The sequence below is a fragment of the Amorphoplanes digitatis genome (genome assembly GCF_014205335.1).
Classification (GTDB): domain Bacteria; phylum Actinomycetota; class Actinomycetes; order Mycobacteriales; family Micromonosporaceae; genus Actinoplanes; species Actinoplanes digitatus.
This window is the reverse complement of sequence record NZ_JACHNH010000001.1, coordinates 1,368,386-1,483,728: the sequence shown is the minus strand read 5'-3', so window position 1 is coordinate 1,483,728 and position 115,343 is coordinate 1,368,386. Positions and strand designations below refer to the sequence as shown.

Annotated in this window: 100 protein-coding genes, 3 tRNA genes and 1 riboswitch (2 of these 104 running past the window's edge); of the genes, 56 read left to right on the top strand and 47 right to left on the bottom strand. The window is 71.7% G+C overall.

Going from position 1 to position 115,343, the window contains the following annotated elements; translation table 11 throughout:
* The 13 genes from BJ971_RS06850 to BJ971_RS06790 all read right to left on the bottom strand — a co-directional run.
* On the bottom strand, window positions 1–203 hold the 5' portion of the coding sequence (locus tag BJ971_RS06850; protein WP_184990844.1) for a lipopolysaccharide biosynthesis protein. Its footprint begins 1,315 nt before the window's first position; 203 of the gene's 1,518 nt are visible here — the first part of the coding sequence; its start codon is at window positions 201–203; its stop codon lies off the left edge, out of view.
* Window positions 200–406: a hypothetical protein gene (locus BJ971_RS06845; protein WP_184990842.1), complete on the bottom strand. Its 207-nt coding sequence runs from the start codon at window positions 404–406 to the stop codon at window positions 200–202. The genes BJ971_RS06850 and BJ971_RS06845 overlap by 4 nt, the downstream gene beginning before the upstream one ends.
* A 2-nt stretch (window positions 407–408) precedes the next feature.
* Window positions 409–1,323, bottom strand: coding sequence for a glycosyltransferase family 2 protein (locus tag BJ971_RS06840; RefSeq protein ID WP_184990840.1), 915 nt, complete (start codon window positions 1,321–1,323; stop codon window positions 409–411).
* Window positions 1,323–2,948, bottom strand: a complete 1,626-nt coding sequence (locus BJ971_RS06835; protein WP_184990838.1) for a hypothetical protein — start codon at window positions 2,946–2,948, stop codon at window positions 1,323–1,325. The genes BJ971_RS06840 and BJ971_RS06835 overlap by 1 nt, the downstream gene beginning before the upstream one ends.
* Window positions 2,949–3,058: 110 nt before the next feature.
* The gene (locus BJ971_RS06830) at window positions 3,059–4,975 is read right to left on the bottom strand and encodes a delta-60 repeat domain-containing protein (RefSeq protein WP_184998692.1); all 1,917 of its coding nucleotides are present in this window, start codon (window positions 4,973–4,975) and stop codon (window positions 3,059–3,061) included.
* Window positions 4,976–5,171: 196 nt separating this feature from the next.
* Complete coding sequence (locus BJ971_RS06825; protein WP_184990836.1) at window positions 5,172–6,128, bottom strand: glycosyltransferase; 957 nt, start codon at window positions 6,126–6,128, stop codon at window positions 5,172–5,174.
* 116 nt (window positions 6,129–6,244) lie between these two features.
* Window positions 6,245–7,759 (bottom strand): sugar transferase, encoded by a 1,515-nt coding sequence (locus tag BJ971_RS06820; RefSeq protein ID WP_184990834.1) that lies wholly within the window; start codon window positions 7,757–7,759, stop codon window positions 6,245–6,247.
* A gap of 509 nt (window positions 7,760–8,268) precedes the next feature.
* Entirely contained in the window at window positions 8,269–8,886 is a 618-nt protein-coding gene (locus BJ971_RS06815; RefSeq protein WP_184990832.1) for a response regulator, read from the bottom strand.
* Window positions 8,883–10,055 carry a sensor histidine kinase gene (locus BJ971_RS06810; protein WP_239087886.1) on the bottom strand — a complete coding sequence of 391 codons (1,173 nt, stop codon included), beginning with the start codon at window positions 10,053–10,055 and terminating at the stop codon, window positions 8,883–8,885. Before BJ971_RS06810 ends, BJ971_RS06815 begins: the two co-directional genes overlap by 4 nt.
* The gene (locus tag BJ971_RS06805) at window positions 10,013–10,828 is read right to left on the bottom strand and encodes an ABC transporter permease (protein WP_184990830.1); all 816 of its coding nucleotides are present in this window, start codon (window positions 10,826–10,828) and stop codon (window positions 10,013–10,015) included. The genes BJ971_RS06810 and BJ971_RS06805 overlap by 43 nt, the downstream gene beginning before the upstream one ends.
* Complete coding sequence (locus BJ971_RS06800) at window positions 10,825–11,661, bottom strand: ABC transporter ATP-binding protein (RefSeq protein ID WP_184990828.1); 837 nt, start codon at window positions 11,659–11,661, stop codon at window positions 10,825–10,827. The genes BJ971_RS06805 and BJ971_RS06800 overlap by 4 nt, the downstream gene beginning before the upstream one ends.
* 93 nt (window positions 11,662–11,754) lie before the next feature.
* Complete coding sequence (locus BJ971_RS06795; protein WP_184990826.1) at window positions 11,755–12,522, bottom strand: ABC transporter permease; 768 nt, start codon at window positions 12,520–12,522, stop codon at window positions 11,755–11,757.
* Complete coding sequence (locus tag BJ971_RS06790; protein ID WP_184990824.1) at window positions 12,519–13,433, bottom strand: ABC transporter ATP-binding protein; 915 nt, start codon at window positions 13,431–13,433, stop codon at window positions 12,519–12,521. Before BJ971_RS06790 ends, BJ971_RS06795 begins: the two co-directional genes overlap by 4 nt.
* 381 nt (window positions 13,434–13,814) lie before the next feature.
* Between BJ971_RS06790 and rnhA the strand changes: the two genes are divergently transcribed.
* The 3 genes from rnhA to BJ971_RS06775 all read left to right on the top strand — a co-directional run bounded on the left by rnhA (window position 13,815) and on the right by BJ971_RS06775 (window position 16,275).
* The gene (gene rnhA, locus BJ971_RS06785) at window positions 13,815–14,276 is read left to right on the top strand and encodes a ribonuclease HI (RefSeq protein WP_184990822.1); all 462 of its coding nucleotides are present in this window, start codon (window positions 13,815–13,817) and stop codon (window positions 14,274–14,276) included.
* 65 nt (window positions 14,277–14,341) lie between these two features.
* Window positions 14,342–14,755: a hypothetical protein gene (locus tag BJ971_RS40930; protein WP_184990820.1), complete on the top strand. Its 414-nt coding sequence runs from the start codon at window positions 14,342–14,344 to the stop codon at window positions 14,753–14,755.
* Window positions 14,752–16,275: a multicopper oxidase family protein gene (locus BJ971_RS06775; protein WP_184990818.1), complete on the top strand. Its 1,524-nt coding sequence runs from the start codon at window positions 14,752–14,754 to the stop codon at window positions 16,273–16,275. Before BJ971_RS40930 ends, BJ971_RS06775 begins: the two co-directional genes overlap by 4 nt.
* Here BJ971_RS06775 and BJ971_RS06770 read toward each other — a convergent pair whose 3' ends face one another.
* A complete protein-coding gene (locus BJ971_RS06770; RefSeq protein ID WP_239087887.1) occupies window positions 16,276–16,707 on the bottom strand; it encodes a MarR family winged helix-turn-helix transcriptional regulator in 432 nt (143 codons plus the stop codon).
* A gap of 51 nt (window positions 16,708–16,758) precedes the next feature.
* On the opposite strand from BJ971_RS06770, the gene BJ971_RS06765 reads away from it, so the two are divergent.
* Window positions 16,759–17,343 (top strand): TIGR03086 family metal-binding protein, encoded by a 585-nt coding sequence (locus BJ971_RS06765; RefSeq protein WP_184990814.1) that lies wholly within the window; start codon window positions 16,759–16,761, stop codon window positions 17,341–17,343.
* Between the two features lie 294 nt (window positions 17,344–17,637).
* Here BJ971_RS06765 and BJ971_RS06760 read toward each other — a convergent pair whose 3' ends face one another.
* The gene (locus tag BJ971_RS06760) at window positions 17,638–18,126 is read right to left on the bottom strand and encodes a hypothetical protein (RefSeq protein ID WP_184990813.1); all 489 of its coding nucleotides are present in this window, start codon (window positions 18,124–18,126) and stop codon (window positions 17,638–17,640) included.
* Between the two features lie 26 nt (window positions 18,127–18,152).
* Window positions 18,153–24,335 carry an RHS repeat-associated core domain-containing protein gene (locus BJ971_RS06755; protein ID WP_239087888.1) on the bottom strand — a complete coding sequence of 2,061 codons (6,183 nt, stop codon included), beginning with the start codon at window positions 24,333–24,335 and terminating at the stop codon, window positions 18,153–18,155.
* A gap of 104 nt (window positions 24,336–24,439) precedes the next feature.
* Here BJ971_RS06755 and BJ971_RS42605 point away from each other — a divergent pair, with 104 nt between their 5' ends.
* Genes BJ971_RS42605 through BJ971_RS06735 form a run of 4 tightly spaced genes read left to right on the top strand, consistent with a single transcriptional unit; the run spans window position 24,440 to window position 27,015 of the window.
* Window positions 24,440–25,000 (top strand): NAD(P)/FAD-dependent oxidoreductase, encoded by a 561-nt coding sequence (locus BJ971_RS42605; protein ID WP_184990809.1) that lies wholly within the window; start codon window positions 24,440–24,442, stop codon window positions 24,998–25,000.
* Between the two features lie 10 nt (window positions 25,001–25,010).
* A complete protein-coding gene (locus BJ971_RS06745; protein WP_184990807.1) occupies window positions 25,011–25,817 on the top strand; it encodes an LLM class flavin-dependent oxidoreductase in 807 nt (268 codons plus the stop codon).
* Between the two features lie 57 nt (window positions 25,818–25,874).
* A complete protein-coding gene (locus BJ971_RS06740; RefSeq protein WP_184990805.1) occupies window positions 25,875–26,528 on the top strand; it encodes a 4a-hydroxytetrahydrobiopterin dehydratase in 654 nt (217 codons plus the stop codon).
* A gap of 28 nt (window positions 26,529–26,556) precedes the next feature.
* Window positions 26,557–27,015 carry a GNAT family N-acetyltransferase gene (locus BJ971_RS06735; RefSeq protein ID WP_184990804.1) on the top strand — a complete coding sequence of 153 codons (459 nt, stop codon included), beginning with the start codon at window positions 26,557–26,559 and terminating at the stop codon, window positions 27,013–27,015.
* A gap of 118 nt (window positions 27,016–27,133) precedes the next feature.
* On the opposite strand, the gene BJ971_RS06730 is transcribed toward BJ971_RS06735, so the two are convergent.
* On the bottom strand, window positions 27,134–27,898 hold the full coding sequence (locus BJ971_RS06730) for an SDR family oxidoreductase (RefSeq protein ID WP_184990802.1): 765 nt from the start codon (window positions 27,896–27,898) through the stop codon (window positions 27,134–27,136).
* A gap of 99 nt (window positions 27,899–27,997) precedes the next feature.
* Between BJ971_RS06730 and BJ971_RS06725 the strand changes: the two genes are divergently transcribed.
* Window positions 27,998–28,882, top strand: a complete 885-nt coding sequence (locus BJ971_RS06725) for a helix-turn-helix transcriptional regulator (protein WP_184990800.1) — start codon at window positions 27,998–28,000, stop codon at window positions 28,880–28,882.
* Here the strand turns inward: BJ971_RS06725 and BJ971_RS06720 are convergent.
* Genes BJ971_RS06720 through BJ971_RS06710 form a run of 3 tightly spaced genes read right to left on the bottom strand, consistent with a single transcriptional unit; the run spans window position 28,872 to window position 30,312 of the window.
* Window positions 28,872–29,342, bottom strand: a complete 471-nt coding sequence (locus tag BJ971_RS06720; RefSeq protein ID WP_184990798.1) for a GNAT family N-acetyltransferase — start codon at window positions 29,340–29,342, stop codon at window positions 28,872–28,874. The genes BJ971_RS06725 and BJ971_RS06720 overlap by 11 nt on opposite strands.
* A gap of 51 nt (window positions 29,343–29,393) precedes the next feature.
* Complete coding sequence (locus tag BJ971_RS06715) at window positions 29,394–29,747, bottom strand: MmcQ/YjbR family DNA-binding protein (RefSeq protein ID WP_184990796.1); 354 nt, start codon at window positions 29,745–29,747, stop codon at window positions 29,394–29,396.
* A gap of 37 nt (window positions 29,748–29,784) precedes the next feature.
* Window positions 29,785–30,312 (bottom strand): hypothetical protein, encoded by a 528-nt coding sequence (locus tag BJ971_RS06710; protein WP_184990794.1) that lies wholly within the window; start codon window positions 30,310–30,312, stop codon window positions 29,785–29,787.
* 123 nt (window positions 30,313–30,435) lie between these two features.
* Here BJ971_RS06710 and BJ971_RS06705 point away from each other — a divergent pair, with 123 nt between their 5' ends.
* Complete coding sequence (locus BJ971_RS06705; protein ID WP_184990793.1) at window positions 30,436–30,684, top strand: SCO4226 family nickel-binding protein; 249 nt, start codon at window positions 30,436–30,438, stop codon at window positions 30,682–30,684.
* A 44-nt stretch (window positions 30,685–30,728) separates the two neighbouring features.
* Here the strand turns inward: BJ971_RS06705 and BJ971_RS06700 are convergent, their stop codons facing one another.
* Window positions 30,729–31,676, bottom strand: a complete 948-nt coding sequence (locus tag BJ971_RS06700) for a dioxygenase family protein (protein ID WP_239087454.1) — start codon at window positions 31,674–31,676, stop codon at window positions 30,729–30,731.
* Window positions 31,677–31,827: 151 nt separating this feature from the next.
* On the opposite strand from BJ971_RS06700, the gene BJ971_RS06695 reads away from it, so the two are divergent.
* Both BJ971_RS06695 and BJ971_RS06690 read left to right on the top strand, forming a co-directional pair.
* Window positions 31,828–32,379 carry a winged helix-turn-helix domain-containing protein gene (locus BJ971_RS06695; RefSeq protein ID WP_184990791.1) on the top strand — a complete coding sequence of 184 codons (552 nt, stop codon included), beginning with the start codon at window positions 31,828–31,830 and terminating at the stop codon, window positions 32,377–32,379.
* Window positions 32,376–33,653 carry an MFS transporter gene (locus tag BJ971_RS06690; protein WP_203709308.1) on the top strand — a complete coding sequence of 426 codons (1,278 nt, stop codon included), beginning with the start codon at window positions 32,376–32,378 and terminating at the stop codon, window positions 33,651–33,653. Before BJ971_RS06695 ends, BJ971_RS06690 begins: the two co-directional genes overlap by 4 nt.
* A 12-nt stretch (window positions 33,654–33,665) precedes the next feature.
* Here the strand turns inward: BJ971_RS06690 and BJ971_RS06685 are convergent, their stop codons facing one another.
* Window positions 33,666–34,766: an acyltransferase family protein gene (locus BJ971_RS06685; RefSeq protein ID WP_184990789.1), complete on the bottom strand. Its 1,101-nt coding sequence runs from the start codon at window positions 34,764–34,766 to the stop codon at window positions 33,666–33,668.
* A 234-nt stretch (window positions 34,767–35,000) separates the two neighbouring features.
* Here BJ971_RS06685 and BJ971_RS06680 point away from each other — a divergent pair, with 234 nt between their 5' ends.
* The 3 genes from BJ971_RS06680 to ligD are packed head-to-tail and all read left to right on the top strand — an operon-like array spanning window position 35,001 to window position 37,404.
* A complete protein-coding gene (locus BJ971_RS06680) occupies window positions 35,001–36,050 on the top strand; it encodes a LacI family DNA-binding transcriptional regulator (RefSeq protein ID WP_184990787.1) in 1,050 nt (349 codons plus the stop codon).
* Window positions 36,051–36,089: 39 nt separating this feature from the next.
* Entirely contained in the window at window positions 36,090–36,443 is a 354-nt protein-coding gene (locus BJ971_RS06675) for a hypothetical protein (RefSeq protein ID WP_184990785.1), read from the top strand.
* 4 nt (window positions 36,444–36,447) lie between these two features.
* Window positions 36,448–37,404, top strand: a complete 957-nt coding sequence (gene ligD, locus BJ971_RS06670) for a non-homologous end-joining DNA ligase (protein WP_184990783.1) — start codon at window positions 36,448–36,450, stop codon at window positions 37,402–37,404.
* 13 nt (window positions 37,405–37,417) lie between these two features.
* Here the strand turns inward: ligD and BJ971_RS06665 are convergent, their stop codons facing one another.
* Together BJ971_RS06665 and BJ971_RS06660 are read right to left on the bottom strand one after the other, a co-directional pair.
* Window positions 37,418–39,040, bottom strand: coding sequence for a glycoside hydrolase domain-containing protein (locus BJ971_RS06665; RefSeq protein WP_184990782.1), 1,623 nt, complete (start codon window positions 39,038–39,040; stop codon window positions 37,418–37,420).
* 13 nt (window positions 39,041–39,053) lie between these two features.
* On the bottom strand, window positions 39,054–39,659 hold the full coding sequence (locus BJ971_RS06660) for a C39 family peptidase (protein ID WP_184990780.1): 606 nt from the start codon (window positions 39,657–39,659) through the stop codon (window positions 39,054–39,056).
* A gap of 145 nt (window positions 39,660–39,804) precedes the next feature.
* Here BJ971_RS06660 and BJ971_RS06655 point away from each other — a divergent pair, with 145 nt between their 5' ends.
* Complete coding sequence (locus tag BJ971_RS06655; protein ID WP_184990778.1) at window positions 39,805–42,315, top strand: ATP-binding protein; 2,511 nt, start codon at window positions 39,805–39,807, stop codon at window positions 42,313–42,315.
* Here BJ971_RS06655 and BJ971_RS06650 read toward each other — a convergent pair whose 3' ends face one another.
* Window positions 42,316–42,861, bottom strand: coding sequence for a hypothetical protein (locus BJ971_RS06650; protein ID WP_239087456.1), 546 nt, complete (start codon window positions 42,859–42,861; stop codon window positions 42,316–42,318). It abuts the gene before it with no gap.
* A 118-nt stretch (window positions 42,862–42,979) separates the two neighbouring features.
* On the opposite strand from BJ971_RS06650, the gene BJ971_RS06645 reads away from it, so the two are divergent.
* From BJ971_RS06645 to BJ971_RS06625, 5 genes are all read left to right on the top strand, one after another.
* A complete protein-coding gene (locus BJ971_RS06645; protein WP_184990776.1) occupies window positions 42,980–43,210 on the top strand; it encodes a hypothetical protein in 231 nt (76 codons plus the stop codon).
* 5 nt (window positions 43,211–43,215) lie between these two features.
* Window positions 43,216–44,328, top strand: coding sequence for a sensor histidine kinase (locus BJ971_RS41970; protein ID WP_184990774.1), 1,113 nt, complete (start codon window positions 43,216–43,218; stop codon window positions 44,326–44,328).
* Window position 44,329: 1 nt separating this feature from the next.
* On the top strand, window positions 44,330–44,998 hold the full coding sequence (locus BJ971_RS06635) for a response regulator (protein ID WP_184990772.1): 669 nt from the start codon (window positions 44,330–44,332) through the stop codon (window positions 44,996–44,998).
* 103 nt (window positions 44,999–45,101) lie between these two features.
* Entirely contained in the window at window positions 45,102–49,376 is a 4,275-nt protein-coding gene (locus tag BJ971_RS06630; protein ID WP_184990770.1) for a GH92 family glycosyl hydrolase, read from the top strand.
* Between the two features lie 167 nt (window positions 49,377–49,543).
* On the top strand, window positions 49,544–49,966 hold the full coding sequence (locus tag BJ971_RS06625) for a PPOX class F420-dependent oxidoreductase (protein WP_184990768.1): 423 nt from the start codon (window positions 49,544–49,546) through the stop codon (window positions 49,964–49,966).
* On the opposite strand, the gene BJ971_RS06620 is transcribed toward BJ971_RS06625, so the two are convergent.
* Both BJ971_RS06620 and BJ971_RS06615 read right to left on the bottom strand, forming a co-directional pair.
* Window positions 49,959–50,411 carry a hypothetical protein gene (locus BJ971_RS06620; RefSeq protein WP_184990766.1) on the bottom strand — a complete coding sequence of 151 codons (453 nt, stop codon included), beginning with the start codon at window positions 50,409–50,411 and terminating at the stop codon, window positions 49,959–49,961. The two genes, BJ971_RS06625 and BJ971_RS06620, sit on opposite strands and share 8 nt — an antisense overlap.
* A gap of 20 nt (window positions 50,412–50,431) precedes the next feature.
* Window positions 50,432–53,671, bottom strand: coding sequence for a GH92 family glycosyl hydrolase (locus tag BJ971_RS06615; RefSeq protein ID WP_184990764.1), 3,240 nt, complete (start codon window positions 53,669–53,671; stop codon window positions 50,432–50,434).
* A 192-nt stretch (window positions 53,672–53,863) separates the two neighbouring features.
* Here BJ971_RS06615 and BJ971_RS06610 point away from each other — a divergent pair, with 192 nt between their 5' ends.
* Window positions 53,864–56,641: a putative bifunctional diguanylate cyclase/phosphodiesterase gene (locus BJ971_RS06610; protein ID WP_184990762.1), complete on the top strand. Its 2,778-nt coding sequence runs from the start codon at window positions 53,864–53,866 to the stop codon at window positions 56,639–56,641.
* Between the two features lie 19 nt (window positions 56,642–56,660).
* On the opposite strand, the gene BJ971_RS06605 is transcribed toward BJ971_RS06610, so the two are convergent.
* Entirely contained in the window at window positions 56,661–57,494 is an 834-nt protein-coding gene (locus tag BJ971_RS06605; protein WP_498368183.1) for a DUF72 domain-containing protein, read from the bottom strand.
* A 104-nt stretch (window positions 57,495–57,598) separates the two neighbouring features.
* Between BJ971_RS06605 and BJ971_RS06600 the strand changes: the two genes are divergently transcribed.
* The 6 genes from BJ971_RS06600 (at window position 57,599) to BJ971_RS06575 (ending at window position 64,669) form a co-directional block, all read left to right on the top strand.
* Window positions 57,599–58,669 carry a DUF3616 domain-containing protein gene (locus BJ971_RS06600; protein ID WP_184990760.1) on the top strand — a complete coding sequence of 357 codons (1,071 nt, stop codon included), beginning with the start codon at window positions 57,599–57,601 and terminating at the stop codon, window positions 58,667–58,669.
* Window positions 58,670–59,060: 391 nt separating this feature from the next.
* Window positions 59,061–60,818, top strand: a complete 1,758-nt coding sequence (locus BJ971_RS06595; RefSeq protein ID WP_184990758.1) for a discoidin domain-containing protein — start codon at window positions 59,061–59,063, stop codon at window positions 60,816–60,818.
* Window positions 60,819–60,914: 96 nt separating this feature from the next.
* Window positions 60,915–62,186 (top strand): DUF1996 domain-containing protein, encoded by a 1,272-nt coding sequence (locus BJ971_RS06590; protein ID WP_184990755.1) that lies wholly within the window; start codon window positions 60,915–60,917, stop codon window positions 62,184–62,186.
* 154 nt (window positions 62,187–62,340) lie between these two features.
* Window positions 62,341–63,348, top strand: coding sequence for a LacI family DNA-binding transcriptional regulator (locus BJ971_RS06585; RefSeq protein WP_184990753.1), 1,008 nt, complete (start codon window positions 62,341–62,343; stop codon window positions 63,346–63,348).
* 100 nt (window positions 63,349–63,448) lie between these two features.
* Window positions 63,449–64,201, top strand: a complete 753-nt coding sequence (locus tag BJ971_RS06580) for a hypothetical protein (RefSeq protein ID WP_184990751.1) — start codon at window positions 63,449–63,451, stop codon at window positions 64,199–64,201.
* 33 nt (window positions 64,202–64,234) lie between these two features.
* On the top strand, window positions 64,235–64,669 hold the full coding sequence (locus tag BJ971_RS06575) for a TIGR03618 family F420-dependent PPOX class oxidoreductase (RefSeq protein WP_184990749.1): 435 nt from the start codon (window positions 64,235–64,237) through the stop codon (window positions 64,667–64,669).
* 9 nt (window positions 64,670–64,678) lie between these two features.
* Here BJ971_RS06575 and BJ971_RS06570 read toward each other — a convergent pair whose 3' ends face one another.
* On the bottom strand, window positions 64,679–65,605 hold the full coding sequence (locus BJ971_RS06570; protein ID WP_184990747.1) for a GNAT family N-acetyltransferase: 927 nt from the start codon (window positions 65,603–65,605) through the stop codon (window positions 64,679–64,681).
* 207 nt (window positions 65,606–65,812) lie between these two features.
* Between BJ971_RS06570 and BJ971_RS06565 the strand changes: the two genes are divergently transcribed.
* The 5 genes from BJ971_RS06565 (at window position 65,813) to dinB (ending at window position 70,287) form a co-directional block, all read left to right on the top strand.
* A complete protein-coding gene (locus BJ971_RS06565; protein WP_184990745.1) occupies window positions 65,813–66,703 on the top strand; it encodes a hypothetical protein in 891 nt (296 codons plus the stop codon).
* A gap of 78 nt (window positions 66,704–66,781) precedes the next feature.
* Complete coding sequence (locus tag BJ971_RS06560; protein WP_184990743.1) at window positions 66,782–67,687, top strand: TIGR03619 family F420-dependent LLM class oxidoreductase; 906 nt, start codon at window positions 66,782–66,784, stop codon at window positions 67,685–67,687.
* A gap of 107 nt (window positions 67,688–67,794) precedes the next feature.
* Window positions 67,795–68,352: a DUF3558 family protein gene (locus tag BJ971_RS06555; RefSeq protein ID WP_184990741.1), complete on the top strand. Its 558-nt coding sequence runs from the start codon at window positions 67,795–67,797 to the stop codon at window positions 68,350–68,352.
* Window positions 68,353–68,399: 47 nt separating this feature from the next.
* The gene (locus BJ971_RS06550) at window positions 68,400–69,056 is read left to right on the top strand and encodes a carbohydrate-binding protein (protein WP_184990738.1); all 657 of its coding nucleotides are present in this window, start codon (window positions 68,400–68,402) and stop codon (window positions 69,054–69,056) included.
* Between the two features lie 40 nt (window positions 69,057–69,096).
* Entirely contained in the window at window positions 69,097–70,287 is a 1,191-nt protein-coding gene (gene dinB, locus BJ971_RS06545; protein ID WP_184990736.1) for a DNA polymerase IV, read from the top strand.
* Window positions 70,288–70,298: 11 nt separating this feature from the next.
* Here dinB and BJ971_RS06540 read toward each other — a convergent pair whose 3' ends face one another.
* On the bottom strand, window positions 70,299–71,540 hold the full coding sequence (locus BJ971_RS06540; protein ID WP_184990735.1) for a YbiU family protein: 1,242 nt from the start codon (window positions 71,538–71,540) through the stop codon (window positions 70,299–70,301).
* Window positions 71,541–71,640: 100 nt separating this feature from the next.
* Between BJ971_RS06540 and BJ971_RS06535 the strand changes: the two genes are divergently transcribed.
* Genes BJ971_RS06535 through cobF form a run of 3 tightly spaced genes read left to right on the top strand, consistent with a single transcriptional unit; the run spans window position 71,641 to window position 74,269 of the window.
* Complete coding sequence (locus BJ971_RS06535) at window positions 71,641–72,747, top strand: ROK family transcriptional regulator (RefSeq protein WP_184990734.1); 1,107 nt, start codon at window positions 71,641–71,643, stop codon at window positions 72,745–72,747.
* Between the two features lies 1 nt (window position 72,748).
* A complete protein-coding gene (locus BJ971_RS06530) occupies window positions 72,749–73,477 on the top strand; it encodes a VOC family protein (RefSeq protein WP_184990733.1) in 729 nt (242 codons plus the stop codon).
* Window positions 73,478–73,513: 36 nt separating this feature from the next.
* Complete coding sequence (cobF, locus tag BJ971_RS06525) at window positions 73,514–74,269, top strand: precorrin-6A synthase (deacetylating) (protein WP_184990732.1); 756 nt, start codon at window positions 73,514–73,516, stop codon at window positions 74,267–74,269.
* A gap of 3 nt (window positions 74,270–74,272) precedes the next feature.
* Here the strand turns inward: cobF and cobN are convergent, their stop codons facing one another.
* A complete protein-coding gene (gene cobN, locus BJ971_RS06520; protein ID WP_184990731.1) occupies window positions 74,273–77,821 on the bottom strand; it encodes a cobaltochelatase subunit CobN in 3,549 nt (1,182 codons plus the stop codon).
* 50 nt (window positions 77,822–77,871) lie between these two features.
* Window positions 77,872–77,944: riboswitch (cobalamin riboswitch) on the bottom strand.
* Window positions 77,945–78,071: 127 nt separating this feature from the next.
* Here cobN and BJ971_RS06515 point away from each other — a divergent pair.
* From BJ971_RS06515 to BJ971_RS06505, 3 genes are read left to right on the top strand one after another with little or no spacing between them, the layout of a single operon-like run.
* Window positions 78,072–79,382 (top strand): ferredoxin-like domain-containing protein, encoded by a 1,311-nt coding sequence (locus tag BJ971_RS06515; protein WP_239087457.1) that lies wholly within the window; start codon window positions 78,072–78,074, stop codon window positions 79,380–79,382.
* 1 nt (window position 79,383) lies between these two features.
* Window positions 79,384–80,001 (top strand): precorrin-8X methylmutase, encoded by a 618-nt coding sequence (locus BJ971_RS06510; RefSeq protein ID WP_184990730.1) that lies wholly within the window; start codon window positions 79,384–79,386, stop codon window positions 79,999–80,001.
* Window positions 80,002–80,003: 2 nt separating this feature from the next.
* A complete protein-coding gene (locus BJ971_RS06505) occupies window positions 80,004–81,509 on the top strand; it encodes a precorrin-2 C(20)-methyltransferase (RefSeq protein WP_184990729.1) in 1,506 nt (501 codons plus the stop codon).
* Here the strand turns inward: BJ971_RS06505 and BJ971_RS06500 are convergent.
* The 3 genes from BJ971_RS06500 to cbiE are packed head-to-tail and all read right to left on the bottom strand — an operon-like array spanning window position 81,472 to window position 84,769.
* Complete coding sequence (locus BJ971_RS06500; RefSeq protein WP_239087458.1) at window positions 81,472–82,224, bottom strand: cobalt-precorrin-6A reductase; 753 nt, start codon at window positions 82,222–82,224, stop codon at window positions 81,472–81,474. The genes BJ971_RS06505 and BJ971_RS06500 overlap by 38 nt on opposite strands.
* The gene (gene cobM / locus BJ971_RS06495) at window positions 82,221–83,009 is read right to left on the bottom strand and encodes a precorrin-4 C(11)-methyltransferase (RefSeq protein WP_221478741.1); all 789 of its coding nucleotides are present in this window, start codon (window positions 83,007–83,009) and stop codon (window positions 82,221–82,223) included. The genes BJ971_RS06500 and cobM overlap by 4 nt, the downstream gene beginning before the upstream one ends.
* Window positions 82,961–84,769, bottom strand: coding sequence for a precorrin-6y C5,15-methyltransferase (decarboxylating) subunit CbiE (gene cbiE / locus BJ971_RS41965; RefSeq protein WP_275411376.1), 1,809 nt, complete (start codon window positions 84,767–84,769; stop codon window positions 82,961–82,963). Before cbiE ends, cobM begins: the two co-directional genes overlap by 49 nt.
* A 197-nt stretch (window positions 84,770–84,966) precedes the next feature.
* On the opposite strand from cbiE, the gene BJ971_RS06480 reads away from it, so the two are divergent.
* From BJ971_RS06480 to BJ971_RS06465, 4 genes are all read left to right on the top strand, one after another.
* The gene (locus BJ971_RS06480) at window positions 84,967–85,965 is read left to right on the top strand and encodes a phosphatidylinositol-specific phospholipase C (RefSeq protein WP_184990725.1); all 999 of its coding nucleotides are present in this window, start codon (window positions 84,967–84,969) and stop codon (window positions 85,963–85,965) included.
* Window positions 85,966–86,101: 136 nt separating this feature from the next.
* A complete protein-coding gene (locus tag BJ971_RS06475) occupies window positions 86,102–87,655 on the top strand; it encodes a ferredoxin reductase family protein (protein ID WP_184990723.1) in 1,554 nt (517 codons plus the stop codon).
* Between the two features lie 17 nt (window positions 87,656–87,672).
* Window positions 87,673–88,185: an FMN-binding protein gene (locus BJ971_RS06470; protein ID WP_184990721.1), complete on the top strand. Its 513-nt coding sequence runs from the start codon at window positions 87,673–87,675 to the stop codon at window positions 88,183–88,185.
* 11 nt (window positions 88,186–88,196) lie between these two features.
* Entirely contained in the window at window positions 88,197–88,946 is a 750-nt protein-coding gene (locus BJ971_RS06465) for an FAD:protein FMN transferase (RefSeq protein WP_239087459.1), read from the top strand.
* Between the two features lie 152 nt (window positions 88,947–89,098).
* On the opposite strand, the gene BJ971_RS06460 is transcribed toward BJ971_RS06465, so the two are convergent.
* Window positions 89,099–90,286 (bottom strand): GNAT family N-acetyltransferase, encoded by a 1,188-nt coding sequence (locus tag BJ971_RS06460; RefSeq protein WP_184990719.1) that lies wholly within the window; start codon window positions 90,284–90,286, stop codon window positions 89,099–89,101.
* Between the two features lie 156 nt (window positions 90,287–90,442).
* Between BJ971_RS06460 and BJ971_RS06455 the strand changes: the two genes are divergently transcribed.
* The 9 genes from BJ971_RS06455 to BJ971_RS06415 all read left to right on the top strand — a co-directional run bounded on the left by BJ971_RS06455 (window position 90,443) and on the right by BJ971_RS06415 (window position 98,705).
* A tRNA-Gly gene (locus BJ971_RS06455) sits at window positions 90,443–90,515 on the top strand.
* A 37-nt stretch (window positions 90,516–90,552) separates the two neighbouring features.
* Window positions 90,553–90,623 (top strand) — tRNA-Cys (locus tag BJ971_RS06450).
* 15 nt (window positions 90,624–90,638) lie between these two features.
* Window positions 90,639–90,713, top strand: a tRNA-Val gene (locus tag BJ971_RS06445).
* A gap of 166 nt (window positions 90,714–90,879) precedes the next feature.
* Window positions 90,880–91,629 (top strand): TIGR03089 family protein, encoded by a 750-nt coding sequence (locus tag BJ971_RS06440; protein WP_184990717.1) that lies wholly within the window; start codon window positions 90,880–90,882, stop codon window positions 91,627–91,629.
* 75 nt (window positions 91,630–91,704) lie between these two features.
* On the top strand, window positions 91,705–92,649 hold the full coding sequence (locus BJ971_RS06435; protein ID WP_184990715.1) for an acyltransferase domain-containing protein: 945 nt from the start codon (window positions 91,705–91,707) through the stop codon (window positions 92,647–92,649).
* Between the two features lie 16 nt (window positions 92,650–92,665).
* The gene (locus BJ971_RS06430; protein ID WP_184990713.1) at window positions 92,666–92,932 is read left to right on the top strand and encodes a hypothetical protein; all 267 of its coding nucleotides are present in this window, start codon (window positions 92,666–92,668) and stop codon (window positions 92,930–92,932) included.
* A gap of 55 nt (window positions 92,933–92,987) precedes the next feature.
* On the top strand, window positions 92,988–93,572 hold the full coding sequence (locus BJ971_RS06425; RefSeq protein ID WP_184990711.1) for an NIPSNAP family protein: 585 nt from the start codon (window positions 92,988–92,990) through the stop codon (window positions 93,570–93,572).
* 135 nt (window positions 93,573–93,707) lie between these two features.
* Window positions 93,708–94,022, top strand: coding sequence for a CU044_2847 family protein (locus BJ971_RS06420; protein ID WP_184990709.1), 315 nt, complete (start codon window positions 93,708–93,710; stop codon window positions 94,020–94,022).
* 24 nt (window positions 94,023–94,046) lie between these two features.
* Window positions 94,047–98,705: a WD40 domain-containing protein gene (locus BJ971_RS06415; RefSeq protein WP_184990707.1), complete on the top strand. Its 4,659-nt coding sequence runs from the start codon at window positions 94,047–94,049 to the stop codon at window positions 98,703–98,705.
* 13 nt (window positions 98,706–98,718) lie between these two features.
* Here the strand turns inward: BJ971_RS06415 and BJ971_RS06410 are convergent, their stop codons facing one another.
* The 6 genes from BJ971_RS06410 to BJ971_RS06385 form a co-directional block, all read right to left on the bottom strand.
* Window positions 98,719–100,062 carry a phenylacetate--CoA ligase family protein gene (locus tag BJ971_RS06410; protein ID WP_184990705.1) on the bottom strand — a complete coding sequence of 448 codons (1,344 nt, stop codon included), beginning with the start codon at window positions 100,060–100,062 and terminating at the stop codon, window positions 98,719–98,721.
* Window positions 100,040–100,735: a serine/threonine protein kinase gene (locus BJ971_RS06405; RefSeq protein WP_184990703.1), complete on the bottom strand. Its 696-nt coding sequence runs from the start codon at window positions 100,733–100,735 to the stop codon at window positions 100,040–100,042. Before BJ971_RS06405 ends, BJ971_RS06410 begins: the two co-directional genes overlap by 23 nt.
* Complete coding sequence (locus tag BJ971_RS06400) at window positions 100,690–101,499, bottom strand: class I SAM-dependent methyltransferase (protein ID WP_184990701.1); 810 nt, start codon at window positions 101,497–101,499, stop codon at window positions 100,690–100,692. Before BJ971_RS06400 ends, BJ971_RS06405 begins: the two co-directional genes overlap by 46 nt.
* 73 nt (window positions 101,500–101,572) lie before the next feature.
* Window positions 101,573–103,078 carry a tripartite tricarboxylate transporter permease gene (locus BJ971_RS06395; RefSeq protein WP_184990699.1) on the bottom strand — a complete coding sequence of 502 codons (1,506 nt, stop codon included), beginning with the start codon at window positions 103,076–103,078 and terminating at the stop codon, window positions 101,573–101,575.
* 3 nt (window positions 103,079–103,081) lie between these two features.
* On the bottom strand, window positions 103,082–103,531 hold the full coding sequence (locus BJ971_RS06390) for a tripartite tricarboxylate transporter TctB family protein (RefSeq protein WP_184990697.1): 450 nt from the start codon (window positions 103,529–103,531) through the stop codon (window positions 103,082–103,084).
* Between the two features lies 1 nt (window position 103,532).
* Window positions 103,533–104,555, bottom strand: coding sequence for a tripartite tricarboxylate transporter substrate-binding protein (locus tag BJ971_RS06385; RefSeq protein ID WP_203709310.1), 1,023 nt, complete (start codon window positions 104,553–104,555; stop codon window positions 103,533–103,535).
* A gap of 97 nt (window positions 104,556–104,652) precedes the next feature.
* Between BJ971_RS06385 and BJ971_RS06380 the strand changes: the two genes are divergently transcribed.
* Window positions 104,653–105,336, top strand: coding sequence for a response regulator transcription factor (locus BJ971_RS06380; protein ID WP_184990695.1), 684 nt, complete (start codon window positions 104,653–104,655; stop codon window positions 105,334–105,336).
* A 6-nt stretch (window positions 105,337–105,342) separates the two neighbouring features.
* Window positions 105,343–106,749 carry a sensor histidine kinase gene (locus BJ971_RS06375; protein WP_184990693.1) on the top strand — a complete coding sequence of 469 codons (1,407 nt, stop codon included), beginning with the start codon at window positions 105,343–105,345 and terminating at the stop codon, window positions 106,747–106,749.
* A gap of 4 nt (window positions 106,750–106,753) precedes the next feature.
* Here the strand turns inward: BJ971_RS06375 and BJ971_RS06370 are convergent, their stop codons facing one another.
* Window positions 106,754–107,689: a TAXI family TRAP transporter solute-binding subunit gene (locus BJ971_RS06370; protein WP_184990691.1), complete on the bottom strand. Its 936-nt coding sequence runs from the start codon at window positions 107,687–107,689 to the stop codon at window positions 106,754–106,756.
* 70 nt (window positions 107,690–107,759) lie between these two features.
* On the opposite strand from BJ971_RS06370, the gene BJ971_RS06365 reads away from it, so the two are divergent.
* Window positions 107,760–108,326: a hypothetical protein gene (locus tag BJ971_RS06365; RefSeq protein ID WP_184990689.1), complete on the top strand. Its 567-nt coding sequence runs from the start codon at window positions 107,760–107,762 to the stop codon at window positions 108,324–108,326.
* 64 nt (window positions 108,327–108,390) lie between these two features.
* Here BJ971_RS06365 and BJ971_RS06360 read toward each other — a convergent pair whose 3' ends face one another.
* From BJ971_RS06360 to BJ971_RS06350, 3 genes are read right to left on the bottom strand one after another with little or no spacing between them, the layout of a single operon-like run.
* The gene (locus BJ971_RS06360) at window positions 108,391–110,253 is read right to left on the bottom strand and encodes an EAL domain-containing protein (protein WP_184990687.1); all 1,863 of its coding nucleotides are present in this window, start codon (window positions 110,251–110,253) and stop codon (window positions 108,391–108,393) included.
* The gene (locus BJ971_RS06355; protein WP_184990685.1) at window positions 110,250–110,825 is read right to left on the bottom strand and encodes an RNA polymerase sigma factor; all 576 of its coding nucleotides are present in this window, start codon (window positions 110,823–110,825) and stop codon (window positions 110,250–110,252) included. The genes BJ971_RS06360 and BJ971_RS06355 overlap by 4 nt, the downstream gene beginning before the upstream one ends.
* The gene (locus tag BJ971_RS06350; protein ID WP_184990682.1) at window positions 110,822–111,091 is read right to left on the bottom strand and encodes a hypothetical protein; all 270 of its coding nucleotides are present in this window, start codon (window positions 111,089–111,091) and stop codon (window positions 110,822–110,824) included. Before BJ971_RS06350 ends, BJ971_RS06355 begins: the two co-directional genes overlap by 4 nt.
* Before the next feature lie 306 nt (window positions 111,092–111,397).
* Between BJ971_RS06350 and BJ971_RS06345 the strand changes: the two genes are divergently transcribed.
* A complete protein-coding gene (locus BJ971_RS06345) occupies window positions 111,398–111,850 on the top strand; it encodes a hypothetical protein (protein ID WP_184990680.1) in 453 nt (150 codons plus the stop codon).
* A gap of 35 nt (window positions 111,851–111,885) precedes the next feature.
* Here BJ971_RS06345 and BJ971_RS06340 read toward each other — a convergent pair whose 3' ends face one another.
* Window positions 111,886–112,617, bottom strand: coding sequence for a hypothetical protein (locus tag BJ971_RS06340; RefSeq protein ID WP_184990678.1), 732 nt, complete (start codon window positions 112,615–112,617; stop codon window positions 111,886–111,888).
* A 109-nt stretch (window positions 112,618–112,726) separates the two neighbouring features.
* Window positions 112,727–115,343: the 3' portion of a helix-turn-helix transcriptional regulator gene (locus tag BJ971_RS06335; protein ID WP_239087469.1), read on the bottom strand. Its footprint extends 224 nt past the window's final position; the window shows 2,617 of its 2,841 coding nt (coding positions 225–2,841); its start codon lies beyond the right edge, outside the window; the stop codon is at window positions 112,727–112,729.

Genomic DNA, 115,343 nt, shown 5'->3' with positions numbered 1-115,343 from the left:
AGGCAGCACAGCGGGCCGACGATGCTGACGATTCCGACGGCGGTGAAGAACGCGCCCGACTCGGCCGGGCCGAAGACGCGCACGATCACGGCGGTGAGCACGAATCCGCAGGCCCCGTTCACCGCGGCGCCGAGCAGGCCGATCGCGCCGCTGCGCGCGCTGCGCCGCGACTCGGTGTCCGCGGGCCTCGCGATGGTGCTCATGTGATCGGCTCCGTGACCTGCCGGTTGACCGGTCCGTCCAGCGCGCTGGGCCAGAGGCCGGTGGGGCTGACGGCCGGCAGCTTCGGCGTACGGATCGGCCAGGCGCCGGGCTCGAGAACCCCGGGCGCGACCGGCGCGACCGCGCGGGCCTGGGCGGGCGCGGTCGCCCGCACCCGCCGGAGGCGCAGTCCAGGCCGGGCCAACCTCAGATCCCCTTGCCGCGCTTCTGCGCCATCCGCAGCAACCGCTCGCCGGTCGCCAGGCCCAGGATCACCGGAACGATGACCAGCACCCGCTTCTCGGTGGGGTTGAGCCGCACGACGGCGGCGAGCTCGCGCAGCGCCTCCATCCGCCGGTTGCCCGAGGCGAGTGCGAACGCGATCTGCCCGCGCAGCCGGGCCATGCCGCGGCGGCTGCCAGCCAGTTCCGGATGCTTGTCGATGAGGTAGCGCTGCGCCTGCACGATCGTCGCCCAGCGGCCGAAGTAGAACGAGCCGCCGTGCCAGTCGACGATGACCAGCGCCTGCCGGACCACCGCGATCGGCGTGTGCGCGGTGACCCGCAGCAGCCACTCGTAGTCCTCGCTGTAGCCGCCCGGGATGCCCTCGTCGACGTCGCCGGCGGCGGCCCAGGTCGAGCGCCGCACCAGCATGGTGCTGGAGTGCACCTCCATGACCCGGTCGGCAAGCAACTCGTCGAGGACGACGCGGTCGCGGTCGAGCACGCGCTCCTTGTCGATGCCGGGGCCGCGCAGCCGCAGCCCGCAGCTCACCGCGCCGATCGCCGGGTCGGCGAGCAGCTCCACCTGCCGGCTGAGCTTGGCGGGCAGCCAGATGTCGTCGTCGTCGCAGAACGCCAGCAGCTCGCCGGTCGCCGCGTCGACGCCGCTGTTGCGGCCGCCGGGCAGGCCCTGCCAGCGGCCGTTGTTGATCAGCTTTAGAGCCCGGTCCGGTCCGACCGACAAATTCAGGTCGCGCACGTCGACGTGGTCGTAGACCACGATGCACTCGACGCGACCGGGATAGTCCTGGCTGAGGATGCTGGCCACGGCCCGCTCAAGCAGACCGGGGCGGTCACAGGTGGCGACGATGACACTGACGTCGGGATAGGCCTCTGGCACTAGCGTCCCCCGGTGAGAACGAAGCCGACGGTCTGCGCACCGGCCGAGCGCACGCGATCGACGAGACGGGTCAGTTCAGCGTTGCGTGTCCGATCTTGGGCGACTACCAGCACCGCGACACCGGACTGCGCAGCGCGGACGCCTCGCTCATCGCTGTCAGATGGTGGGGCGTCGATCACGACCACACCACCTTCGAGCTCCTCGCCGAGCGTGCGTAGCCGCACCACGCCGCCACCGATCAGCACAACAATCTGGCGGCTGTCGCGGTCGGCCGCGGCTTTCCCCAGGGCCGCCGGGGCCGGCACCGGCGCCTGCATGACCAGCGTGGCCTCGGGATCGTTGGACGGCATCCGCACCTGCGCAGGCGCCACGCGCGCCGACAGCCCCGATTGCCGGGCCCCGCCGGGGCTCCGGCCGAGCCGGTCCGCCGAAGGCGAGCCATTCAACCCTGCGGAACCGCCCTTCGGCGAAGTGCGGGGCCGCGGCGGGGTGCGCTTCTGCGCCGCGAACAGCACCCGCTTGAGCTCCTCCTGGCTCTCCGGCGGGCCGGCCAGCATGACGTCCTGGCCGGCCTCGGCGAGCGCGACCGCAAGATTCCCGGTCACGACCGTACGGCCTTCGTCGTTGCGACTGGAGAGCACGACCAGCGGCCGTTCCGAGTGGGGGTCGATCCACTTGAGCAGCGCGAGCGACACATAGCGGGCGTCGGCGGCCGCCGCGTCTTCGTGGTGCCGCCCGGCCCGGACCAGGCCGAGCGCGGGCATGCCTACCATTTCGGCGGCCTGCTCGATGGAGCGGACCCGGCGGTCCAGCGCCTCGCGGGCGTGCGCGGCGACCACGCCGAGCACCAGGCCGCCCAGCACCGCGCCGAGCAGGTAGACCGCGGCGGCGTCGTGGCTTGACGGGATCGGCGAGCGGGCCGCGGCGGTGATCGAGCCGGGGCTCAGGTCGGCCGAGGCCACCTTGGCACGCGCGTTCGCGAGCTGGGCGATCTGGTCGTTGAGCGCGCTGACCTGGTCCAGCGTCGCCTGCGTACGCGGAGACGCGGTATCCGTGCTGTTGTGCTGCGTGGGCAGGTCCTTCTGCGCGGAGAGCCGCTGCGCGGTCACCGACTTGATCGTGTTGTCGTACGACAGGATCAGCGCGGCCCGCTGCTGCTTGTAGATGTCCTCGCGGACGCGCAGGTAGGTCTCCGCCGCGGTGTTCGCGCCGGTGATCGCGCTGTTTTCGGTGTCGCTCGCGAACTGGAAGCGGAGCACCTGGCCGCCGGTGGGCACCTCGATGGAGAGCGCCTTGCGGATCTCCTCCGAGTCCTGCTGAAGGATCTGGGCGGTCGTGTCGATGACGCCGTTACTGAGCGCGATGCCGTTCTCGGCGGTCATGTTGATGGCCCGGTCGGCGCCGCTGGACGGCAGGGTGAACGGGTCGGTGACCACGGGGCGCAGAACGACGACCGTCGTCGCCCGGTAGGTCGCCGGGAAGAAGAGGAGATATCCGAGCACGACGAGCGTGACAGTGCCCACGACGGCCAGCACGATCCGCCAGCGGCGCAGCGGAATCCGGATGACATCCGCGAAGCCGATGACCCGCTGCCGGCTCGCGGCGACGGAATCAGTCACATCCATGAGTCGTCCCTCCCCGACAGACTCTGCAGTTGTTGCCTTCCCGGCCGCGCGCCATTGCGCGGCCGGGAAGGTGACTCAACGGAGCCTCTTCGCTACATAGACGTATTTATTTACGAGGTTGCGAAGAACAGTGTCTGATTGGACCACGTTGCCGCCGCATTCGGGGCGGCGACAACGGTGGCGGTCGATCCGGTAACCGCGGTCGTGGCGGCCGGATCGAAGGCCACCGTGCGCAGCGAGCCGTCCGTTGAGCCGTAGACGACCTTGCCGGCGACCCAGGTCATGCCCCGCACGGTGCGCCAGTCGATGCCCGAGGTGGGCAGCGTGAACGCGGTGCAGCCGATGACGTAGCCGTCCGGCGTCAGGTACCGGTAGAACAGCGAGTTGCTGGTCGACGTCGTGTAGTACATGCGGCCCTGCAGGTAGAACGCGCCGGTCATGCTGGCGGCCGTGAACCAGGAGTTGTAGCCGCTGCCCACCCACGGTGCACCGATCGCGCCGGCGCCACTGACGATCGAGATGTTCAGCACGCTGCCGCTGGGCGCGGAGCTGTCGATCTTGGCCCAGTAGAGCTTGTTGGACACCATGAACGCCGACCGCGCCGAGGTGAGCTGCGGCTGGCTGACCGTGGCCGGCGTGCCGACCCCGGTCGGGCCGTACGGCACCTTGGTCAGCTGGCCGTTGCCGGCGCCGAGGTAGAGGTAGCCGGAGGCGGCCTGCGGCGCGTCCTGAACGGGAAGGTTGCGGCCGCCGGACTCCGGGAAGTAGCCCATCCGCCCGTGGTACTCGTTGCCGAGGCCGTCCGCGTCGAAGCCGGCGAAGAGGCCGTCCGGGCCCTTCCAGAGCTCCCACATGATCGGGCCCCACTCGGTGCCGCCGGCCGGCAGCTGGCTGCCGGGCGAGCGGGTCGGGTTCCAGTTCAGCGGCACGCCGTTCTGCTGGTCCAGCGCGGCGATGCCGTAGCGGCTGACGCCGCCGGCGCCCTGCGCGTCGTTGCCGTTGGCGTTGTTCTGCCAGCGGAAGTGGCCGCCGACGTAGACGACGCCGTCGGCGACCTCGAGCGAGGTGACCGAGTCGGTGCCGGTGAAGTTGACCCAGGTGGCCTGGACGTTGGACCCGCGGTCCGCGGTCTCCCACCGGGCGGTGGCGTCGCAGTACGCGTCGCCGCGGCCGCCGTCACCGATGATGACGAAGTACTTGCCGTCGTCGCCGAAGTCCACATCGCGCGCGTAAAACGGGAACGAGCCGCTGTAGCAGGCGGCGACGTACCGGTCGGTGTTCCAGTCCGCGACCGTCGGCGTGCCGCTGGTCTCGATCATGACGACCTGGTTGCGGGCGTTGCCGTTCACGTCGGTGAAGTTGCCGACCGCCACTACGGTGCCGCCGTCGGGCGCGACCGCGAGGCCCCAGACCAGCTCGGTGCTGTTCGCGTACGGGCGGGGGCCGCTCGCATCGATCTGGAAGCCGGCGTCGATGGCGCCGGTGGTGGCGTTGAGCCGGGCGAGCAGCGAGTGCTCGGTGCCGTTGACCCAGTGGAAGGCGCCGGCGATGTAGAGGTAGTTGCCGTGCACGATCGCGCGGCGCACGACGCCGCCGTCGGCCCGGCCGACCCAGCCGGCGACCGTGGCGCCGGTGGCCGGGTCGAGCTCGACCAGGTTCTTGCGCGCGACGCCGTTGACGGTGCCGAAGCTGCCGCCGACGATGAGCTTGCCGTCGGGGCTGACCGCGAGCGTCTGCACCGCGCCGTCGAGGACCGGGGCGAAGCCGGTCTTCAGCGCGCCGGTGCCGGCGTCGTAGGCGATCAGGTTCTCCACCGGCGTCCAGGTGGTGGCGCCGGCGGGCTTGACCCCGGCGAACGAGCCGCCCGCGTAGACCGTGTTACCGATCTGCGCGAAGGCCCGCATGCTTCCGTTCTGCAGGTGTGGCGTGTTGTCCGCCGGATTGGCCGAGACCAGGGTCGCCGGGTCGTTCGGTGGTACGTATACGGCGCTCGCCGGGACGGCGGTCAGAGCGACCGTCAAACTCATCACCGCGGCCGGCACCAGGAACCTGGCGGCCCGCCGTGGCCGGAGTCGACGCTTCAGGGACACGTGCCCTCCTAATCAGAACTTAAAGATTGACGAAGCCTGGTGCGGCCCCGCCGGTCGCGCTATCGACCTTCCGGACGATGACCTTGTCTATCGGACAGACATGTATGCACAAGGACGCGGCCGAATCGTGCATTCACGACGGAGCCAGCCGGAACGGGGCCAGCCGGAACGGCGCCACGGCCGGGCTGGCCCGTACCGACCAGGCGGCCGCCTCCTCGAGATCCGCGAGACCGACCTCCTCCGCCTCCCGAGCCACGACCAGCCTCCTGCCTTCCAACTCCCGTGCCATCTCGACCTGGTGGTCGTCGACGTGCTCGCCGAACGCCCTGCGGCGCGGCACGTACAGCGCCCGCTTGCCGGCCTGCATCGCCGCCAGTGCGGAGCCGACGCCGGCGTGCGAGATGACGACGTCGGCCTCGGCGAGCGCCTGCCGCATCTCGGCGAGGGGCACCTGCTTTCGGGCTTCGGCGGGCATTCTATCGATAACGGTCGAACCAACCTGCCACAGGACGTCCCAATCCGGCGGCAGGAGGGTAACGAGATGATTGAGCAGGCGCGGGAAGGTGTAGCGCTCGTGCGTACCGAGGGTCACCACGACCTTGCGGACCTGGCGGGGCGCCGCGATCGGCTCGGCGTCGAACGCGTCGAAGATGGACCCGCCGTAGCGCCAGGTGGCATCGGCCCACCCCGGGTACTGCGTGTAGAGGCGGGCGCGCGGCACCCGGGCGGCGAGCCGGCCGGTCAGCGACGGCCCCCGGGTACGGGTCGCACTCTCGATATAGGAGCACGGCACCCCGGCCGAGGTCGCCGGCACGAAGAACGCCATCGCGACGCTGGCTCCGGTGCTGATCACCTGCTCGTAGCGCTCGGACCGGAACATCCTCCGGGCGACGAGCAGGTCGCGGACCGCGCCGACCAGGTCCCGGCTGGTCGCCGGCGGGACGTAGACCACGTCCTCGCCGTCGAGCAGCGAGCGGCTCTGCGGGCTGTCGAAGGTGACCCATCGGCGGTCCTCGACGCCGAGCCGCGGCCGGAGATCGTGCAGCTCGGCCAGGTGGCCACCGGTGGAGGCGACGAGCAGCGTCGTCACGGCGCGGTTCGCACGAACGCGGCGACGAAGTAGAGCAGTACCACCGAACAATCCCCATCCCGCGGCGTCCCGACCGCATGAAACCGACAACCTTGCAACGGCGCCCCACGCGCCGGTCAGTAGGCGCCCGCGCCCCGCATGACCACCGTGGCGGTCCGCATGAGGATCACCAGGTCGACCGTGAGCGACCAGTTCTCCACGTACCGCAGGTCGAGCCGGATCGAGTCCTCCCAGGACAGGTCCGAGCGCCCGCTCACCTGCCAGAGCCCGGTCATGCCGGGCTTGACCACCAGCCGCCGCCGCATGTCCTGCGGATACCGCTCGACCTCGCTCGGCAGCGGCGGGCGCGGCCCGACCAGCGACATCTCACCCAGCAGCACGTTGATCAGCTGGGGCAACTCGTCGATCGAGTACCGGCGCAGGATGCGCCCGGACCGGGTGACCCGCGGGTCGTCACGCAGTTTGAACAGCACCCCGGCGGCCTCGTTCTGCCGGCGCATCGCCTCGAGGCGGGCCTCGGCGTCGGCGTGCATCGTCCGGAACTTGTACATCCGGAACGACTCACCGCCGCGGCCGACCCGGACCTGGCGGAAGAACACCGGTCCGCCGCTGTCCAGCCGGACGACGAGCGCGACCAGCAGGAACAGCGGCATGAGCAGCAGAAGCAGCAGCGCGGCGCCCGAGATGTCGAACACCGACTTGATGAGCCGCCGCCCACCGGAGAGCCGGGGGTGCTCGATGTGCATCATCGGCAGCCCGTCGACCGGGCGGACGGTGATGCGGTCGCCGGCGGTGTCCACCAGCGACGACGAGACCATCAGGTCGATGTCGTCGCGCTCGAGCTCCCAGGCGAGGCGGCGCAGCATCGGGCCGTCGAGCTCCGGGCAGGACAGCACCATGACGGTGTCCGCGCCGGCCGCCGCCGCCGAGTTGGCGGCCGCGGTCAGGGCGCCGAAGACCGGCACGTCGACGATCCGCGCCGGGTCGCCGAGCTGATCGTCGGGCAGGCAGGCGCCGACGACCTGGAGGCCGTGATGCGAACGGCGGTGCAGCTGGCCGGTCATCTGCGCGACGGCCGAGGCGTGGCCGAGCACCAGCACCCGGTGCATGCAGGCGCCGCGCCGGCGAGCCCGGTGCAGCACCTTGCGCAGCACGAAGCGGCCGGCCAGCGAGAGCACGGTGGTCAGCACGAGGGCGATGGACAGGTAGCCGCGCGCGAGGTCCGCGTTGGCCACATAGGACGCTAGGGCGATACCGAGCGTGAGGCGTACTCCGGCGCGGAGCACCAGTTGGTACTCCTCGCCGCCCATGAAGAGCACCCGTCGCTCGTAGGCGTGCGTGATCGCCAGCAGCCCGACCCACACCGGCGGAATCAGCGCCGAGAGCACCAGGTACCAGTCCGCGTACGGCGCGCCCTGGAAGCGCAGCACGAACGCGGCGAGCGTGGCGATCAGCGTCGCCCCGAAGTCGATGACCAGGAGCAGCTTGACGTAGCGGGCCTCCCACACCCAGCGGTCGGCGTGCGCCCGTTCGCCGGAGACACCGAGGTCCCGCTCGGTGAATCCGGAATACTCGGTAGTTGGAATCGGTCCGGTCGCGGCGCTGTCCGCCGCCGTTTCCGTCGTTGTCACGACGCCCCTGCCTCCAGTGAGACCCCACGCCCACTCGGCAATTTCACGCACACTGTTGCCACGCCCCCAACCCTTGGCCCTGAACTGCAAAGCGCAAGGACACTCAGGCGGTGAAGGCTAGACGAGGTTCAGGAGAATACCGACCCCCGGCGAGAAATGTTTAACGAAGCTCAACGTAGTTTTCTGATGCCGGATCGGACGGCATCAACGTGCATTGCAGGTTAACTCAGGTCTACAGCGGACAAAATAGCAGGCGTGCCGATGGTGGCGGAAGTCTGCGGCGCACGCGAACCATTGTCCGATTCCTCACGCATTGGCGCCTATGATTTGTCCGGTAGATGAACCTGTGGCGTCGCACCGTAACACAGCCGATTCGGAGCGCGTCCGCGGGGCAGCCAGGATCATCGATGTCCGGGCCGGCCGCGTCGTCCTCCAGGTTGGAGGAAACTAGTCGCCTGTGAGACACGCCCATCGATCGGCCCACTTGACAGTGGAGCGGTGCGTCAAGGTCAGATCAGGCCGAGGCCCATCGCCCGCGTCACGGCGGCGGTGCGGTCGGTGACCTCCAGCTTGGCGAAGGCGCGCAGCAGGTGCGTCTTCACCGTGGCCTCCGTGATGAACAGCGCGCGGCCGATGTCCGCGTTGGTAAGTCCCTGCGCCACCAGGCCCAGCACCTGCGCCTCCCGGGCGGACAGCGCCGGCGGCGCCGGGCCGCGTACCTGACGGACCAGGGTGGAGGCGACGCTGGGCGCGAGCACGGTCTCGCCGCGGGCGGCGGCCCGGACGGCGGCGGCCAGCTCGCCCGGCGAGGCGTCCTTCAGCAGATATCCGCCGGCCCCGGCCTCGATCGCGCGCAGGATGTCGCGATCCGACTCGTAGGTGGTCAGCACCAGCACGCGTACGCCGGGCACGGTCGCGAGAATCCGCGCGGTGGCCTCCACCCCGTCGCCGCCGGGCATCCGGAGGTCCATCAGCACGATGTCCGGCCGCAGCTCGGCCGCGAGCGCGACACCGTCCGGACCGGACGCCGCCTCGCCGACCACGGTCAGATCCGGCTCCGCCTCCAGCATGCCGCGCAGCCCGTGCCGGACCACCGGATGGTCGTCGACCAGGATCAGCCGGATCACGCCGGCACCTCGACCTCGACGACGGTGCCGGTGCCCGGGTCACTGTGCACCGTCACCGTGCCGTTCACCTGCTCGGCCCGGGCCCGCATGCCGGCCACCCCGAAGCCGTGCGCCGTCGCGGGCTCGAACCCGCGGCCGTCGTCGCGGACCACCAGCCGGACCCGGTCCGCGCCAAACGCCAGCAGCACCGCCACGTTCTCCGCGTCCGCGTGCCGGCGGGCGTTGGCCAGGGCCTCCTGCGCGGCGCGCAGCAGCACGACCTCGACCGCGGTCGGCAGTGCCCGGGCCGTACCGGTGATCCGGCACGTCGCCGCCGTCCCGGTCTCCTCCGTGAAGCGGGCCGTCTGCCGGCGTACGGCATCGGGCAGCGAGCCGGCGGCCAGCGCGGACGGTGCCAGGGCCGCGACCAGGGACCGCGACTCGGCCAGGTTCTCCCGGGCGGTACGCACGGCCAGCGCGAGCCGCTCGTCGGCGAGCCCGGGGTCGGCGGCCTGCAACAGCGTGATGATGCTGGTGAAGCCCTGCGCGAGGGTGTCGTGGATCTCGCCGGCCAGCCGGGTCCGCTCGGCGGCGACGCCGGCCTCGTGCGACAGCCGCGCGACCTCGGCGCGGCTGCTCTCCAGCTCCGCGATCAGGGCGGCCCGCTCGGCGCTCTGCTCGGACATCCGGTTGATCCAGACGCCGAGCCAGACCGCGACGGCGGCCGACATCACGAAGATCGGCCCGAGATGGGTGAGGAAGCCGGCGCCGAAGTGCAGCCAGCCGGCGGCGAGCGGCAGCAGGTTCGCGCAGACGACCGCCACAATGGCGGGACGGATGCCGAGGACCATGAAGATCAGCGGGGAGAGCGCGAAGAGCAGGTAGCTGACCGTCGGCACCGCGAACGTGCCGACCGCGAAGGCCACCAGGATCGCGACGACGAACGCCGCGCCGGCGTCCGGACGGCGACCCCAGAACGCGTACAGGATGGCGGTCGCCGCGATCGCGGCGACCGCGACGGCCCGGTAGGCGGCCGGGGTCTCGGACTGGGCGAGCACCGCCGCCGCCACCGCGAGAGTGACGACGGCATAGCAGAGGTACCAGAGGTACGACCAGCGCTCGACGGCCTCCTGGCGGTCCGGCGGCGTCATGCCCCGCGCCGTTCCCTCCAGCGGAAGCTCAGCAGGCATAGCACCAATCCGACCACACACCAGCAGGACAGGACCAACGCGACCCGGCCCAGCTCCCAGGCGCCACCGGCCTCGAGGCCGACCGCGGTGTCCGGCAGGAACACCGAGCGGAAGCCCTGCGCCATCCACTTCACCGGGAAGATCGACGCCACCGTGATCATCCAGTCCGGCAGCTGCGTGATCGGGTGGATGAAGACGCCGGAGAGGAACTGCAGCGCGACCACCGGTGCGTTGAGCACGGCACCGGCCGTCCGGGCCGAGCGCACCAGCGCGCTGGCGGCGATGCCGAGCAGTCCACAGGCGACGACCGACAGCGCGAAGAGCCAGCCGAACGTGAGCCACCGGCCGGCATCCGTCGGCAGCGGCACGTCGAAGACGAACACCCCGACGGCCAGCAGCGCGACCACCTCGGCGGCGGTCAGGGCCGCGACCAGGACGAGCTTGCCGATGAAGTACGCGGTGGCGGTGACCGGCGTGCCGCGCAGCCGCTTGAGCGTGCCGTCCTCGCGGTCACTGGCGATGCCGACGCCCATGGTGATGAACGACGTGGACACGATCCCGTACGCGATCATGCTGGCCGAGAAGACCCGCGCCGCGCCGAGGCCGGGGTGGTCGTACTCGCCGGAGAAGATCGTCCCGAACAGCAGCAGGAGGAGCGCCGGGAAGAAGAAGCTGAAGATCATCGCGGTCCGGTCCCGGACGAACTGCAGGAGCTCGATCCCACCCCGGCGCAGCCCGGTCCGGGCGGTGGACGGCAGCGTCGCGGCGGTCATCGCGCCTCTCCGATCAGGGTCAGGTAGGTGTCCTCGAGGCTCGGCCGGGTGACGGAGAGCGCGCTGAGGTCGGTGCCCGCGGCCGCGAGCCGGCCGATCAGCGCGGTCGGGTCGTCGGTGTGCTCCATCCGCGGGCCGTCCGCGCCGGCCCACGAGACGACGACGCCCGCAGCGGACCGGCCGCCGAGCGTTGCCGGGGTGCCCTCGGCCACGACGACCCCGCCGGCGATGACCGCCAGCCGGTCGGCGAGCGCCTCCGCCTCGTCGAGATAGTGGGTGGTGAGCAGGATCGTGGTGCCCTCGGCGGCCAGCACCCGGACCAGCTCCCAGAACTGCCGGCGGGCCTGCGGGTCGAAGCCGGTGGTCGGCTCGTCGAGGAAGAGGACCTCGGGACGCCCGACGATGCCGAGCGCGACGTCGAGGCGGCGCCGCTGACCGCCCGACAGCGTCCGTACCCTGGCCCGGGTCTTGTCCGCGAGGCCGACCAGGTCGATGACCTCGGCGGCGCGCCGGGGCCGGGGATAGCACCCGGCGATGTGCCGGACGGTCTCGCCGACGGTGAGGTCGGCGACGTCGGTCGCCGACTGCGCCACGATGCCGATCCGGGCGCGCCAGGCCCGCCCCGCCCCGGCGGGATCGGTGCCGAGCACCCGGATCTCGCCGGCGTCGCGCCGGCGGTGCCCCTCGAGAATCTCGACGGTGGTGGTCTTCCCGGCGCCGTTCGGCCCGAGCAGGGCGAACACCTCGCCGTTCGGGATGGCGAGGTCGATGCCGGCTACGGCCTCATGCCCGCCGTACGCCTTGCGGAGGCCGCGCGCCTCGATGGCTGTCATGCGGAAGAGCATCGCGTCCGGCGGGGTCCCGCCGGGACGACCGCGCGGTGGTCACCGGGTGTCCACCGTTCGACGGACACCCGCCCCGTGACGTCACTCCCAGCGGAACCAGCGTGCGGCCGCGGTGAGCGCGGCCGCGGCCCAGACGGTGAGGCTGAGCCAGATGCTCGCCGGCACGGAGGCGCCTTCGGTCAGGGTGGCGCGCAGGGCCTCGGCGTGCGCGGCGAGCGGGAGCAGGAAGTGGCCGGCGGTGCCGAGGTCGGGCGCGGCGAACATGATGCCGCCGGCCGCCAGCATGAGCACGTAGATCAGGGTGGCGGCCGCCGTGGTCGTCTCCGGCCGCAGCACGCTGGCGATCAGCAGCGCCAGGCCGCAGTAGGCGGCCGTGGCCAGCACGGTCACGGCGAGCGCGGCCGGCAGCTGCGCGAGCTCCGGGCGCCAGCCGGCGATGACGCCGACCGCCGCGAGGGCGATCAGCTGGAGGCCGACCAGGCACAGGATCGCCACGGTCTTGGCCAGCAGCAGGCCGGGGCGGGTGAGCGGGGACGCGCCGAGGCGCTTGAGGACGCCGTAGCCGCGCTCGTAGCCGGTGGTGATCGCCTGGCCGGTGAAGGCCGTCGACATCACCGTCAGGGCGAGGACGCCGGGCACGACGTAGCCCAGGCGGTCGTCGGTCGGCAGGTTCGTCGCGCGGGTCAGGCCCGCGCCGAGCAGGACCAGCAGGGGTACGCCCATGGCGAGCACCAGGGCCTCGCCCCGGCGCGCGGTGAGCACCAGCTCCATGCGGATCTGCCGCAGCAGGACGGTGCGCAGGGGCGCCCGGCCGGGGGCGGGGGTGAAGGTTCCGGCGCTCGGGTTCATCGCGCTGCTCCCGCGGTCAGGGCCAGATAGACGTCTTCGAGGGTGCGGCGGCGGGTGTCCACGGCGGTGACCTGGGCGCCCTCGGCGGCGAACCAGCCGAGCGCCGCCGCGATCGCGGCCGTGTCCAGGGCGCCGGCGATCTCGTACTCACCCGGTGAGCTCTCGGTGACCTTCGCGCAGACGCGCGCGGCGAGGTCGGCGACCGCGAGGCCGGCGTCCGCGCGTACCCGGAGGAGGTCGATGCCGGCCGCGGCCGTGAGCTCGGCCGGCGTGCCGGTGGCCGCGACCACGCCGCCGTCCATGATGACCACGTGGTCGGCGAGGCTCTCGGCCTCGTCGAGCAGGTGGGTGGTGAGCAGCACCGAGACGCCGTCCGCGCGCAGGTTCTCCACCAGTTCCCAGGTGGTCTGGCGGGCGCCGACGTCCATGCCCGCGGTCGGCTCGTCGAGGAAGACCAGCTCGGGCCGGCCGACCAGCGCGAGGGCCAGCGACAGCCGCTGCTGCTCGCCGCCGGAGAGCCGGCGGAACGTCGTCTTGGCGAACTTCCGCAGGCCGAGGCGGTCCAGCAGCATGTCGGTGTCGAGCGGGTTCGCGGCGAAGGAGGCGAAGAGGCGCAGGATCTCGCCGGCCGTCGCCCACGGGTAGACGCCGCCGGACTGGAGCATGATGCCGAGCCGCGGCATGAGCTCGTCGTGGTCGGCGACGGGGTCGAGGCCGAGCACCCGGGCCGAGCCGGCGTCGGGGCCGCGGAAGCCCTCGCAGACCTGGAGCAGGCTGGTCTTGCCGGCGCCGTTGTTGCCGAGCAGGGCGAGGATCGACCCGCGCGGCACGGTGAGCGACACGCCGTCGACGGCGACGACGCCGCCGTATCTGACGACGACGTCCTGCACCTCGACGGCTGCTTCGCGCATGGCCGAAACTGTACCGACTGGGGCGGACACCGCTCGGACGGCTCCGAACGGTGTGGCTTTGCACCCATGCCTTGCGCACTCGCCGGAGTTCGCTAGGCTGAGGCTGGGAGCGCTCCCAGAGGCTCCCGGTATTGCGGGGGCAGGCCGCCGGTCCGGTACCGGTTCCCCCCGGATGCGCCTGCGGCGTCACGCAGGCCCCGGCCCGGCGGCCTGACACCCGTTCTCGGCAGGGCTTCGGACAACAGCCCTGGTCACTCCGGAGGGGCCTGCACCGGCGGCCTGACACCCCGTCCTCGGCAGGGCTTCGGACAACAGCCCTGGTCACTCCGGAGGAGCCTGCACCGGCGGCCTGACACCCAACGGGTGGGTAGGGTTCTGGCCATGACAGCGCTGGCCACTCCGGTGGAGATCTACACCGATGGTGCGTGCATCCCCAATCCGGGACCCGGCGGCTGGGGCGCCGTCCTGCGCTGGGGCACCACCGAGAAGGAACTCTGCGGCGGCGAGGCCGGGACGACGACGAACAACCGGATGGAGCTCATGGCGCCGATCAGCGCCCTCGAGAGCCTGACCCGCGCGCCGCTGACCGTCCTGCTCTACACCGACAGCATCTACGTGCGCGACGGCATCACCAAGTGGATGCCCCGGTGGAAGACGAACGGCTGGCAGACCTCGGCCCGGCAGCCGGTCAAGAACGTCGACCTGTGGCAGCGCCTCGACGCCGCGGTGCGCCGGCACGACGTGCAGTGGCACTGGGTAAAGGGCCACGCGGGTCACCCGGAGAACGAGCGCGCCGACCGGCTCGCCGCCCGGGGCCTCCAGGAGGCGCTCGCCACCGGCTGAAACCCGGGGCACCCCTACGTACGGACCCGGATCCGGAAAACCGGCCGCAACCCCACGATGGGCTCGTGCCAGAGATCAGACCCGCCCGCCGATGGCCCATCGCCGTCATCCGTACGCTCACCGTCGTCCTGCTGCTCCAGGTGCTCACCCAGGCGGCCCTGGCCGGCGGCTTCGTCACCGGCAACGTGAAGCTGCTGGGCCTGCACAGCGCGAACGCGATCCTGCTCGTGCTCACCTCGGCGGCCCTGCTGCCCGCGACGATCCTGCTGGTCCGCCCGGGCCGCGGACCGTGGTGGCCGATCGCGTTCAGCGTCGCGCTGTGGTGGGCGATCGTGATGCAGGTCGGCCTCGGCTTCGCCCGGCAGGTCGGGCTGCACATCCCGCTCGGCATGACCGTCATGGCCCTGACCTCGGCGCTGACCTGGTGGGCCTTCGCATACCGCCCCGCGCCCGCCCTCGCCGCCGGCAACTCCTCGTGACCGCTGGTGTGTCGCGGCGCGGCCTGCTCGGCCTGGCCGGCGCCGCCGGGGTGGCCGCGCTCGCCGGCTGCGGGCGGCCCGCGGACGGCCCCGGCACCGGATCGCTGCTGACCAGCGCGGTGCCCCTGCCGGAACGCTTCCGCACGCCGCTGGCGATCCCGCCCGTCGCCCGGCCGGCGCTGAGCAACTCGGCCGGCGAGCACATCGTCATCACGCAGCGCGTCGCCGAGGCCCGCCTGCTGCCGGACCGCACCACGACGATCTGGGGCTACGACGGCATCTTCCCCGGCCCGACCATCCGCGCCCGCCGCGGCCGCCCGCTCACCGTGACCATGCGCAACGAGCTGCCCGTGCCGACCTCGACCCACCTGCACGGCGGCGTCACCCCGGCGGACTCCGACGGCTTCCCGATGGACCTGACCACCCCGGCCGGCTACTCCCCCGCCCCGCCGCACCAGCACGGCGCGGGTGCGCGGGTGCACGAGGTGAGCCGCGACTACCGCTACCCGATCGGGCAGCGGGCGGCGACGCTCTGGTACCACGACCACCGGATGGACTTCACCGCGCCGCAGGTGTGGCGCGGCCTCGCCGGCATGATGATCATCTCGGACGACGAGGAGGACGCGCTGCCGCTGCCGCGCGGCGACCGGGACCTGCCGCTGCTGATCTGCGACCGCGCGTTCGAGGCCGACGGCTCGCTGCGCTACCCGATGCGGGACATGTCGATGGCGTCACCCGGCGCCGGCGGCGAGTTCCTCTCCGGGCTCTTCGGCGACGTCATCCTGGTCAACGGGGTCGCCTGGCCGCGCCACGAGGTGGCGAACGTCCGGTACCGGCTGCGGCTGGTCAACGCCTCGAACGCCCGCCGCTACCGGCTCGGGCTCTCCTCCGGCGCGGAGCTGGTCCAGATCGGCACCGACGACGGCCTGCTGGCGGCGCCGGTCACGCTCCCTGAGGTCGTCCTGTCGCCGGGCGAACGCTGCGACGTGCTCGTCGACTTCTCCGCGTACCCGATCGGCACCGAGGTGACGCTGCGCAACGGCTTCGGGGCGGGACCGGCCGGCGAGATCATGCGCTTCGTCGTCACCCGGAAGGCGAAGGACGACAGCCGGGTTCCCGCCCGGCTCTCGCGGGTGCCGGTGCTGACCCGCGCGGACGCGGCACGGGTGCGCCAGTTCGACTTCCGCTTCGGCGGCGGCCGGTGGCAGATCAACAATCGGCCGTACGACCCGGCCGGCTCGCTCGCCGCGCCGCGGCTCGGCACGGTCGAGCTGTGGCGCTTCACCAGCGACTTCCACCACCCGGTGCACGTGCACCTCGGACACTTCCAGGTGCTGTCGCGCAGCGGACGGAGCCCGGAGCCGTGGGAGGGCGGGTGGAAGGACACCGTGGACGTCCGGCCGTACGAGGCGGTCGAGGTGCTTGTGCGGTTCGCCGGGCACCGCGGCCGCTACATGCTGCACTGCCACAACCTCGAGCACGAGGACATGGCGATGATGGCGAACTTCGACGTCGTCTGATCAGCCGTCGGCGGGGTCGAGGCGGCGCAGCACGCGCAGGAACGTGCGCCGGTCCGCCTCGGCCAGGCCGGCCAGGAGACGCTCCTCGCCGGCCCGGATGTCCGCGCGCACCGCGGCGTACAGGTGCCGCCCGGCCGGCGTCAGCCGCAGCAGCCGCACCCGCCGGTCGTCGGGGTCGGGCTCGCGCTCGATAAGGGCGCGCTCCTGCAACTCGTCGAGGGTCCCGATGATCCGGGTCTTGTCCGCGCCGATGGCCCGCGCGAGCGCGGCCTGGGTGCGCATCGGCTCGTCGGCCAGCGCGCCGAGCACGACGTAGCCCCACATCGACACGTCGTGCGCGGCGAGCACCGGCCGCTCGGCCGCGACCAGCGACCGGGCCAGCCGCGCGGCCATGGCGGCGAGGTCGGGGCGATCGCTCTCCGGTCCGGTCACGGCCGGAACATACACCTTGACATATCGTGTACGGACGCAGATGGTAAGCACATGCATACCATTGACCTGTTGTCCTGCGACGAGCGGGCGGTGCGCGCGAGCGTGACCGTCGTCGGCCGGATCTCCCGCTCGGACCTGTCCCGCCCGACGCCGTGCGCGGAATGGGACCTCGCCGCGCTCCTGGCACACATGACGGCCCAGCACCGCGGCTTCGCCGCCGCCGCGGCGGGGCACGGCGACGACCCGGGCGTCTGGGAACCCCGGCCGCTCGCCGACGACCACGCACGCGCGTACGCGGAGGCGGCCGAGGCGGCCATCGACGCCTTCGCCGCGAACGACCTCGACCTCCTGCTGCCCGAGATCGCGGCGACGCCGATACCCCGGCGGCTCGCCATCGGCTTCCACCTGGTCGACAACGTGGTGCACGGCTGGGACGTGGCGAGCGCGCTCGGCGTCGGCTACGCGCTGCCGGACGACGTGCTCGCCGCCGCCCTGCCGATCGCCGAGGCGGTGCCGGACGGCCCGAGCCGGCTGGGGCCGGGCGCTGCCTTCGCGCCCCGCCTGCCGGACCCCGGCGGCTCCCCGCTGGATCGGATTCTCACGCTCCTCGGCCGCGATGTCGTACCCCGCCGCTAGTGTGCCGCGCCGGAAATTCGCCGCTGTCGGGCGAGTGATTGAGGATCTCTTCAGCGGTTCGGTGCAGATTAACGGTCGTGGATCGCTGTTCCAGTCGGCTATCCAGGACCGGATCCGGCCCAGTTGTTCGCCAGCACCAGCCAGTCCTGCAGTTGGGAGTTGAAGTCGGCCGGTGAGGTGAACCGGTCAGCTGCGGCTTACCGGCCCGCCACTGCCGAGGACATCGCCGCCGACGGCACAGCGCGACGGGCGCCGCCGGTCTCTCGACCGACGACGCCCGCCTGTGCTGCTTCGCTAGTTCCTTATCGTGATGGCGCCCGCTGGATTGAGATCCGCCCACCTTCGGGCGGTGCTCGGGTCGACGTCGCGAATGAGAACATCGCTGTTGTTCAGCAATTTCGGATGGTGCCGTGAGCGCAGCAGGATCAGCGCGAACCTGCCGCCGAAGGTGACGCCTGCCAGGACGAATGCCAGCAGGAGAAACACCCCCAGCAACTCCGAGTCGTTTATTACCGCGTCGATAACGAATCCTACGACGGTCAATGCCAATACCAGCAGGATCGCCGGCAGCACCCTCTGCTTCCAGATGGTTTCGAGTAGACATGCCCGGGTGAACCGGCCGGCGGTGGCCTCGTCGACCGCGACGCTCACCTCCAACCCGCTCATTCCCTCTCGACGCAGGCAGCAGATGCGCACCACGGTCGCTGCCGGGTCACCGTCGATGATTGATTCGGGCGGCGGCGTCAGTTGCGCCACCGTTGAGCCAGCCAACCACACATCCACCTTAGAGCCCATCTGTCTACGTCCCGTCACTTACACGTGAGGTATCTGTTTTTGTTGGCCGCCCACTGGAAGCGCCAATTCTTGTTGTAGTAGATACGGACTTGGCCGCCGTAGTATCCGCCGCGCTTGCGGGGGCACGCTTGCTCGTACTCCCACCACGCCCAGGCCAGCGCTATGGCCGCGACCTCGAAGGCCGCGCCTGCGGGTATGAAGAAGAGACCGACGACGATGCCGACAATCGCCCAGATGAAGCCGAATCTGGCGATCCACTTCATGTCGCTGTTCGAGAACGAGCAGCGGTAGTTCGTGCTGGCGCGATAGCCGCCCCAACCGCCCCACCAGTAGTTCCACTTTCTGGTGGACCAACCGGTCGTGCGCCAGCAACCCATCTGACCCGAGACGTCGTGCTTGTTGATCGGGTCACCGCTGGCGTAGTCGTAGGCGTTCGCGTTACCGCCGTGCACGGAATCGGTCGACAGGAACCGACCGCTGGACGGGTTGTACACCCGGGCGCCCATCAGCGTCATGCCGGCCGGCGCATCGGATGCCCGTTGAGCCTGGCCGAGCCAGCCGTAGCGCAGCTTCCCGGTCTCGGCGGTGTTGCGCGGGGTCCCGTACTCGTCGAAATCGCGGGTGGTGGTGAGGCCGGCACTGCTGCCGTTGATGCCCGCCACGATGTCGCCGTTGAGGTTGCTGAGCTGCCAGTCCAGCACCGAACCGGTGCTGTTGAACAGGGCCGCCATGCCGCCCAGTCCCGCCACCACCCGGCTGAAGCGGGTAGCCGTTTCCTGCGTCCACGCCGGGTTGTCACCGTCGTCGGTGTAGTGATGGGTGGCCCGTACGGCGGTGCCCGTGATGTTGTCCGTCCAGGACCGCACCCGCGAGCCTGTGACGTCCAACGTGTAGTCGGTGGTACGACCACTCTGAGTGATCGTGCTCACCATGTCGTTGGCGTGGTAAGCAACGGTCACATTCCCGCCGGTGGGGTTGGCGGTCTCCGCGGCCGGTGTCGTGGTGGTCCGGCCCAGTGCGTCGTAGCTGTAACCGGCGGTGGTGGCCCGGTCGGCGTTGTCGTAGGTCGATGTCCTCGTCGCCGCCACGGTCGTCGTCTGGCACGTGCCGTTGGCCGCTGGCGCATAGCTCGTCAGCGAGGTGCGGTTGGTGGCCTCGTCGAAACCGTACTTGCGGACGGCGCAGCTGCCGCCCTTGGTCTCCTTGACCATCTCCAGCCGGCCGGAGCGGTCGTAGTCGAGGACCTGGTAGGCGAAGGTGTTGCTGGACCACCGCTTCTGGCCGTGGATGCCGTAGCCGGCCGCGTCGAAGTAGAGACCACAGGTGGGCTGGCCACAGCCGGGCCGGCCGTACGCCACCTTGGTCGGCGTGCCGGCCGGGTCGTAGGTGCGCGTGATCGCGAGCCCGTTGGGCCACGCCTCGGCCACCGAGGCACCATTGGCGTCGTACGTGGTGGTGAAGACGCCGGCCTGACTGTCGTTCACCGACGTCACCAGGCCTCGCCGCTCGGTACCTCCGTCGTAGGTGTAGGTACGGGTCGCCTTGCCGTCGTTGCTCGTCGCCTGCTGTCCGAGCAGGGTGTAGGTGGTCGTCGACGTGTTGTTGTCGGCGTCGGTGTAGGACGTCGGCCGGCCCAGCGTGTCGTAACCCCGGATCACCTCTGCCGTCACCACGTTGGACGCGTTGACCGTTTGGGTGCGCACGCTCTGACCGCTGGCCGCGTCGTAAACCGTGCGGGTCTTTTCCAGCGCCTTGCCCAGACCGGGGGCGGAGATGCTCTGCTCCACGGGTCGTCCCGCCGCGTCGTACGTCACGGTGGACGTGCGCCGGGTGCCGCCGCTGTTCTTCTCGACGGTCGTCCGGAGCTGGCCGTATACGTCATACGTAACGACCTTGGTGAGCAGTTCCGGACCGGTGTCCGCGGCGCCGCCGGATCGGGTCAGGCAGACCAGCCCTGCCCACTCCAGACGGCCACCACACTCGGGATGGGTGGTGTTCGCGGCGTCGGTGTAGTAGACGATGCGCCGGGTCGACGGCGTTGTGTCAACGCTTCCGCCGGCGGGCGCCGTGGTGGCTGTCACCCGTCCGACCGTGTCGTATGCGGTCCGGCTGATCATTTCCATGCCACCCGGGTCGACCGTCGAGACGGTCGGCGCTCGCAACGTCCAGTCGTACTTCTTGGTGGTGGTGCGCACGTCATCGTCGACGGTCTGACCGGCGTTGACGTAGCTCACCGAGGTGCGTTCGGTGGTGACCAGGTCGAAGGGTCCACCCGTTTCCGGGGCGCCCTCGTCGTAGGTCAGGCGGATGTGCGCCCTTCCCTTGACCGTGGTGCCGGAGTTCGGCAGCACGACATCGTGCTCCGGTCCGAACCGTTCCAGCTGCCGCTGTCCGTCAGCCGAGTAGACGACGGCCTCCGACAGCGCACGGGCCAGTTCTGCCTCCACCGCGGGGGTGTCCGAGGTCGAGGCGTTGAGGGCCGCCTGGCGGTTTCCGGCACCGAGTTCCTGCACGATGTTGCCGAAACCGTCGTACCAGGTGGTGCTCAGGTAACCGCCGGGCTGGACACCGTTGACCGTACGGGCGTTGGCGTCCAGGTAGGTGACGGTTGCCCGCTCGTAGGAGCTGGGCAGGGTGCCGGTGACCGGATCACCGGTCGGCACCTGGGTGGGCGGGAACACGGCCGTCGCATCGGTCGGCGGCTCGGTTTGACCCCACCGGCTGGTCTGGGCCGCGGACAGGTCGTACGGCGCGCCCGCACCGGACACGGGTACCTGATAAACCACGGTCTCGACGGAGGTGCCGGCCGACAGCGCCGATCGGGTCACCTTCGACAGCCGGCCCGAACCCGGGTCGTTCGGCACGGTCGTGTAGCTGAACTGCCACGGTTCCTGGGCCGGCGGTGCGATGGCGGTCAGCACCCCGTTGGCGCCGTAGGTGTAGATGCTGCGCAAGGACCGGACGACGCTGTTCTGCGTATAGTCCAGACGCGGGTCCCAGGCGGCGCGCAGCCATCCGGTGTTGTCGAAGGCGTACCGCGACACCACGATGGTGCGCATCGCCGGGGTGGACAGGTCGGGATCCCACGCGGTGTAGGCGATCTCCGCGATCCGGCCGGCGTACGCACCCCAGGTGCCGTCCGCCGTTCCCGTGGCGGTCGTGGTGGTGGAGTAGCGGAACTCCAGCGCCTTGCAGCCCCGGACCAGCGTGGTGCAGGTGACGCCGTCAGCAATCGAGGCGAGCACCCTAGTGGGCCGCATGATCGTCTGCCCGTTGACCGTCACCTTCTCCCACGCGACCGAGGTGGTGGAGCCGGAGCCGGGCGGGGTGTACGCCGTCGGCACATAGACGCCGGCCGGGTCGTTGGTGGTGCGGGTAAAGATCACCCGGTCACCGCTGACGCTGCTCAAGGTGTAGGCGTTCGTCCCGGAGCTGTACTTCAGCGTGTAGTTCTCCGCGCCGAGCGGAGGCTCGAAGTCGGTGCCTGCCGTACCCTTCTTCGTGAAGCCGAGTGACGTGGCGTCCGGCAGGCCGACCTGAACAAGGCTGCCGAACACGGTCAGTTTCGTGTAACCCGGGTCGACCGGCGACACGCTCGTGCTCGACACCCAGCCCGGACCGAAGAGGGGGTCCACGCCACCGGTCTGGCGGCTGTTGAAGACACGGGGCACCGACAGCCCGGCGATCGAGACGTCGCTCTGACCAGTCTGGTAGTTGCCCGTGACGAGGTTCACCGAACCTGGGCCCACCTCGTCGGTGGCCGCGCTGGCCCGGTTGCGGTCGAACCTCAGCTTGATCGGGTCGACGTTGCCGCCGTCGAACATTCCGCGGAGCTGCACCGGTCCGTCACGCGGGATCGACTCGGCGTCCACCGAGGCGAGCGTGGCGGCGATGTCCCAGTTGATCTTAGGTACGACGCCGTTCGTCACGGTGATCGGCCAGGCCGCCACCGCCGAGCCGTCCGCATAGGTCACGTGCGAGGTGGGGATGTCCACCCACAGATCCGAACCGGCCCGCCGCCACTGGTAGTTCGCCTTGGTGATGGAGGCCGCCGTAATCGCGGTGATCGACGTCTTGGCGCCGCTCATGTCGCCGGTCTCCGGCGACGTGATGGCCGCGGATCCGACCTTGAACGGGTAGGCCTTGATATCGGAGACCTTGCCCGCCGCGTCACGGGTGCGGACCTGCACGTTGTGCCAGCCCGGCGTCAACGGCGTCAACGTGACCGTCACCGGCGCACCGGGGCTCGGGGCGTTGATCGTCTTGTTGATCGGCACGTCAAGGCTGTACTCGTACGCTACCGCGTCGACTTCGCCGTTCGGGTCGAAGGTGAACTGACCCGGCACGTTGGCGTCGCCGCTCCAGGCGTCCTGGGCGTATTGCGGCGAGGAGACGCTCGGCGTGGTGACGGCCGTGGTGTCGACGGTGAACTCGCAGAACGTCGACCACACACCGTTGACGATGCCGTCGTTGCCCCGTACCCGCCACTTGTAGCTGCTGTTGTTGACCAGCGCACCGGCGGGCGGCGCCGCGGTGAAGGTGGTGCCGGAGGCGTCCAGGCCGGTCACCGTGCTGCCCAGCTTGCTGGTGCCGGTCACCGCCCACCACTCGAACTCGGCCTTGACCGCTGAGCCCTCGGCGTCGGTGATGCCGGCGGCGAGTTGCGGCGTCAGCTTGTTGATCTTCGGCCGGTTCTCGCCGGTCACACAGGCGGTGGCCGGTGTCGTGGACCGGGTGCCGACCGTCGGGTACGAGTTGTAGGTGACCGAGGCGAACGGCACCTGAGCGGTGTCATCGGCGTTGCGGGACCGGAACAGCTTGGATCCGGCCGTCGTGGTCTCGTTCGTCGCACGCAGACCCATGTAGGCCGTCGACTGACCGGCGGTGGCGGCACGCTGGAAGAAGCTCGTACCGTCGACGGAGACCCAGCCGTCATCGCATGCCGTGGAGTAGCCCTTGGACTGGGTGGAGGCCGCTTCGAAGTTCAGCCACTCCGGCTGGCTGTCCCACCGCGTGGCCGACGACGCGGCACCGGTGGTCCAAATCTCCCACGAGCTCGGGGTGCAGGTGTTCGACCACCAGCTCCAGAAGTTGGCCGTGGCCGCAGTGATCTGCTTGCCCGCCAGAGCGGCGACCGGCCAGTGCACGAAGGCGTGCGCATTGGCGTTCGGCGTGCCGGTGAACAGGCCGAGCTGCAGGTCGGCGGCACCACTGCGATCGGCGGTGACATCCTGCCGGACGTAGGTGTCGAACGACGTCGACAGCGCGTTGAGCTGCGGGTCGATGGTGACCGGGAACTGCGTCGCCGGGTCCTTCAACCACGTGACGTCGGGCTTGAGCGTAAGGGTGATGCCCTTGTCCTGCCCGGTGGCTGCCCGTGCGGCGGACTTCGTACCCTGCTTCCGCTTGACGGGGACAATCGTGCGGCGCACCGGCGCTTCCGTGCCGGGGACCCGCCGGGCGTCCCACATCTCCGGCGCGGGAACCGCCGCGACGGTGTGACCCTTGCTGTCCCGCAGGCTCAGACCACCGGAGGAGTCGGGCACGAACGAGGCGACCTTGTCGCCTGTCAAAGGCAGGGAGAGGTCGGGCAGGCGGTCCACCGCGTCCCGGCTCTTCACGATGAAGAACTGCTCGAAACCGGCGCGGGTCGCCTGCACGACGAGGTCGACCCCGGGCACGACATCCGGGTACGTCGCCCGGGTGCCGGCGAGCGTAGGCGCCGGCAGCTTTCCCTGCCAGCCGAGCGCGAGGCGCCGGCCAGCCTTGCCGGTCGAAGCGAGTTCGCCGCCGGCGGCACGGGCACCGGAGATCCGCAGGTTCAGCGAATCGGCGACCGACTGAACTGAACCGTCCCCAGCGAGCCGCAGGGTCAGGTCGATCGGCACCCACCGACCGTCCCGCTTCGTGCGGACCGGACCGGCGGCAACGTTGACCGTGATCTGCCCGTCGGGCTGGGCAAAGAACTCCGAGGTCTCCGTCGTCAACCCGGCGATCCGAACCTTCTGCCCAGTCATCCGCGCGGTGATCAGCGCCGCGGCCTCGTCAGCTCGCTCCACCACCTGCGCCTGGGATGTCTGGGCCTTGGCCCGCTGCGGCAGGGCTCCTGCGGCCGGCCGGGCGACCGCAGCGAACGTCCCGGTCAGCAATGCGGTGATCAAACCTACGGCCAGGGTCCGCCGTCGCCTGGACCCCATGACTCTGACCCTGAACCACGATGGCATGGATCGTCTACGTGTACGACTCATTGGCTCCCCCGTAGAGCTCGTATTTGGACGGAACGTTAAGCGAAGCAGTGAGGATGGTCAATCCCGTTGCGCATCCGCCGTGTTGTCCATCGTGGACTTTGGGGCAATTGCCGGGCCTGCGCGAACGGTGGGGCCGCGAGGTGCCGCACTGCCCGTACTGCCACGGCCACGAGGTGCGCGGGCGGGCAATCGGCGTCCTCGGCTCCGGCCCGATGTCGCTGCACCAGGCGCTGATGTGGCGCCAGTGGAGCGACGACGTGACGCTGTTCGTGCACGAGGCACCGGAGCCGGACGCCGAGCAGGGCGAGCAGTTCGCGGCCCGCGGTATCGCGGTGCTGCCCGGCCGGGTCGCGGAGGTGGTGGTCGAGGACGACCGGCTGCCGGCCGACCTCGACGTGCTCCGGTATTCGACAACTACGGCACCGAAAAACCCCTGCCGTGCGGGCCTGGCTCGCGAAATACTCGCGCTTCCACATGCATTTCACCCCGGCCGGGACATCCTGGATCACCGACTGGAAGTAGAATCCACGCCCGTTCATCTGGACCAAACCGCCGAAGAGATCATCGAATCACTCGCCCGAATTTGTAGGCGAATTTCCGGCGCAGCACACTAGCGTCCACACCATGAACTACGGCGTCATCCTGCCCGGCGGCACCGCACCCGAGCAGCTACAGCAGGCGGTCCTGGCCGAACAGTCCGGCTGGGACGGCGTCTTCGTCTGGGAGTCCGCTTCGGGCGTCGACGCCTGGAGCCTGCTCGCGGCGATCGCCGCCGCGACGACCCGGATCCGGCTCGGCACCATGCTGACCCCGCTGCCCTGGCGCCGCCCGTGGAAGGTGGCGAGCCAGGTCGCGACGGTCGACCAGCTCTCCGCCGGCCGGGCCGTCCTCGGCATCGGCGTCGGCGCGCTCGACGCCGGCCTGCCGCAGACCGGCGAGGTCACCGACCTGCGCGAGCGGGCGGCCATGATGGACGAGGGCATCGACCTCATCCGCACGCTCTGGGCGGGCGGGACCAGCCACCACGGCCCGCACTACGACTACCAGGTGGAGGGCGGCGACCAGGCCGGCCGCCCGGTGCAGCAGCGCATCCCGATCTGGGTGGTGGCCGTCTGGCCCAGGCCGAAGTCGCTGCGCCGCGTGCTCAAGTGCGACGGGGTGATCCCCAACAACGCGGACACCCCCGACGAGATCCGCAAGCTGCGCGCCTGGCTCATCGAGCGCGGCGCGCCGGAGACCGTCGACATCCTCGCCGAGGGCGAGACACCCGGCCACGACCCCGCGGCGGCATGGGCGCAGGTGTCGCCGTGGGTCGAGGCCGGCTGCACGTGGTGGATGGAGACCCGCTGGCAGATGCCGCACGACAGCGCCGCCCGCATGCACGAGATCCGCGAACGGATCGCCGCCGGCCCGCCCAGGGTCCCGGCGTGACCACACCCCCGCAACCGGCGGCGCGCCGAAACGCCGCCGGTGGATCAGGATGACCCGATGACCAAGCTGACTGGACAACAGATCGCCGACGCGGCGCTGGACGGGTGGGTCTACCTGCTCGGCGGCCTGCAAACCCGGATCGGGACCGCCGACTTCGCGGCCGGCCTCGCACTCGCCGGCGCCATCGGCGCCGCGGCCGACGAGCAGAACCACCACCCCGACCTCGACCTGCGTTACGACCACGTCGACGTCAGACTCACCAGCCACGATGCCCGCGGCGTCACCGAACGGGACCTCCGGCTGGCCCGCACCGTCTCCACGCTCGCCACCGCCGCCGGCACCCGAACCAGCGCCGAGGGCCTCTCCAAGCTCGAGCTCGCCCTCGACTCCCCGGCCTACTCGAAGGTCCTGCCGTTCTGGGGCGCGGTGCTGGGAATGGAGCGCCCACCGGGAACGGAGCCCACCGACGAGCTGCGCGACCCGACCGGCGTCCTGCCCACCCTGTGGTTCCAGGAGTCCGGCGGCGACGAGCCCCGCCAGCGCTGGCACCCCGACCTCTGGCTGGATCCCGCCGAGGTCGCGCCCCGCATCGACGCCGCCCTCGCGGCGGGCGGCACCCTGGTCAGCGACGCGGAGGCACCGAGCTTCTGGGTCCTCGCCGACCCGGAGGGCAACATGGTCTGCCTGTGCACCTGGCAGGAGCGTGGCTGACCTCCCACACCGGTCCGGCCCACCCGGGGTGCGTCTCAGGGCCGTCGAGGATGACGACCTCGACGTGCTCTTCGCACACCAGGCGGATCCGGAGGCCGCCGAGATGGCCGCGTTCCCCCCACGCGACCGGGCCCGGTTCGACGCGCACTGGGCAAGGATCCGCCACGACGACACGGTGATCCTGCGGACGATCGAGGCCGACGGCGTCGTCGCCGGCAACATCTGTAGCTGGCCGGACGGCGACCTACGACTGGTCGGCTACTGGATCGGCCGCGAACACTGGGGCCGGGCCGTAGCGACCCAGGCACTCCGCCAATTCGTCGACGAGGTCCCGCTCCGGCCGCTGCACGCACACGTCGCCACCCGCAACACCGGTTCGATCCGCGTGCTGGAGAAATGTGGCTTCCACCGCGACCACGCCCAGGAGGCCCGAACACCCGCGCCCGCCGACGGAATCGAGGAGTACATCTACGTCCTAGCCGAATAGAACAAGGGCCGACCTCCCGGCCGTGCAGGGAAAGGGCCCACCTCCCGGCCGTGCAGGGAAAGGGCCCACCTCCCCGGTGGAGGTAGGAGCCCCTGCTCCTCGACGATGCCGGGGCGGGCTACGTTCCGTGCGGGTCGGCCGCGTTGAGGGTGGTGACGACCTGGTCGTAGTCGCCGCGCGCCTCAGCGTAGCGGAGGAACTTCACCCGCTCGACCTGGATCTCCTTCGCGGTGGGCTGCGATTCGAGCAGCCCGACCACCTCGGCCACGAACTCGTCGAGCGGCATCGCGAACTCGCTGCTCTCCTGCCCGGGCAGCAGCGAGGTGCGCACGGAGGGCGGCTCCAGCTCCACCACCTTCACGGTCGTGTCCGCAAGCTGCAGCCGGATCGACTCGCTGAGCATGTGGATCGCGGCCTTCGACGCGTTGTAGCTCGGGGTGGCTTTCAGCGGCGCGAACGCGAGGCCCGAGGACACGGTCACGATGGTGGCGTCCGGCCGCGCCCGCAGGTGCTCGATGAACGCGGCGATGAGGCGGATCGGGCCCAGCACGTTTGTCGTGATGATCGCCTCGGCCGACGCCAGAAACGACCCGGGTGTGTGCCAGTCCTCGACGCGCATGATGCCGGCCATGGCGACAAGGACGTTGAGGTCCGGGTGCCTCGCCAGCACCTCCTTGGCGGCGGCGTCGATACTCGCGGGATCCGCGGTGTCGATCTGGACGGTGTCGACGTCGGGATGCTCGGCGGCGATCTGCCCGAGCAACTCGGCACGCCGGCCGCCGACGATGACCTTGTTGCCCCTGGCCCGCAGTGCGAGCGCGAGGGCCAGGCCGATGCCGCTCGTGGAGCCGGGGATGAAGATGGTGTTTCCGGAGATGTTCATGCGACGAGCCTCGACGGTCTTCCCAGGCGGATGAAGAGACCAGTTATCGGGGGATCCACGATACCTGGCTCGCCCTCGCCGGCGGCGGATACTGGGATCATGGATCGTGCCGCGCTCGCCGACTTCCTGCGCCGCCGCCGGGAGGCGCTCCAGCCCGGGGATGTCGGGCTCACGGCGGGTGTGCGCCGTCGCACACCGGGCCTGCGGCGGGAGGAGGTGGCCGCTCTCGCCGCGATGTCGACCGACTACTACACCCGGCTCGAACAGCGGCGCGGCCCGCAGCCGAGCCCGCAGATGCTCGCGTCGCTCGCGCGGGCGCTGCGGCTCACCACCGACGAACGCGACTACCTGTTCCGGGTGGCGGGGCAGAACCCCCCGGCCTTCGTGTCCACGGCGACGCACGTCGCACCGGCGCTGCTGCGCGTTCTGGACCGGCTTGCGGACACCCCCGCGCTGATCCTGTCCAACCTTGGCGAAACACTCGTGCAGAACCGGATGGCCGAGGCCCTGTTCGGCGACCAGTCGGGCCATACGGGGCTCGCCCGCAGCGACTTCTACCGGTGGTTCACCGATCCCACGCATCGGCGGCACTACCCCGAGTCGGACCACGACCGGCAGAGCCGGGCCCAGGTTGCCAATCTGCGCGCCGCGTACGGGTCGATGGGCCCGCGGTCCCGCGCGGGCGAGATCGTGCGCGCGCTGCAAAGGGCGAGTCCCGAGTTCGCCGAGCTGTGGGAACGCCACGAGGTCGCCCAGCGCTTCGCGGACCACAAGACGCTCATCCACCCCGAACTCGGTCCGATCGAGCTGGACTGCCAGGCGCTGTTCACGGAGGACCAGTCACAGCTCCTGCTCGTGCTCACCGCACCACCGCGCAGCGCCGGCCACGAGAAGCTTCAGCTGCTCGCCGTGCTGGGGCACGAGCGGTTCCCGGCCGACGCGGCTCCCGCAACGCCGCGCGGCGGCCCGGCTGCTACAGGTTGATCTCGTAGTCCATCAGGACCGGATGTGGCGGGAACGAGCTTCGCGTCAGCCGCCGCGCCGAGGTCCAGCCCATCCGCTCGTAGAACCGGCGGGCCCGGTGATTCTGGTCGAAGACGCGAAGCCACGCCGCCGGATCACCGGCCCGCGCCAGGCGGTCGATGAGTTCACCGTGGACGGCGGCGGCCAGCCCGGTCCCCCAGGTCTCCACCGCCGTGCCGAAGTGAAGGAGCTGGTTGCCGCGAACCGCCGCGAAACCCTCCACCCTGCCTTCCTGGCGCACCACGACGTAGACGTCCACGTCCGGGCTCGCCATCTCACGCACCCACCGCGCCCGCACCTCGGAGCGCGGGAACGGGTAGACGTCCTGGGGAAAGATGTGAGCCAGCCCGAGTCGCGCACCCGCCTCCTGCACGTCGAGTAGCCCCGGAAGATCCGCCTCGGTGGCGCCGCGCAGGAGCATGCCAGCAGCATGGCGGAGGGCACGGGGTGACGGCGACCCATATCGCCGCCGTCAGGCGTCCGGGAGGCCGGCGACATAGGCCGCGGCCACACGTTTGGGGACCACCATGCGCCAGGCGTCGATCACCAGCTCCTCCATCTGGCGGTGGTCCAGCGCCGACATCCAGGCCTGCACCCACTGGAAGCGCATGTTCGTCGCGTTCGGCAGGTGGAAGACCTCCGGCTGGGACGCGACAAGGGCCGCGCGCTCCTCCCGGGGAAAGCCGAACCCCATGACCGTCTCGTCACGGGAGAACGCCACATAGACGATCTGCCCCACCCGGAACTTCACGCGGTCGTGGATGAGGTGCTCGCTCGTGCGGGGCAGCCTCAGCGCGACCTCCCGCACGTCCTCCACAGTGACCATGCCGGCAGGCTATCGCCGGCGTACGACACTTCCGGGGTCAGGACGAGCGTGGCCGCGGCACGAACGGCGGGCGGGCTTCTTCCTCGGCCGGGACCGCGCCGCGGACCTTGGCCCGGGCGACCCGGTCCGGCGCGAGCCGGTACGTCGGCGCCTGCACCAGCTCGTCCGGCACCAGGTGCCGCCCGATGCCCTCGTCCCCGACGGACCCCGGCACGCCCGGGTCCGGCAGGACGTCGACGGGATCCGCCGCCGGGAGTATGGCCGGCCTGAGGACGGGTGGCGGCGGCGTGACCGACGCGTCCCGCAGCGAGGTGATGGAGGGTACGGAGCGGGCGGACGCCGACGCGACCACCGCCGTCCCCCGGGCCGCGCGCCGCGGGCCGATCAGCCGGGCCGCCATGCTGAACACGCTCCGCGTCGCGGTGTCGTATCCGTCGCGGTATGCCTCGTCACGGTCCAGCCCGGTGCGGTACCACTGGTGCAGGCGGCCGGCGGCGTAGCCGGTGGCGGCCGTGAACACGGCGACCAGCGCGATCAGGACGGTGTCGTCAGCGGGGGCGGTCATAGTGCGATTCTCGCCAGTCGCATCGACCGTTAGCTATAGCCCGTTTGACGTACCACGATCGGTCGACGGCGGTGTATCGGCCGAAGTCCAGCGACCGGGGCCGTGCCGTCCGATGCTGTAGGGATGGCGATGTTCATGGACGTGCACACCGGGTTCTTCGGCACGACTCACGAGGAGCTCGACGCGGCGCACCGCGCCGACCTGCGGATCGAGGCCGAGGAGGGCGTGCACTTCGAGCGGGCCTGGCTCGACCCGGAGCTCGGCAAGGTGTTCTGCCTGTCGAGCGGGCCCAGCAAGGAGGCGGTCATGCGGGTACACGAGCGGGCCGGGCACCCGGCGGCGGAGATCTACGAGCTGACCGTCGAGGTCTGAGCCGGGTTCCGCCCGGGCGTGCGCCGCCCGGGCGGAACCGGCGCTCACGAGGAGGACGGCCGGGGGCCGGGCGCGCCACTGGGAGGCCCGCCGGGACCGCCGGGGCCACCAGGGCCGCCGCCCGCCGGCGGTTCGCCGCCGCCTCCGGTCTCGGTGCCGGTGGGGTCGATCGCGATCGTCAGCGTGGCGGTGTAGCCGTCGGCGACGCCGCCGCTGACGGTGGCGAGCTCCGTCACGGCCGAGTCGTCGCCGAAGACGTTGTCGGTGGCGAGCGTGACCTGGCTCAGGTTGGCGACGCTCGAGCGGTACCCGTCGGTCGCGTAGACCGCGGCGGAGACGTCCTGCGGTAGGGCGATCTGCGAGGTCTTGACGATCGGCCCGTCGCCGCTTGTGGCGTTCTCCAGCGACCGGTACACCTCGAAGTGGATGTGCGGCCAGCGGCCGGAGTAGCAGCCGGGGAAGATGCTGGTGAACGTCACGGTGCCGGTGTCGTCGGCCGCCTGGACGCCGCGCAGATAGTTCTGGTCGGTGATCCCGGTGGAGTACAGCGAGTAGTTGCCGTCCCGGTCGCAGTGCCACGCGTAGACCGCCGCCCCTGCGACGGCCGCGCCGTTCAGGTCGGTGACCCGCAGCGAGAACTCCAGCGGCACGCCCTCGGCGGTGCCGGTCGCGGACCCGAACGACGACCGGATGTCCTTACGCACGACGCCCTGCTCGGTCCGCACGTCGGGCCCGTTCGACCCGTCCGCCGGGTACGGGCCGGCGGTCTCCGAGGCGACCTCGCCGGTGGCCGGCCCGCCCGCGGCCGCCGTCGCCTCGCCGTCGGCGGTGCTGTCGCACGCCGCGGCCCCGCCGACAAGTGCCAGGGCGCCCGCCCCGCCGAACGCCGCGAGCAGCCGGCGCCGCGACATCGTGCGCATGTCGAACTGCAGCCCCCTGTCGTGCACCCTGCGCACGTACGCGGCGTTGTCCCGGTCCTCTTGCTCCTGCACGGCGGTGGCCTTCCCTCGGAAAACGTGTGCGGCAAGCAAACCCAGCGGGGCTGTGCGTGACCTGTGCCTTTCCTATGCCAGGCCCTTCAATCCCCCGAGCCTTGGTAAACGGTTATTGCGCAACAGCTCTTAACCATGCCATGGTGGGCGCATGCCTCAGATCAGGGACGCGGCCGTGCTCAAGGCGGTGGCGCATCCGGTCCGCCGCCGCCTGCTGGACGTGCTGCGGGTCGACGGACCGTCGATGCCGAGCGTGCTCGCCCGCTGCACCGGGCAGGCGGTCGCCAACGTCAGTCATCACCTGCGGGTTCTCGCCGAGGCCGGCCTCATCGAGGAGGCGCCGGACCTGGCCCGCAACCGCAAGGAGCACTGGTGGCGCATGCCGGACCGCAGCATCAGCTGGAGCGTCGCGGACTTCGGCGACGACGCGGCCGGCCTGGCCGCGGCCGACGCCGCGCTGGCGCTCGACCTCCAGCGCCAGGTCGAGCTGGTCTCCACCTGGCTCGGCAGCCCGGCGTCGCGGGAGGAGCCGTGGACCGGCGCCGCGTTCTCCACCGACGGCTTCCTGCGGCTGAGCCCGGCCGAGCTCGCGGCGCTCGGTGCCGAGATCCAGCAGGTCATCGACCGCTACGCGGGCCGGCCCGAGGCGCCCGACCGGGAGCCGGTCTTCGTGATCGGCCGGGGCTTCCCGGCCCGCCCGTGACCGCCGCCGCGCCGGCCGGCCGCCGCGGCCTGCGCCGGAGCGTGCTGCGCGACGCCGATTTCCGCAGGTTGTGGGCCGGCATGACGGTCAGCCGGCTCGGCAGCTCGGTCGCGGCCGTCACCACGCCGCTGATCGCCGTGCAGGTGCTCGACGCGGGCGCGTTCGGCGTCAGCCTGCTCACCGCCGCGGCCTGGCTGCCATGGCTGCTGATCGGGCTGCCCGCCGGCGCCTGGATCGACCGGGTCGCCCGCAGGCCGGTGATGCTGATCAGCGACCTGATCGCCGCGGCGCTGGTGATCAGCGTGCCGGTCGCGGCCTGGCTCGGCCGCCTGACCATGGCGCACCTGCTGGCGGTGGCGCTGCTGCTCGGCGTGGCCACGGTCTTCTTCACCGTGGCCTGGACGGCCTACCTGCCGGCGATGTTCGACGCCGACGACCTGGTCGAGGCGAACTCGGCCCTGCAAGGCACCGAGTCGGCGGCCCAGGTCGCCGGCCCGGCGGCTGGCGGCCTGCTGATCGCGGCCGTCAGCGCGGTCGCGGGCCTGGTGGTGGACGCGCTCAGCTTCCTGTTCTCGGCGTTCATGCTGTGGCGCATCCGCCGCGCCGAGCGCCGGCCGGCGGTCGCCGGCGGCGGGAGCATCTGGCGCGAGATCGCGGCGGGTGTCCGCTGGCTGCTCCGCGACCGCTTCCTGCGCAACCTGACCGCGTACGGCGCGGCGGCGAACCTCTGGCTCACCGGCATGAACGCCATCACGGTCGTCTTCCTGGTCCGCGAGGTCGGCGTCAGCACCGCCGGGGTCGGCATGCTGCTTGCCGCGGTCGCCCTGGGCGGCGTCGGCGCGGCCGCGGTCACCCCGCGGCTGGTGAGCGGCCTCGGCGGCGCCCGGGCGCTGGTCGCCTGCAAGGTCTTCGGCGGGGTGGCGTCGCTGCTCGTGCCCCTCACCCGGCCGGGGCCGGGCCTGTGCGTCTTCGTCGCCGGCATGCTCGGCATCGCGGCCGGCGCCATCGCGGGCAACGTGGTGACCGCGAGCTTCCGCCAGGCGTACGTCCCGGCCGGACTGCTCGGCCGGGTGCTGACCGGCATGCAGTTCGTGAACTACGGCGCGATCCCGGTCGGCGCCGTCCTGGGCGGCGCGGCCGCCGGCCTGCTGGGCACCCGGGGCGCCATGTGGATCATGGCAATCGGGTACGCCCTGAGCGGCCTGATCCTCCTGCTGGGCCCGCTGCGCGGCCGTCGCGACCTGCCGGTGGCCGACGTCGCCCTCGCGGGCTGAGCCGCCGTTCGCTCAGTGCGCGGCCGGCACGGGTTCGGGCGCCGCGACCGCGGGCCGCGCGGGCTCGCGCCGCCGGACGAACGGCGAGAGCCGCGGCCGCCGCCGGGCGGCGAGGTCCTCGACCCAGCCGAGGACCAGGACGGCGACCCCGATGAGCGCGATCGCGATCGAGAAGTCGACGGCGGTCTGGAAGCCCTGGGTGGGCAGCTTCCAGAGTTCGAGCGGGTCGTAGAGGGCGATCGCGACGGTGATGGCCACGTTGTGCCACAGGTAGATCGTCACGGCCCGGTTGTTCACCATCGACACCAGGCCGTCCAGCGGGCGGATCCGGGCCAGCCAGTCCATCCGCGGCGTCCAGCGCAGCAGGGCGAGCACGAAACCGACACTGAAGATCGCGTACGCGACCGGGCGGCCGGTCAGGTCGAAGCCCTCCTCGCCCGGGTGCAGGTAGGCCCAGCCGAGGCCGCCGCCGACGCAGGCGGCGGCGACGCCGAGGACCGTCGCGGGGCGAAGCTTGGCGAGGTCGCCCTCGCGGTGCGCGAAGCCGAGCACCCAGCAGGCGCCGAACATCAGGACGTTGTGCGCGACCCAGGCGACGGTGTCGCCGAACATGTCCCGGTACGCCATCAGCAGCATCAGCCCGACCAGCGGCAACAGCACGGTCGGCAGGTTCCACCGCCGGTAGAGGCGCAGCAGCAGCGGCGAGAGCAGCACCAGCCAGAGGTAGGTGACCAGGTACCAGAGCACCCCGGCCGCCGGAGAGCCGTACTCGCTCGACGGCGGGTCGGCGATCGGGAACACCCAGAGCAGCATGTGCGGCCAGGACGGCCGGTCCGGCCAGCCATCCCGGATCATCAGCGGCACCACGATCAGCGCCATCACCCACAGCGCGGGCAGCAGCCGCCGGAGGCGGTTCCTGACCGCCTGGACCTCGGCCCGGTCCAGCGACTTCACCATCAGCGAGCCGCCGAGCGCGAACATCACGGCCATCGAGGGGAAGACGAGCTCGAGCGCGGCGATCGGGAAGGCGTGGAACACCACGACCCGAACGATCGCGAGTGTACGCAGAGTGTCGAAATAACGATCTCGTCCGGACGGAGTTCCCTCGGTCACAACGCTCCCAACAGCCACAACAGCAAACCGCACGGCAGCGGCAACCACAGACAGTAGCGGTCAACATGATCAACGCAGCGGGCCGAACGGACCGTCCCGATCACCGGTCCGGCTCGGACACCCCGGCCGGACAGACCGCAGCCGAGCGGTTACGGAGGTCGACATCGATGTCATAATTGCGGCCTGCGCCGGATTCGCCCGCCCGCGCACCACCGCCGAAGAGTTCGGAGCAGCATGTCAGCAGCCCGGTCCCCCGACGGGACCGTCGATGCCCCGGCCGAGCGCCGGCCGACGCTCACCCAGGTGGCCGCCCTGGCCGGGGTGAGCCTCAAGACGGCCTCGCGGGCGCTGAACAGCGAGCCGAACGTGGCCGAGGCCACCGGGCGCCGGGTCCGCGACGCGGCGGACCACCTCGGCTACCGGCTCAACGGCATCGCCCGGGAGCTGCGCCGCGGCGCCACCTCCGCGCTCGTCGGCCTGATCAGCGGCGACCTGACCAACCCGTTCTACTCGGCCGTGGCCAGCGGCATCGAGCGCGAGCTGCGCCAGCACGGCCTGCAACTGGTGACGGCGAACAACGACGAGGACGCAGAGCTGGAGCACGCGCTGATCGACGCGTTCCTCGAGCGGCGGGTACGCGCCCTGCTGGTGGTGCCGAGCGCGGACCGGCACGCGTACCTCGCGATCGAGGGCAGCCGCGGCGTGCCGTTCGTCTTCCTGGACCGGCCGCCGGTCGGCCTCGACGCCGACGTGGTCGTCATCGACAACGCGGGCGGGGCGCGTGCCGCCGCGGAGCACCTGCTGACCCGCGGGCACCGCCGGATCGCGCTGGTCGCCGACCTGGCCCGGATGGTGCCGCAGCGCGGCCGGATCGAGGGCTTCCAGCAGGCGATGCGCGCCTCGGGCAACGACGAATGGGCGCCGTTCCTGCGCACCGACGTGCACGACGTCAGCAGCGCCGAGCGGACCGTGCGCGAGCTGCTGGCGCTGGATCCGGCCCCGACGGCGCTGTTCACCACGAACAACCGGCTGACCACCGGTGCGCTGCGGGCGCTGAAGGAGCACCCCGACCCGCCGGCGCTGATCGGCTTCGACGACTTCGACCTGGCCGAGGTGATCGGCACGACGGTGGTGGCACACGACGCGGTCGCGATGGGCCGCGAGGCGGCCCGGCTCGCGTTCGAGCGGATCAGCGGCCACTCGGGCCCGGCCCGCTCGATCGTCATCTCCACCTCCGTCATAGCCCGGGGCAGCGGGGAGCGGGCGCCACGGATCGGTGACTGAACCGGGCGAACCCGCGCCGCCTCCCCTAGAGTTCGAAGGGTGACGCTGGAGATCGGACGTGCGCCGCTGTCGCGCATCGACGTCACGGTGAAATCCGAGCAGGAGATCCGCGACGAGCGCCGCGCCGCCGCGCTGCGCACCGAGGTCGCCCTCAAGGTCACCCTGGTCACCCTCGCCTGGCTGGTCTCCACGTCGCTGCTGCTCGGCTGGGGACTCACCGGCCAGCAGCGGCAGCCGGGCGTCATCCTGCTGGCGGCGCTGGTCGCCGTCGTCGGCCCGTTCGTCGGCGCGGTCATCGCGACCCGGCACGGCCAGTTCCGGCTCGGCGGGTTCTACGTGGTGCTCACGCTCATCATGGTGCTTCCCGCGCTGAGCATGGTGCGGGCAGGATGAGGCCATGGCCGAGAAGGAAGAGCGTGACGGCGTACCGCTGACGAACCTGGACCAGGAGCTCTTCCCCGGCGCCGGCGCGACCAAGCGCGACCTGGTGGACTACCTGGACGCGGTCCGCGACCGGATCATCGGTGTCCTGGCCGACCGGCCGCTGTCGGTGGTCCGGGTGCTGCGCGGCCAGGACCGCTTCATGCAGAAGAACCTGCCGAAGTACACGCCGGAGTGGGTACCGCGCACCGCGGTGTGGGCCGAGGCGTCACACCGCGAGGTGCAGTACGCCCTCTGCAACGACCGCCGCACGCTGCTGTGGTTCGCCAACCAGCGCGCGGTCGAGTACCACCCGACGCTGATGACCATCCACGAGCGCGACCGCCCCACCCACCTGATCATGGACCTGGATCCGCCGGAGGGCGGCGCGTTCGACGTGGTCGTGCGGGCGGCCGGTCTGGTCCGGCAGGCGCTCGCCGACGCGGGCATGTCCGGCGCCGTGAAGACCAGCGGGTCGAAGGGCGTGCACATCTTCGTGCCGCTCGACGGACACGCCGCCACCGTCGACGTGGCCGCCGCGACCCGGGCGCTCGCGGCCCGCGCCGAGCGGATCGACCCGGAGCTCGCCACCACCGCCTTCATCCGCGAGGACCGGCACGGCAAGGTCTTCCTGGACGCCACCCGGGCCGGCGGCGCCACCGTGGTGGCCGCGTACAGCCCGCGGATCCGGCCGGGGGTTCCGGTGTCGTTCCCCGTCGGGTGGGACGACCTCGGCGACGTGACGCCGGCCGACTTCACCCTGCACACCGCGCCCGGCCTGCTGAAGGAGCGCGATCTGTGGGCCGACGCGATGCCGGGGCCGCAGCCGCTCGACCCGGGCCTGGTCGAGGAGGGCCACACCATCCCGGTGGCCCGGGTCGCGGCGATGCACGAGGGCAAGCGCCGCGCCCGCGCCAAGCGCGCCGAGGGTTAGCGCCGATTTCCGGTCAGTTGACCCTCTGTTGCCATTGCCGGATGGGCCGCCACGTCGAGCCTCCGTCGGTGGTCGCTTCGAGGTCATATCCGATGGAGCAGTCGCGTTTGCCGTTTGCGCAGGAACCGGTGGATGCGAGTGTCCAGCCGGTCCGTTGGTCGGCGTAGGTCGTCCGCGCGGCGCCTGTGGTGGCGAAGGCCCGCGTCGATGCGCCGCGGCGCCAACCTCGCCCGTCGTCGGTCGAGGTGTACACCTCGTCGTGCCCTACACCTCCGGTGAGCCGGAGGCGACCGTCCGGATCGACGGCGATGTCGCCGGCCACGGGTGCCGTGCGTGCGGTCCAGGTGGCGCCACCGTCGGCCGTGGTGAAGAGTTCGGCGCGCGAGAAGGCCTTGCTGGTGGCGATCTGCGCCAGCAGCGCGCCGTGGTTCGCGTCGCGGAAGGCGAGACGTAGCGCACCGATCCCGGAGTTCGTCGGGATGGTGGTGGTGCTCCAGGTCGCGGCACCGGTGCTGGTCCGCGCGACCGTGATGCCGCCAGGCCCCGCCGAGGCCACCCAACCCCGCCGTTCGTCACGGAAGAGCGCCGCCTGTGCGCCCCCGCCCGGCAGGTGCAACTTGGCCGGTGCGAACGTGTCGCCGCCGTCGTGGGAGAGCAACAGCTCGTCGCCGGTCAGCAGCCAGCCGAAGCGGGGCGTCACCAGCGCGGCGTCCCGGGGTGCCGACTGCAGCGCGGCGCCGACGCAGCCCTGGCCGGTGTTCAACTGATCGGGTCCTGGGTACACGGGAGCGTTCGAGCAATCGCTGTCGATGTTGAGTGTCACGCCGTTCCAGGTCTCATTGTGGTCACCCGCGTATTGCTTGTGCCGCTGGTGGTTGGTCCATAGACCCGAGTCGACGCAGGGCATCACCCCGGTGTTCCGGTTGCCGTCCCAGGCCGCGCCGGTGACAAAGTCGGGCGGCGTACTGATCTCGGCGAGCCGTGACAGGCCCGACGCACACGTCGACCCGTACACGCCGGCCTTCTGCGCGGGCGCCACGTGCATCTGCTCGACCCAGCCCTGGACGAAGGACTTGACCGCGTTGACGCAGGCGCTGTCCGCGGTGTTGTAGTTCTCCAGGTCGAAGACGACAGGGGCACTTGTGGTGTTCATGCCGAGAGCCACCATGCGCCGATACGCGGCGAGCGCCTCGTTGCGGCCCTGCTGGCGTGCCGTGCCGGTGTCCCAGCTCATCCGCACCGGCTCGCTGGAGCACGGTGCCTGCGGCCCGACCCAGATCGGCATGAACTGCCAGCCCATCGCCTGGACCCGGCTCAGCCAGGAGGCGTCGGGTGTCGAGGGACAGCCGAGGTCCGCGCCCCCGATGTAGAGGCCGAAGTTCGAGAACGGCGTGTTGCTCCAGAACGCCTGCATCTGGCTGACGGTCGGCATGCAGGCGTCGAAGCCGAGGCGCTGGCTGATGCCGAACGAGGCTTGCGCCGCCGGCCCCGGAAACCCAGGCGCCAGCGGAGCGAGCAGGATCGCGACGACTACGGCGATACGCCGTACTCGATGAGAGAAGACATGCAAAATAACACCATCCCGATGGTGAGTGGGCAGGCGACGGCGCCCGGCCGAGTAGACCCGACCGGGCAACGTCTTGCGGGTGTCAGGCCGTGTAGCCCCGAGCGGCGATCCAGTGCGCGAGCCGGGTGGTGTCCATCCAGTACCAGCCGTAGCCGTTGGCGTCGGCGGGGTCGGCGAGGTGGGCCGTCCAGCCGTTGTTGCTGTAGCCGACGATGGTCAGGTAGTGACCGCCCGAATAGCTGTGTGCGTCACCGTCGGTGTCGACTGCCGTGCCTACGACGTTGGCGACGATGGCATAGCCACGGGGAATGTCGTACACGATGTCGTATTGCAGCCGGTTGATCTCGGCCTGCGTGGCAGAGTTGCCCGGGATCCACTTGGTCTCGTAGAACCCGGTGTGTGCCAGGCTGTTCATCACCCGGGTGGTGTCCGCCGCCGAGTTGGTGCCGTTGGTGGTGGTGCCGAGCTGGCCGGCGATGTAGCTCTGACTGTAGGTGTAACCGCGCGCGGTCAGCGCGATCCGGGTGGCGGCGGGTCCGCAGTAGTAGTAGTTCTGCTGCCACTGGAAGCTGTAGCTGACATCGGCCGATGACGCCGCGAAGGCGGCGGACTGGGTCACCGCGGTCGTGGCGACGAGTCCACAGAGGACGACCGCCACGGCGGTTAGCAGGCGACTGATTCTTCTCATGCGATTCAGTGCTCCTCACGAGAGTGCGATCGATCCGGGCAGTGCCAATATTGGGGATCCGGCCCGGACGACACCACGGCGTTGACCCGGCATTGGTCGGCACCTTTACGCTGTGGGAAGTGCTGGCCGGGGGGAGGGCGGCGGGATGATCGGTGACCTGATTCGTTCGCACCGGAAGCGCCTCGGGCTGACCCAGGAGGATCTCGCGGCGCGGGCCGGGGTGCACACGCGGACCATCGGCAAGATCGAAGCGGGTCAGATCAGCAGTTCGCGGCAGTCGACGGCGCGCCTACTCGCGGAAGCGCTGGGCCTCGTCGGGGCCGAACGGGAGGCGTTCTTCCAGGCTGCGGCCAGCACCGTGGATACCTCCACCCAGCCGGCGCCGAGCCGGCTGCGCGGCGATCCGCAGCTCGACCCGCCGGCTGAAGTCGCACAGCCGGTGACGCCCTCGGTGAACGCGCTGCCGCTGAGCGCGGCCGCCTTCACCGGCCGGGAACGTGAGCTGCGCGCCTTGGACGCATTGATCCCCGAGGGCACTGCCCCGCTCATCACGGTCACGGGGGCCGGCGGCATCGGCAAGACGGCCCTCGTGCTGCACTGGGCTCAAGGTATCTCGGCGCGCTATCCGGACGGTCTGCTCTATGTGGACCTCGAGGGCTTCTCCAACCGCCGGCCGCTGTCGCCGACGGAGGCGCTGTCGCGGTTGCTGCACCAGCTCGGCGTCGCGCCGGCCCGAATCCCCGCCCAGGAAGCACACGCCGTAGACCTGTTCCGCACGTCGATCGCAGGCCGGCGGATACTGATCGTGATCGACAACGCCCGCGACAGCCACCAGGTCCGGCCGCTGCTGGCGGCGGGATCCGGCTGCGGCACGCTGGTGACCAGCCGCACCCGCCTGTCGGGCCTGGTAGCGCGGGAGGGCGCCGTACCGCTCGACCTCGACGTGATGTCTCCAACCGAGGCCAACGTGCTGCTCACCGCCCTGCTCGGCGCCGACGACCGCGACCAACTCGACGAGTTGGCCCGGATGTGCGCCTACGTGCCGCTGGCGCTGCGGATCGCGGCGGCCTCGATCCTCGCCCGGCCGGCCGGCGTCACCGGCTACCTGGACCGGATGCGCACGAGCGACCGGCTCGCCGCGCTCCAGCTCGACGGCGACGACCACACCGCGATCGCGACGACCTTCGCCTACTCGTACGCCCTGCTCGACCACGACACCCGCCGGCTGTTTCGGTTGCTCGGCTTGGTGCCCGGTCCGGACGTCACCTCCGAGACGGCAGGTGACCTGGCCGGGTTGCCCGCCGCCACAGCGCGCACCCTGCTGCTCGAGCTGGTGGCGGTGCACCTCGTCGAGGAGCGGGCGCCGGGCCGGTTCGGCTCTCATGATCTGCTGCGACTGTTCGCCGCCCAGCAGGCACCGGCCGCTGAAGGTCCGGCGGCGCGCGATGCCGCGCTGGAGCGCCTATACACCCACTACGCGAGCCGGGTCGACGCGGCCGCGCGTCGGCTGTATCCACAGGTTCTGCGTCTACCGCCGTCCGGACCGCTGCCGTCGTACACCTTCGAGAGCGACGCCGCGGCCGTCGGCTGGTTGGACGCGGAGCGGCTCAACCTGGTCGCGGCGGCTACCTACGGTTGCGAACAGGGCCCGCGGTGGCTGGCCTGGACGATCGCCAACGATCTGCGCGGGTACTTCTTCATCCGGATGTTCCTGGTGCAGTGGGATGCGGTGGCGCATGCGGCCCTGCGGGCGGCCGAAGCCGCCGGCGACAAGCGAGCGCGGGCCGCCGCCCACCTGAACCTGGCTGACCTGCACTGGCGCCAGGGCGCGATCGAGCCGGCCGAGACAGCGTTCGCGGCGGCGGCCGCGGACGCTTCGGCCGGTGGCTGGCCTGCCGGGCAGGCGACGGCGGTGGGCAACCTCGGCGGGCTACGCCGGATGCAGGGCCGGCTGACCGACGCGGTCGCGCTACTTGAGGAGAGCCTGCGGCTCAACACGGAGATCGGGCGCGCCGAGGGGCAGCTGGTCAACCTTGGCAACCTTGGCGTCGCGTACGGCGAGCTGGGTGAGTGGCAGCGCTCCGAGGACTACCTGGTCCGCACGTACGCCATCTGCGAGCAGGTCGGTTCGCGCAGCGGCCAGGCGGTCTCGCTGAGCAACCTCGTGGAGACGGCCATCCACCTCGGCGACGCCGATCTGGCGCAGGCCCGCCAGGAGCAGGCCCTGGCGCTGCACCGCGAGCTCGGCGACAAGGCCGGCACGGCGTCGACGATCCGCAGCGGGGCCGTCCTCGAGCTACTCCGCGGCGATCTTCCGGCGGCCCTGACGACCGCCCGGGCGGCTACCGAGCTGGCGGGCGAGAGCGACGACCACCGGGTGCTGGCGCACTGCCTGCACGTGACCGCCACGGTTCTCCAGGCCGCCGGCGACAGCGATGCGGCGTTGGAGGCGGCGGAAGAGGCCGTGAGGCTGGCCCACGAGGCGGGCCACCGGTTCGTGGAAACCCGGGCCCTGGTCGGTCTGGCGCGCATCCTGCGGGCTCGGCGGGAGCCGGAGAAGGCCCAGTCCAGCGCGGGGCAGGCGCTCGCCCTGGCCGAAAGCTGCGGCTACCGCCAACTGGCCGCCGAGGCAGCCCGAGAGATTCGACGCTGTTAGTCAGCCGACCAGGTCGCGCCAGAACGCGACGCTGGCCCGGCCGGGCTCGGCCGGCACGCCGCCGAACTCGGCGCCCAGGTAGGCGGTGAGGTTCGCGCCGTAGCTGATGATGTCGGTCTGCATCACCGACAGCACCGGATGGCCGCAGGTGCCGTGGCCGGCCGGCAGGTAGCGGTGCGAATAGACCGGGATCAGCCGCGGCACGATCACCAGCAGCCGGCGGGCGGCCACCACCGCGTCCGCCGCCGACTCGGGGCACGGGCCCCAGCCCTCGTACCAGAAGCCGTTCTCGGCCACGTCGAAGAGCACGCCCTCGACCGGCAGGGCGAGACGCTCGCGCAGCTGGCCGCGGTCGCCGTCGCGCCAGTCGGGCCAGCCGCGGCCGACCGGCAGGGCGGCGGCGAGGAACGCGCGGTGGTCGTCGGCGAACGAGAAACCGAACTCCTTCTCGACCCCGGCGATCTCGGAGTCGGAGAGCCCCGGCCGGAGCGTGAAACGGCCGTACGAGGCGAGCAGTTCAGCGGCGGCGGCACCCTGGTCGATCACGGCATCAGCCTAGAGCGACATACACCGATCGGTGTAGACCCGTACTCCCCGGGAGTCACCGGCAGAGACGCCGCGCGGACGACGCGGCCGGGCACCGCGCGACCGTAACTTTCCGCCCATGACATTCACCGAGATACCTGACGCACGGCTGATAGCGGCCGCGCTGGCCGGGTGCGCCGCGGCTCCGGCCGTCGCCGCACTCGGCGTTGCCACGGATCCGAGACTGGGGATCGCCGACCATGAGACGCTCGTGTCGTTGACCGGGCGAGCCGCGCTGTGGGCGGTGACGGGAAGCCTGGCGTTCGCGGCGGCCCGCCCGCTGCGACCGGCCGCGAGGGCGGAGAGGTGAGGACCATGCCACGCACGCTGCCCTGGATGGCCGCCGCCCTCACCCTGATCGGCGTACCCGCCGGGCTCGCACTCACCGGCGGCAACGTGCAAGGGGTCATGACCGCCACTCTGGCGTTCTGGCTGGCGATGCTGATGCTGCTGGTCGGCCGGTGGCCGCTGAGCGTCCTGATCGTCTCCGTGCTGACCGTCATCGCCTGGCGCACGTCGGGCCTGATCGGCAGCGGCTGGGCCTGGCCGGCCACCGCCGCCTTCGCCGCGCTCGCCCTCGCCGGCCGGCTGCGTACCGCCGTGGTGGCCGGCGCGCTCACCCTCACGTACGGCCTGGTGTGGGACGGCGTCGTCGAGCAGAAGTCGTCCGACTGGGTGCTGGGGCACATCGGCGGGGAGGCGCTGTGGCTGGCCGCGGTGCTCGCCGCCACCGTCGCCTACCGCAACACCCGGCGCTGGCAGGAGGAGGTCGCGGCCCGGCTCCAGCAGTCGCTGCACGAGCAGGAGCTGGACGCACTGCGGCGGCGCGCCGAGGAGCGCGTCGGCATCGCCCGGGACCTGCACGACGTCGTCTCGCACACCCTGGCCGTGGTGGGCGTGCATCTGAACGTCGCCCTTGACTCGTTCGACGACGAGCCCGAGGAGGCCCGCGGCGCCCTTCGGCTGGCGCAGGACGTCCGGGGCCGGGCGATGACCGACCTGAAGTCCCTGGTCGACGTGCTGCGCGAGGGCAACCGGATCGAGCCGCCGGCGGCCGGCCTGGAGGGGCTGACCGGGCTGGCCGAGCAGGTTCGCGCCGCCGGCGTCGAGGTGGCCGTCACCGAGCTGGGCGAACGCTCCGAGGTGCCGGCGCCGGTCGCCACCGCGGTCTACCGCGTGGTGCAGGAGTCGCTCACCAACACCGTCCGGCACGCCGGCGCCACCCGGGTGACCGTTGCGCTGCGGTACACCGCCGCGAACGTGGTGGTGGAGATCGCCGACAACGGCGGCGGGGACGGCGCGGGCGCGCCGGGGCACGGAATCATGGGCATGCGGGAACGGGTCGCCGCGCTGGGCGGGGAGCTGGCCACCGGGCCGGACCCCCGCGGCGGGTTCACCGTCCGGGCGATGATCCCGATCGCGGCCTGACATGACCATCACCGTCCTGCTCGCCGACGATCAGCACCTGGTCCGGGCCGGGTTCCGCAGCCTGCTCAAGCGCGACCGCGGCATCGCGGTCGCGGGCGAGGCGTCCTCCGGGGACGAGGCGGTGCGCACCGCCCGCGCGCTGCGGCCGGACATCGTGCTGATGGACATCCGGATGCCCGGGCTGGACGGTATAGCCGCGACCCGGCAGATCATGGCGGACCCGGACCTGCGGAACTGCCGGGTGATCATTCTGACCACCTTCGAGACCGACGAGTACGTGTTCGCGGCGCTGGAGGCCGGCGCCAGCGGCTTCCTGACCAAGGAGGTCGACCCGGACGGCCTGCGGCACGCCGTCCGGGTGGTGGCGGCCGGTGAGGCGCTGCTCTCGCCCAGCGTCACCCGCCGGGTGGTCAAGCAGTTCGCGCACCGCCCGGCCCCGGCGCCGGGCGGCGGCACGCGGCTCGCGGCGCTGACCGCGCGCGAGCTCGAGGTGGTGCGGCTCGTCGCCTCCGGGCTGTCGAACGAGGACATCGCCCGGGAGCTGGTGATCAGCCCGCTGACCGCGAAGACCCACATCACCCGGGCGATCTCCCGGCTCGGCGTCCGGGACCGGGTCCAGCTGGTGATCCTGGCGTACGAGGAGGGGCTGGTCGGCGGCGGATCGGCGTAGGCCTGCCCGAACTGACATCGATGTCAAAGGAAACCTTGCATATCGATGAATGTAGACGTAACGATGTCCCGGAGGTTTCCTGCGTACCCGGGAGGTAGACGGCATGCACCGGCCACGTTGGGGTGTCGCCCTGTTATCCGTCACGTTGATCGCGACGGCCGCGACACTCGCGCTGGGCGGCGGCGCCCGGGCGGCGGCGGGCGGCGCGTTCGCCTCGTCGTTCGAGACCGAGGACCCGCAGCCGGACTGGACGGACACGGTCGACGCGGACGCCGGCAGCTCCGGCGTCGACGGCAACATCGTCACCGGCATGCCGGGCAGCCTGCGCGGCGACGTCACCGCCATCGCCGTCAACGCGGAGCCGAACGGCAACGAGGGCGCCGGCAACCTCAACGACGGCGACTCGGCAACCAAGTGGCTCGTCGACACACCGACAAGCTGGGCGCAGTACACCCTCGCCGCGCCCGCCGAGGCGATCAGGTACGCGCTGACCTCCGCCAACGACGCACCCGAGCGGGACCCGCGGGACTGGACGCTGCAAGGCTCCGCCGACGGCACCGCCTGGACCACGGTCGACACCCGGACCGGGCAGACGTTCGCCGAACGCTTCCAGACCAGGATCTACGAGGTCGCGAACCCGGCCTCCTTCCCGATCTACCGGCTCAGCATCACCGGGCACCCGTCGGGCAACCTCACCCAGCTCGCCGAGCTGGAGCTCGCCGGCGCCGACGTGACCGCGCCGCCCGCCGGGCCGATGCAGAGCCGGATCGGCCCCGGGCCGGCCAGCTCACCCACCGCCAAGGCGGGCGCGGGCTACACCGGGCTCCGGGCGTTCCAGATCTCGGGCCGGCACACCGCCGAGGGCCGCGGGTACTCGTACAACAAGGTCTTCGACGTCGATGTCGCGGTGACCGGCGAGACCGAGCTCTCCTACCTGGTCCTGCCGGAGTTCAACCGCGAGGACCTGTCGGACCCCGCCACGTACACGGCGGTCGACCTGGCCTTCACCGACGGCACCCGGCTGTCGCAGCTCGGTGCGCTCGACCAGAACGGCATCGTGGTCAGCCCCGCCGCGCAGGGCGCGTCGAAGACGCTGTACACCGCGCAGTGGAACAAGCGGACCGCGCGGATCGGTGAGGTCGCGGCCGGCAAGACCATCGACCGCATCCTGATCGGATACGACAAGCCGTCCGGCCCGACGGCCTTCCGGGCCTGGTTCGACGACATCTCCGTCGCCGAGGTCCCGGCACCGCGACCCCGGGCACACCTCTCCGAGTACGCGGAGACGAGGCGCGGCACCCAGTCGTCGGGCGACTTCTCCCGGGGCAACAACTTCCCCGCCACGGCGGTGCCGCACGGCTTCAACTTCTGGACCCCGGTGACCAACGCCGGCACCACGAGCTGGCTGTACGAGTACCACCGCCGCAACAACGCGGCGAACCGGCCGACCCTCCAGGCGTTCTCCGCCAGCCACGAGCCAAGCCCTTGGATGGGCGACCGGCAGACGTTCCAGGTGATGCCGAGCGCGGCCGCCGGCGTACCGGATGCCAACCGGGCCGTCCGGGCGCTGGCCTTCGGTCACGAGAACGAGGTCGCGAAGCCCTACTACTACGGCGTCACCTTCGACAACGGGCTCAAGACCGAGTTCGCGCCGGCCGACCACGCGGCGCTGTTCCAGTTCACCTTCACCGACGACAACGCCAACCTGATCCTGGACAACGTCAACACCGGCGCCGGGCTCACCATCGACGCGGCGAACGGGACCGTCTCGGGCTGGTCGGACGTGAACAGCGGCGGCCTCTCCGCGGGCTGGACCCGGATGTTCATGTACGCCACGTTCGACGCGCCGGTCGCGTCCAGCGGCATGCTGCCGACCGGCAACCGGCCGTCGACGGGCTACGTCAAGTTCGACACCGCGCGCGACCGGACCGTCCGGATGCGGATCGCCACCTCGCTGATCAGCGTCGAGCAGGCCCGGCACAACCTGGACCTGGAGATCGCGGCCGACGCCACCCTCGAGTCGGTGCGCGACGCCGCCCAGGCGCTGTGGGACGCCAAGATGCACACCGTCGAGGTCGAGGGCGCGTCCGAGGACCAGCTGGTCACGCTCTACTCCAACCTGTACCGGCTGTTCCTGTACCCGAACTCCGGCTACGAGAACACCGGCAGCGCCACCGAGCCGGTGTACCGGCACACCGTGCAGTCCGCGGTTACCAGCCCCGCCAGCACGCCGACCGAGACCGGCGCACCGGTCAAGGACGGCAAGGTCTACGTCAACAACGGCTTCTGGGACACGTACCGGACGACGTGGCCGGCGTACTCGCTGCTCACGCCGGACAAGGCCGGCGAGATGGTGGACGGCTTCGTCCAGCAGTACCGCGACGGCGGGTGGATCTCCCGCTGGTCCTCGCCGGGATACGCCAACCTGATGGTCGGCACGAGCTCGGACGTGGCGTTCGCGGACGCGTACCTGAAGGGCGTTCCCGGCATTCCCGCCGAGACCGCCTACCAGGCAGCCCTCAAGAACGCGACGGTGGCGCCGCCGAACTCCAACGTCGGCCGCAAGGGCATGGCCAGCGCGATCTTCAAGGGCTACACGCCGAGCGACTCGACCGGCGAGGCCATGTCCTGGGCGATGGACGGCTACATCAACGACTTCGGCATCGCAAACATGGCCGAGGCGCTGGCGAAGAAGGGCGGCCCGAAGGCGGCGGACTACGCCGAGCAGGCCGAGTACTTCCGCAACCGGGCGCAGAACTACGTCAACATGTTCGACTCGTCGGTGGACTTCTTCCAGGGCAGGAGCACGTCCGGGGTCTGGCGCAACCCGCCGGACACCTACGACCCGCGGGTCTGGGGCTACGACTACACCGAGACCGACGGCTGGAACATGGCGTTCCACGTACCCCAGGACGGCCAGGGCCTGGCCAACCTGTACGGCGGCAGGGACGGCCTGGCGAAGAAGCTGGACAAGTTCTTCGACACACCGGAGACGGCCACCTTCTACGGCTCCTACGGCGGCCCGATCCACGAGATGTACGAGGCCCGCGACGTCCGGATGGGCCAGTACGGCCACAGCAACCAGCCGTCGCACCACATCATCTACATGTACGACTACGCGGGACAGCCGTACAAGACGCAGAAGCTGGTCCGCGAGGCGACGTCCCGGCTCTACCTGGGCAGCGAGATCGGCCAGGGCTACCCCGGCGACGAGGACAACGGCGAGATGAGCGCGTGGCAGATCTTCAGCGCGCTCGGCTTCTACCCGCTGCGGATGGGCAGCCCCGAGTACGCGATCGGCTCGCCGCTGTTCACCAAGGCGACGGTCAACCTCGGCGGGGGCAAGAAGATCGTCGTGAACGCGCCGGGCAACAGCCGCTCGAACGTCTACGTGCAGTCGCTCAAGGTGAACGGCAAGGCCTACGACTCGACGTCGCTGCCGCACTCGCTGCTGACGGACGGCGCGACGCTCGACTTCACGATGGGCGCCGAGCCGTCGAACTGGGGCACCGGTGTGGACGCGGCACCGCCGTCGCTCACCTCGGGCACCGCGGCGCCGACCCCGCTGCGGGACCTGACCGGCCCGGGCCGCGGCACCGCGTCGGACCCGGCGCTGGTCGACGACACCTCCACCACGCAGACGACGTTCGCGTCGCAGACGCCGTCCTGGCAGTACCGGTTCGCGAGCGCCGGCGAACGCGCCACCTACTACACCCTCACCTCGGGCGCGGCTGCCGGCGACCCGAAGGCCTGGAGGCTGAGGGGTTCCTACGACGGCACCACGTGGACGACGGTCGACGAGCGCGCCGACCAGGCGTTCGACTGGCGCCTACAGACCCGACCATTCAAAATCGCCAGCCCCGGCCGGTACGCGTACTACCGCCTCGAGGTCACCGCCAACACCGGCGAGGCGAGCACCACGCTCGCCGAGGTGGAGCTGCTCGGCGTACCGGAACCGGCCTGCACCACGGTGATCTCCGACAAGGTCGTCGGCGCGCTGTCGGTGCGCTCCGGCGTCACCTGCATCCGGGCGGGCGCGCAGATCACCGGCCTGGTGTCGGTGTCCAGGGGCGCCTCGCTCTACGCCACCGGCGCGAACTTGCGTGCGGCGGTCACGGCGACCGGCGCGGGCACGGTCGCCCTGCTGCACTCCACCGTGTCCGGCCCGCTGACGGTCAGCGGCTCGGGACCGGTGAGCGTGGAGGACTCCACGTTCACCCGCGCGGTCACGCTACGCACCAACACCGGGCCGACGGTGGTCGCGGGCAACACCATCGGCGGGTCACTGACCTGCACAGGCAACAACCCGGCACCGGTCGCCAACGGCCTCCCGAACACCGTCAGCGGCGCTCGGCTCGGCCAGTGCAGCGGCCTCTGACCTGAACCCGGTCGCCGGCCGTCCCTCCGGGAGATCGAATAGAGGAATGTCGCGGAAGAGCACGGTGACATCTTGCTCAGGGCGGTAGATCTCCACCGCGTCCACCTCCCCGCCGCGGCCGCGGTGCAACGAGAGCGTCAACTGCGAGCCGCCGCTAACGTTGCGGCATGTCCGACAACCTCTGGGCCGTGGTCGCCGCGGCCAACCTGTGCACGCTCGCGACCGTCAAGCGCGACGGCAGGCCGCAACTGTCCGACGTGAACTACACGGCAGACGACAAGACCCGGGTGCTGCGCGCGTCCACCCGGTCCTCACTTGCCAAGGTGCACAACCTGCGGCGCGACCCGCGCGCCAGCCTGCGGGTCGCGGGTCCGGGCGGCGCCGGCTACGTCGTCGCCGAGGTGCACGCCACGTTCTCGCCGCCCTCGGCCGACGAACACGACGCGACGGTCGAGGAACTGATCGAGGTCTACCGCCTGATCAGTGGCAAGGAGCATCCGGACTGGGACGACTACCGCCGCGCGATGGTCGCCGACGGCCGGCTCGTACTGAGCCTGCACGTCGAGCGCCTGTACGGCTGGGTCATGTGACCGGGCGCCACCGGAACCAGTAGTCGAGGCCGTCGAGCCGGTAGCGGTCGCCGTGGTCGAACCTCAGCTCACCTACGAGACGACGAGCGTCGGCCGGCATCTCACGATGCGCCGTCAGCAGCCGGTTCAGCTCGTCGTAGCGAGCGTCGACCCCGCCTGTCGCGGGATGGCCGTCCGGTCCGGCCGCTCCGGCGTCACGGCGCTGATTCCATCTGACGAAGATCTCCCATTGCTCGCGCTCCATCTCCACCGCGTCCCCGCTCGCGGGCCAGACCTGGTACTCGTCGGCTTCATCCGCGTGGTCGAAGTCGTAGCTCCGGATGTAGTGGGGCACGCCGCCGACGTCAGCCAGGCCCGCGCGGGGTCCGTCGTACCACTCGAGCTCGACGTACGCGCGCTCGAAGCCTTCCGCGATCAGCTGCTCTTCATCCCAGCTCTCAGCCACCGGGGCAGGCTACCGAGCCGTCAGGACAGCGTTATCGCGTACAGGTGGAGGCGGGGGTCGTTCGGCAGGGTGATCGAGCGGATCTGGCGTGCCGGCGCCACCGGCAGGCTCAGGCCGAACAGGTTCACCGGCGGGCCGTCGACGCCCTTGCCGGACTTGATGCGGTGGGGCATCGCGAGCACCGTGGTGCTGCCCGTCGACGCCGTGCCGCACCAGTCGGCGACGGTCACCGGGACCGCCGAGCTCGTGCCGTCCGCGTACCCGATGGTCAGGGCGGCCGTGACCGGGCCGTTGTGTGTCGTCGCGACCAGCTTGACCGCCGTGTGGTCGCCGGTCGGCAGCAGGAGCGACTGGCCGCGGGCCCGGACGAGGTTCTTCGCCGTGCCGGACGGGTCCGGCGCCTGGTAGGTGACGCCGTCCCAGGTGACCGGGCCGGCGGCGGGCAGCAGGTCGGCGTCGTAGCTCCAGCCGCCGCCGTCGAAGTCGCCCTCGGCGGGCGCGGCGACGGTCGCCGTGCCGTCGGCGTTGCGTTCGGCGCCGAGGTCGACCAGGCAGGCGCCGGACTGGGTCGAGGCGCAGGTGACCGGTTCGCGGACGGTGATCGTGGCCGAGCGCCGCACGGTCGGTGCGCCGGGCGCGGAGACCGAGACCTCCACCGGGTACTCCCCGGCGGCCGTTCCGGCCGGTGCCCGCACGGTGAGGGTCGCGGTGGTGCCGACCGGCAGGTGCCGGCTGACCAGGGTCCTGGGCTGGCGGGGGCTGACCGTCGCCTGCCAGCCGGCCGGGACGGCGGCGGTGACCCGGGGCGCGATGGTCAGCGGCGCCTGCGCGACAACGTCCACCTCGAAGGCGGCCTGCTGCGCGGTGGGCGAGCCGGCGGGCAGGGCCGCGGCGGACGGTCGGACGGCGGCGTCGACATGGGTACGGCCGTCCGCCGGCGCCCGGTTGACCGACGGCGGCTGGGCCGCGGCCGAGGTGCCCCAGTTCGACGGGGTGGCGCCGAGGGTGTGGCTGAGCGTGCCGCCGGCGGTGACGTCCGACCAGTCGAGCCAGGTCTTGGCGACGGACGCGCCGTTGAGGCGGACCCGCTGGATGTAGCGGTCGGCGTCGGAGGCGCCCGGCGCGGTGATCACCAGCCGGCGGTCGCCGATGGTGACCGTCGCCTGGGGGAACTGCGGGCTGGACAGCGCCAGGAAGTTCGCGCCGCTCATCGTCGGGTAGAGGCCGAGCGAGGAGAAGACGTACCAGGCGCTCATGGTGCCGAGGTCGTCGTTGCCGGTCATGCCGTCGGGCCCGGTGGTGAACAGCGTCATCGCGGCCCGGACCACGGTCGCGGTCTTCGCCGGCGCGCCGGCCCACAGATACAGGTACGGCGCGAGCAGATCCGGCTCGTTGTTCGGGTTGTACGTGGCCTTGGCGTAGTAGTCGTAGGGGCTGGCGATCCAGTCGGTGCGCGCGGTGCCGGCGGGGTCGGTGAGCAGCCGGTCGTAGGCGAAGAAGTCGTCCAGCCGCCGCTCCGTCGCCCGGCGCCCGCCCATCAGCGAGACCAGCCCGGCCGGGTCCTGCGGCACCAGCCACTGGTACTGGTACGCCCCGCCCTCGTGGAACTGCTCGCCCGCCGCGACCGGGTCGTACGGCGTCAACCAGGTCCCGTCGACCGTGCGGGGGCGGAACTGCCCGATCGAGGAGTCCCACAGGTTGCGGTACCACTGACCGCGCCCGGCGAACAGCTCGGCGTCGGCGGTCCGGCCCAGGCCCGCGGCCATCAGCGCCAGCGCCGCGTCGGCGGCCGCGTACTCCAGCGTCGCGGAGGCCGGGTGGTCGCAGTCGTTGTCGCCGCCCTTGTCGGCGCAGTCCACGCCGTCGTCGAGCCCGGACGGGATGTAGCCGCGGTCGGCGTAGTAGTCCTGACCCGTGCGCCCGTTGTAGGGCGAGTCCGCCGGTGGCTGTGCGGTCGCGTTGGCGCGCAGCAGCGCGTACGCCTCATCCTCGTGCCCGGCGAGCAGGCCCTTCGACCAGGCCTCGACCAGAAACGGGGTGACCGGGTCACCGGTCATGATGTTGGTCTCGCTGTTGGCCAGCGCCCAGCGCGGCAGCCAGCCGCCGTCGCGCCCGATCGCGACCACCGACAGCGCGACGTCGCGGGCCACGTCCGGCACCAGCAGCTCGAGCAGCTGGTTCTGCGGCCGGTAGGTGTCCCAGAGCGAGAGGTTCTGGTAAGGCGTGTACCCGTCCGCGGTGTGCACCTTCCGGTCGAAGCCGACGTAGCCGCCGTCGACGTCGCCGGCCAGGTTGGGGTGCAGCAGCGAGTGGTAGAGCGCGGTGTAGAACGCGCCGCGCCGCTCCGCTGTCCCGCCGCCGATCTCGATCCGGCCGAGCTCGCGGGCCCAGGTCTCGCGCAGCCTCGCCCGGGTGGCGTCGAAGTCGTACGAGTCGGCGGTCTCGGCGGCGAGGTTGCGCCGCGCGCCGTCCGGCCCGGTGTAGGAGAGCGCGACCTTGACGACGACGTCGCGGTCCTGCGTCGCGTCGAAGGTGACCCACGCGCCGTTGTTCCCGGTGCCGGACGCGTCCCGGCCGCCGGGTGTCAGCGCCGGGCCGCGCCACGTGCCGGTGTCGGCGAACGGGCGGTCGAAGCTCGCGGTGAAGTAGACGGTGTGGTCGTCCTTGCCGGCGCAGAAGCCGCCGGCGTGCACCCGGCCCTCGACGGTCCGGTCGCCGACGACGTGGATCTCGGAGTCGAAGACGGACTGGTTGGCCCGGCCGGTGTTGAACAACACGTTCGCGGCGGCGGTCGCCGGGAACGTGTAGCGCTGCCAGCCGGTGCGCGGCGTCGCCGTCAGCTCGGCCCGGGTCTGGTACCTCGACAGGCCGACCCGGTAGTAGCCGGGCGAGGCCTCCTCGTCGTCGTGGGAGTACGGCGACCGGTACGAGTTCGGGTCGGACGTGCCGACCGCGCCCGTGGTCGGCAGCATCGGCAGCTCGCCGGCGACACCGCAGCCGACGCCGGAGAGGTGCGTCTGGCTGAATCCGTGGATGCTGCCCTGCTGGTAGTCGTATCCGCCCTGGCCGCCGGTGTCCGGGCTGACCTGGACCATGCCGAACGGCGCGCTCGCGCCCGGGAAGGTGTTGCCGAAGTTCTGGGTGCCGACGAAGGGGTGCACGAGGTCGATGGGTTCGTCCGCCACGGCGCCGGCCCGGGCGGGGCTCGCGTAGCACGCGGAGGCGGCCAGCAGCACGGCCACCAGGAACCGACGGGTCATCGGGAAACCTCCGGTCAACGACGTCATCGTCCGTTGACAACGTTGTCACGATCCAGCGACGCCTGTCAATGAATCCGTCGGGCCGGACACCCGGATTGCACCCGGGTGCAACTTAGGTCGGGCCGTCCGTGCCCGATCTCACCTGGTACGACCGTCCAGCAGCGGGTGGTTCCAGGTACCGGAGATGAGCTGATGGCAGCGACCACCCGATCGCAGGCCCCGCCGGGAGCTACCGAGCGGAGCCCGCGCCGCGCCGTGCGCGGCTGGGCGTGGGCCTGCATCGCCGTCGCCGTCGCCGCCGCTGCCTTCGGCGCCGTGCTGAGCACGGGTGTGTTCGGGCCGGGACCCTCGGCGATCATCGCCTACGTCGGGCTCTGCCTCGCCGCGCTCGCCGCGGCCATCGCCTGCGTGTACCGCGCCGCGAAGTTCCACGGCCGGATGCGCGCCGGCTGGGCCCTCATCGCGCTCGGCGTCCTGTCCTGGGGAGCCGGCCGGGTGTCCGCCTTCCGGCTGGAGATCGTCACAGGCTCCGTCCCGCTGCCGTCCTCGGCCGATCTCGGCTACCAGGGCATGATCGTGCTGACCGCGGCCGGCCTGCTGGTGCTGCCCGTCGCCGCGCAGACAATGGCCAACCGGGCCCGCAGCGTCCTGGACGGCCTGATGGTCGCGGCGTCGCTGCTGCTGATCACCGCGCACGTCATCTACGAGCCGCTGCACAAGCTCGGCGTGGCCGACGGGCGCGGCCTGCTCGTCAACGTCGGGTACCCGGTCGCCGACATCGTCATCGTCACCATCGTCGTCTACATGCTGGCCCTCCAGCGCCGGCACGGGAACACCTTCGCCCGGCTCGCGCTGATCATCGCCGGCGTCAGCGCCTTCGCCGTGTCCGACATCGGGTACGCGTACCTGAACCTCACCGACGTGTACTACTCCGGCGGGGTCATCGACGTCGGCTGGTTCGCCGGCCTCATGCTGATCCTGCTCGCCGCCGCCAGGCCGGTCGGCGCCGGCCCGGTCGTCGAGCCCGCCAGCAACGAGGGCGCCCAGCCGTTCGGCGTGCTGCTGCCGTACATCGCCGTGCTCGCCGCGCTGCTGACCAGCGTCGTCTGGTTCCTGCGCACCGGGCAGGCCACGCCGTTCACCGCGTACTCCCGGTCGGCCCTGATCCTGCTGATCGTGGGCCGCCAGATGCTCACCCTGCTGGAGAACCGCAACCTCACCGGCAACCTCGAGGCCCGGGTCGCCGACCGCACCGCCGAGCTGTCCGCCAGCGAGCAGCGCTTCCACTCGCTGGTGCAGCACAGCTCGGACGTGGTGACCGTGGTCGGCACCGACGCCGAGGTGCTCTACCAGAGCGAGTCCGTGCAGCGGGTCTTCGGCTACTCGCCGGACGTGCTCACCGGCCGCCGGCTCATCAGCCTGCTCGACCCCGCAGCGGCCAGCCGGCTCTCCGAGGCCCTGCGCTCGGTCAGCGATCAACCGCACGCGACAACGGTGATCGAGGTGACCCTGCCGCACCACGACCGCCGGATGCGGGAGGCCGAGATCACCGTCACCAACCTGCTCGACGACCCGAACGTCGGCGGCCTGGTCCTGAACACCCGCGACATCAGCGAGCGCAAGGAGCTGCAGGAGCAGCTCGTGCACGAGGCGTACCACGACGCGCTCACCCAGCTCGCCAACCGCGCCCTGTTCCGCGAGCGGGTCGCCGCGGCCCTGGAACACCGCGGCGCGGACGACGATGTGACGGTGCTCTTCCTCGACCTGGACGGCTTCAAGGAGGTCAACGACAGCCTCGGGCACCTGGCCGGCGACCGCCTCCTGGTGCAGGTCGCCGAGCGGCTGACCACCTCCGTCCGCCAGGGCGACGTGGTGGCACGCTTCGGCGGCGACGAGTTCGCCGTGCTGATCTCCTCGCCGCTCGGCGCGGGCGAGGCCGAGGTCGTCGCGCAGCGCATCGTCGACGGGCTGCACGAGCCCTTCCTCGTCGACGAGCGCACCCTGCACGTGCGGGGCAGCATCGGGCTCGCGTCGTACACGACGCTCGCCGACGGCGAGGACGCCGGCAACGCCGAGCAGCTCATGCGCAACGCCGACCTCGCCATGTACAAGGCCAAGGCGACCGGGGGCAGCAGCTTCGCCAGCTACGACCCGCGGATGCTGGCCGGCCTGGTCGAGCGCCTCGAGCTCGAGGCCGACCTGCGCCTGGCCCTGGAGCGCGACGAGCTGCGGGTGCACTACCAGCCGACCATCGACATGACCGACAGCAGCATCGTCGGCTTCGAGGCGCTGGTGCGCTGGCAGCACCCGACCCGCGGCATGATCAGCCCGCTCGACTTCATCCCGATCGCCGAGGCGACCGGCCTCATCGTCCCGCTGGGCCGCTGGGTGCTCACCGAGGCGTGCCGGCAGGCCGTCGAGTGGGCCGAGCGCGACAACCGGCGGCCGATCAAGATGGCCGTGAACGTCTCGGTGCGCCAGTTCGACCGCAGCGACCTGGCGACCGTCGTCCGCGAGGTGCTGACCGAGACCGGCATGCCGGCCGACCGGCTCTGCCTCGAGATGACCGAGAGCGTGCTGATGACCGACACCGAGGAGAACCTGGCCCAGCTGGTCCGGCTCAAGGCGCTCGGCGTGACCCTGGCGATCGACGACTTCGGCACCGGCTACTCCTCGCTTGCCTACCTGCGCCGGTTCCCGGTCGACATGCTCAAGATCGACCGCTCGTTCATCGAGCGGCTCGGCGAGCAGACCGACGACACCGCGCTGGCCAGCACCATCGTCCAGCTCGGGCAGAGCCTCGGCATGACCACCGTCGCCGAGGGCATCGAGGAGTACGGCCAGCTCGCCGCGCTGCGCGAGATGGGCTGCACGTTCGCGCAGGGCTTCTACTTCTCCCGCCCGGTCGCGGCGGGCGAGGCCGGCCGCCTGCTCCCGCTGCCGCTGGCCGCCGACGCACCGGTCGCCTGAGCGACTGCCCGCGCCGCGGTCAGAACAGGGTCGCGGGCCCGACCGGCTCCGGCTCGGGCAGCGGCCCGAGGCCGGGCACGCGCGCACGGACCTCCGCGTGGAAGCGGCGGGCGAGCGCGGGCGCGTCGGCGTTGTCCGGGGTGTGAATGAACACGGTCGGCGAGCGGCCCTCGCCGAGCCAGCCGGCGACCACGTCGACCCAGCGCCGCCAGCCCTCGACCGTACGCGCGCCGTCGTCGCGGCCGAGGTACCGCACGATCGGCCGGTCGGTCAGCGCGCGGGTGCGCAGCGGCAGGCGCGGCTTCTTGGTCCAGGCGTCCCGCTCCGCGTCGCTTGTCGGCGGGCTCGCGAAGAACGCGGTGGTGTCGAACGGTATCCACTCGGCGTCCGCGGCGGCGAGCACGCCCTCCAGCCGCTCCGTCGCGCGGGAATCGGCGAAGAACGCGGGATGACGGACCTCGACGGCATACGGGTACGCGGCCGGCAGCCGGCTCAGGAAGCGGTCCAGCACGGGTACGTCGGCGGGGCCGAACGACCCCGGTAGCTGGATCCAGAGGGCGTGCAGCCGCGGGCCGAGCGGCTCCATCGCGTACAGGAAGGCCCGGAGCGCCTCGTCGACGTCGGCGAGCCGGCGCTCGTGCGTGATCAACCGGGGCAGTTTCATCACGAACCGGAATTCCGGGCCGGTCTGCGCCGCCCACGTCGCCACCGTGTCCCGGGCCGGCGTCGCGTAGAAGGTGGTGTTCCCCTCGACCGCGTCGCACCAGCCGGCGTAGGCCCGCAGGCGCTCCTGCGGCGCCTGCGGCCAGGACTTGTGGGTCCACATGGCGCACCCCACGTGCAGCCGCTCCACGAATCCCCCTTTACCCCGCGTAAACACCGCGAGGGTAACGCGCGAGCGCGCGAAACGCCGGTGCCGGTATCCGATGCCGGCGCCGGGGTGCCACGATGTTCGCCATGACCTTGGTACACACGGTCCGGCTGCGCTTCGGACAGCTCTCCCGGGCGGCGGCCACGCACACCAACCTGTCCGCGGTCCGCGTCGACGGCCGGGTGCTCTGGATCGCCGGCGACGAGACCGCGACGCTCGAACGGCTGGTGGCCGACGACCCGGACGCGCCGACGGAGTACTCCGACGAGCGCACGTTCCGGCTGGCCGACTTCGCCGACCTGCCCGGCGAGGACGCCGACGAGGAGGCCGACATCGAGGGGCTGGCCCGCACCGGGCACTTCCTCTGGGCGGTCGGCTCGCACAGCCTGCGGCGCAAACAGATCAAGGAAAGGCACGCCGGCGACAAGGCGCTGCGCCGGCTCGCCCGGGTGGAGGGCCAGGCCAACCGCCAGCTCCTGGTACGGCTGCCGATCGCCGACGTGGACGGCCTGCCGACGCCGGTTCCGGAGATCGAGGTGGACGGCGAGCGGCACCGGGTGGCGCAGCTCGACCCCCGGGACGGCCTGCGCGCGCTCCTGCGGCACGACGACCACCTGGCGCCCTTCCTGGCCATCCCCGGCAAGGACAACGGCCTGGACGTCGAGGGCATCGCGGTCACCGGCGACCGGGTCTATCTGGGCCTGCGCGGCCCGGTGCTGCGCGGGTGGGCGTTCGTCATCGAGCTGCGGCCGTACGTGGACCCCGCCGACCCGGGCCGGCTGCGCCTGCGCGACTTCGAGGACGGCCGGCCCTACCGCAAGCACGTCCTCGACCTGGACGGCCTGGGCGTCCGCGACCTGTGCCCGGCCGGTGACGACCTGCTGATCCTCGCCGGCCCGACGATGGACCTCGACGGCCCGGTACGCATCTACCGCTGGCACGGCGCCTGCCAGGTGGGCATGCCGGCGATCGTGCGCGGCGAGCTGCTCTCCCGCGAGCTGGAGCTCACCTACGGCGAGGGCGACGACCACGCCGAGGGGCTCGGACTGATCGGCCCGCCGGAGAACCGGACCGCGCTCGTGGTCTACGACAGCCCGGCCGCGGTCCGGCTGACCGACGACGGCGCGGTGGTCGCCGACGTGGTGCAACTGCCTTAGCGGCGTTCTCCGGTGGTGCGCCACGGCGCGCCACCCCCGCAGCGGCCATAAGCCCCATTGTGGACGGGCCGCGCATCGTGGCGCCCGGATGCCGAAGTTCCGGAACCGTGAGTTTGCGGCGCCGCCCTGATCGGGTGCCACGCCGCCCGTCAGCGCGCCTACCTGCGGAGACAAGCGTCGATCCCCGGCGGATCCGCACGCGCCTTCTGAGAGCGCGTACGAGGAAGCGCTTCCCGAGCCTCTAGCAGGCATTGACACCCGTTAACCCGGGGTTCAAAGTGACCTATCAAAGAGCGCTTTCTCACGCATGTAGCGGCTCGGTAATCACATCGACACATCCCCTCACATCCCCATCCCCCACTTCTTGATTCCCCGCAAGGAGGACCCGTTCATGAGTTCAGCCGTGTTCCGAGGCGGAGGGCGCAGCACGTCGCCCACGAGGGCCGTCGCCCTCACCGCAGCGCTCCTCGGTCTGCTCGCCGCCTTCCTGGTCGTCACGGTCCGGGACGCCGAGGCGGCCGAGGTGATCGTCTCGCAGGGCAAGCCGACCACGGCCTCCTCCGTGGAGTGGGCGGGCACCCCCGCCTCCGCCGCCACGGACGGCAACACCGGCACCCGCTGGTCCAGCGCCTTCGCGCCCAGCCAGTGGCTACAGGTCGACCTCGGCGCCACGACGGCCGTGAGCAGCGTGAATCTGAACTGGGAGGCCGCATACGCGACGGCGTTCACGGTGCAGTTCTCCACGAACGGCACGACCTTCACCAACGCCACCGGCACGCTGCGCGGCAACGTCGGCGCCCAGGCGATCACCGTCGCGGGCAACGCCCGGTACGTGCGGCTCAACCTCACCGAGCGGGCGTTGGCGATCTACGGCTACTCGCTCTGGGAGTTCCAGGTCTTCTCCGGCGGAACCCCGCCGACGACGCCACCGACGACACCACCCACGACACCGCCGACCGGCACCGCCACGCTGCTGTCGTACAACAAGCCGGGCGCGGCGTCGAGCGAGCAGAACGACGTCAACTGCAACCCGTGCACCGTCGGCAAGGCCTTCGACCTGGACCCGGCCACCCGCTGGGCGACGAGCTCGACCACCGGCTGGGTGGACCCGGGCTGGATCTACGTCGACCTCGGCGCCACCGCACAGATCAGCCGGGTGGAGTTGCAGTGGGACCCGGCGTACGCGACCGCGTACCGGATCCAGGTCTCGCCGAACGCGTCCACCTGGACCGACATCTACTCCACGACGACCGGCAAGGGCTTCAAGGAGGTCCTCAACGTCTCCGGCAGCGGCCGCTACGTGCGGATGTACGGCACCGCCCGCTCCGGCCCGTACGGCTATTCGCTGTACGACTTCAACGTCTACGGCACCGGCGGCGCGCCGAACACCCCGCCCGCCAGGCCCGCCGACCCGACGTTCCCGGCGACCAACCTGGTCTGGAGCGACGAGTTCAACGACCCGGCCGGCACCAGGCCGAGCACGGCGAAGTGGACCTACGACCCGGGCTTCCCGCAGAACGGCGAGATCCAGTACTACTCCGAGAACAGCAACAACGCGCAGATGGACGGCGGCGGCAACCTCGTCATCGAGGCGCGTAAGGAGGCCTCGAACGGCCGCGAGTACACCTCCGCCCGGATGAACACCGGCGGCAAGTTCACCGCGCAGTACGGCCGGGTCGAGGCCAGGATCAAGGTGCCCAAGGGCAACGGCCTCTGGCCCGCGTTCTGGATGATGGGCGCCGATTTCCTCACCGGCCGCCCGTGGCCGTACAACGGCGAGATCGACATCATGGAGGTCCTCGGCCGCAACACCACCGAGGGCTACTCGACCCTGCACGCGCCGCAGTACAACGGCGGCGGGGGCTACGGGCAGAAGTACACCACGCCCGGCGCGGCCGACCTCTCCACCGCGTTCCACGTCTGGACGGCCGAGTGGGACAGCAAGGGCATCCGGTTCCTGCTCGACGGAACCCAGGTCTTCTACGCCAGCAAGGCGACCGTCGAGGCGACCCGCGGACCGTGGATCTTCGACCACCCGTTCTACATCATCCTCAACCTCGCGGTCGGCGGAGACTTCCCCGGCCCGATCGACGCCTCCACCCCGTTCCCCTCCCGGATGCTCGTCGACTACGTCCGCGTCTACAAGTGACCTGACGGCCGCATCCAGCGCCGGGGCGGGGCCCCCATCCCCGCCCCGGCGCACCACCTCCCAGAAGTTCCACCGCCACTTTTGGAGGAATCCCCGATGAAGAAGAGATCCCTGTCCATCGCGGCCGCGGTCGTGGCCGTCCTGACGACCTACGTCGTCGCCGCGCAGTCCAGCGCCAGCGCCGCGGACCCCCTGCTCTCACAGGGCCGCCCGGCCACCGCGTCGTCGACCGAGTCCGCCGCCTTCCCCGCCTCGAACGCCGTCGACGGCAACCCGGGCACCCGCTGGTCCAGCGCGTTCAGCGACCCGCAGTGGCTGCAGGTCGACCTCGGTGGCACCGCGACGGTCTCCTCCGTGGTGCTGGCCTGGGAGACCGCGTACTCGAGGACGTTCAGCGTGCAGGTCTCCCCCAACGGCAGCACCTGGACCACGATCAAGGCCAACGTCGCCGGCACCGGCGGGCGGCAGAGCGTCGCCGTCGCCGGCTCCGGGCGCTACGTGCGCATGCTCTCGACGGCCCGCGCCACCCAGTGGGGCGTCTCGCTCACCGAATTCGAGGTGTACGGCACCGGCGGCGGCCCGACCGCACCGCCGACCATCCCGCCGGGCGCCGTGCGGGTGGCCGAGTTCCTCGCCGACTGCCCGTACAGCCACCGGCTGCCGGACGACCCGATCGTGTTCCCGAGCATGCCGGGCGCCTCGCACATGCACAGCTTCTTCGGCAGCACGGTGACAAACGCCTACTCGACCGTCAACGACCTGCTCAACGCGAACAGCAACTGCAACCCGTCGATCGACAAGTCCTCGTACTGGATCCCGACCTTCTACAACAACAACGTCCCGGTCGAGCCGACCACGGGCATCTTCTACTACCTGGGCGAGGGCGTCAGCGACGCGCTCATCGCGCAGACCCAGCCGCTGCCGCTCGGCCTGCGGATCGTGGCGGGCAACGCCAAGGCGACCGGGCCGAACGACAACACCATCTCGCGCTGGTCCTGCCTGCACGCCGGTGAGGTCGGCTCGTCGCACGACTTCGTGACCTGCCCGGCCGGCACGATGCTGGAGTCGTACCTCGACTTCCCGCACTGCTGGGACGGGGTGCACCTGGACTCCGCCGATCACAAGAGCCACATGGCGTACCCGGTCAACAACGCGTGCCCGACCAGCCACCCGGTGGTCGTGCCGAAGCTGCGCCAGGTCATGCGGTACCCGGTCAGCGGCAACCCGGCCGGCTTCCGGCTGGCGTCCGGGCCCGGCTATACGATGCACGGCGACTTCTTCAACGCCTGGCCGGAGGACGAGATGGCCCGTCGGGTCAACGACTGCATCCGGATCATCGTCAAGTGCGGCACCAACGGGCGGCCCTGAGATGACCGCCGCGGCCGCCGGGGCGCAACCTGGCCCCGGCGGCCCGCGGAGGAGGGCTAAATCGGTACAAGAAAGCGCTCTCAGACCGAAATATTCTGGTGCTATAACAGACGCCATGACAACCCGGCCCGCCCGCGGAGGGCAGAACCCGACGATGGATCAGGTCGCTGAGGCGGCCGGGGTCTCGCGGGCGACCGTGTCCCGGGTGATCAACGGCGCACCCAGCGTCGACGCCAAGATCCGCGAGATCGTCCAGCGGGCCATCGCCGAGACCGGCTACGTGCCGAACGTCGCCGCCCGCTCGCTGGTCACCCGCAAGTCGAATTCGGTCGCGCTCGTCATCTCCGAGCCCGATCGGCCGTTCGACTCCTCGTTCCTGAACCGGATCTTCACGGACCCGTACTTCGGCCGGATCACCGCGGGCGCGACCGGCGCGCTGCGCCCGCACGACATCCATCTGGTGATCATCCCGACCGACTCGACGGACCACCACCACGTGCTGCGCTACCTGCGCCAGGGACACGTCGACGGCGTCCTGCTGATCAGCAGCCACGAGCAGGACCCGCTGCCCCGCCAGGTGCACGAGCTGGGCATCCCCGCGGTCGTCTCGGCCCGGCCGGCCTCGCCGCTGGCCGTCAGCTTCGTCGACGTCGACCAGCGCCTCGGCGCCCGGCTCGCGGCCGAGCACCTGCTCGCCCGCGGCTGCCGCCGGCTCGCCACGATCAGCGGGCCGCTGGACATGCCGTCGAGCCAGGACCGGCTCGACGGCTTCCGGTCGTACCTGGCGAATCGCGGCGTCGCGGACGTGCCGGCCGTCGAGGGCGACTTCACCCGGCACGGCGGCGAGGCGAGCGCCCGGCGGCTGCTGGGCGAGCACCCCGACGTCGACGGCCTCTTCGTCGCCAGCGACCTCATGGCCGAGGGCGCCCTGCTGGCGGTGCAGGACCTCGGCCGCCGGGTGCCCGACGACATCGCGGTGGTCGGCTTCGACGACAGCAGCGCCGCCCTCGACTGCCGGCCCCTGCTGACCACGATCCGACAGCCGGTCGAGGAGATGGCCGCGGAGATGGCCGAGGTGCTGATGGCCCGCATCGCCGCGCCGAACCGGTTGCCGCGCTCGGTCACGTTCCAGCCCACCCTGGTGATCCGCGAATCCGCCTAGGGGTGTCTCGCGGATCATGGCCCGCCGCAGGCCGTCATGATCCGCGAGACACCCCCTGGCCGCCCCGCACCCGGTCGACCCGATCGGCCATCATGACTGCGTGGGCGACCTCCTGATCAATCTTCTCGCCAGCCTCATCGCCGGCACCGCCGTCTGGCTCACCGGATTTCTGCTGCGCCGCCGGCGGCTGGCCCGCGAACGCGGGTTCTTCGGCCTCACCGAGGGCGCGAGCTGCCTGCTCGTCGTCTCCCGGCACGCGTCGTCCCCGCGCGAGAACAGCGTCCATCGCCGCGACGTGGCGGCGCTCGTCGAGCTCGCGACGATCGCCCGCGAGTGCGGCGCCCGGGCCGACCGGGTCGGCGAGGCCGAACCGGCCGGGGAGATCGGCCGGCAGACCGAGTTCTGCGTCGGCGGGCCGCTGACCGCCAACCCGCGCAGCGCGGTGCACCTGCGCACGATCCTGCGCGGCGTGACCTTCGCGAACGTCGTCGATCCCGGCGAGCCCCGGCTGGCCTTCACCGTCGGCGGCAAGGAGTACGTCCGGACTCCGGACACGACCTACGTGGTGCTGGCGCGGTTCTGGGGACCGGGCCGCGGTTGCCCCGTCTTCCTGCTGGCCGGCCTCACCGCCGGCGCCAACCTCGCGGCCGCCCGCTACCTCGCCGGCCGGCACCGCCAGCTCGAGCGAAAGTACGGCGCCGACCGGCCGTTCTGCCTGGTGCTGCGGATCGTCGAGCCGGCGGCGTACGGCACCGACTTCATCGACGTGGCGGCCGACGTGTCGGACGTCGCGTTCGAGGCGGCGCCGGTCGCCGACCCGATCGGGCCGACGGCGTCACCGCCCGCGCAGTAGCCTCCGAGGCATGCGGACAACTGAGGCGGAGCGGTGAGGCTCGACGAGGCCTGGGGCCTGGCCCGCGACGACAGCGGCCTGGCCATCGTGTCGACCCTGCGCGCCGACGGGACGATCCAGTCGTCGCTCGTCAACACGGGCGTGCTGGCCCACCCGTCGACCGGGGAGCCGGTGCTGGGCTTCGTCACGTACGGGAGGGTGAAGATGGCCAACCTGCGGGCCCGCCCGCAGGTGACCACGGCGTTCCGCAAGGGCTGGCAATGGGCGGCCGTCGAGGGCCGCGCGGAGCTGGCCGGCCCGGGCGACCCGCGGCCCTGGCTGGACGCGGAGCGCCTGCGGCTGCTGCTGCGCGAGGTCTTCACCGCGGCGGGCGGCACCCACGACGACTGGGCGGAGTACGACCGGGTGATGGCCGAGCAGGGCCGCACCGCGGTCCTGATCACCCCGTCCCGCGTCTACGGCAGCTGACCGGCCGGATCACCCCAGCTCCTTGACCATCTGCTGGGCCAGCAGCCCGTAGCCCAGCCGCTCGACGAGGCGCCGGGCGCCGTCGTTGGCGCCGTCCACGTTGAGGCCGAGTGCGTGCACCCCGCGGCGTACCAGCTCGGCCTCGATCGCGGCGATCACCGCCGTGCCGTGCCCCCGGCCGCGGAACCCCTCGTCGATTCCGACGTGGTGCAGCCAGCCCAGGCCGGGCCGGGGCGGCGCCGGCATCGCGGCCCAGACCCAGCCGACCGGCTCGCCCTTCGCGCACACCGTGCGCAGGATCGACCCCTCGGTCCGGTCGCCGTGCGGTAGCAGCTCGGCCAGCCTCCGGGCCGCGCGGGCCTCGGCCTCGCCGTGCCAGACGCCCTGATCCCGCACGAGGCGCTGGGCGTACTCGGCGAAGTGGGTCTCGATGCGGCCCGCATAGTCGATCATCGGCACGAGCTCGATGCCGGCCGCGGACGGCGCGTCGGCGATCGAACGGGACCACTGCTGAGCGGTCACCTCGAAGCGGAGCCGGTCGTACAGGCGCAGGGCCGTGCCGTTGTCGCCGAAGACGTTCAGCCCGAGCCGCGCCACGCCCAGCCCGGCCAGCTCGGCCTCGACGGCCTCGATGATCGCGCCGCCGTAGCCCCGGCCGCGGTGGGCGGCGTCGACCTCGACGTCGCAGATCCAGGCCATCTCGGGCACGGTCGCGCCCGGCAGCGACACCCAGATCCAGCCGACCTCGGCACCGTCCACAACGGCCTTGCGGAGCAGCTGGCCGCGCGTCGCCGGGCCGCGCGGCAGCCGCTCGGCGATGTCGCGCTCGGACTCCGCCGCCGCCTCCGGCAGGGAGAGGTTGCGGGCGACGGCGATCGCCGTCGCGTAGCCGGTGACCATCGGCTCGCGCCGGGACGCGAAGTCCCGGTCATCCATTTCCAGCAGTGTCAATGCCATGAGGTGACCCTTTCACGACGGAGTGACACGGTCACCGGGCGTGTCCGGAGAAAACGGTGACCAGGGGCTGAATCGGAGCGGTCGTCCCTCGGTCGGGGTATACACACGCCCTCCGGAATCGGGCAATCATCTGACCAACCGGTCCGATAGGGACCGGACAGGAGAAAAGGCAGGATGTGGGGCCCGATGGTGAAGTGGACCCTGGTGCCGTGCCTGGTGACTCTGCGCAATGAGTTCAACCGGCTGGCTCCGAACCGCGACAAGGCGAGCGACGGATCGGTCGGCGACACCTCACACGCCGCGAACTCCTCGGACCACAACCCCGACGAGACCGGCAGAACGCCGCAGGACGACGGCGACAGAAGGAACGAGGTCCACGCCATCGACGTGGACGACCACCTGCACAAGGCCGGCTGGGACATGGAGCGGTGTGTGGAGATCATCGTCGCCCGGCACCGCGAGGGCAACGACGACCGGCTCCAGAACATCATCTACAACCGTCGCATCTGGTCGCGGTCGTGGGGCTGGACGGCCCGGCCGTACACCGGTACCAGCCCGCACACCGAACACGCGCATTTCTCGGCCCGGTACACCACTGCCCAGGAGAGCGACACGAGCCCCTGGGGACTGCTGGAGGAAGACGTGACGAAGACCGAATTCAACGCCTGGATGACCGAGTGGGCACGCAGCCCGGTGGGGCGCGAGGCCCTGGCCGTTGCGGTCCTGGCCTGGGACCCGGGCGTCGACGCGAGCGGCCACGTCCGTCCCGGCGGCGTGCCGAACCCGGACCCGGTCGGATTCAAGAACAACCCAACCTTCGGGCCGAACTACGCGCTGCACCGCGCGGTGGTCGCCGCGACCCTGGGCTACGAGATCCGCGAGCGGGTGGACAACGTGCAGGCGGCGGTCGACGCCCTGGTCAAGAGCCATTCGGCCGCGCCGGTCGGCGCGCAGGTGAACCCGCAGACGGCGCTGGACGCGATCGGCAACGGCCTGTCCAACCAGGAGGCCGCGGCGGCGCTGCGTGCGGCGCTCGGCGACCGGGCGGCGGAGGTCGGCCGGCTGCTGGCGGGCTAGTCCCGCACCGGCCGGTCGTTCGACGAAATGCCGGGCTTCGGTGGCCCGCCTCCGGAGCCCGGCAGTACCGTGAACCGCATGTTGATCAGCTGTGGGTGCCCGGTGTCCGGGGTGTGGGCGGACCCGTTGTCGGTGACCGGCTTCGCGATGCGCGCGGAGGAGCTCGGCTACCACGGCCTGTGGTCGTTCCAGCGCCTGCTCATCGGCGCGGGCCAGGACCTCGAGCCGGTCTACCGCAGCGTCCTCGACCCGCTGCTGGCGCTCACCTATGCCGCCGCCCGGACCACCCAGATCCGGCTCGGCGTCGCCGTGATCAACCTGCCGTACGTCTCGCCGACCTACCTCGCCAAGCAGGCGAGCACGCTCGACGTGCTCTGCGGCGGCCGCTTCGACCTGGGCCTGGGTACCGGCTGGTCCGAGGTGGAGTTCACCGCGACCGGCTCCGACCCGAACCCCCGCGGGCGCCGCACCGCGGAGTACCTGGAAGTCCTGCGCACGCTGTTCCGGGGCGAACCGGCCCAGTTCGACGGCGAGTTCTACACCGTGCCGCCGAGCGTGATGGCGCCCAAACCGGTGCAGGCGGGCGGCCCGCCGATCCTGCTGGGCGGCGGCGCGGACGTCGCGCTGCGCCGGGCCGGGCGGCTCGCCGACGGCTGGGTCAGCAGCAGCCGCGCCAGCCTCGACGACATCACCCGCGGCGCCCAGATCGTCCGGCGCGCGGCCGAGGAGTCGGGCCGGGACCCCGATTCCGTACGCATCGTCGTGCGCGGCGTGGTCAAGGCCGGGCTGCGCGACGAGAACGTGCCGCTGTCGGGCACCTGGGACCAGATCCGGGCCGGCGCGCAGCGGTACGCGGAGGCCGGCGTCACCGAGCTCTTCTACGACCTCAACTGGGATCCGTTCATCGGCGCGCCGGACGGTGACCCGCGCGCCGCGGGTGAGCGGGCCGAGGAGATCCTCACCGCGCTTGCACCTAACGGCTGAAGTTCCTCCCGTATACGTGTCAGCGAGGGGTACCGGGCCTTCCCGGGCCTCCTCGCCGACCGGGAACCTGGGTAGACGCCGCACGCAGCGCCTACTCAGGGAGTGCCATGTTCCGCCGCCCGCTCGCCGCCCTCGCCATCGCCGCCGCCCTGGTCACTCCGGCCGGATGCGGGATGCTCGGCGAGTCGCCGACCCCCGCCGCCGGCGGCGCCCCGGCGCCGCCGGCCGCCTCCGCAACGCCGGCCGCCTCCGCGACTCCCGGCTCCGACAGCGGCCTCGGCGACTCCGTGAAGGACTCCGGCGCCATCCCCGATCCGTGCACGCTGCTCAGCCGCACCGAGGTCACCCGCCTGACCGGCCGGGACATCAGCCAGATCGACGAGGACGGGCTCCCGGACGGCGACGAGAACCGCTACTGCCAGTGGCAGCAGCCCGGCGGCCAGCTTGCGGTCTTCCTGGGCCGGACGACCGCGGACGACTTCAAGATCAAAATCGCGGACGCGACCCCGGTGGACGGCGTCGGCGAGGACGCCTTCGCGCTGGCCGGCCACCTCTACGTGCTCTACGGCACGGTGTCGATCGACGTGTACAGCCGCGGCGACGACGACGCGGAGAACCTGGCCAAGGCCGCGACGATCGCCGAGGTCCTGATCACGAAGATCTGAATGACGGGGTTAACGCGCGGGCCGCGCTCGGCTAGTCTGCTGAGCCGATGACTACGCCCTCTCTCCCGCCGCCCGGCATGTACCGGTCGCGTTCGCGGGTCACCCGCAACCGGGCCGGACTCGCCGCGGCCGGGCTGGCGCTCGTGCTGCTCGGATACCTGATCGGACGCCTTCAGGGCGGCGCGGACGAGCCCGCCGTCGCCGCGCCGCCGCCGGCCTCCGCGCCGGCCTCGGCGACGCCGGCGCCCGAACCCTCGACCGAGCCGGCTACGCCCGAGCCGGCGACGCCCGGCCGGGACGCGTACGCCGTGTTCCAGGCCGAGGCGGCGTCCGGGCAGCAGGGCACCGACGTCGAGGAGACCGAGGACGAGGGCGGCGGCCAGAACGTCGGCTGGATCAGCAACGGCGACTGGCTGCGCTTCGACGACGTCGACTTCGGCGACACCCCGGCGACCGGGTTCGCCGCCCGGATCGCCTCCGACGCCGACGACGACAGCCGCGGCCGGATCGAGATCCGGATCGACAGCCCGGCCAACCCCCCGGCAGGCACCCTGATCACCGGCGACACGGACGGCTGGCAGGACTGGACGAGCCGGAGCACCGAGATCCAGCCGACCACCGGCCGGCACACGGTCTTCCTCGTCTTCGCCGCCGACGACGGCGACGAGTTCCTCAACATCAACTACTTCGCGTTCAGACACTGACACCTTCGCCGCGTTCGAACATGTGTGCGAAGATGGCCGCGTGTCCGACCAGGCGACCATCCTCCACGCCGACCTCGACTCCTTCTACGCCTCGGTCGAGCAGCGCGACGATCCCGGGCTGCGCGGCCGCCCGGTGCTCGTCGGCGGCGGCGTGGTGCTGGCGGCGAGCTACGAGGCCAAGGCCTTCGGGGTGCGCACCCCGATGGGCATCGCGCAGGCCCGGGCGCTCTGCCCGCACGCGCTGATCGTGCCGCCGCGGATGTCGGCGTACTCGGCGGCGAGCAAGGCGGTGTTCGAGGTCTTCCGCGACACCACGCCGATCGTCGAGGGCATCTCCATCGACGAGGCGTTCCTGGAGGTCGGCGGCCTGCACCGGATCCGTGGCACGCCGGCCGCGATCGCCGCGGGGCTGCGCGCCGACGTCCGCGACCGGGTCGGGCTGCCGATCACGGTCGGGGTGGCCCGCACGAAGTTCCTGGCCAAGGTCGCCAGCGCGGTGGGAAAGCCGGACGGACTGCTCGTCGTCGCGCCCGGACAGGAGCTGGCGTTCCTGCACCCGCTGCCGATCGAGCGGCTCTGGGGCGTCGGCCCGGTCACCGCCGGCAAGCTGCGCGAGCGCCACATCCTGACGGTCGGCCACGTGGCCCGCATCGGCGAGGCCGCCCTGGTCGCCATGCTCGGCGCGCACGCCGGACGGCACCTGCACGCGCTGGCGCACAACCGCGACCCGCGCCGGGTGCGGACCGGCCACCGGCGCGGGTCGATCGGTTCGCAGTGCGCGCTCGGCCGGCGGCAGCGCCCGTTCGAGGAGATCGAGGCGACCCTCGCCGCCCTTGTCGACCGGGTCACCCGCCGGATGCGCACGGTGCGCCGGTCCGGCCGCACGATCACGCTGCGCCTGCGCTTCGGCGACTTCACCCGGGCGACCCGCTCGCGCAGCCTGCTCAAGGCGACGATGCAGACCCGGGCGATCCTCGAGACCGCCCGGCAGTTGCTGCGCGAGGCCCGGCCGCTGATCGACGAGCGCGGCCTGACCCTGGTCGGCGTGGCGGTCGGCAATCTCGACCGCGACGGCGCCGTCCAGCTGGAGCTGCCCTTCGACCTACCCGTCGAGGACAGCCTGGACACCGCCCTCGACGCGGTCCGGGACCGCTTCGGCTCGACGTCGGTCACCCGCGCCGCGTCGCTGGGCCGGGACCTGAACCCGTCCGTGCCGATCCTGCCGGACTGATCCCGGCCCGGCTACGACTCGAGGCCGAGCTGGGCCCGGCCGGTGGCGCTGAGATCGTCGGCCATCGGCCGGCCGGCCCAGTCGATCTCGTAGTCCTCGGGCGCGAAGTCCGCCGGGCTGATGCCCTTGATGAAGGCCTGCCCGCACTCGGCGGCGTAGGCGGCGTTCTTCTCGCAGTACGGGCTCGCCGGGATGTACATGACGTTGCCCCAGCCCTGCTGATCCTTGACCGCGCCGACGGAGTGGATCATGTCGCCGTGCCACCAGACGGTGTCGCCGGGCTCGACCGCGGGGATCGGGGTCAGCGCGGGCATCAGCGCCGGGTGCCAGCGCTCGTTGATCGGCAGCGCCTGCCCGTTCGCGGCGCCGCACAGGTCGTCGTCGGCCACGTCGTCCTGCAGGGCGCGCAGCAGCAGGTAGGCCATCGCCGACGGGATCGGCACGACGTGCAGCACGCCCTCGGTCGGCGCCATGTCGGACAGCGCCGTCCAGCCCTGGAAGGTGCGGAACGCCGAGCACATCACCGTCGACTCGTACTCGTGCACGTCGGTGCGGTAGGCGCCGTCCCACGGGTCGTAGGCGTCCGGGTCGCCGCGGAAGACGTGCCGGAAGACGTTCTGGTACGCCGGGAGCAGCCAGCGCTCGATCGAGCCGGAGTCGGTGTGCGCGGACAGGCCGGACGAGTCGCTGCCGGGCTCGCGGCGGCGCACGCGGTCCGGGTACGCGGTGTCGCGGGTGGGGTCGAACCAGACCCGGCCCTCGCTTTCGTGCTTCCAGAAGGAGTTCAGGAAGCCCCGGACCGCGACCATGTTGTCGTCCTCGCGGGCCTGCATCTGCGGCCGCGACCAGTAGATCGGGAAGATCGACGGCCGGCTCGCGGCGAGGCCGCCGAAGACGCCGTCGTCGAGGTAGCGGTAGGTGCCGGCGAAGTCGTTGCGGTCCAGGTAGGAGACCAGCTCGGCGTCCCACTGCTCGGCGCGTACGCGGGGGAAGGTGCCTTTGACGACCGCGCAGCCGCGGCGGCGGACGGCCTCGACCAGGTCGGCCGGAACGGTGCCGGCGGCGACGTCGGCGAACCGCACGACGGGCCAGACCTCCTCACCCCGCCCGCGCTGGGCGACGATCTCGTCGACCTCGGCGCGCACGGCGGCCTCGGCCCGGGCGAAGGCCCCGGCGACGTCGCCGATCTGCGCCCGCAGCCGCGCCTTGGTCTCGCGGATGGCGGTGGGGATGTCGGCCGGTGCGGTGCTCATCGGTGTCTCCCTGCGTCGATTGGGCGTATTTGATTAGGTGACCTAACTAGAAGGTTGTCCTAATGTAAGAGCTCGGCAGGCGAGATCACAAGGGGGGTCCGTGAACGAGGTCGCCCGGGCACTGCCGCAGACGGTCCTGCGCGAGGCCACCGACCGGCGCCTGCTCGACGAGACCATCCGGCAGGGCCGGACCACGCGGGCCGAGCTGGCGGACGTCACCGGCTACTCGCGGCCGACCGTCTCCGAGGCGGTCCGCCGCCTGGTCGAGGTCGGGCTGCTCGACGCGACCGGCCTGAAGGAGACCGGCCGGCGCGGCCGGGTCGGCACCTTCTACGAGCTGGGCGCGCGGTCCGGATGGGTGCTCGCCCTCGAACTGGACCAGTCCGGCGTGCACGCCCGCGCGGCCGACCTGGCCGGGCGCACCCGCGCCGAGCTGCGCCGGCCGCCCACCCCACCGGGCGACGCCCCGGCGCTCGTCGAGAGCGTGCGGGCCGCGGTGCGCACGATCGACGGCGGCGCGGGCCCGCTGCGCACGGTCGGCGTCTCGATCGCGAACCCGGTGGACCCGGCCACCCACCAGACCGTTCCGCTGGCCGGCACGCCGTTCCCGGAGGGCCTGCTCAGTCCGATGGAGATGATCGGCGACCTGGTGCCGGCCCCGGTGCTCGTCGACAACGACGTCAACCTCGCCGCGCTGGCCGAGCACCGGGCGGGCCGGGCGGCGGGCGAGGCCAGCTTCGCGTACGTCTACGTGGGTGCCGGCCTCGGCGTCGGGCTGTACATCGGCGACCAGCTCATCCGGGGCGCGCACGGGCTGGCCGGCGAGATCGGCTACCTGCCCGGCTCCTCGGCGCCGACGCTCGCGGCGGACCTGGCGGCGGGCGGGCTGGGACGCTCGGACGCGCCCTCCAACGACGTGGCCGCGGCGCTGGCGCTGCTCGACCGGGCGGACGAGACGGCGCTGCGGGTGCTCGCGGAGGCGGTGGCCCGGGTGATCAACTCGGTCGCCGCGGTGGTCGACCCCGCGCTGGTCCTGCTCGGCGGCCCGGTGGGCACGCATCCGGCGCTGCTGCCCCGGGTACGCACGGCGATCTCCTTCCCGGGCCCGATCCGGGTGGAGCACGGCGCCCTTGGCACCGACGCGGCGTTGCGCGGCGCCCTGGAGCTGGCCATCGAACACGCCCGCGCGACGGCGGTGGCGGTCTGACATGGCCCTGCGACCCGTTCAGGTGAACATCAAGGCCGTCGATCACGCGGCGGTCGGCCGGTTCTGGGCGGAGGCGCTCGGTTGGAGCGCCTACTCGGGCCGGACGACCTACGTCGGGCCCGCCGGCGGCCTCGTCTGGCCGGACCCGGTCGTCCTCGGCATCGACGTCGTCCCGGTGCCGCAACCCAAGACGGCGGCGAAGAACCGGACACACCTCGACCTCGCCACGGCCTCCGCGGCACACCAGGCCGAGCTGGTCGCGCGCCTGCTGGCGCTCGGCGCGACGCCCGCCGACGTGGGACAGGGCGAGGTGCCGTGGGCGGTCCTGGCCGATCCGGAGGGCAACGAGTTCTGCGTGCTGGAGCCCCGGGAGGTCTACCGGGACACCGGGCCGATCGCCGCCGTGGTGGTCGACTGCGCGGATCCGCGGGCCATGGCCCGGTTCTGGGGCGAGGCGACGGACTGGGCACCGCACGAGGCGAACGACGAATTCGCGTCGTTGCGCTCCGCCGGCCCCTATCTCGAATTCCTCCGCGTCCCCGGCGCGAAGACCACGCCGGACCGCGTCCACCTCGACCTGCTGCCGTACCCCGGCGACGACAATGCGGCGGAGGTGGCCCGGCTGCGGGCCCTCGGCGCCACCGACCTCGACATCGGCCAGGGCGACGTCCCGTGGACGTGCCTGGCCGACCCGGAGGGCCACGAGTTCTGCGTCCTCGCCCGGTCCTGACGGCGCTCGTCGCGGGCCGTACGGCAGACTGCTGGGGTGCGGAAGATCTACGTCATCGGGATCGGATCGGGCGATCCCGACCAGCTGACCCTCCAGGCGGCCAAGGCGATCGGCCGGACCGACGTGTTCTTCCTCCTCGACAAGGGCGAGGCCAAGGAGAGCATGATCGAGCTCCGGCGCCGGATGCTGAAGGCATACGGCCGGCCGAGCCGGCGCATCGCGGAGGGCCGCGACCCCGACCGCGACCGGGCGCCGGCGGACTACGAGGCCACGATCGCCGACTGGCGGCGCCGGCGCTCCGAGGTCACCGAGGCGCTCATCGGCGAGCACCTGCTCGACGGCGAGACCGGCGCGTTCCTGGTCTGGGGCGACCCGTCGCTCTACGACTCGACGATCGCCATCCTCGACGAGATCCTGGCCCGCGGCCAGACCACCTTCGAGTACGAGGTCATCCCCGGCATCAGCAGCGTCTCGACCCTGGCCGCCCGGCACCGGATCGGCCTGAACCGGGTCGGCCGGCCGTTCCAGGTCACCACGGGACGCCGGCTTGCCGAGGGATGGCCGGACGGCGCCGACGACGTGATCGTGATGCTGGACGCGCACCAGACGTTCGGCACCGTTGACGCCGAGAACGTGGAGATCTTCTGGGGCGCGTACCTCGGCACCGAGGACGAGCTGCTGGTGGCCGGGCCGCTCGACGAGGTGGCCGACGAGATCCGCCGGGTGCGCGCGGAGGCCCGCGAACGCCACGGCTGGATCATGGACACCTACCTGCTGCGCCGCCGGGCCTAAGGGCTAGGCGTCGCCTTCCAGGTCCCCCTCGGTCTCCAGATAGACCTGCCGTAGCGCGGCGAGGGTGGCTGGTTCCGGCGCCTCCCACATACCGCGGTCCGCCGCCTCCAACAGGCGCTCGGTGATGCCGTGCAGCGCCCACGGGTTCGACCGGGTCATGAACTTCTGGTTCTCCGGGTCCAGCACGTAGGCCGCCGTGAGCTGCTCGTACATCCAGTCCGCGACGACGCCCGCCGTCGCGTCGTACCCGAAGAGGTAGTCGACCGTCGCGGCCAGCTCGAAGGCGCCCTTGTAGCCGTGCCGGCGCATGGCGGCGATCCACCGCGGGTTGACCACCCGGGCCCGGAACACCCGGGCCGTCTCCTCGGTCAGGCTGCGGGTCCGCGTCGCGTCCGGGTTCGTGGAGTCCCCGATGTACGCGGCCGGCGCCCGCCCGGTCAGCGCGCGCACCGTGGCGATCATGCCGCCGTGGTACTGGAAGTAGTCGTCCGAGTCGGCGATGTCGTGCTCGCGGGTGTCGATGTTCTTGGCCGCGACCTCGATCCGCCGGTACGCGGCCTCCATGTCGCCGCGCGCCTCGACCCCGTCCAGCCCCCGGCCGTAGGCGAACCCGCCCCAGACCGCGTAGACCTCGGCCAGGTCGGCGTCGCCGCGCCAGTCCCGGCTGTCGATCAGCGGCAGGATCCCCGCACCGTATGCGCCCGGCCGCGAGCCGAAGATCCGCGTGGTGGCCTGGCGCCAGGTCTTCTCCGCGGCGACGTCGGCGAGCGCGTGCGCACGGACGTAGTTCGACTCGATCGGCTCGTCGAGACCGGCGACCAGGCCGACCGCGTCGTCCAGCATGGCCACCACGTGCGGGAACGCGTCCCGGAAGAAGCCGGAGATGCGCACCGTCACGTCGACGCGGGGCCGGCCCAGCTCGTCGAGGCCGATCGGCTCGATGCCCGTGACGCGGCGCGAGGCCTGGTCCCAGATCGGGCGTACGCCCATCAGCGCGAGGATCTCCGCGATGTCGTCGCCCGCCGTACGCATGGCGCTCGTGCCCCAGGCCGAGAGCCCGACGGACCGCGGCCAGTCGCCGTAGTCGGCGCGGTAGCGCGCGAGCAGCGAGTCGGCCATGGCCTGGCCGGTCTCCCAGGCCAGCATGCTCGGGATCGCCTTGGGGTCGACGGAGTAGAAGTTGCGGCCGGTGGGCAGCACGTTGATCAGGCCGCGCAGCGGCGAGCCGCTCGGCCCGGCCGGCACGTAGCCGCCGTCGAGCGCGTGCAGCACGTTCGTCAGCTCGTCGGTGGTCCTCGCGAGGCGCGGCACGACCTCGGTGGCGGCGAAACGCAGCACGCTCGCGACCGTCTCGTCGTCGCTGACCCGCGCGGCCGCCTCCGGGTCCCAGCCGGCCGCCTCCATCGCGACGATCAGCGCCCGGGCCCGCTCCTCGACGGCGTCGGTCTCGGCGGTGGACGCCTCCTCGGCCAGCCCCAGCGCCTCGCGCAACCCGGGCAGGGCCGCGACCTGGCCGGCCCACATCTGGCGGGCGCGCAGCATCGCCAGCACCAGGTTGACCCGGGCCTCGCCGGTCGGCGCGGCGCCAAGGACATGCAGGCCGTCGCGGATCTGGACGTCCTTGATCTCGCAGAGCCAGCCGTCGACGTGCAGGATGAACTCGTCGAACTCCTCGTCGTCCGGCCGGTTGTCCAGGCCGAGGTCGTGGTCCATCCGGGCGGCCTGGATCAGGGTCCAGATCTGCGAGCGGATCGCGGGCAGCTTCGCCGGGTCGAGCGCGGCGATGTTCGCGTGCTCGTCGAGCAGCTGCTCGAGCCGGGCGATGTCGCCGTAGGACTCGGCGCGGGCCATCGGCGGGATCAGGTGGTCGACGAGGGTGGCGTGCGCGCGCCGTTTCGCCTGTGTCCCCTCACCCGGGTCGTTGACCAGGAACGGGTAAATCAGCGGCAGGTCGCCGAGCGCCGCGTCGGTGCCGTCCGAGGCGGACATGCCGACGTTCTTGCCGGGCAGCCATTCGAGGTTGCCGTGCTTGCCGACGTGCACGACCGCGTGCGCGCCGAAGCCGTCGGCCAGCCACCGGTACGCGGCCAGATAGTGGTGGCTCGGCGGCAGGTCGGGGTCGTGATAGATGGCGACCGGGTTGGCGCCGAAGCCGCGCGGCGGCTGCACCATGACGACGACGTTCTCCCCGCGCAACGCGGCGAGGACGATGTCGCCGGAGTCCACGTAGAGCTCGCCCGGCGCCGTCCCCCAGTGCCGCTCCATCGACTCGCGCAGGCCGGCCGGCAGCGTCGCGAACCAGGCGCGGTAGGAGTCGCCGGAGATCCGCACCGGGTTGCCGGCGAGCTGCTCCTCGGTCAGCCAGTCCGGATCCTGCCCACCGGCCGCGATCAGCGCGTGGATGAGCTGGTCGCCGTCCTGCTCGGCCACGCCGGGGAAGTCGCCGACCCGGTAGCCGCGCTCACTCATGGCCCGCAGCAGGCGCACGGTCGAGGCCGGCGTGTCGAGGCCGACCGCGTTGCCGATCCGCGAGTGCTTCGTCGGGTACGCCGAGAGCATGACCACGATCCGGCGCTCGGCCGGCGGAATGTGCCGCAGCCGGGCGTGCGCGACGGCGATGCCGGCGACCCGGGCCGCGCGCTCGGGATCCGGCACGTAGACCGAGAGCCCGTCGGGGTCGATCTCCTTGAACGAGAACGGCACGGTGATGATCCGCCCGTCGAACTCGGGGATCGCCACCTGCGTCGCCGCGTCGAGCGGGGAGAGGCCGTCGTCGCTGTCCTCCCAGGCGGCGCGGCTGCTGGTCAGGCAGAGGCCCTGCAGGATCGGCACGTCAAGGTCGGCGAGCACGCCGACGTCCCACGCCTCGTCGTCGCCGCCGGCGGACGCCGTCGCGGGCCGGGTGCCGCCGGCCGCGAGCACGGTCACCACCAGGGCGTCGGCCCGGCGCAGCTCGGCGAGCAGCTCCGGCGCGGCGGTGCGCAGCGAGGCCGTGAAGATCGGCAGCGGCCGCCCGCCCTTTGCCTCGATCGCCCGGCACAGCGCCTCGACGAAGCCGGTGTTGCCGGCCATGTGGTGCGCGCGGTAGTAGAGCACCGCGACCACCGGACCGTCGGCGTCCGCGGCGTCGCGCTCCAGCACGCCCCAGTCGGGAGCCGCGACCGGCGCCGCGAAGCCCCGGCCGGTCAGCAGGATCGTGTCGGAGAGGAAGTCGTGCAGCGCCGCCAGGTTCTCCGCGCCGCCGTACGCCAGGTAGCCGTGCGCCTCGGCGGCCACGCCGGCGGGCACGGTCGAGAGCTTCATCAGCTCGGCGTCGGGCGCCTGCTCGCCGCCGAGGACGACCACCGGGACCGGCCCGGCGAGCAGCGCGTCAAGGCCCTCCTCGAAGGCCCGGCGCCCGCCGAGGAGGCGCACGACGACCAGCTCGACCCCGTCGAGCAGGGCGGGAAGGTCGGCGACCGCGGTCCGGGCCGGATTGGCCAGGCGGTACGCCGAGCCGGCGGCACGGGCGCTCAGCAGGTCGGTGTCCGATGTCGACAGCAGCAGAAACACGGCTCTCCCCTCGGGGTCCGCGCCCCGGGTCGAAGGAAACACGGCGACCGGAGTTCCTGGCTCCCGGGTGATCAGCACCCGGTGACAGTGGCGGGACCGCGCCGGAATCGCACCGGCTTCCTCCGCGGCGTCGCCGCACGTGGACTCCCACTCTCGCGACCGGCGCGGGCCGAGTCAAGGCGGGGCGCCCGGTGTGACGATGCCGACCGCCGCCGGGAAGTTGTCAGCCCGGCTCCGTAGTATCCGGGCCGTGTCCCAGCCATCCACGCGTGCCGACGCCGACGCCTGCCCCGGCGCGCTGCGGTTGCACGCGGCGGCCGACGGCCCGCTCGCGCGCGTCCGGGTGCCGGGCGGCCGCCTGACCGGCGCGCAGGCCGGTGCGCTGCGCGAAATGGCCGAGCACTGGGGCGACGGCAACGTCGAGCTGACCAGCCGGGCAAACCTACAGCTCAGGGCGTTGAGGGACGCCCCGGTGGCGCGGCTCGCGGCCCGCCTGCGCGCGGCGGGCCTGCTGCCCTCCGACACCCACGAACTGGTACGCAACATAGCGGCGTCCCCGCTGGGCGACGGCTCGGATGTGGCGCGTCTCGACCGGGCACTGTGCGCGGATCCGCGGCTGGCCTCGTTGCCGGGGCGGTTCCTGTTCGCCGTCGACGCGGGCTCGGGCGACGTGGCATTCTCGGCCGACGTGGCCGCCCTTCCCGACGGCGCCGCCCTTCCCGACGGCGCTGACCTTCCCGTTGGCGCTGACCTTCCCGTTGGCCCGGCCGGCGGGCGGCCGGGGCGCGCCGCGGTCGCGATCCTCTTCGCCGGCGCCGACGCGGGCCTGCGCGTCGCCGCCGGTGCCGTGGTCCCGGCGCTGCTGGCGGCCGCGCACGCCTTCCTCGACGAGCGCGCCGCGCAACAGGCCGCGGGCGGCTCCGCGGGCGCGCCGGCCGACGATCACCGGCCGGTGGCGTGGCGGGTGCGGGAGTTGGACGACGGGCCCGCGCGGGTGGCGGCCCGGACCGCCGCGGCGCTCGGCCTGCGGCTCGGGCCGGCCGTGGTGCTACCCCGGCCCGGCCCCTGGGAGCCGATCGGGCTCATCGAGCAGCCCGGCGGGCGCGTCGCCGTCGGGGCGCTGGTGCCGCTCGGGCGCCTGAGTTCCGTACAGCTGAGGGTTCTCGAACCCGCCGCGACCGTGACCGTCACGCCGTGGCGTGGGATCGTGCTGCCCGGCCTGACGCCGCAGGCGGCGCGGGCGTGGGCCGCGGCGCTGACGGCGGCCGGCCTCGACGTGGCCGCCGGGTCGCGGTGGGCCGGGGTGACGGCCTGCGCCGGCCGGCCCGGGTGCGCGAAGTCGCTGGCCGACGTCCGGCACGACGCGGACGCGGCGACCACGGCCGGCACCGGCCTGCCCGTGCACTGGGTCGGGTGCGCGCGCGGATGCGGCAGCCCGGCCGGCCCGCACGTGCGGGTCGAGGCGACCGGATCGGGTTACCGGGTGAGCTCGCCGGGCGGATCCGAATCCGCGGTGGTTACCGAGGTGGGGGCGCTGGTCAGCGCCGCGAGGAAGGGCTGAGATGGATTACGTGCGCGACGGCGCGGAGATCTACCGGCGGTCGTTCGCGACGATCCGGGCCGAGGCGGACCTGTCCGGGCTGCCGTCCGATGTGGCCCGGGTCGCGGTCCGGATGATCCACGCCTGCGGGATGGTCGACCTGGCCGGCGACGTCGGCTTCAGCCCGGGCGTGGTCACCGCCGCCCGCAAGGCGCTACTCGGCGGCGCGCCGATCCTCTGCGACGCCGAGATGGTCGCCGCCGGGGTGACCCGGGCGCGGCTGCCCGCCGGCAACGAGGTCGTCTGCACGCTGCGCGACCCGGCGGTTCCCGCGCTCGCCGCCCGGACCGGCGACACCCGCAGCGCCGCCGCGCTGGAGCTGTGGGGTGACCGCCTCGCCGGCGCGGTGGTCGCGATCGGCAACGCGCCGACGGCCCTGTTCCGGCTGCTGGAGATGATCGAGGACGGCGCGCCGCGGCCGGCGGCGGTGCTGGGCATCCCGGTCGGCTTCATCGGCGCGGCCGAGTCCAAGGACGCCCTGGCCGCCTCCGACCTGGAATTCCTTGTCGTCCGCGGGCGGCGCGGCGGCAGCGCGATCACGGCGGCGGCGGTCAACGCCCTCGCGTCGGAGGAGGAGTAGGCATGGCGGGTCGGCTGTTCGGCGTCGGGCTCGGTCCGGGCGACCCGGAGCTGGTCACCGTCAAGGCGGCGCGGCTGATCGGCGCGGCGGACGTGATCGCGTACCACGCGGCCCGGCACGGGCGCAGCAACGCCCGCGCCATCGCGGACCCGTACCTGCGCGAGGGCCAGATCGAGGAACCGCTCATCTACCCGGTCACCACCGAGACCACCGACCACCCGGGCGGCTACCAGGGCGCCATCGACGAGTTCTACGCGCAGAGCGCGGAGCGCCTCGCCGCGCACCTCGACGCGGGCCGCGACGTGGTCGTGCTCGCCGAGGGCGACCCGTTCTTCTACGGCTCGTACATGCACATGCACAAGCGGCTCGCGGGCCGCTACGACGCGCAGGTCGTGCCCGGCGTGACGTCGGTGAGCGCGGCGTCCGCGGTGCTCGGCCGGCCGCTGATGGAACGCGACGAGACCCTGACCGTGCTGCCCGGCACCCTGCCCCCGGCCGAACTCGCGGCCAGGCTGGCCGGCACCGACTCCGCCGCGATCATGAAGCTCGGCCGCACCTTCCCCGGCGTCCGCGACGCCCTGGAACAGTCCGGCCGCCTAGCCGACGCCTGGTACGTGGAGCGCGCGACCACCGACCGCGAACGGTACGGCCGCCTCGCCGACATCGACCCGGCGACGGTGCCGTACTTCTCCCTGGCCCTGCTGCCCAGCCCGGCCGCCGCAGCCTTCGGCTTTGCCGGGGCCCCACCTTCGCCCGCGCCGGATGGCCTGGTAACCGTGATCGGGCTCGGCCCCGCCGGACCCGAATGGCTCACCCCGCAGGCCCGATCGGCCCTGGCCGAGGCGGACGACATCGTCGGCTACGGCCCGTACGTGGACCGCGTCCCGCCCAACCCGCGCCAGCGCCGCCACCCGTCGGACAACCGCGTCGAGGCCGAACGGGCGGCGTTCGCCCTGGACCTGGCGAAGCGCGGCCGCCGCGTCGCGGTGGTCTCCTCCGGCGACCCCGGCGTGTTCGCGATGGCGGCGGCGGTACTGGAGGCCGCCGAGGATCCGCAGTGGAAGGACGTGCCGGTCAGGGTGGTGCCCGGGCTGACCGCGGCCCAGGCCGTGGCGAGCCGGGTCGGCGCCCCGCTCGGCCACGACTTCTGCGTGCTGTCCCTCTCCGACCGGCTCAAGCCCTGGGAGGTGATCGCGTCCCGGCTGACCGCGGCGGCGAGCGCCGACCTGGTCATCGCCATCTACAACCCGGCGTCCAAGAGCCGCAAGCAGCAGCTGGTGAACGCCCGTGAGCTGCTGCTGGAGCGGCGCGCCCCGGACACCCCGGTGGCGGTCGGCCGCGACGTCGGCGGGCCGGAGGAGTCGGTACGGGTGACGACGCTGGGCGAACTGGACCCGGCCACGATCGACATGCGCTGCCTGCTGATCGTCGGCTCGAGCCAGACCCGGATGGCGACCCGCGGCGACGGCACTACCCAGATGTACACGCCCCGGCACTACCCCGCCTGAGCCACTCGACGGCGGCCTCCACGGTCGCCGCCACCTCGACCGACGGCGGCAGGGGTGGCCGGTCGACCACCACGACCGGGATGCCGGCGTCGCGGGCGGCGTCGAGCTTCGCCGCGCTCCCGCCGCTGTCCTTGGTCACCAGCACGTCGATGCGGTGCCGGGCCAGCAGCTCACGCTCGCCGTCGAGGGTGAACGGCCCCCGGTCCAGCAGCACCTCGAGACGCGCCGGCACCGGCGGGACCGGCGCCTCGACCGAGCGGGACAGGAACCAGCACCCCGCCACCCCGGCGAAGGCGGCGAGGGTCTGCCGCCCGGTGGTCAGGAAGACCCGCTCCCCCAGCCCCGGCAGCGCCGCGGCGGCCGCGGCGAGCGACGCCGCCCGATGCCAGACGTCCCCGGGCCGCTCGACCCACCCCGGCCTGCGCAGCACGAGCAGCGGCACCCCCGCCAGCGCCGCCGCGGCCACGGCGTTCCCGGTGATCGTCGCCGCGAACGGATGGGTGGCGTCCACCACCGCCCCGACCGCCTCCGCACGCAGGTAGGCGGCAAGCCCGTCCACGCCACCGAACCCGCCGATCCGCACCTCACCCGCCGGCAGCACCGGCGCCCCGGTACGCCCGGCGAGCGAACTGACCACCTCGACACCGCCCACCGCGGCACAGGCCGAGGCCAGCGCCCGCCCCTCGGTCGTACCGCCGAGGACAAGCACCCTCACGACCGGCAACGCTGAGTCGAATAGAGATGGCTGCCGGGAAAAACCGAGGCCGTCAACGCCGCACCGACCACGATCACCGCGGTACGCCGGATGCCCGCGGCGGTCACCTTCCCGGCGATGTCGGCAAGCGTGCCCCGGACGATCAGCTCGTCCTCCCGGCTCGCCCGCGCCACCACCGCCACCGGGCAATCCGCGCCGTAGTTCGGCACCAGCTCGGCCACCACCGCTTCGATGCGCTGCACGGCCAGGTGCAACACCATCGTCGACCTGCTCGCACCCAGCGTCGCGAGATCCTCACCCGGCGGCATCGCCGTGGCCCGCTCGGCGGTCCGCGTCAGAATCACCGTCTGCGCGACCCCGGGCACCGTGAACTCCCGCCCCAGCGCCGCGGCCGCCGCCGCGAACGCGGGCACACCCGGCGTCACGTCGTAGCCGATCCCGGCCGCGTCGAGCCGCCGCATCTGCTCGGCGACCGCGCTGAACACCGACGGATCACCGGAGTGCAGCCGGGCCACGTCCTGCCCCGCCTTCGCCGCGGCCACCATCTCGGCGAGAATCTCGTCCAGATCCAGCCCGGCCGTGTCGACAAGCCGCGCACCCGGCGGGCAGAACGCCAGCAGCTCGGTGGGCACGAGGCTGCCCGCGTACAGGCAGACCGGCGACGACCCGATCAGCCGCTGCCCACGTACCGTGATCAGGTCGGCCGCACCCGGCCCGGCCCCGATGAAATGCACCGTCACGGCCTGATCACCGACCAGATGGTCACCGGCATCATCGCTCTCCATCCCGTGAACCCGCCGACCGGCGAAGCCCGGTTGACGGCGATCCGCGTCAGCTCGCCGCCCAGCCGCGCATACCAGGCCGCCAGCACCGCCTCCGATTCCAAGGTCACCGCGTTGGCGACCAGCCGCCCACCGGCGGGCAACGCGGCCAGGGCGGCCTCGACGACGCCGTCGCGGGTCAGTCCGCCGCCGACGAAAACCACGTCGGGCGCGGGCAGCCCGGCGAGAGCGCCGGGCGCGCGGCCCTCGACAACCCTGAGCTTCGGTACCCCGAGAGCGGCCGCGTTCCGCACGATCCGCTCGACTCGTTCGGCGGACGACTCGATGGCGATCGCCCGGCAGTCCCGGTGGGTACGCATCCACTCGATCGCGATACTGCCGGAGCCGGCGCCGATGTCCCAGAGCAGCTCGCCGGGCTGCGGGCCGAGAAGCGCCAGGGTTACGGCGCGGACCTCGCGTTTGGTGAGCTGACCGTCGCTCGCGTAGACGGAGTCGGACAGCCCAGGAACCAACGGCCGAGGCCCGACCAGGACCGGATCCCCGTTCCCACCACCCGAACGCCCACCACCCGAGCGCCCACCACCCGAGCGCCCACCATCCGGCAGGCCACCATCCAGGCGCCCACCATCCAAGTGCCGGCCGCCGCCCGAGAGTCCACTGTCCGTGTGCCCGGAATCCATGTGTCCGCTGTCCAAGTGGCCACCGTCCAGATGCCCGGCATCCGGGTGCCCGCCGTCCGAATGGCCGCCAACCGAGCGGCCGCCGTCAAAATGCCCGGCGTCCTGACGCCCGCCATCCGCGTGGCTGACATCCAGGTTCCTGCCGTCCGACAGCCCGTCAGCCGAGCGGCCACCGTCCGCGTGGCCATCGTCCGCGTGCGCGAAATCCGGGTGCCCGCCGTCCGCATGGCCGCCATCCAGGCACCCGACATCCGCATGGCCGCTTTCCAAATGCCGGGCATCCGCGTGGCCGCCATCCGCCTGGCCGCCATCCATGCGCCCTCCAGCCGAGTGCCCTCCAGCCGAGTGCCCGCCAGCCGAGTGCCCGGCGTCGGTCCCACTGGATTTCGGCGAACCGGCCCACGGTGCGGCGGGCCGGGAGGGCCTTGTGGACACGTCGGCTCCTGTCGAACAGACAACGGCGACGACGTTCAACGGGTCGAAGTCGGCGGAGCCGAGGTTAGCCGCGGTTCCGGCGATCAGTTCCTCAGCGGGGCCGCCGAGTTGGGAGAGCACGGTCACGACGCTGTCTGCGTACCCCCGGGAAGTGAGCAGGGCCGCGACGGCCGCCGGGGTTCGCGCACCCGCGCTGAGGATCAGGATCTTGCGGCCCGGGTGGATGAGCGGGTGCAGTTCCTCGACCGGCGCACTGACCAGGCTCAGCACGTCGACATCCGGGAGCGGCCAGCCCAGCCGCGCGGCCGCGAGCGACACCGACGACGGACTCGGGATGACCCGCACCGACGCCGCGCCGACCAGGCGGATCAGGGTCGCGCCGATGCCGTGGAACATCGGGTCGCCGCTGGCCAGGACCGCGATGCGCCGGCCGCGACGTGATTCGAGCAGACCCCGCAGCGCGGGAACCAGCGGCGTCGGCCACGGGTGAAGTTCCGCCGCGACGGACTCCGGCAGCAGGGCCAGCTGGCGCGAGCTCCCGAAGATCACCTCAGCGCCGGTCAATGCCGCCGTGGCCGTACCCGTCAGGCCCGGCCAGCCGTCGGCGCCGATGCCGACCACGGTGAGGACGGCGGGGTTGTCAGTCACGTCGTGACGTTAGCCGCCGGAATCCGGAGGGCTTCCGCGGTCCCTCATAAATCGATATGTTTCACTGCATGATGGGCTCCCTCGCAGTCCTCGCGGCCCTTGCCTCACTGGTAGCGGCACCCACCGCCGCGCACGCCACCTCCACCACCGCCCTCGCATCCAAAGCGGCCGGCGCCACACACCACGCCGAATCCGCCGTGCACGACGCCGCGGCCACCACACTCGATGCCACGCCGAACGCCGCGCTCGGCGCGCTCCGCGCCGCACCCGCACGCGCGCTCGCTGCCGATGCGTCCTATCGGACGCTCGGTTCGGCGAGTCATCCGGACTGGATGCAATCCCTGCCCGATTCGACCGGTCTATCCGCGCTGTCCATTCCCGGCACGCACAACTCGATGTCGATCCACGGCGGCGCGCTGACCCAGACCCAGGAAAGCTTCGGCGACAGCGGTGCGACGCTGGCCCGGCAACTCGACGCCGGCATCCGAATGATCGACATTCGCGCCCGGGTGAACGGCGGGAACACCTTCACGATCCACCACGGCGCGGTCTATCAGAACGCCAATTTCGACGATGTCCTGAACGTACTGCGCACCTTCCTCGCGGCCCACCCGGGCGAGACCGTCGTCATGCGGCTCAAGCAGGAGTGCACGGGAGAAATCGGATCCTGTACCGACGTGTCGGGCCAGAAGAGCTTTCCGGACATTTTCGACTCGTACGTCTCCTCGCTGTTCTGGCAGCCGTCGGTGACCCGCGGGGCCGCCGCCGCGACGCCCACGCTGGGCGCGGTCCGGGGCAAGGTGGTGCTCGCCGTGCTGCACGGCGCGTACGGCAGCCCGATCGAGCACTACGGGCTGACCCAGTTCGCGCAGTGGGGCAACGGCTCCTCGACCTACGTCCAGGACAACTACTCGGTGCCCAACGTCGGCGCCATCGCCACCAAGCGCGACCAGGTCAGGCGCCATCTCGACGCCACGAGCGCCGGCGACCCGGCGAAGATGTACGTCAATTTCGGCAGCGGTTCCAGCATCTTCGCCCAGCCGCAGCAGGTGGCCGGCGGCGCGTTCGGAGTGCAGGGCGTCGACCCGTTTCTGCTGATCTACCTCAATGAGGGTCACGGCCTGACCCGTACCGGAATGGTCATGCTCGACTTCCCCGGCGGCGGCCTGATAGACAAGATCATCTCGTACAACTGACTTTTTCCTCTCAGGTTTGAGCCTTAACCCGCTAAACCGCGTAGTACCCGTCGACGGCCTGCCGAGAACCGGGCCGTCACGTCAGCCGCCGGGGGGCGGCAGACGCCGAACGACGACTGCTGAGCGGGTGAGGTCGATGGCGCGAGCGAACGGCGACACTGCCGGCCGACCAGGGCCGACCGCGTTTCCATCCTTCGACGACCTGCGCGAGCCGGCGTTCACACAGACCCTCGCACCCGAGCGCGAGTTCTGGCAGCAGCCGGACCTGAACGAGGGCGTGCCCCGCGGCGACATCATCGTCGAGGCGCCGTCCGAGCCGTCCGGCTGGCAGGGCACCGGCCCGGCGATCGTCACCGACGACCGCCCGCCGGCCGAGGCCACCTCGGGAAACCGCCTGCTCATGGTGTTGCTGTTCTTCTCCGGGCTGGCGGCCAGCCTCGCGCTCTGGCTCTTCGACACCCAGGCCGGCGCGATCAACGACACCGCGACCATGATGCTGGCGGTCGGCCGGATCACCGGCCTGGCCGGCGGCTACGTGCTCTTCATCCAGCTGCTGATGATGAGCCGGGTCTCCTGGCTCGAGGAGTGGGTCGGCGCCCGCGACCTGCTGCGCTGGCACCGCTGGCTGGGTACGTCGCTCGTGGTCCTGGTGCTCGCGCACATCGTCTTCATCGTCTACGGCTACGCGCTGACGGCCGAGGCCGGCGTGGTCGACCAGGCCTGGACGATCATCACCACGCTCCCCGAGATGATCAGCGCGGCGGTCGCCACCGGCCTGCTGGTGCTGATCAGCCTCATCTCGATCCGGGCGGCCCGCAGCAAGCTGCCGTACGAGTTGTGGCACTTCATCCACCTCACCGCGTACCTCGTGCTTTTGCTGGGTTATGGCCACCAGGTCGCGACGGGCGCGGACCTGTCCGGCCGCTTCGCCTCGATCTTCTGGCCCGGGCTGAGCGCGCTGGTGATCGCCGCCCTGGTCTGGGGCCGGCTGGTCGAGCCGCTCTGGCTGAACGTGCGGCACCGCTTCGAGGTGGCCGAGGTCGTCGCCGAGGGCACGAACACCTTCTCGATCTACATCGACGGCAAGAACCTCGACAAGCTTCCGGCCCAGGCGGGCCAGTTCATGCGCTGGCGGTTCCTGACCGCCAACGGCTGGTGGCAGTCGCACCCGTTCTCGCTCTCGGCGGCGCCGAACTCGCAGTGGCTGCGCCTGACCGTCGCGGCGGTCGGCGGGCACACCGCGAAGCTGGCGGAGATGGAGCCGGGCACACCGATCTGGGCCGAGGGCCCGTTCGGCACCTTCACCGCCCAGCGCCGCACCCGCCGCCGCGCCCTGCTGATCGCGGGCGGCAGCGGCATCGCGCCGATCCGCGCCCTGCTCGAGGACATGCCGCCGGACACGATCGTGATCTACCGCGCCAGCCGCCCCGACGAGCTGGTCTTCCGCGAGGAGCTGGAGGACCTGGCCGAGCGGCGCGACGCCTGGGTCCGCTACATCGTCGGCTCCCGCAACGACCCGGGCCCGCGCCGCCTCTTCACGGCGAACGGCCTGCTCGGTCTGGTGCCTGACGTCAACCGCCGGGATGTCTACCTGTGCGGCCCGCCCGGTCTGGTGGACGCCGCGGTGCAGACCCTGCGCGAGCTGGAAGTGCCAGACAGCCAGTTGCACCTAGACCCCTTCGAATTCTGATTTCCGGGAGTTTCCTCATGCGACGCAGCACCGCAGCAGCCATCGGGACGTTGACCGGCGCAGCTCTGATCGTCGGTGTCCGGCTGAGCGTGTCCGCACCCGTCATCCCCGCGGCCGCCCCGCCCGCGGTCGACCTGGCGAACTCGGGACAGGACGCGGACCCGAGCGCCACCCCGTCGAAGAAGGCGTCGAAGAAGCCCGCCGCCCCCGAGAAGTCCCCCGACGAGGCGTCGGGTGAGGCCGGTGGCGCCGGCCTCACCAACGGCGTCTTCAAGGGCTCGGCGGCGAAGAACCCGTACGGCACCGTCCAGGTCTCGATCAAGGTCACCGGCGGCAAGATCACCGCGGCGGACGCCACGTACCCGCTCACCGGCGACAGCGCGACGATCAACCCGCCGGCGATCGCCTCGCTCAAGCAGGCGACGGTCAAGGCACAGAGCGCCGAGGTGGACGCGGTCTCCGGCGCGACGTTCACCTCGGAGTCGTACGTGAAGTCCCTACAGGCCGCGATCGACGCCGCGTCCGCGTAAGGTCCGGCACCATGCATCACGCCGAACACGTCATGGGCACGGTCGTCAGCATCGACCTCGCGGACGACCTCCCGGAGGCGGACCTGCGGACGATGATCGGCGACACCTGCGGCTGGCTGCACGAGGTCGACCGGCGCTTCAGCACGTACCGGGACGACAGCGAGGTCAGCCGCCTGCGCCGCCGGGAGATCACACCGGCGGACTACTCGGCGGACATGCGCCACGTCCTGGAGGCGTGCGCCGACCTGTGGCGGGAGACCGACGGCTACTTCGACGCGTACGCGGCCGGCCCGCTGGACCCGTCGGGGTACGTCAAGGGGTGGTCGGTGGAGGTCGCGTCGGCCCGCCTGGCCGAGGCGGGTTCGGTGAACCACTGCGTGAACGCGGGCGGGGACATCAGGGCCCGCGGCCTGTCCGGTGCCGGCGCACCGTGGCGGGTCGGCGTCCGGCACCCGTGGGAGGCGGACAAGCTGAGCTGGGTGCTCGCGCTGACCGACCAGGCGGTGGCGACTTCCGGTACCTATGAGCGTGGCGATCATGTCTTCAATCCACGTACGGGCGGTCCCGCCCGGGGTCTCCGGTCGGTGACCGTCGTCGGCCCCGACCTTGCACTTGCCGACGCCTACGCGACTGCCGCGCTGGCCATGGGCGAGGCGGGCATCGCCTGGCTCGCCAAGCGCACCGCCGACGGCTACGACTCAGCAGTCGTAACAGACGACGGACGAGCATTCAGCTCGGCCGGTTTGCCGGCCGCAGTCTGACCCGCGGCCGAATTCCCCAGCGGGCCGACGAGCACGTTCAGCCCGCCCGTATTGCCGACCGCGGTCTGACCCGCGGCCGATTTCGGCGGCCTGCCGGCGGGCGTGCCGCCGGCTGGCCGGTCGCACCTGGATCGGTTTCGCGCCGCGGGTGATCAGAAGTCGGCGAACATGTAGGGCATCTGCTTTGGGAAGAGTGCGGTCAGCGGGTCGATCGCCGCGGCGTCCACCTGGCCGAAGCCTCTCGTCGTGACCTCGATCGGGTCGAGCACGCCGTAGGCGAGGGCCGAGATTCCGGAGCAGGTGAGCGTGGCCTCCGGCTCGTCCTTGCTCTGCTCCACAACGAGCCGGCCGTCCTCGCCGGCCAGCCGGTAGCGCCCGCCGATGAACTCGTCGCCGGTCACCTCCACCGTCACCGCCCCGGTCGCCGGCGTGGCGGTGCCGGTCAGCGCCTCCATCGAAAGCAGCCGAGCCATCGGCCCGCCCCGGCGGGGAAACGCGACGCGCCCCTCGGCGAGCACCGCGAGGTCGGTCCCCCACAACTCCGGCACCTCGTCCACCCCGATCTTCATGACGATCCGGGCCACCTGGTCGACGTGCCGAGCGAAGAACTGCAACAGCAGCGCCCGGCCCAGTGGCCCCGTGACCAGCAGGTCGTCCGTGAACAGGTCACCGCCGAACTCGTCGATCCGATAGGCGACGGCGCCAACCACCTCGCCGTCGACCCGGGCGATCGCCACCCAGCGAGCCGGGCTCTCCCGGAACTCGGCGGTGCGCACCTCGTCGAACACCGAGAAGCCGTGCCGCTCGCCCAGCAGGCGCAGCGTCAGGGCGTTGTAGTCGTCGAAGGCCTCCCGCATGGGCAGGCGCTCCACCTCGCCGCGCAGATCGGCTCTCAGGAGATGCGAGAGGCCCTCCGGGGCGAAGGCGGCGGTCCGGACCCGCGGAAGGCCCACGAAGCCGAAGCGGCCGTAGAACGACGCACGGAACGGATAGAGGGTGCTCACCGTGCTCCCCCGGTCGTGCATCTCGTGCAGGAGCCGGCCCAGCAGCGCCCGGACGAAGCCGCGACGCCGCGCGGCCGGATGGGTGGCGACGGACGCGACCCCGGCCATGTCGTGAACGACACCGCGCACGTTCTGCCGCATCGGGAACGCGGCGACGCCGGCCAGCGCCTGCCCGTCCTCCTCGGCGACGAGGCTGACGGCGGTGTCGTAATACTGCATCCGCCGGGCGTAGGTCTCCCGATCGGTATCGGCCCAGGGCGAGGGCATGAAGGCATAAGACTGAAGGGGGAACATGGCGTCGGTGCGCTCTGCGGCGGTGATCTGTCGGATCTCCATGAGGCCATCCAAGCGGGAACAGGCGCTGGGCGCTCGCCCGTTTCCTGGCCTGTGGATAACCAGCCCGCGACGCGCCGAGGGACCCCCGGTTTGGCAAGGGGCCGGGGTACCCGCTAATGTTTCATCCGTCGCCGGGGAACGCCACCGGAAAGACAAGCGGACGTAGCGCAGCTGGTAGCGCATCACCTTGCCAAGGTGAGGGTCGCGGGTTCGAATCCCGTCGTCCGCTCGGAGAGGCCGCCACAGGTTACGTGCGGGGCCAGCTCGGTGGAGTGGCCGAGAGGCGAGGCAACGGCCTGCAAAGCCGTGTACACGGGTTCAAATCCCGTCTCCACCTCGGCATTACGATCGAGGGCGATTGGCGCAGCGGGAGCGCGCTTCCTTGACACGGAAGAGGTCACTGGTTCGATCCCAGTATCGCCCACCAGGTAGCACAGCAGGTCAGAGCGGGTTTCCTCCCATGGGAGGGAGCCCGATTCTCGTTGGCGGCCAAGATGCAAACCACCCGGCTGTTGATCGAGCCCTAACCCCGGCGACGATAGCTAGAGTTCAGCGGGCCGCCCACCGTCGTCACGTCACCCCGGAGCAAGCCGATGCAGTCGACCGCCAACGCCGATCTGTCCGTCCTGCTGACCGGTGCCGACCGACCGCTGCTGACCTACTACGACGACGCCACCGGCGAGCGGACCGAACTCAGCGCCACGGATCTGGGTGGCTGGGCCGCGCGGACCGCGAGCCTGCTGCGCGAGGACTGCGGGCTGGCGCCCGGTGCGCACGCCGGGGTCCTGCTCCCGCCGCACTGGCAGACCGCCGCGGTGCTGCTCGGCGCCTGGTCCGCGGGGATCGCCGTCTCGTTCAGGTCGTGGGCGCGGGCGGGCCTGCAACCGGCCCCCGAGCGCACCCTGGACGCCGTCTTCGTCTCACGCGCACGGCTGGACAGCTGGCTCGAGGAGGTGCCGCCGGCCCGGCACCGCTACGTCCTGAGCCTGGCACCGGACGGCGAACGGCCCGACGACGTGCCGGCCGGCTACCTGGACTTCATCACCGAGGCGCTGCGCCACCCGGATGACGTCCCGGCCTACGTGCCGGCCGGTCAGCACGACGCGGCCAGCACCGACGGCACAAGCTACGCGCAGTGGGGCGAGATCGCGCAGAGCATCGCCGCCTCGCTGGACCTACGGGCGGGTGACCGCGTGCTGATCGACGCGTCCCAGCGGGAAGAGCCCGTGGGCTGGCTGCTGGCGCCGCTGTCAGCCGGCGCCTCGATCGTGCTCTGCGCCAACCTGGACCGCGACGTTCTCGACGACCGGATCGCCGCCGAGGGTGTCACCCGAGTCCTGTAACCCGCCAAGCCCGGACGGGACGCCGTCCGCCACGAAGCCCGCGCCCAGATCGACACCGGCCAGTAAGGTCGGCGCGTGGATCTGCACGACATTGCCGCACGGCTCGGGGTACCCGTCGAGGACATCGAGCGCGTGGACCGGCTCGCCGGCGACCGGCCGTCGGCTCCGTTGCCCGCCAAGGCCGACGCGCCGGCGATCCTCGACCGGCTCGGGGTCCGGCCGGACGACGCCGCGGAAATCATCGCGGGCTGGCCCGACCCCGACTCGACACTGTGGACCCCGGAGCTGCGCTGGCTGCTCGACCGCTCGATCGCCCTCGTCCGCGGGGACCTCGGGGGCCACGAATGGCTGCCGCCCGGCCCGGAACTGCCGCGCGATCGCGGCCTCGCCTGGCGACATCTCTACGTGTACGCCTACCTGGCCCTGGTCGACGTCGTCACCGAGTACCACCGCGACCACGGCATCCCCGATGCCGTTTCGTGGGTGACCCTCGCCGACCTGGGCCGCAACCTCGCGGTCGACCGGCGGATGCACGGCGAGGGCTGGCCGGTCATGCAGAGCTGGCTGACGCTGCACGCCCGCGGCGGCCTCTACGAGCTGGGCCGGCTGCAACACCAGCGCGGCGACACCGCCATCAGCCTGCACATCCCCGACGCCGGGCCGCTGACACCGGAGGCGGTCGACGCGTCGCTCGACGAGGCCCGCGCGTTCTTCCCGCGCCACTTTCCCGACGAGCCCTACACGGCCTTCTCCTGCGGCTCGTGGCTGCTCGACCCGCAGCTGCTGCGGTACCTGCCCGGCGACTCCAACATCGCCCGGTTCCAGCACAGGTTCGAGCTGGAGCCCTACGAGGAGCCGGAGGGGCTGGACGCCGACGTCGAGATGCTGCGGTTCGTGTTCCGCACCCTGAGCACGCCGCTCGACCAGCTGCCGCGCCGCACCGTGCTCCAGCGCGCGACCATCGACCACCTGAAGGCGGGCGGCCACTGGCACTGGCGCCGCGGCAGCTTCCCGATCTAGGTCCCGAAGGAGTCACGTGAGCTTGTCGCGTCATCCGCATCCCGTCGATCGACCTGTACTGCCCATTCTCATGATCGCTTTCGCCGTGCTCGCCGCGCTTGGAGCTTCAGGCTGGAACGGCGACGGGGGCTTCTTCCAACCGTTGGCTGCCGTTCTGGCCGTCGTGTCGGCCGCGAGCTTCGTCGTTCTGCTCGCGATCTACTGGATCGGCTGGGTGGTACGAGGACACCTGCTCTGGCTCGAGGAGCGATCGAGCCCCGGCGGAGAGCCGCCGACCAGCTGACGGCGTCGAGGCGAGGGCGCAGCTGTAACAGAGTCTTTCCGGAAAGGATCCTGGTGTGATCGTCGAACTGCGCCGCTACACCCTGCGCGAGGGCCGCCGCGACGAGCTGATCGACCTGTTCGACCGCGAATTCGTCGAGACGCAGGAGGAGCTCGGGATGGCGGTGCTGGGCCAGTTCCGCGATCTCGACCGGCCCGACCAGTTCGTGTGGCTGCGCGGATTCCCCGACATGCGGTCACGCCGCGCCGGCCTGGCCGCCTTCTACACCGGCCCGGTCTGGGCCAGGCACGGGCCGGCCGCGAACGCGACGATGCTCGACTCGGACGATGTACTCCTGCTCCGCGAGATCGTTGCGCTGCCGGTGTTCGACCGAGCCGACGCCGATCCGGCCTCGATTCTGCACGCGACGATCTGGTACTGGGCCGACCCCTTCCCCGATCCCGCCGGGTACCCGCCGGACACCTTGGCCGTACTCCGAACCGAGTACGCCACGAACGACTTCCCCGCGCTGCCGGTTCGCGAGGGCGAGCACGCGCTCCTGTGGCTCACCCGGTCACCCCTTCAGCTGGATGCCCCCGAGAAGGTGACGAGGACCGAACACTTCCGCCTCTCCCCCACCCGACGCTCCAGCCTGTACTGAGGCCGGCGGCGCGTTCGCGTGGTCGCGCTGTTACTTTCCGTCCTCCGACTCGCGTAGGCTCGGGGCACGCGCCGAGGGAGGCCGGGCACCCGCCTTCCCAGCAGGCATTTCGAGAACCGCCGGTGAAGGAGTGGAATGCCTACTCGCCTGATCGAGCTGACCGACGGCACCCTGGTGGAAGTAGAAGCGACCACCACCTACTCGCGCGAGATCAGCGGCGGACTCGCCGAGCGGGTCCAGACGGCGTTCGACCAATTGCAACCCGTTCTGGTGCGCGTGTGCCGGCCGGTGATCGCCATGTGCAGGGAGCTGCGGTCCGAGGGCGAGATCGAGGCAGCCGAGATCCAGCTCGGTTTCAGCTTCGAAGGCGAAGGCAACATCTATTTGGCCAAAGTCAAGTCCGGCGCGAACATCATGGTGAATCTGAAGATCAAGACCGCCGCGGAATAGCCGACGCCAGAAAGAGGAACGGGAATGGCCGAAGCGTCCTGGGCCGACTCCATCGTCCGCCTGGCGAGCTCCGATCTTGAAAACACCCGATTCGGCAGCGGCTTCGTCATTCATCGGGACGCGCACTCGACGTACATCCTGACCTGCGCCCATGTCATCCGGGAGATCGGCGGCGCGGAGAGCGTGACCGCCGACGGGCTTCGCGCCCGCGTGATCGCGTCCGGCGAGGACCAGGATGTCGATCTGGCCATCGTCCGGGTGGGGTTGCGCCTCGACCGGGTTCCGCTGATCCTCCAGCCGTCCGGCGCCAAGGGAATGGCGATCAGGACCGCCGGCTTCCAGCGCGTGCACGGCCAGGAGTACGTCATCCGGGAACTGAGCGGCGTGCTGGGCCAGCAGGTCGGCCTGGAGTCCCGTAGGCGCCCGCACCGGCTGGAGGCCTGGGACATCAAGATCATCGATGATCTCACCCTGCAGCCGGGCCAGAGCGGCTCACCGATCATCGACCCCGAGAACGGCGCGGCGGTCGGCATCCTGCGGATGATGCAGGGGCACGGCGAGCGGGGCCTGGCGATCTCCGCACAGGTGATGGAGGACCTGTGGCCGCACCTGCCGTCGCTGTTCCTCGCCGACCAGGAGGAACGGCAGTACGTGGACTGGGGCCACGCGCCGGACGTCCCGAGCATCTTCGGCCGCACCCGGGAGATGACCGAGCTCCGCCGGTGGATCGTCGACGAGCGGTGCCGGATCGTCAGCATCGTGGGCCTTCGGGGGATCGGTAAGACCGCCGTCACGCTCGGGCTGGCCAGGGGCGGGATCACCCGGACCGACCTGCCGGCCGAGCTGCGACACGGGGTCGCCGGCAGCTTCGACTTCGTGGTCTGGCGCAGCCTGCTCAACGCGCCGCCCGTCGCGGAGATCCTGCGGGACGTCATCGCCTTCGTCTCCAACCAGCAACAGGTCTCGCTGCCGGATTCGCTCGAGGAGCAGATCGAGACGCTGCTGCATTACCTGCAGAACCACCGCTGCCTCATCGCCTTCGACAACGTGGAATCGGTGTTGCAGAGCGGCGACGCGCTCGAGGACGGATACCGGCCCGGCTACGAGGGCCTCGGCGAGCTCTTCAAGCGGATCGGCACCACCGCGCACCAGAGTTGCCTGCTCATCAACAGCCGCGAGAAGCCGATCGACGTCTCGCACATGGAGGGCATCAACCGTCCGGTACGCAGCTTCGAGATCGGCGGGATGGACGAGGCCAGCGGCCGGAGGATCCTCGACGACATCGGCAGCTTCACCGGCGTCGAGAGCGACTGGTCCGACCTCGTCATGCTGTACAGCGGAAACCCGCTGGCGCTCGAGCTCGCCGCCAAGCACGTCTCCGAGGTCTTCTTCGGCGACATCTCGCGATTCATGGCGCAGGGCAAGCCGGTCTTCAACGGCCTGCAGGACCTGCTCGACTGGCACATCAACCGGCTGTCCGAGCCCGAGCTGGAAGTCCTCGTGTGGCTCGCGATCGACCGGGAGCCGGTGACGCTTGTCGAGCTCGAGGCGAACATCCTCCGCCTCGACTCCCGGCGGCGGCTCCCGTCGACCATCCAGTCGCTCCAGCGCCGGGTGCCGCTCGAGCGGGCCTCCTCGCGATTCAGCCTCCAGCCGGTCATCATCGAGCACCTGACCAACCAGCTGATCGAGGGCGCCACCCGGGAGCTGATCACCGGCGAGCGCAATCTCCTGCACAGCCACGCCCTGCTCAAGGCGCTGGCGCGGGACTATGTCCGGGAGACCCAGGTCCGGCTGATCGCCAACCCCATCGTGGACAACCTCAAGGGCCAGCTGGGCGGTGAGGCGGCGGCCGAGAAGCGGCTCCGCGAGTATGTCGGCAGGCTGCGTGACCTCGCCGACTCCACACCGAGCTACGCCGCCGGGAACGTCATCAACCTGCTCTGCCGCCTGACCGGGAGGATCGAGCGCTACGACTTCTCCGGGCTGAACGTGCGGCAGGCGTACCTCCAGGAGATCAGCCTCAACGGGGTGAGTTTCGCGCATTCCGCCATGGCCGACTGCGCGTTCACCCAGACCTTCGGGCCGATCTCCTGCCTGGCGCTGAGCCCGAACGGGGAGCTGGTGGCCGCCAGCGCCTCCAACGGCGACATCCACATCTGGCGGCTCGCGGACCTCCAGGTCGTGGCGACGCTGCGCGGGCACATCAACTGGATCTTCGCTCTGGTGTTCAGTCCGGACGGGCGGACCCTGGCCAGCGGCGGTGAGGACAAGGTCGTCCGGCTGTGGGACCTGGAGACCGGGCAGTACATCAAGGAGTTTCGCGAGCACACCAACTCCGTGTGGGCGACCGCGTTCAGCCCGCGCGGCAACCTGCTCGCGACCGGTAGCGAGGACCGCACCATCAAGGTGTGGAACCTCGCCACCGGCAGGTGCATCGCCACCATGGCCGATCACGAGCGCAAGGTCTTCTCGCTGGACTTCAGCCCGGACGGGCAGCGGCTGGCGAGCGGCAGCGCGGACCACACCGTCAAGGTCTGGAACATCTTCGACTGGACCGACCCGATGACGCTCACCGGCCACACCGAGACGGTCCGCGGGGTCCGGTTCAGCCCGGACAGCCGGCTGGTCGCGAGTTGCAGCTGGGACAAGACGATCAAATTGTGGGAGGCCGATTCCGGCGACTGCGTGCGCACCCTGCGCGGCCATACCGACAGCGTGCACTCGGTGGCGTTCCACCCCGGCGGCCAGACCCTGGCCAGCAGCGGCGAGAGCGGCGCCATCCGGATCTGGAGCCTGCGGGACGGCGCCTGCCTCACCACGCTGGCCCGGCATCGGGGCGAGGTATGGAAGATCGAGTTCTCTCAGGACGGGCAGATCCTGGTCAGCGGGGGCTATGACACCACGCTGCGGATCTGGGACACCCGCGACTGGGTCTGCCGGAACACGCTGCACGGATACATCGACTGGGTGCAGGCGCTGGCCGCGTCGCACGACGGACGCACGCTGGTGGCCAGCTACGGCGACCTCACGATCAAGATCTGGGACGTCGACAGCGGCGCCTGCCTGAGGACGCTGCGGGCTCACACCGGATGGACGTTCTCGGTCGACTTCAGCCCGGACGGGCTGTTCATGGCCACCGGCAGCGACGACCGGACCATCAAGATCTGGGACACCCGGACGTGGACCGTGGTCAACACCCTGACCGGGCACGCGAACTGGGTGCAGGTGATCCGATTCAGCACGGACGGCCGCATCCTGGCCAGCGGTAGCGACGACCGAACGATCAAGCTGTGGGACGCCGGTTCCGGCGAGTGTCTCGAGACGCTCACCGGGCACACCGACGGCATCTGGTCGCTGGCGTTCACCCCGGACGGGAAGCTGCTGGCCAGCGCCGGCGAGGACAAGGCGATCAAGCTGTGGCGGCTCGCGGACGCGACGTGCGTGCGGACCATCGAGGGGCACGAGGACCGGGTGCACGCGGTGTCCGTGAATCCGGCGGGCACCCGGCTCGCGACGTGCAGCGACGACAAGACGGTGCGCGTCTGGGACATCGCGACGGGCGAGCCGGTTCAGGTTCTCAAGGGGCACGGCAGCTGGGTCATCTCCGCCGTCTTCGACGGGACCGGGAAACGCATCTGGAGCGGCGGGAAGGACCGCACGCTGCGGGTCTGGGACACCGAAACCGGAGAGTGCGTACGCGTTCTGCGGGGACACGCGGAAGGCATCTGGGCGGTGGTGTTCAACGAGCGCCGGGAGTACGTGGCCACGGCGAGCGAGGACGGCAGTATCCGCCTGTGCAATTCTGAATCGGGCGCGCCGATCAGGGTGCTCCGCCCGCCGAAACCCTATGAGGGAATGAACATCTTTGGAGTCACCGGATTGACGGAACCGCAAATGTCGTCGCTCAGGGTGCTGGGAGCGGTCGAGGAAGAGGTGTTGGTCGTGGACGGCGACACGATTGAGTCGAGCTCCCCGAAGACCCACGACTACGCGAAGTTCGCCGGGTCGTACTCGACCCTGGGCCTGGACGGCACCTTCTATCTGGCATTCCGCGACATTCCCGAGCTGTTGGCCCGGCACGGCGGCGGCACCGCGGCGCTGGACTACGGATGCGGACCCGGGCGGTCGACCCGCTTCCTGAAGAGCCTGGGCTACGCGACGATCGGCGCGGACATCAACCCGGAGATGCTCGGCAAGGCCCGGCAACTCGATCCGTTCGGCAAGTACCGCCAGGTGGAGAGCGCCAAGCTGCCGTTCGAGGACGCATCCTTCGACGTCGTGTTCTCCAGCTTCGTCTTCATCGAGGTGCCGACCCGCGACGAGATCGTCGCGATTCTGCGCGAGATGAAGCGGGTGCTGAAGCCGGACGGCCGCATCGTCGTGGTGACCGACCCGGCCGACGGCTTCGAGGGCGACTGGGTCTCCTTCTCCTATGACTTTCCGGAGAACTATCGGGTCCTGAGCAGCGGCGAGAAGGTCAAGCTCCAGATTCTCGGCACCGATGTCGTGCTCTACGACTACTACTGGTCCGACGGCGACTACCGGTCGATGTTCGATGCCGTGGGACTCGGCCTGGTCGAGAAGCATCTGCCGATGGGCCGGGACGAGGACCCGGTCGAATGGCGCGACGAGAAGGAACGGCCGTTCATCGTCGTGTATGTCGTCGGCAAGGATGGGTGAGCGCGGGCCCCGTTCACCAGACGAGCGAGCGGATCGGGATGTGCTTCCCGGCGGGTGTACGAGCAAGCTCGGCCACCGTCTCCACCCGCACGGACAGCAGGCTGCCGAACTCGCCCCGGAAGCTCTGCCGAATCATCTCGCCGTGTACCGGATCGTCGTACCCGGCCGCGGTCACGATCCTGACGGTCACGTCGGTCGTCGCGGTCTGCACCACCTCGAACTGCGCGATCGGCACGGCCAGGTCGATGAACAGCTTGTAGGTCCAGTCGAGGATCCGGCCAGAGGGGATCACGTCTCCATTGGTCAGCCGGAACGACGAGTTCTTGCGGCCGGAGATGTCGTCGAGGATCCGGCCGGTCCGGCCGCAGTCGCACGCCGCAGGCCGCAGCGAGCCGAGGTCGCCCTGCCGGTAGCGGACGAACGGCATCGTCGGATTGGTGAACGAGGTGCCGACTATCTCGCCGACCTGGCCGTCCGGCCGCACCTCGTTGCGTTCCGGGTCGAGGATCTCCGTGTACACGCAGTCCTCCTGTAGGTGGTACGCGCCGTGCGCGCATTGGAAGGCCACCTCGCGCAGCTCCTCCGTCGAGTATTCGTCGGGCACCGGGCAGCCGAAGAACGACGCCATCTGATCGCGTTGGAGCTGGGTGGACTGCTCGGAGTTGGTCAGAATCGCCTTCGGTCGCAGGCGGCGGCATTCGGCGGGAAAGTGCGCCATCAGCTCGGCGATGATGGACGGATACGACACGATGTACTCCGGTTCGATCCGCACCAGCCGGCGGATCATCTCGGCTCGTGGCATCAGCGTGTTGAGGTAAGCCGCCGTGTACAGCCCGAACCTCGCCTGGAACGGCAGCTCCGAGGTGTAGATCACCGCGCCGCCGCGGGATCGGAACGGGTTGAATCCGAAGGACTGTTGCATCATCCGGAAGGTCGCCAGTGCCGAGGCCAGCCAGTGCCCGGTGTCGGAGTAGACCTCGATGAACTGCCCCGACGATCCTGAACTTCGCGAGCGCCTGAGCCGGTCTGTGCGGGCGCCCCGGACGAGGCACTCCCGCTCGGAGCCCATGATGTCCTGCTTGGTCACGGTGGGCAGCCGGGCGAAGTCCTCCCACGTACGCACGTCGGCGGGCTGTACGCCGTGCGCCCGGTACAGGCGCTGGTAGAAAGGGCTGGAGTGGTACGCGATCTCCAGGATCGCCTTCACCCGGGCCCATTGGAACTCACGGACCTGCTCGGCGTCGCGGTGCGGGAACCGGGCGAAGTCCGGATAGTGCGCGAGATACGACCGGAGCAGGCGCAGATGTTCCCGGGGTGAGAACTTGTCCACAACGTCACCCTTCAGCATGCGTGCCATGGATGAGTTCGTGCCGTACGCGGGCCATCCGGCGCTGATCCGCGGCGTCGTCGCTCCTCGGTTCGCGGGGCAGGGCCGGGCTGTGCCACAGGCCCATCCGCGCGACGAAGCCGCCGCGGAGCACCACACCGTCGATGTCCACGACGCAGAGCCGGTCACCGTCCCGGATCATGAGTTGCTCGGTCTTGAAGTCCGGGAAGTGGAGTCCGAGTTCGTGCAGGTGCTCGATGGTGCGTTCGGCCTGCCGGACCAGGCCCATTCGGGACGCGATCGGGCGGCGCCGGACCCAGTCGGTGAAGGACGGCTCGTTGTCCCAGGCCGCGTTGTGCCGGTGCGCCAGCGAGATGCCGTCGACGTGTTCGACGAGCAGGTGCAGCCGGCGCTCGCCGGCGAGCTGGGTGAGGCGGAAGTCGATGATCTCGGGGAAGCCGTCGACGACGCCGCCGATGAGGCGTTCGAGGACCTCGCCGATCTCGGCGTACTCCACGGCGCGCAGCGTGCGGGTCTTGTAGACGAGTCCACGGCCGGGCACCTCGACGATCGTCGACCGGAAGTCCCGCACAAGCCGGGTGCTGCCGAAATCGATGTCCCATCCCCCCGGGACGCCGGGAGGACCGGGGCGTGCCGTCAGGCCCGGGTCGCCACGACGCGTGCGCTGGCCCAGGTCAGACATTCCTCGAAGGTAGCCCGTTCGACGACCTCGGTGGCGAATCCATGGAAGTAGTTCTTGAAGTCGACTTCGACGATCGGATAACTGGTGTTGTGCTGCGCGTACTCCTCGGCGATGAGTCTTGCCTCGACCCGGCTCAGCAATGGCTGGGTCGCGGCCTGCCGCACGACCCGCCGGCTGAAGTCGTCGACCTGGGCGTCGTCGGCCCGCAGCGGGATACGCAGCCCGTTCTCGGCCAGATGCACCGTGGTGACGACCTCGCCGCCGCGTTTGAGCACGCGATGCCATTCCGACACCACGGCCGGCTGATCGGCGAACGGCACCTTGTTCAGGAACATGTCCGTGGCGATGAGGTCGACACTTCCGCTGCGCAGGGCGATCTCCTCGGCCCGGACGAGCCCGAAGGAGACGGCGGTGCCGGCCGGCGCCACGATCCTCAGGAAATGCCGGCCCACCATGATCGGTGTCGGGCACGAGTCCAGGATGAATACGTGGTGCCCGCGCCCGCCGCCCAACGCCTGGAGCGTCACCCTGAGCATTTCGAAGTCCGCGAGCGCGCAAATCACAATGGACAACGGCCCCTTGGCGGCGGCGGTCTGCCGTATGTATCTGACGAAGAAGCTTTCGTTGTGACCGGCCGAGGCGACCGCCGACAGCAGGCTCAGCACGGGCCATGACGCGTGGTACGGCGCGCACGAACGGGGACTGCCGTCCGCGTTTCTGCAATAACGCTTGGCGATGGCACGCGCGTCGAGGGCCAACTGCATCGCGGCAGAGTCCGGCAAGGGCCCGATCCTCGGTGGTGGTGAGGGCTGAGCTCAGATCCTAGTCGAGACCCGTCTATTCCTCCTCGGCGAACACGACCTCGCGCCGCCTGCGGATCGCCGGGAGGACGGTGATGACGAGTGCCGCCGCGGCCAGGGCCAGGAGCGCCGCGGAGATCGGCCGGGTCAGGAAGACCGAGGTGTCGCCGTGGGAGATGATGAGCGCCCGCCGCAGGTTCTTCTCCAGCAGCGGCCCGAGGACGAAGCCGAGCAGCAGCGGCGCCGGCTCGCAGCCGCATTTGATCAGGACGTAGCCCAGGATCCCGAACAGGGCGATCGCGTACACGTCGTAGGCGTTGAAACCCAGCGAGTACGTGCCGATCGCGGCGAACAGGATGATCATCGGGAACAGCACCTCGTACGGGATGCGCAGCATGCGTACCCAGATGCCGATCAGCGGCAGGTTCAGCAGCACGAGCAGCACGTTGCCGATCCACATCGACGCGATCAGGCCCCAGAACAGCGCCGGCTCGTCGTTTATGACGTTCGGCCCGGGTGTGATGCCGTGCACGATGAACGCGCCGACCATCAGCGCCATCACCGGGTGGGCGGGCAGGCCCAGGGTGAGCAGCGGGATGAACGACGTCTGCGCGGCGGCGTTGTTCGCCGACTCGGGGCCGGCCACGCCCTCGATCGCGCCGTGCCCGAACTCCTGCGGCCGCCGCGAGATCCGCTTCTCGACGACGTACGAGGTGAAGGATGCCAGCACGTGGCCGCCGCCGGGCAGCACGCCGAGGGCGGAGCCGAGGCCGGTGCCCCTCGCGATCGGGCCGACCATCCGGCGCCGGTCCTCGGCCGTCGGCCAGAGGTTGCGCACCTTGCCGACGATGGCCGTGCGGATCTGCCCGCTCTCCAGGTTGCGCAGGATCTCGGCGACCCCGAACATGCCGACGGCGACCGACACGAAGTCGATGCCGCCGTAGAGCTCGCGCTGCTCGAACACGAACCGCGGCGTACCGGTGTAGATGTCCTGTCCCACCGTGCCGAACAGGATGCCGAGCGCGATCATCGCCAGCGCCTTGAGCGCCGAGCCGCGGGCCAGCGCGATCGACACGATCAGGCCGAGCAGCACCAGCGAGAAGTACTCGGCCGGGCCGAACCGCAGGGCGACGCCGGCCAGCGGCGGGGCCGCGACGGCCAGCACGACCGTGGCCACCGTACCGGCGATGAAGGAGCCGATCGCGGCGACGGCCAGGGCCGGGCCGGCCCGGCCCTGGCGGGCCATCTCGTGGCCGTCGAGCGCGGTGACCGCGGCCGACGACTCGCCGGGGAGGTTGATCAGGATGGCGGTCGTCGAGCCGCCGTACTGTGCGCCGTAGTAGATGCCGGCCAGCATGATCAGCGCCGTGACCGGCTCGAAGTTGAAAGTGATCGGCAGCAGCATCGCCACCGTCGCGGTCGGCCCGATGCCGGGCAGCACGCCGACCGCCGTGCCGAGCAGTACTCCCAGGAAGCAGTAGAGGACGTTCTCGATCAGCAACGCCGTCGAGAAGCCCAGCGCGAGGTTGTCGAAGAGTTCCATGCCTCACGAGCCCCACAGCGGGATCCGCAGCTGGAGTCCGATGACGAAGATGAGGGTCGCGGCGACGGTCAGCCCGGCGGCGACGGCGACGGCCGTGAGCGGCCGCACCCGCGGGCTGGCCAGGGTGGCGAGCAGCGCGGTCACCGCCGAGGTCGGCACGAACCCGAGGCGCCGGATGGCGAATCCGAAGAACAGGATCGCGAGGACGATGGCGGCGACCGCGCGCCAGGGCACCGGCCCGAACGGGAGCACCTCGCCGGCGACCAGCCCCTTGACGATGATCGCCAGGCCGAGCGCGGCGACGATCGCCCCGACCAGCAGCGGGAAGTAGCCGGGGCCCATCCGCACGGGGTCGCCCAGCCGGTAGCCGAGCGACCCCACCACGAAGGCGCCGCCGATCACGACGAAGAGGCTCCCGGCGAGGATGTCCGGGACGGACCGTCGGCGTTCCACCTCAGGAGGCCTTGACCCCGGCGTCGGAGATGACCTTCGCCCAGGTGCCGAGCTGCTCCTCGAGGTGGGCCCGGTGCGCCTGCGGTGTCGCGTCCGCGGCCGGGACCGGCGCGGTGCCGAGCTTCGCCATCGCGTCGATGACCGCCTGGTCGGCCAGCGCCACCTTCAGCGCGTCGGACAATTTCTGTACGACCTCGGGCGGCGTTCCGTCCGGGACGTAGAGGCCGTGCCAGACGCTGACCTGTAGCTGAGGCATCCCCGCCTCGGCCGTGGTCGGCAGGTCGGGCAGGCTCTTCACCCGCTCCGGTGTGGTGACCGCGTACGCCTTCACCGCGCCGGCGGAGATCTGGCCGGTGGTGTTCGTCGTCTGGTCGCACATGAAGTCGACCTGGCCGCCGACGAGGTCGGTCAGGGCGGGGCCGGTCCCCTCGTACGGGACCTCCTGGAGCTTGACGCCGGCGGCGGACTGGAACAGCAGGCCGCACAGGTGCGACGCGGCGCCGATGCCGGCGTTGGCCAGGGTGACCTTGGCGGCGTTCGCCTTCACGTAGGTCACCAGGTCCTGGAACGTGGCGGGCTCGAAGTCCTTGCGGGCGACGATCGTCATCGGCACCTCGGTGACGAGCCCGACCGTCTCGAAGTCCTCGAGCGGCTGGTAGCCCAGGTCCTTGTACAGGGCGGGCGCCGTGGACATGCCGATGTGGTGCATCAGCACCGTGTAGCCGTCGGGTTCGGCCCGCGCGACCTCGCCGGCGCCGACCGTGCCGCCCGCGCCCTCGACGTTCTGGACGACGATCTTGCCGCCGAGCGCCTTCGCCATCGGCTCGGAGATCATCCGGGTGACGGTGTCCGTCGGGCCGCCGGCGCTGAACGGCACGACGATGGTGATGTTCTGGTCCGGGTAGCCGGCCGCCCCGCCGTCGCCCCCGGTGCCGCCGTCGTCGGAACACGCGGCGACGAGCGAGACGACGCCGACCGCGGCGAACACCCGCGCGGCGAGCCGGTGCCTGCTGATCATTCTCATGGTGCGGCCTCCTGGTTCGATGCGGGCATCGCCTCAGTCTTGACCGGCGAGAACGCGGGTGGTGTCAGAGGAATCCCAAGAACTAGAATCTGCCGGTATGCGGATTACCGTCATCGAGGATGACGACCGCGTGGCGCGGGGTCTGGTGACCGTTCTGGCCCAGGCCGGCTTCGAGGTGCACCGCGCCGCCACCGCCGCGGAGGCCGCGGTGGCCGCACCGTCCGAAGTGGTGCTCGTCGATCTCGGCCTGCCCGACGGCGACGGGCTCGACGTGATTCGCCGGCTGCGTGACCGGCCGGAGACCGCCGTCATCGTCGTGACCGCGCGGTCGGAGGAGCACGAGCGGGTCCGCGGCCTTCGCGCCGGCGCCGACGACTACATCGTCAAACCGTTCGGCGTCGCCGAGCTGCTGGCCCGGATCGACGCCGTCCTGCGGCGCACCCGGGGCGCCCGGGCCCTGTGCCACCCGGGCGAGCCGCTCGTCCTCGGCCCGATGCGCATCGGGGTCGGCACCCGCGAGGTCACCGTCGGCGGCACGCCGGTCGCGCTCACCCGCAAGGAGTTCGAGCTGCTCCTGCTGCTGGCCCGGCGGGCGCCGAACGTGGTCAGCCGCGACGTCATCATCGACCAGATCTGGGGCGCGACCTGGGAGTCCACCACCCGCACCCTGGACACCCACATCGCGGCGTTGCGGCACAAGCTCGGCCGGGGCGGGCTCATCCGCACCGTACACGGGGTGGGCTATCGGCTCCTGGCCGACCAGCCGGAGCTGATCGGCTAGGCCGCCGTGCACCGCCGGCTGCTCATCGTCCTTGTCCCCCTCGCCGTGCTGCTCGTCGCGGCGCTCGGGGTGCCGCTCAGCGTCACCGTCGCCGAGCGGGAGATGCAGGAGGTCTACGTCGACCGGCTGGGCGACATCGACCGGTTCGCGTCCCTGGCCGAGACGGCGCTGTCGACCGGGCGGACCGAGGCGCTCGACCAGGAGCTGACCCGCTATCACGAGCTGTACGGCATCCCGGTCGCGGTCATCGACACGTCCGGCTCGGTGCTGGTCGGTCCGGCCGGCGCGTACCGGGAGGCGGCGCGGTCCGAGCCGGCGCTGCCCCGGACCGTGACCGCGGCGCTGGCCGGTGCGAGGTCCGAGCCGTCCGGGGAGTGGGCGCCGTGGCACGACTCCGCGCTGGTGGTCGCGGAGCCGGTCGGCCGCGACAGCGAGGTCGTCGGCGCCGTGGTGACGATCTCCGACCTGTCGCGGACGCGCGATCGCATCCTGGTGCGCTGGGCGCAGCTCGCCGGGCTCGGGCTGCTGCCGCTGATCGCCCTGGTCGCCGTCGCCTGGCCGGTGTCGGCGTGGGTGCTGCGGCCGGTGCGGGAGCTGGACGCGGCGACCTCGCGGATCTCCCGGGGCGACCTTACGACCCGCGCGGACGCGGAGGCCGGCCCGGCCGAGCTGCGGCGGCTGGCGGGGTCGTTCAACACCATGATGGACGCGGTCGAGAACGCCGCGCAGCGCCAGCGTGCCTTCGTCTCCGACGCGTCGCACCAGCTACGAAACCCGCTGACCAGCCTCCGGCTCGCCGTGGAGAGCCTCGAACCGCATCTGTCGCCGGCCGGCGAGGGCCGGCAGGTCTACGACGTCGCCGTCGACGAGATGACGGCGATGCAGCGGATGCTCAACGCGCTGCAGGCCAGTGCGCGGATGGAGAGCATGCGGACCGCCTCGCCGGTGGAGCTGGACGCGGTGCTGGCGATCCGGCTGGGCCGCTGGCGTGCGCTGACGGCGATGGCGGGCAAGACGCTGGCGGTCGACGTGCCGCCCGGGCTGTGGTTGCTGGAGCCGCCGGGCGGGCTGGGCAGCGTCCTCGACGAGTTGATCAGCAACGCGCTGCGGCTGTCGGACGCGCGGGCGGTCGAGGTGAGCGCCGAGGCCGCCGGGGGCGTCGTGATGATCGCGGTCCGGGACGACGGCCGGGGTCTTCCCGCGTCCGAGCGGGCGCAGGCGCTGTGGCGGTTCTGGCGGTCGCCGCGGCACCAGAACGTGCCCGGTACCGGCCTGGGGCTGGCGATCTGCGCCGACCTGGTCGGGACGGCCGGTGGCGAGCTGCGGCTGGAGGAGGGCCTGCCGCGTGCGGACTCCTCCGGGCACGGCTTCGCGGCCGTGGTCACCCTGCCCGCCGTACCGGATCCGGCGTAGCCGGTCAGCGCTTGCGGTCCCGGAACCAGGCCGCCGCGCCCGGATGGAGCGGGATCGAGGCCGTGGAGATTCCGGTACGCACATTGATCTGCCACGCCTCCGGCACGGCCTCGGCGCCGGACGCGATCGAGCCGGTGTGCACGAAGATGGTCTCGGTGATGGAGTAGACCAGGTCGTGGGGCAGGTCGTTGCGCGCGAGCAGCACGTTCGGCACGGCGACGGTGCGGGTGGCCGGCACCCCGGCGTAGGCGGTCGCCGAGATCGTGGCCGGGGTGTATGAGCTGGGGTACGCCGTGACGAGCGCGTCCGCCTGCCCGCCCAGCGGGATCAGCCGGACCGGATGCCGCTGCGCCAGGTCCGCGATCGCGGGCGTCGGCACGCCGGTCAGGGAGAACATCGCGTCGAGCCCGCCGTCGCGCAGCGCCGCCGCCGACTCGGCCTGGCTCAGGTACCGGCCGTCGACGTTCACGCGTCCGAGCTTGAGCACCCGCAGCGAGGTGAACTCGGTGCCCGAGTCCCGCGCGCCCAGCGAGACGCGCCTGCCCTCGACGTCCCCGAAATCGTCGATGTCCGAGCCGGCCATGACCACGAGGTGCAGGTGGCTGTCGTAGAGCCGGCACACCGCGGACAGCCCCTCGGGCACGCTGCCGTCTGCGGTGACCGCCGCGTCCAGGCTCGACAGTCCGAGGTGCACCTCGCCGGCCCGCAGCATCCGGATGTTGTCCGTGGAAGCCCCGCTCGGCACGGTGGTCACCGTGACGCCCGGCACCTGCTCGGTGATGCGTTCGGCAAGCGCGCCGCCGATGCGCCGATACACCGCGCCCGCCGGCCCGGTGGCCAGCCGCAGCCGGACCTCGCCGGCCTCGGGCTGCCGGGAGCAGCCCGCGAGCAGACCTCCGGCAGCCAGCAGCACCACCCGCCGGCTGAGCGGTAGCACCATGCTCAGATGGTACGGACAAACAGCTCGGTGTCACCGCCGACGATCAGCACACGATGGGAGCACTGCGACGATGACTCCACAGGTTCTGGCCGCGTTGATCGGAGCCGTCGGCGTGCTGTCCGGTGTGGTCGCCGGCTCCCTGTTCTCGGCCGGGTATCAACGGCGGGCGCTGGCCCGCGAGCACGCGGCGCGGTCGAACGACGAGCGCCGGAAGATCTTCGCCGCCTTCCTCACCTCGGCCCGGGAATGGCGTTCGGCCCTGCTGTCGCCCCGATCCAAGGTGATGGACGCGTCCGCGGTCTCCCCCCGCCGCCACGTCGACGGCGGACAGGCGGTCACCCGGACGTTCGGGCTGCGCTCCGAGGTAGCACTCGTCGCGCATCCACCGACGATCCGTGCGGCCTTCGCACTGGTCAAGGCCGTCGGTGCGCTGGCAGAGGGCGCCGCGCAGTACCGGGACGCGGTGGCGGCGGACGCCACCTTTCCGGGCGACCTCGTCGTAGCGTGCCGGGTGGCGGAGGTCGAGTTCACCGTGGCCGCTCGCGAGGAACTGGGCTTCGCCGGCTTCGATACCGAGCTGCGGGAGATCTTCCTCGGCGTCGGCCGGACTCCGCTGCCTGTGGAGGCGAGCGGCTGACGGGCTTGGAAGCCGGCTTCCCGACAGGGAGGGCCGGCACCTCCCCGGTGCCGGCCCTCGTGGCTCAGCCGGTGGCCCGCTCCGCCGCCGCGGAGCGCGCGGGCGCCTCGGCCGCGACCGGCGTACCCGCCATGGGCAGCGGCCGCGCGATGGCGTACCCCTGTGCGAAGTCGAGGCCCATGTCGCGGAGCAGTTCCACCGTCGCGGCGTCCTCGGCGAACTCCGCGGCCGTCCGTACGCCGAGTTCCCGGCACATCTGCACCACGTGCCGGACGGCGATGCGGTCGAACGCCGAGCGGCGCAGCCCGGTCACGAAGTCACCATCGATCTTGACCAGGTCGATCGGCAGGTACTTGAGCAGCATCAGCGACGAGTGCCCGGTGCCGAAGTCGTCGAGGGCGAGCCCGCAGCCCCGGCTGCGCACCCCGGCCGCGAACTCGGCCGCGGCGGCGAGGTTGTCGACGGCCGCCGACTCGGTGATCTCGAACGTGATCGTCCGCGGGTCGACGCCGTAACGGTCGAGGGCCTCGATCACGAACTCGGCGAGCCCCGGCCGGGACAGCGTGCGCCCGGAGAGATTGATCTGGTGGTGCGAGGTCTGCGGCCCCTGCCCGATCAGCGCCAGGCTGTGCTCGACCACCCACTGGTCGACTGCCCCGATCTGGTCGTAGCGTTCCGCGACGGCCAGGAAGGCCGCCGGCAGCTCCGGGCGTCCGTTATCGTCGAGGACCCGGACCAGGATCTCGTGCCGGGTGATCTCGTTGAGGGCCAGGTCGAGGATGGCCTGTGCGTGGAGGCAGAGGCGGTCGTCGGCGACCATCGCCGCGATCATCCGGCGGGTGGCGGCCTCCCGCGTGCCGGCCTCCCGGGGGCCGGGCAGCTCGGCCGGCATGTCGCCGCCGCGCCGACCCTCCCGCCAGGCCCAGCCCGCGTCGAGCAGGAGGTCCTGGCCGCTGGCCCGGTCCGCGCGGGCGAACGGCACCAGGGCGGCCCACGCGCGCAGCCGCACCCCGGTGGAGATCGTCAGGGTCGGGCGCTGATGCAGGCATTCCAGCACCGCCCCGGCCACCGCCCGCGCGTGCCCGACGTCGCCCAGCACCATGCCGAACTCGCCGGAGCCCAGCGCACCGCAGAGGTCGCCGCTGTCGGTGATCTCGTCGAGGATGCGCGCGACCGTCCGGGCCACCTGCTCGCTCTGCGCCTCGGACAGCGCCCGGTCGGGTTCCACGGCCACGACGAGCAGCGTGCCCTGCCCGCCGCGGGCCACCCGGTCCAGTTCGTCGGTGAACCGGTCCCGGCCGAGCATGCCGCTGACCGGGTCGCGGCCGGGCAGGTCGGCGGCCTCGGTCTCGCGCCGCCGGCGGCGGCGGTCGATCTCCTGCCGTTCGAGCTCCTGGCCGGTGATGTCCCGGACGGTCGCCACGATGCCGGTCGGCTCCCGGCCGTCGTCGCTGAGCAGCTCCACCAGGCAGCCGGCGTACCGCATGGCGCCGTCCGCGCGCAGCACCCGGAAGCTGAACTCCTGCGGAACCTGGTCACGCCAGCCCTGCTCCACCAGCTCCTTGACCCGGGTGAAGTCCTCCTGGTGCACCCCCTTGATCAGGGTGTCGACCGGGAGATGCGTGGTCACGGCCGGGTAGCCGAACAGCCGCGACATCTCGTCCGACCAGGTCAGCTCGCCGGTCGCCGTCGTCCACTTGATCCAGCCGGTCTTGGCCGACTGCGCCGCCCGGGTGATCCGGGTCGCCTCGTCGGCGTCGGGGGCCAGCACGTCCTCCACGTCGAGGTCGCCGAGCAGGTTGCGGCCCTCGGCGGTCGCCTCGGCGTGTTCCCGCAGCACCCGCTCGGCGGCCCGGCGGGCCCGGGCCCGGTCCAGGGACGAAGGCGTACGGGCGGCCGCGAGCTCGAGGATGTCGTCGAGGTTCATGTGCGCCTCCGCCCGGCCGGGGTGATGAATCCGTCCGCCTCCGCGAGCTGCTGGAGCTTCCTGCGGGCCTTCTTCTTGGTGTCGCGGACGGTGTTGTGCGAGATTCCGAGCTCGAGGGCGACGGTCCGGTCGGGCAGGCCCGCGAGCGACATGCTGATCACCTCGCCCATCCTGGTGGGCAGCAGCTGGATCCATCCGGCGAGCCGCTCGTCGGCCTCCTCCGGGTCGGTCGGTGCGGGAATCTCGGGCATGCTGAGGTCGTCGAAGAACAGGACCCGTCGCCGGCCGCGACTACCCTGGTGGTCCCGCAGGATGTTGCGGGCGACCCGCAGGGTCCAGGCCCGCGGATCCCGGTAGTCCTGCACGTCCGCCCACTTGTCCCGGAGCGCCATCAGGGCCTCCTGAGTCACGTCCTCCACCATCCCGCCGTCCGCCTCCAGCCGGCGCAGGAACCGCTTGACCGTCAGGTGGTGCTCGTGGACGAAGCCGGTGAACGTCGCGTCCAGCGCCGCCGTGCGAAGCTTCGCGGCCGTGGCGGCGTCGTCGCCTGCCCGCGAGTGCAGGATGCTCACGCCGCTTCCTTCCGGGAGCCGCCGGCCGGGCCGCGCATCTCCACCACGCGGTGGCCGTCCTGGTCCTTCTCGTCGATGAGAACCGTCTCGTGCCGCCTGGCGATCCGGGCCAGGCCCGTGGCGCGCGCGACGGCCCGGGCCGACCGCTCGCGTTCCACCTGAAGTCTTGTGCGGTGGCGGATCCAGGCGCGTACCAGGCCGCTGAGGCCGAGCCCGCCGACAACCGCAACGGCTGCGCTGAGCAGCTCTCCGCTGATGTGCTCCACCGGTTCTCCCGCTCGTACTCCGGCCCTCCTTGAGGGGCCGCTGATCACTACTCTCTGTGGGTATGCCGAATGTAGGGGTGTGACCGTGTGCCAGGTTCCGTCGAAGATCGCCAGCACGCGGCCGACCTGGGGTACGGCGGATGATCGTGCACTCCAAACTGGACGAATGGGGGAAGAATCCAACCGGCGAGTACCGTGATCAGAATTTGACTCAACGTAATCAGCTGGCCTTCGGCCGGCCGCGGTAGGGGTGCCAGGCCGCTCTACAGTTGTGGATCTCAGACCGCCCGGCGGAGGGAATGGCTCATGGAGGTGGCGATCGCGCGACGTAGCGTCGCGCATCGACGCTCGGACGACTATGCGCTCACCGCCGTCCGGGGTCCCCGGCCGGAGACCGGCCGGACCACCGCCCTGGTCGAGTGCGAGCACTGCGGGCAGGCGGTGGCGTGCCGGGTCTACAGCGTGGCGGACACCCAACGGATGCGCGCCCGCTGGCGGCTGGTCACGGTCCTCAGCGCCGTCGCGGTCGTCGCCATAATCGTCGCGTTCACGATCATTATCGCCGGCAAGGTGCCGAACGAACCGACACCGCAACCGGAGGCGACCCTGCTCGGCCTCTCCGGCCTCGCGGCGGCCCTCGGCGTCCTGCTGAGCATCCGCGCCCGCCGCCTCGCGCGGGAGGAGGACGGCGTCCGCCTGGCGGCCTGGTTCGGCACGCATCGCCTGCGCTGGAGCTCGATCATCCGGGACGACCAGTAGCGTGTCCCGGCCCGTCGCCGGGCCGGGACACCTGGCTACACGGCGGAGTACTGGCTGTACAGCGCCGAGAGCGCGGCCTGGGTCACCGCGCCGCCGCCGGAGGTCGCGGATCCGGACAGCTGGTTGTCGAACGTCAGCCGGGAGACCGGATTGTCCTGCTCCCGGACGGGGCCGGCGATGATCTTGTCGGCCAGGCCGGCGGCCTGGTCGGCGGTCAGCGACGAGTCGGCCTCGGTCAGGGCCGCGGTCAGGGTGGTCCGCAGCGTGTCGGCGTCCATCCCGTACGCGGCCGCGACGTCGGTCAGGCTCGTGCCGCTCTGCAGTTCCGAGGTGAGGTCGTCCTCGTCGATGCCGAGGGTCTCGGCCAGCGACTCCATGGCGGCGCCGGCCGCGGGCGGCGGGCCGCCGTGGCCTCCGGGCGGCGGACCGGCCGGGCCACCGGGCGGCGGCCCGCCCTGCGCACCACCCTGCGGTCCGGCGACGATCCGCTCGGCCAGCTCCGTGGCCTTCTCCGCCGACAGCGACGGGTTCGCGCTGCTCAGCGTGCCGCTGATCGCCGAGGTCAGCGTGTCGCTGTCGACACCCTTGCTCTGCGCCAGCGAGGACATGCTCTGCCCACTCCGGAGCGCGGTACGCAGATCGACGGCGCTCATGCCGAGGGTCTCCGCCGCGGTGTCGATCGCCTTGCGCATGTTGCCGTCGCCGGACCGTTGTGCCGGCCAGCTCACACTGCTCTGGCCGGTGCCGCTCAACGCGGTGATGCTCATGTTCACTCCTGGTTGCCGTTCGTGTCGGACGGCGAACCCATCGGTGCACCTGCCCACGCCGGTGAGCGATTCACAGGCACGCACAGCAAGTCACAGGCTGCTGACAGCCTCAGCGGGCCAGGCGGCTGACCGCGGCGGCGCGGCCGGTGACGCCGAGCTTGGTGTAGATCCGCGACACGTGCGTCTCGACGGTGCGCACGCTCACGTACAGCTCGGCGGCGATCTCGGCGTTGGACATGCCGGCCGCGATCAGCACCGCGATCTCGCTCTCGCGCCGGGTGAGCTCCGCCGCACCGGGCGCGGCCGTCGGCGGCACGTCCGGCCGCAGCCGCCGGGACAGGCGCCGGATCGCCGTGTGAAGGTCCTCGGCGTCCGTGTGCTCGCCGAGCTCCGCGGCCCGGGCGAGGGCGGCCAGCGCCGCCGGCTCGTCGCCCGCGGCCAGGCGCAGGGTGCCCGCCGTCAGCCAGGCCCGGCCCGCCACCAGCGGCAGCTCCGCCTCGGCCAGCAGGGCGGCGGCCCGCTCGGCGAGCTCGGCACCGCCGGCCCGGTCGTCGGCGCCGACCGGGAAGGCCCGCGCCAGCAGCGCCAGCGCCGGCCCGGCCCGGTGCCCGGAGCCGGCGATCCGGTCGGCCAGGTCCGCCCAGTGCCGCGGCGACTCGGGCTCGCCGGCCTTCGCGGCGATCTCGCTGAGCACGGTGCAGGCGATCAGCCGGTTGTGCGGGTACAGCGCGGTCAGCTCGGGTCCGCCGCCGGCGGCCACCAGGTCGGCCGCGCCGCGCCGCACGTCACCGGCCGCGACCCGGCTGAACGCCAGGATCGCCCGGGCGGTCGCGAGCCAGCCGCGGCTCACCGACGCCGCCGCGACCGACTGCTCGCCCGTCGCGATCGCCGCCGCGTAGTCGCCGGCGCAGCGGTGCAGCCAGCTCTGGGTCAGCAGCGCGAGCGCCAGCGGCTCGGCGGCGGCGAGCAGCCGCGAGATGGCGAGGGCCTCCTCGGCGGCTCGCTTCGCGTCGCCGATCCGGCCCAGCCGGGCCTGCATCAGCGCCTGCATGGCCAGCAGGTACGGCAGCACGAAGCTCTGTCCAGCCTGTACGGCGATCTGCCGGCAGCGCAGCAGGCGGCGCAGCGAGTCGCGCGGACCCTGCGCCTCGAGCCCGGTCCAGCAGAGCCAGGCGACGACCTCGAACCGGCAGGCGATGTCGTCGTCGCTGAGCGTGTCCAGCAGGTCGGCCGCCGGGCGCGGCTCGCCGGACCGGTCCGCCGGCCCCGCCGCGTACCCGGTCATCGGCCGCATGGCGCGCGCGATCGCGACGGCCGTGCCGCCCGGTGCCCGCGCGATGACCTGGCACAGGCGCTCGTCGGCCTCGACGAGCCGGCCGCGCATCAGGGCATAGGTGGCGATCTGGAGCAGCACATCCGAGTTGTCCGCGTCGGGCCGGTGGTCCAGCTCCGCGGTGAGCAGCGCCTGCGCCTCGTCGTGCCGGCCGAGCAGCCGGATCAGCACGCCGGTGTACGCCACGGCCGTCGCCCGGGCGGGGTGCCCGGCCGGCAGCAGCTCGTCGAGGACCACGCCCATCGCCTGCCGCGCCTCGGCGAGGTTCCCGCTCGCCGCGTGCCGTTCGGCAAGGTAGGTGAGCAGCTCGGCGCGGGCCGGCAGCCCGGCGCCGGTGGTATCGCCGGGCACCAGGCGCAGCGCGGTCCGCAGCCACTCGGCCGCGGTGGCGGGCGCCTGCGCGCCGACCGCCCGGGCCGCCGAGACCAGGGTGACGGCCGCGGCGGCGTCACCGACCGCCGCCGACCGGGCGACATGGTGCGCCCGGGCCCGCGGCGGCGCGCCCACCCGCTCCAGGTGCGCCGCGGCCCGCGCGTGCGCGCCGAGCCGCCACCCGGCGGCGGCCGACGCGTACACGACGTGCCGCACGAGCGGATGCCGGAAGCGGAACCGGCCGGTGCCGGCCACCACCTGGACGAGGTCGCGGGCCACCAGCTCGTCCAGGCAGCGCAGCACGGCCGGCATCGGCAGCTCGGCCACCTCGGCGAGCAGCGCCGGCTCGCACTCGTCGCCGCCGACGGCGGCGGCGGAGGCCAGCAGGCGGCTGTCCGGCCCGACGGATTCCCACTCCGCGCCGAGCGCGGCCCGCACCTCGGCGGGCAAGGCTGCCAGCGCGGGGTCGGGGTCGTCGCGGGTACGGGCGGCGCCGAGCGCGGTGGTGCCGCAGCGGCGCAGCGCGTCGAGGTACAGCGGGTTTCCCCCGCTCAGGCGGTAGAGGTACGCCGCGTCGCGGGCGTCCGCGCCGGGCCCGAGCAGCAGGGTCGCGTCCGCCTGCTGCAACGGCGCCAGCGCCAGCCGGCGGTGCGACCGCCCGGCGTGGCCGGCGGCGAGCGCGGCGGCCAGCCGGGGCGGCGCCTGCGCCGGCCGGTAGGCGAGCGCCAGCACCACCGGGCCGGCGGGCGGGCGGCGCAGCAGGTAGTCGATGAGGTCCGTGGTCGCCGGGTCGCACCAGTGCACGTCGTCGAGGATGAGCAACAGCCCGTCCGGCTCGGCGATGGTCTCGAGCAGCCGGCGCAGCGCCCGCAGCGTCCGATAGCGCTCGGCGGCGCCACCGGACGAGGCCGGCGGCGCGCCCGGCCCGGCCCGCAGGCCGTCGAGGATCTCGCCGAGCCGCAACACGTCGTCGCCGGACAGCCCGGCGCGCAGGGCCTCGCCGTGCAGGCGTACGTGGTCG

Coding starts and splice junctions, on each gene's coding strand:
- BJ971_RS06405 (WP_184990703.1), bottom strand. CDS start 100,735: ATGTCTGACCTGGGCCAGCGCACGCGTCGTGGCGACCCGGGCCTGACG.
- BJ971_RS06635 (WP_184990772.1), top strand. CDS start 44,330: ATGACCATCACCGTCCTGCTCGCCGACGATCAGCACCTGGTCCGGGCC.
- BJ971_RS06585 (WP_184990753.1), top strand. CDS start 62,341: ATGGATCAGGTCGCTGAGGCGGCCGGGGTCTCGCGGGCGACCGTGTCC.
- BJ971_RS06590 (WP_184990755.1), top strand. CDS start 60,915: ATGAAGAAGAGATCCCTGTCCATCGCGGCCGCGGTCGTGGCCGTCCTG.
- BJ971_RS06410 (WP_184990705.1), bottom strand. CDS start 100,062: ATGGCACGCATGCTGAAGGGTGACGTTGTGGACAAGTTCTCACCCCGG.
- cobM (WP_221478741.1), bottom strand. CDS start 83,009: ATGGAGAGCGATGATGCCGGTGACCATCTGGTCGGTGATCAGGCCGTG.
- BJ971_RS06395 (WP_184990699.1), bottom strand. CDS start 103,078: ATGGAACTCTTCGACAACCTCGCGCTGGGCTTCTCGACGGCGTTGCTG.
- BJ971_RS06725 (WP_184990800.1), top strand. CDS start 27,998: ATGGATCGTGCCGCGCTCGCCGACTTCCTGCGCCGCCGCCGGGAGGCG.
- BJ971_RS06540 (WP_184990735.1), bottom strand. CDS start 71,540: ATGAGCACCGCACCGGCCGACATCCCCACCGCCATCCGCGAGACCAAG.
- ligD (WP_184990783.1), top strand. CDS start 36,448: ATGGCCGAGAAGGAAGAGCGTGACGGCGTACCGCTGACGAACCTGGAC.
- BJ971_RS06380 (WP_184990695.1), top strand. CDS start 104,653: ATGCGGATTACCGTCATCGAGGATGACGACCGCGTGGCGCGGGGTCTG.
- BJ971_RS06630 (WP_184990770.1), top strand. CDS start 45,102: ATGCACCGGCCACGTTGGGGTGTCGCCCTGTTATCCGTCACGTTGATC.
- BJ971_RS06550 (WP_184990738.1), top strand. CDS start 68,400: ATGACTACGCCCTCTCTCCCGCCGCCCGGCATGTACCGGTCGCGTTCG.
- BJ971_RS06645 (WP_184990776.1), top strand. CDS start 42,980: ATGACATTCACCGAGATACCTGACGCACGGCTGATAGCGGCCGCGCTG.
- BJ971_RS06530 (WP_184990733.1), top strand. CDS start 72,749: ATGGCCCTGCGACCCGTTCAGGTGAACATCAAGGCCGTCGATCACGCG.
- BJ971_RS06370 (WP_184990691.1), bottom strand. CDS start 107,689: ATGGTGCTACCGCTCAGCCGGCGGGTGGTGCTGCTGGCTGCCGGAGGT.
- BJ971_RS06795 (WP_184990826.1), bottom strand. CDS start 12,522: ATGAACCCGAGCGCCGGAACCTTCACCCCCGCCCCCGGCCGGGCGCCC.
- BJ971_RS06705 (WP_184990793.1), top strand. CDS start 30,436: ATGGCGATGTTCATGGACGTGCACACCGGGTTCTTCGGCACGACTCAC.
- BJ971_RS06765 (WP_184990814.1), top strand. CDS start 16,759: ATGCATACCATTGACCTGTTGTCCTGCGACGAGCGGGCGGTGCGCGCG.
- BJ971_RS06560 (WP_184990743.1), top strand. CDS start 66,782: ATGTTGATCAGCTGTGGGTGCCCGGTGTCCGGGGTGTGGGCGGACCCG.
- BJ971_RS06470 (WP_184990721.1), top strand. CDS start 87,673: ATGCGACGCAGCACCGCAGCAGCCATCGGGACGTTGACCGGCGCAGCT.
- BJ971_RS06400 (WP_184990701.1), bottom strand. CDS start 101,499: ATGCAGTTGGCCCTCGACGCGCGTGCCATCGCCAAGCGTTATTGCAGA.
- BJ971_RS06800 (WP_184990828.1), bottom strand. CDS start 11,661: ATGACAGCCATCGAGGCGCGCGGCCTCCGCAAGGCGTACGGCGGGCAT.
- BJ971_RS06655 (WP_184990778.1), top strand. CDS start 39,805: ATGATCGGTGACCTGATTCGTTCGCACCGGAAGCGCCTCGGGCTGACC.
- BJ971_RS06555 (WP_184990741.1), top strand. CDS start 67,795: ATGTTCCGCCGCCCGCTCGCCGCCCTCGCCATCGCCGCCGCCCTGGTC.
- BJ971_RS06420 (WP_184990709.1), top strand. CDS start 93,708: ATGCCTACTCGCCTGATCGAGCTGACCGACGGCACCCTGGTGGAAGTA.
- BJ971_RS06790 (WP_184990824.1), bottom strand. CDS start 13,433: ATGCGCGAAGCAGCCGTCGAGGTGCAGGACGTCGTCGTCAGATACGGC.
- BJ971_RS06710 (WP_184990794.1), bottom strand. CDS start 30,312: ATGACCGCCCCCGCTGACGACACCGTCCTGATCGCGCTGGTCGCCGTG.
- BJ971_RS06465 (WP_239087459.1), top strand. CDS start 88,197: ATGCATCACGCCGAACACGTCATGGGCACGGTCGTCAGCATCGACCTC.
- BJ971_RS06740 (WP_184990805.1), top strand. CDS start 25,875: ATGACCAAGCTGACTGGACAACAGATCGCCGACGCGGCGCTGGACGGG.
- BJ971_RS06680 (WP_184990787.1), top strand. CDS start 35,001: ATGTCAGCAGCCCGGTCCCCCGACGGGACCGTCGATGCCCCGGCCGAG.
- BJ971_RS06385 (WP_203709310.1), bottom strand. CDS start 104,555: ATGAGAATGATCAGCAGGCACCGGCTCGCCGCGCGGGTGTTCGCCGCG.
- BJ971_RS06615 (WP_184990764.1), bottom strand. CDS start 53,671: ATGACCCGTCGGTTCCTGGTGGCCGTGCTGCTGGCCGCCTCCGCGTGC.
- BJ971_RS06365 (WP_184990689.1), top strand. CDS start 107,760: ATGACTCCACAGGTTCTGGCCGCGTTGATCGGAGCCGTCGGCGTGCTG.
- BJ971_RS06570 (WP_184990747.1), bottom strand. CDS start 65,605: ATGGATGACCGGGACTTCGCGTCCCGGCGCGAGCCGATGGTCACCGGC.
- BJ971_RS06730 (WP_184990802.1), bottom strand. CDS start 27,898: ATGAACATCTCCGGAAACACCATCTTCATCCCCGGCTCCACGAGCGGC.
- BJ971_RS06805 (WP_184990830.1), bottom strand. CDS start 10,828: ATGACCGCCGCGACGCTGCCGTCCACCGCCCGGACCGGGCTGCGCCGG.
- BJ971_RS06695 (WP_184990791.1), top strand. CDS start 31,828: ATGCCTCAGATCAGGGACGCGGCCGTGCTCAAGGCGGTGGCGCATCCG.
- rnhA (WP_184990822.1), top strand. CDS start 13,815: ATGACAGCGCTGGCCACTCCGGTGGAGATCTACACCGATGGTGCGTGC.
- BJ971_RS06415 (WP_184990707.1), top strand. CDS start 94,047: ATGGCCGAAGCGTCCTGGGCCGACTCCATCGTCCGCCTGGCGAGCTCC.
- BJ971_RS06720 (WP_184990798.1), bottom strand. CDS start 29,342: ATGCTCCTGCGCGGCGCCACCGAGGCGGATCTTCCGGGGCTACTCGAC.
- BJ971_RS06505 (WP_184990729.1), top strand. CDS start 80,004: ATGGCGGGTCGGCTGTTCGGCGTCGGGCTCGGTCCGGGCGACCCGGAG.
- BJ971_RS42605 (WP_184990809.1), top strand. CDS start 24,440: ATGGTCAATCCCGTTGCGCATCCGCCGTGTTGTCCATCGTGGACTTTG.
- BJ971_RS06440 (WP_184990717.1), top strand. CDS start 90,880: ATGCAGTCGACCGCCAACGCCGATCTGTCCGTCCTGCTGACCGGTGCC.
- BJ971_RS06595 (WP_184990758.1), top strand. CDS start 59,061: ATGAGTTCAGCCGTGTTCCGAGGCGGAGGGCGCAGCACGTCGCCCACG.
- BJ971_RS06460 (WP_184990719.1), bottom strand. CDS start 90,286: ATGGAGATCCGACAGATCACCGCCGCAGAGCGCACCGACGCCATGTTC.
- BJ971_RS06340 (WP_184990678.1), bottom strand. CDS start 112,617: ATGAGCATCACCGCGTTGAGCGGCACCGGCCAGAGCAGTGTGAGCTGG.
- BJ971_RS06810 (WP_239087886.1), bottom strand. CDS start 10,055: ATGCCTGCTGAGCTTCCGCTGGAGGGAACGGCGCGGGGCATGACGCCG.
- BJ971_RS06510 (WP_184990730.1), top strand. CDS start 79,384: ATGGATTACGTGCGCGACGGCGCGGAGATCTACCGGCGGTCGTTCGCG.
- BJ971_RS06360 (WP_184990687.1), bottom strand. CDS start 110,253: ATGAACCTCGACGACATCCTCGAGCTCGCGGCCGCCCGTACGCCTTCG.
- BJ971_RS41970 (WP_184990774.1), top strand. CDS start 43,216: ATGCCACGCACGCTGCCCTGGATGGCCGCCGCCCTCACCCTGATCGGC.
- BJ971_RS06835 (WP_184990838.1), bottom strand. CDS start 2,948: ATGGATGTGACTGATTCCGTCGCCGCGAGCCGGCAGCGGGTCATCGGC.
- BJ971_RS06345 (WP_184990680.1), top strand. CDS start 111,398: ATGGAGGTGGCGATCGCGCGACGTAGCGTCGCGCATCGACGCTCGGAC.
- BJ971_RS06660 (WP_184990780.1), bottom strand. CDS start 39,659: ATGAGAAGAATCAGTCGCCTGCTAACCGCCGTGGCGGTCGTCCTCTGT.
- BJ971_RS06715 (WP_184990796.1), bottom strand. CDS start 29,747: ATGGTCACTGTGGAGGACGTGCGGGAGGTCGCGCTGAGGCTGCCCCGC.
- BJ971_RS06745 (WP_184990807.1), top strand. CDS start 25,011: ATGAACTACGGCGTCATCCTGCCCGGCGGCACCGCACCCGAGCAGCTA.
- BJ971_RS06625 (WP_184990768.1), top strand. CDS start 49,544: ATGTCCGACAACCTCTGGGCCGTGGTCGCCGCGGCCAACCTGTGCACG.
- BJ971_RS06600 (WP_184990760.1), top strand. CDS start 57,599: ATGACCTTGGTACACACGGTCCGGCTGCGCTTCGGACAGCTCTCCCGG.
- BJ971_RS06830 (WP_184998692.1), bottom strand. CDS start 4,975: ATGAGTTTGACGGTCGCTCTGACCGCCGTCCCGGCGAGCGCCGTATAC.
- BJ971_RS06565 (WP_184990745.1), top strand. CDS start 65,813: ATGGTGAAGTGGACCCTGGTGCCGTGCCTGGTGACTCTGCGCAATGAG.
- BJ971_RS06610 (WP_184990762.1), top strand. CDS start 53,864: ATGGCAGCGACCACCCGATCGCAGGCCCCGCCGGGAGCTACCGAGCGG.
- BJ971_RS06475 (WP_184990723.1), top strand. CDS start 86,102: ATGGCGCGAGCGAACGGCGACACTGCCGGCCGACCAGGGCCGACCGCG.
- BJ971_RS06755 (WP_239087888.1), bottom strand. CDS start 24,335: ATGGGGTCCAGGCGACGGCGGACCCTGGCCGTAGGTTTGATCACCGCA.